Source organism: Undibacterium sp. RuTC16W, from assembly GCF_049339445.1.
GTDB lineage: Bacteria > Pseudomonadota > Gammaproteobacteria > Burkholderiales > Burkholderiaceae_D > Undibacterium.
In genome coordinates this window covers 402,892-493,289 of the sequence record NZ_JBMPPE010000003.1, presented here as the reverse complement: position 1 = coordinate 493,289, position 90,398 = coordinate 402,892, and the positions used below count along the sequence as shown (strand labels likewise).

The window sequence follows — 90,398 nt, the reverse complement described above, 5'->3', positions numbered from 1 at the left end:
ATCAGCCGGAAGTGCATCTGCGGCCCAACAAGCTGGTGGCGTACAAGTCGGTAGCCCATGTGATGGCAACGGCACAGCGCCTTGGTGTCACTAAGATCGGGATGGTTGGTAATGAGCAGTTCTTGAAGTGATACCAGTGCTGAATGGATGACGTTTGAATGATGTTGGATGGAGCAGGGTGGCAGTCTGTAAGTGAGCTAAGCGAAGGCGCTGTAAGAGAAATAGTGTATGGTCAGGTCAAAAGATTTTTAGATACCACTTAAATACCTATTGACAACCACTGTAGATAAGACCTACGATGAGACCTGTGCTGGATTATCTACTGAAAATTACGTTTTAACACGAATTTTTCAGAGGGAAATCGGCGACATTGAGCAGAATGATTTATGACAGAAATGAACGTGACTAAACAATACCAATACTTGATCGGCGTTGATGGCGGTGGCACCGGAACCCGTGTGCGCCTGCTCGCCCGTCAAGGCGTGCAAGCTAATAGCACTGCCGCTGATGCTGTATCTGCCATCTCGGCTGTTGGTACTGCGGGCCCTTCTGGCCTGATGCATGGTGCAGAGGCGGCGTGGAATTCGATACTCGCAGCGACCAGGCAAGCGTTTTTTGAAGCGGGTCTCAGCATGCCTGCCTTGGGTGAAATTGCGGCAGGTTGCGGTCTGGCAGGAATTAATAATCGCCAATGGGCGGCTGAGTTTGTCTCCGCGAATCCGGGCTTTGGCCTGCTCGTGATTGAGACCGATGCTGGTACTACTTTGCTTGGCGCACATCAGGGTAAGGCAGGGGCGATTATTGCGCTTGGTACGGGTAGTGTTGGCGAGGTCATGCTGAGTGACGGATCGCGCCGTGAAGTCGGGGGCTGGGGATTTCCTTCCAGCGATGAAGCCAGCGGCGCCTGGTTAGGTTTGCGGGCGATGAATCATGCACAGCATGTGCTGGATGGTCGTAGTCCTGCGGATGTTTTTTCAGCGGTGGTAATTGCGCATTGCGGTGGCGATAAAGATGCGGTATTTCGCTGGCTGGCCCAAGCGAATCAGACACGTTACGCGCAACTCGCACCGATGGTCATTGCACATGCTGGCAGCGTTGCCAGAGCCAGCGCCATTATGTCTGCAGCGGGATACGAGGTAGGTAAGATGGCGATGGCACTTGATCCGTCTGCTACCTTGCCGATTGCTTTATGTGGCGGACTGGCGGAGTCAATGAACGATTTTCTGCCGGAAGATTTACGCCCCCGTATCGTCAAGCCGCATGCTGATTCTGCTGCTGGTGCATTAATACTGATTCAGAACCGATTGTTGAGCATTCAATAGAAAGAACACTATGCAAGCGCAATTAAGTGATTTCAAGCCGGATAGCGATAGTTCTACGCCGCTGTATTTGCAGCTCGCTAACAAGCTCGCGACCGGTATACATAGCGGCATCTGGCAGCCTGATGAAGCACTGCCTTCCGAGCGTTTGCTATCTGAAGCGCTGGATATCTCGCGCGTCACTGCGCGTAAAGCAATCGACATGTTGTGCGAACGCGGATTGCTGACCCGCAAGCATGGGTCCGGTACTTACATCACGCCCAAACTGGAGCAACCCTTATCCCGTCTGACCAACTTTAGTGAAGAGTTGCGTCAGCGTGGTTTTGCTCCGGGATCGCAATGGATTTCACGTGAGACGGGGATCGCAGCACCGGAGGAAATCTTGTCATTAGGCCTGTCGCCGAATACTGTCGTATCGCGTTTGAAGCGTCTGCGTACCGCCGATAACGTCGTGATGGCGATTGAAAGTACGACGATTCCGGCGATCTATTTGCCGAATCCTAAATTGGTAACTGATAGCCTGTACGGTTATCTCGAATCAAATAACGTGACCCCGACACGCGCCTTGCAGCATATCCGTGCCGTCAATGCGACCGCCGAGCAGGCGAAACTCGCGGGTATTAAACAGGGAGCGGCGATGTTATTTATTACCCGTGTCGGTTACCTGCCGACTGGTGCTGCCGTAGAGCTGACGCATTCTTATTGCCGCAGTGATTATTATGATTTTGTCGCGGAGTTGTTCAGATGAGTGGAAGCTTGCAAGGTAATGTCCTGACGTCAGCAGGTTGGGTCAATGGCTCTATTGATTTTGCTGAACGCGTCACCGCTATTCATGGCGAGAAAAATGATCCGGCGGATAATTCGCAGCTGTATATCTTGCCTGGTTTTGTTGACCTGCATGTGCACGGTGCAGGTGGCAAAGACACGATGGAGGCGGGCGATGCTGCGGAGGTCATCGCGCGCATGCATGCGCAACATGGCACGACGAGTTTACTCGCAACTACCATGACAGCACCGATGGCGGATCTGGAGGCGGCATTGTCCGCATTGAAATCGATATGCGAGACCAGAGCCAAAGGTGCAGCGCGGGTACTTGGTGTACATCTGGAAGGCCCGTATATCAATCCAGGCAAGCTCGGTGCACAACCGGATTTTGCGCGAATTGCCTCACTGGAGCAGGTCAAACAGTTGCATGCGATCGCACCGATCAGGCTGATTACCGTTGCGCCGGAAATGGAAGGCCATTTGCAACTGGTGCGCGACCTGGCAGAGATGGGGATGGTCGTGCAACTTGGCCACACATTAGGTACCTATGAAGAGGGTGTTGCTGCTTTAGAAAACGGTGCTAAAGGCTTTACGCATTTGTATAACGCTATGTCGCGTCTCGATCACCGTGCTCCTGGCATGGTCGGAGCGGCGCTCGCGCATGCGCAATTTTCTGAAATTATTCCCGATCTTTTGCATGTACATCCCGGTGCGATCAAGGCGGCAATGCGGGCGATACCACAGTTGTATTGCGTGACGGACTCGACCGCAGCATCCGGTATGCCGGATGGTCAGTACATGCTTGGTCGTCAGGTAGTGCATAAATGCCTGGGTGGTGTGCGTCTGGCAGATGGCACGCTGGCTGGCAGTACGCTGACGATGGATCAGGCATTGCGTAATCTGGTCAGCATCGGTCTTGATATTGCAGATGCCTCCAGGCGCGTGTCCACCTATGCCGCCGATTATCTCGGCTTATCTGATCGTGGTCGTTTGCACGTGGATAGTTACGCCGATATCGTCGTACTCGATCGCAAACTGAACCTGGTCGCTGTTTACGTAGAAGGAGAAAAGATTGACCTCGCAAATGCTTAAAGAAGCCTGTTCGTCCGCCGAGTTTGTGGCACATCAACTGACCCAGGATAGAGATCGTTACATCGCCCTGGGAAATCATCTCAGAGACAATCCACCGTCATCGGTTTTGACAGTGGCGCGGGGCAGTTCCGACCATGCCGCCAATTATGCCGCCTACCTGATCATGTCGCGTCTGGGACGCATCGTTGCCTCTTTGCCGATGTCGCTGGTTACACTAAACAAATCCCCTTTGCATGCTCGTGATGCACTGGCAATTGCGATCTCGCAGTCCGGACAAAGTCCCGATGTCATTGAGCCGATTCGTTATTTCCGTGAAGGCGGTGCCTCGACGGTCGCGCTGGTCAATGACGCTGCCTCACCGCTGGCGCAGAGTGCCGAATGGACTTTGCCTTTGCATGCAGGTCCGGAGCTCAGCGTCGCCGCAACGAAAAGTTTTATTACCTCACTGGTTGCAGGTGCACGGGTCGCGGGCAATTGGCAAAATGATGCGGACTTCTTAAGCGCGATTGAGATGCTGCCAGAGGCCCTGGACGCAGCAACGCGTTGTGACTGGTCGAATGCGTTAGAGGTATTGACGCCGGCCTCGCGCATTATGACTGTGGGGCGTGGTATCAGCTTCCCGGTTGCGCTGGAATCCGCGCTGAAATTTAAAGAGACTTCCGTGATCCAGGCAGAGGCATTTAGCGGGGCAGAGATCAAACATGGTCCGATGGCGCTGATTGACGACGGCTATCCATTATTGATTTTTGCAACCCGTGGTCCTGCCCAGGCTGGCCTGATCAAACTCGCCGAAGAAATGCGCGGTCGCGGTGCGAACGTGCTGCTGGCAGCGCCGGTCGATATTAAAGAACGTAATCTGACTTTGCCTACTGCGGCGACGCCAGACCTGGATCCGATTGTCGCGATCCAGGCGTTTTATGTGATGGCGGCACACTTGTCTATTGCACGTGGATTAGATCCTGATAAGCCGCGTCATTTAAGCAAGGTGACTAAGACGAATTGAGCTTAAGGCGAATTAGGTTTAATGCGACTTGCATCTAATACGACTTGAATCTAATACGACTTGCATCAGTGTGAAACGATTGAATTTATTTGTGGATTTATAGCCGTGTTTTTTAAAAACCTCTCGCGCTCGCGGGAGGATATTTCAAACATATTCATCACATACTCCTATCTAGTATATTTTCAAACGCTAATGTAAATATACGGATTTGACTGGTTTTTATAAAAAAATAGGGGAGTATTGCTCCAGTGGGCAAGATTCGATTTTCGGTAACGGGCACAATTCAGCGATTAAATGCGGCAAGCTCAAGCGCCATGTCTACGATGCAATCCATCACACTGATATTGCTATTGATGTGCGCGCACGGCAGTGCCAGCGCGGCGGAAAAAATCGAATTCTGGACCATGAGCTTAAAGCCGAAGTTCATTCCGTATTTTCAAACGCTAGTCAAAACTTATGAGGTACAACACCCCGGCGTCAAAGTCGAGTGGGTAGATTTCCCGTGGGATATTTTGCAACTGAAACTCATTACCTCGATTGCTGCAGGTACACCCCCGTCACTGGTCAATCTCAGCGTGCCGTGGGCAGAAGAATTTGCGCGTGATGGTTTGATCGAACCGGTTGACGGTCTGATGAGGAACAAAGCGGTCTACACCAAAGGCGCGCTCGATGATCTGACGTTTCGTGGCAAGCTCTACGGTTTTCCGCATTACAGCAACGTCAATGTGATTGCTTATAACCGCAAAATTCTCGGCGCCGCCGGGATCACACAAGCACCAAAAAATATGGACGAGCTGCTCGCGTATGCGCGTCAGATTGCGGCTAAAACTGGGAAAGCAGGTTATGCGCCTGCGCTAGGCAAGATCGATGGTTTTTTGATGCAGCAAGGCTTGCCGCTGATCAAAGATGGCAAGGCTGTCTTTAATTCGTCCGCCCATATCGCCTTGATCAAAAAACTTGCTGACACTTATAAGGCGAACGGTTTTTTGAAAGACAAGTTATTCGCCGAGGATAATTTCCCCGCTGTGGTTGATGCCTATCTGGGCGGTCGCCTCGGCATGATGGTCAGTGCGCCAACCGCGCTAAAGCGTATCCAGGCTGACTCTGCCGAAATCTATGCAAACACCGGTATTTTCCCTGCACCTGTCGGTCCAACGGGTATTGCCGATGGTGGCTGGATGTTTAACTTCGCTGTGCCAAAAGGAGTTAATCCCCGATCGCTCCCCGCCATCGCCGAGTTCGCCCAATTTCTGACGAATGACGAGAACCAATTAGCCTTTGCCAAGATCGCCAAAGTTATGCCGACTACAGTCAAGGCGCTTGCAAATCCTTACTTTGCAGAGATACCTGATCATGCTGGCGCAGCAGACGTCGCACAAACTATTGCTGCTGGATCGATGCAGTATTCACGCAGTCTGTATGTGGATGGCATCACTGATTATGATGAGTTGCGACGGTTTCTGGTGCAGGCAGTAGAGGCGGGTATGACCGGCAAAAAAGACATTAAGCTAGCACTCGATGAGGCAGTGGCGATCTGGAATAAAAAGCTGGCTGCCGATGCTCATATCCGGCTGATGCCAAAGGAAGGTAACTGATCATGTCCGCTTTCCGACGACATAATGTCCTCGCTTATGTATTTCTCGCGCCGGCTTTGTTATTGCTTGCCTTATTTTCATTCTGGCCGGTGTTATATGGCTCCTACTTGAGCTTTACTGATTTTAGTTTAGTCCGCACGACGCATTGGGTCGGTTGGGATAATTATCGCACTATCTTCGGAAATGCGATGTTTGTCAGCGGTCTTAAAAACTCTCTGCTATTTTTGCTAATCGTCCCGTTTATTCAGATCGGTGGAATCGTACTGGCGACGCTGGTCAATACCCAATTGCCAGCGATACGCTGGTTTCGTGCGGCTTATTATGTGCCGGTGGTGACCACGGTTGCGGTGGTCGGGATTATGTGGGGATTTATGTTCCATGATCAGGGCGCGTTGAATTATATGCTCCTGAAACTGCACGCCATCAATCAACCGTTGGGCTGGTTATCGGATGACAGTCTGGCGATTTTTTCGATTATGTTTGTCTCGCTCTGGCGCGGCCTGGGTTGGTATATGGTGATGTATCTGGCAGCGCTGCAATCCATCCCGGCCGAGATGCAAGAAGCCGCCACGTTAGACGGTGCAAATCTATGGCAACGGTTTTGGAAAATCACCGTACCCATGCTATTTCCAACCATCATGGTCTGTACCATCATGTCAGTATTGGCTGCACTGAAGGCGTATCAGGAAGTGGATGTTTTGACCCAAGGTGGCCCGATGAATTCGACTTTTACTGCGCTCTACTATGCCTACGATCAAGGCTTAAAGCATTTGAAATTGCCGCGCGGTCTTGCTGCAAGTTTTGTGATGTCGTTGTCTTGTATTGCCATCGCACTAGTCTGCCTGCGCTACCTGAAGCCGAGGCACCGGTGATGCCATATTCTGTTCAGCGTCTGTCTAAAATTATTCTGCAATATGCGGTGCTTATCGCATTAGCGGTGTTATGCGTATTCCCGTTCTGGTGGACGCTAGTGGTGGCAGTGTCGACTGAAGGTAATCTCTTTGAATTCCCACCTAGCTTTATGCCACAAGCGGTATCGCTAGACAATTTTATTGAAGTATTCCGCGTCATCCCGATGATCGCGTTTTATAAAAATTCCTTGCTGATTACAGTCGCAACCGTGTGCGGGAAATTACTACTGTGTTCGCTAGCTGCCTATCCGCTGTCACGTATGCGCTTCAGCGGCAGCAAGCTGGTATTCGGACTGATACTGGCAACCATGATTTTGCCCTCAGAAGTAAATTTTCTGGTGAACTTTATCACCCTGACCAAGATAGGTCTGGTCAATACTTATACCGGTGTGATCTTGCCGAATGTCGTGACCGCCGTATCAATACTATTGTTGAAACAAGCCTTTGATGAAGTACCACAAGACCTGATTGATGCTGCGCGGGTTGATGGTGCACCGGAGTGGATTATTTTTTGGAAAATCGTCTTGCCATTGATTTTTCCATGGCTGGCAACCGTGGGTATTTTGACTGCAGTGGAGGCATGGAATGACTATATCTGGCCATCCATCGTGATTAGCAAGCCTGATGATTTTCCTTTGTCGGCAGGCGTTTTGTACTTACGCGGCACCTATGGCAGCAGCACGCGGGTGATTGCCGCCGGCACCATTTTGACGATTGCGCCAATACTCGTCGCATTTTTATTTACCCAGCGCTTTTTTATGCGCGGCATGGATGGAGCAGTGAAATGACTTTAGACGTTAAGCAGTCGAATGCAAAGCCAATGACAGACTCAGTTGTCAACTTAAGTGCAAAAAAAATCGCCGGTCAACTGATCATGATACGCATGCCTAGCACCTCGCTTGATGCCGAGATGGCGCAATTTTTACGTGACAATCATATCCGCGCGGTGTGCCTGTTTCGCCAGAATATGGTGGATGCTCAGCAGTTGTCTAAGTTCACATCGGATTTGCGTGATGTGATGGGGCCCGATGCCTTGATCGGTATTGATCAAGAGGGTGGTGCGGTCGTACGTGCGACCTGGGTGCCGCAGCCGCCTGCTGCAATGTCATTGGGTGCTAGCGATGATCCGGCGCTATGCCGCGCAGTCGGTGCAGCGGTCGCGCGTGCTGTGAAAAGCTTGGGCTTTAACTGGAACTTTGCTCCGGTGCTGGATCTCAATAATAACCTCGATAACCCTGTTATCTCTGAACGTTCGTTTGGTTCCGATCCGCAAAAAGCTAGTCGTTTAGCACTGGCATGGATGGAAGGGAGTTTGTCCGAGGGCGTGGCTTGCTGCGTAAAACATTTCCCCGGACATGGCGATACCAATGTCGATTCGCATCGTGATTTGCCGACGGTCAATAAGTCGCGTGCAGAACTGGATGCAATGGAGTTTGCGCCTTTCCATATAGCCAAAGAAGCTGCTCCAGCCATGATGACGGCGCATATCGTTTATCCCGCATTAGACGCCGATTATCCCGCCACGATGTCGAAAAAAATCCTGACTGGCATCTTGCGTGACGAGTGGAACTATCAAGGTGTTGTTATTACTGATGGCATGGACATGCACGCAATTGCCGGTCGCTACGGTGCAGGTAAAGCTGCCGTGATCGCATTGGATGCTGGCGCTGATCTGGTGATGGCGCTGGGTACCAGAGAAACCCAGATCGAGACACTGGCAGCCTTGACCGACGCAATACAAAGTGGGCAGATTGATGCTGCTGGATTACAGCAACGCCTAGCGCGTATCGCTAGGCTGACGCAACAGTATCCATGTCAGCAAACTGGGTTTCAAATCGCTTATCAAACTGAAGCACAAGATGTGCAATTAATGGCAGAGGGCTGGAAGCGCGGATTGACGCCTTACCACAACCCCAAAGCCCCGGCACCTGGTAGTAAAGTCCGTCTGGTGATCAGTGCCAACGTCGTCAGCGATGGCGTCTCGGAAGCGGGTATCCGTTCCGAAAAAGTTACTGCGATGTTGAGCGAAATTTATGACGTCGATACCGTGCAATTTGATCGGGCGAACGAATTTGACTGGAGCGCATTGCCGGATGATGGCCGCTTTACGATACTCGCATCGACGATCCGTTTGCGCTACAGCGAAAAAATACGCCGGGAGTGGAAGCCTGATTTGCATCTGGTGTTATGGAACCCGTTTCAATCGTTGGACATCCAGTCGCCTGCTCTGATCACCTATGGTTTTGCTACGCCAGCGATAGCTGCTGTAGCAGCCTGGCTTCGTGGAGATATTGTTGCTGATGGTAAGTTGCCTGTGGCTGGTTTTGATGCTTGAGAAATATGGTGGCGGGAGTGGTGCGCATGGCACACCCTACTTATCTCATCGGAGCTTCTAGAGCCTCTTTAGGCTTTTGATGTATTTGTTGGTGGAGGTATTTCGGACGCCGCGGGGTCCTCACTCCCGGCCTGTCGCTACGAAGTATAAAAATATTAGTTCGAGAGAACACCGGAACAAAAATGGCTCAAGTCCAATTAAGTAATATCACCAAACACTACAGCGACACCAAAGTCATTCAAGGTATCAATCTTGATATCAACGATGGTGAATTCATTGTTTTTGTCGGCCCCTCCGGCTGTGGTAAATCGACTTTGCTCCGTATGATCGCCGGATTAGAAGACATCACCGATGGCGAGCTATTCATTGATGGAGAAATAGCTAATGATATCCCGCCAGCTAAGCGCGGTCTGGCGATGGTGTTCCAGTCCTATGCCTTGTATCCGCATATGTCGGTGTACGACAACATGGCATTTAGTTTGAAAATGGCGGGACAAAAAAAGCAGCAAATTGACGATGCCGTACAGCAGGCTGCTGGCATATTGCAAATCAGCCATTTACTGCAACGTAAACCAAAAGAGTTGTCCGGTGGTCAGCGTCAGCGTGTCGCGATTGGTCGCGCGATTGTGCGTCAGCCCAAGCTGTTTTTATTTGATGAGCCACTTTCTAATCTCGACGCCAGTCTGCGTGTGCAGATGCGGATTGAGTTGAGCCGATTGCATCAGGATTTAAAAACGACAATGATTTATGTGACTCATGATCAGGTGGAGGCGATGACCTTGGGGCAGCGTATTGTCGTTTTCAATGCTGGAAAAATAGAGCAAGTCGGCACGCCATTAGAGTTGTACGAACGTCCCGCCAATTTGTTCGTCGCAGGATTTTTGGGTGCGCCTAAAATGAATTTTCTGAGCGCGGAAGTGACTGCACTCAATGGTACTAATGCACAGTTAAAATTAAACGATGGAACTAGTTTGAGCTTGCCTATGATTACATCACAAGTCGCTATTGGTGATGTCGTCACGCTGGGGGTACGTGCAGAACAACTGACTCTGCCGCCGATAGTCGGCGCTTCACAGGAGGCGCCCTTATTGCAGATTATCATCGATTTTGTTGAGCATCTCGGCGACGCCTCGGTCATTTACGGACATCTTGCAAACGCCGTACACGATCAGCAAAATCTTTCCATTAAATTGAGTGCAGATCTGTGCGCGACCTTGCCCGCGTTAAAGTCGGGTAGTCAGATCGATGTCGCGATGCCTTTATCGCGTTGCCATTTGTTTGATGCATCAGGCCGTGCCTGTGGTACCTAGGCGATTTATATAGCAGGTTAGGAAGAAATAAAAACGCATTCTGTTTTTTGAGAATGCGCTTCAGGGTCGATGATAATTGCTAGTCTTGCGTCGTGCTCCGCGAAGGGATGATCAGACTGTCTCAGTTACTTTCTGCTCATCCTTGATTTTTAAAAATCGCGATAAGATCAAAACTGGGATTGCAGAAATCAGTGCCCAGATAAAGAAATTTTTGTACCCCAAGGCGATCTGAATATCGCCACTGATCATTTTAAAAATAATGAAACCTAACTGCATTACACCAGAGCCCAGTGCGTAGTGCGCGGTCTGGTATTTGCCAACCGCCACCACCTGCATGATGAATAAAATAATGCCGACAAAGCCAAAACCATAACCAAACATTTCTATGCACAATGCCGCAGTAATGATGCCCAGATTGCCAGGCAAATTGCTACTCAGGAAAACAAATACCAAAATCGGCAGGTTCATCGCGATAATAAGGTAAGGTAGTGCGCGTTTTAGTCCCAACCAAGAGGTGAAGTAACCACCGAGTACGCTGCCTGTCAGAAATGCGATGGTCCCCGCTGTGCCATACACGATGCCGACCTCATCGGTGGTCAAACCTAAGCCACCAAGCTCTTTTGCTTCACGTAAAAATAGTGGCCCTATAGTTTGTACCTGACCCTCACCGGCACGGAATAAGATGATGAAAATGATCGCGATCCAGATGCCTGGTTTTTGAAAAAAATCAATGATGACGTCTTTTAAAATCCAGAATGCGCCTTTGAGTGAGGTTTCCATTGGCGCATTTTTTGTCCCCGGTAAGGCCCACAAATTATAGAGCGCAAGCACGATCAGCATCACGCTGAGAATCCCGAAGATGATCATCCAAGCATGCGCCGGGTCCATATGTTTTTCGAGATAGCCAGCTAAATAAACTAGGCCGCCTAATGAAAAAAATCTGGCTGCGTTAAAAAATGCGCCTTGCCATCCTGCATAGGCAGCTTGCTGTTTATTGCTAAGACTTGCCATGTACAAACCATCGCAGGCGATATCGTGAGTTGCGGACGCAAACGCCACTACCGCGAGTAAGGCAATACTGATCGCGAAATACATGGGTAATTGCAACGAGAGTGCGACCAGACCCAAGCTTACGCCACCGATGAGCTGAAAAATAACCACCACGGATTTTTTACTGCTAGCCAGTTCCAGAAGCGGACTCCACAAGGATTTGAATACCCAGGCAGCACCGATGAGTCCGGTCCATCGCGCGATCTGATCATTGGGCATCCCCATACTTTTGTACATCAGGCCCGCGACCAATGCGACGGCATAAAATGGTAAGCCTTGCGCAAAATACAGTGTAGGAATCCAGCGCATAGGATGTCGGCGAGTGGTCTGTTCAGTGGTCATCGTGATGGTCCCTCAAGGTGTGGGGCTGATAGTCAAGCTAACGGGGTTTTGTTTGATGCAATGCCCTGCAGAGGCAGTGGAGGAATTAAATCAAATTTGTCTCAGCGCACAACATACAAGGCACGCAAAAACAGGTCAACTGGTTTTGTTTAATTAATGCCACTTTAATTCCACTGATGCGATATTTGATCGCTGAATTCATTAACTTCATTTAAATTTGTAGTAAATCCTTTTACATCGTTTAAATAAAATTTTTTTTATTTTCTTAGGTGTTGTGACTTTGCTGCAAAAAACATCAGATTGAGGAACTGGTATGGTGTTTTTTTTTGATGAAAAATACAGCAGTCTGGACCAGATGGACGTGCCGCGAATTTTTTTGCATTCTAAATCAGCGTATGCCTGATCGGTCTGAGGAAGGATTGTTGCAAAAACTGGTATTTGCGCAGCTTTGCCGGCGCTCTCCGTTTACCCACGCTGTGACATCCTTGGCGTAGTTATTTATTCAGGCTCGCCACTCGAGCGCCCTTAATCTGGACAATGAATGAGATGGGGATGCAAGTCAGATGTGCTAACGAAATGTACAAATAAGATGAGTAAATAAGATGCGCCGATGCTGGTCAGCGCATCTTTATTTTTTCGATGAATAAATCTGCAGAGCAGTTCTTGATTGATCGCCTACACTTTTGCTGGTTTGACGACCAGGGCGACACCGAGCAGGGCGATCACCATGCCGATCGCGGCAGTTATGGTAAATTTTTCGCCAAACATTAACCAGGCCATGACGGCGGTGACTGGTGGAACCAGATACATGTAACTGGTGACTTTGGTGGCTTCACCGTGACGTATCAGAATAAACAAGACCGAGATGCCGACGCCGGACAGTACAAAGACGGACCATGCCATTGCGGCAAAAAATTGTGGTGTCCACTGAATAGTTTGTGTTTCCAATAGCAGAGCGAATGGCAAGGTCAGCAATAGTGATGCGGCGAACTGGATCACCTGGCCGGTACGTACATCAAACGAGGGACAGGTTTTCTTTTGGTAGAGTGTTCCTATCGTCATCGATAGCAGTGCCATGACGGCCAGCGCAATACTGCCGCCAGACAGGCCGACGACTGAGATTTTATTGGCGACGACCAGACCAACGCCGAGCAGGCCAAATCCCAGACCTAGCCATTGCTTGCCTTGCGTTTTTTCACCAATCGCAGGGCCGAGTATCGCGGTCAGAATAGGTTGGGTATTGACGATAAGCGCAGCAAGACCCGCGGGCATGCCGAGTTTGACTGCGCACCAGACACCGCCAAGATAGCCTGCCTGCATGAGTATGCCCGCCACTGCAATATGCGGCCAGGCCTGACGTTTAGGCCAGGGAGCACGCATGCTTATCGCAAGCACGCCCATGAACAAAATAACCCCGAGATAGCGCAGGCAGAGGAAAGTCAGTGGCTCAGCATACGGCAAGCCATATTTAGCAACGACATAACCAGAAGCCCAGATGAAAATAAAAATAACAGGAGCGAAGCGAAGCAGGGGGGATTTGTGTGAAGTCATTGAACAGGGTACAAGCCAGCAGGATGAAAAAATACTGACGAAGCTAATGGAGAAAACCTACCGTATTTTCACATGAAACGCTTCTGTCATGGACCAGGCAGGACCAATTAACAGATGAAAAAAACCTGCATTTATACGAGATAAGTGCAGGTTTTTTCATGTGCCCTGGATGTGTTTTTTGTGCGTTTTTGTGTATTGCCCAGCACTGGTGTGCGCTGGTCAGATCAACACTACATCACAATCCAATCAAAGCCGGATCAGCTCATCTCAGGCGGACTCAAGTGGACTCAGCCCAGATTGGCAGCCGCAAAATCCCAGTTGACCAAAGCCCAGAATGCTTCCAGGTATTTTGGACGTGCATTGCGGTAGTCGATGTAGTAAGCGTGTTCCCACAGATCGCAAGTTACCAGTGGCTTGTCTGTCGTGGTCAGTGGTGTTGCGGCGTTCGATGTGTTGACGATATCTAAGCTGCCATCCGCTTTTTTTACCAGCCATGTCCATGAAGAGCCGAAATTGCCGATACAGGATTTGGTGAAAGCGTCTTTGAAGGCATCGAATGAGCCCCATTTCGCGTTGATGGCGTCAGCCAGTGCGCCGCTTGGTGCGCCGCCGCCATTTGGCTTCAACCCGTTCCAGTAAAACGTGTGATTCCAGATCTGAGCAGAATTATTGAATACGCCACCGGAGGATTTTTTTACGATTTCTTCCAGAGAAGAGTTTTCAAACTCTGTCCCTTTGATCAGGTTGTTCAGATTGGTCACATAAGTCTGGTGGTGTTTGCCATAGTGATATTCCAAGGTTTCTTTGGAGATATGTGGTGCCAAAGCGTCCAGTGCATAGGGCAATGCCGGTAGGGTATGTTCCATTGTGCTTCCTTTGTTGTTCGTGGTTCGGGAAAACCTTCATTGTAATAGCTTAATGCCATGCTTGCAGCTATGTGATGATTTTCAAGGCGGAATCTGGTTTTGTTGATTCAGAAAAAAGTAAAAAATACTTGAATCCATTTCCCGATGGCTTGCGTAAATTCACGTGACTAGCACAGTCTCAGGTCGGCAAGCGGTGTCAACGTCAACCGTTGCCATATTGCGATGCACGACCTTCTACCTCACACTTATCAGGAGATTTGAATGAAAACAGCCCTTCGCTTACTTTCCGGCGCATCGATAATCGCTGCTCTGGCTGCTTGCAGTTCCGCGATGAGAGCACCAGACGCTCCCGCCGCTGTTACGGTGCCAGCTGGTAATAAACTAGTACTGAGCCTGGTTGGTGCGGGTGACCTGACTTACGAGTGCCGTGTCAAGGCGGCGATGCCAGGCGCGTATGAATGGGTTTTTGCTGGTCCGACTGCGGTGTTGTCTGATCAGAGCGGTAAAGCACTGGGAAAATATTATGCTGGCCCGACCTGGGAATCCAATGACGGTAGCAAAGTCACTGGCAAGCAGTTAGCCGTTGCACCGGGCGCTGCGAATGCGATTCCACTGCAACTGGTCAAAGCGAATCCCTCAACGGGGAACGGTGCGATGACGGATATTACCTACATTCAGCGTTTGAATACCATGGGTGGTGTTGCGCCATCGGACAGCTGTGCTGCGGATAATGCTGGTGCTAAAAAATTGGTCAAATATCAAGCGGACTATTTGTTTTACAAGGCGAATTAACTTCAGACTGGCTGATATTCAAACCTGTGGTGAATGTCAGCCGGTGATATAGAAGGGAGTGTTATCTGTGAATGGTATCAATGCGTGGTATCGATCATGGTACCAACGAGTGGCATCACGAACCTGCATCAATCAATATTAATTCAAGCTGGTTTGCACGCTGCTGATACCAATTTCCGCTTCACCGTCAGCAAGGCGTACGGAGACCAGGCTGTGCGCTTGCAGATTTTTACTTGAACGTATCAGCTTACCTTTGTGGTCGCTGAGGATCGCATAGCCGCGCTCCAGTGTTCTTTGGGGATTCAGCATTTCCAGCTGTGCGCTGAGATGCATTAATGCCTGATTTTGCGTATCTGTCTGAAGCTTAATGGCAGAGGCAAATCGTCTTTTCTGCTCTAGCAGACGCTGGCGTTCCTGGTCGGAATCCGGGCGTTGTGCGTTGAGTCTGGTGTGCAAATTGGTCAGTCGTGAATGCGCGTGCTGACGCGGCATGGCACTTGCGTAACGCAGGCTCTGAGCGGCGCTTTCCAGTGCCAGACGTTTGGCCTGAATGGCATTGATCGGGCTGACCAGGCGTCGCGTCAGCCAGTCGATTGTCTGATTGTGTGCTGCTAGTTGTCTTTGAATAGCACGGCCTGCATGCCGGCGATATTGCATCAGATTGTCTAGCCAGTCGATTCGCGGTGTTGCAGCTAATTCTGCGGCCGCGGTTGGTGTTGCGGCCCGCACATCAGCCACAAAATCGGCAATCGTAAAATCGGTTTCATGACCCACACCGCTAATCACGGGCATCACGCAGTTCACGATGGTTCTGGCGACAATTTCCTCATTAAACGCCCATAAATCTTCGATGCTGCCACCACCCCGGCAGACCAATAAGACATCACATTCGTCTCGTGCTGAGGCTGTGGCGATCGCCTGTGCAATTTTATTCGCAGCACCTTCACCTTGCACCGGAGTCGGATACAAAATCACGTGAACATGTGGTGCGCGCCTTTGCAAGGTGGTCAGGATGTCACGTAAAGCCGCTGCTTGCGGGCTACTCACGATACCGACGGTCTTTACAAAGACCGGAATAGGGCGCTTACGTTCTATGTCGAATAGTCCCTCTTCACCGAGTCGGGCTTTCAATTGTAGAAATGCCTCGTATAAATTGCCCATGCCGGCACGCCGTATCGCTTCGACATTAATCTGATAATCGCCGCGCGCGGCGTATAAGCTGACCAGCGCGCGGACTTCTACCTTGTCGCCTTCGCGTGGCATGAAATCGGCATATTGGGCCCGGCCTCGAAACATCACGGCACGCACCTGTGCTCCGGCATCCTTCAGGGTGAAATACCAATGTCCAGATGCGGCGCGGGTGAAATTCGATATTTCGCCGGAAACCCACGTCAATGGGATGTTTCGCTCCAATAATTGCGCCACTGCTTGATTCAGCGCCGAGACTGTGATCACGGAGGGCATGGTTATTGGACTTGGGGAGTGAAAATCAAAGGTCATAAAGCGCTTGAGGGTAAAAGCTGTCCACAGAAAGTGGTGGCGGTCATCAGAATGTCATTAACTGTTGCGTATGTCAAAAGCAATCGAGAATCTATACTTAAGTAGTTGATTTTTAAGGGATTAAATTTTTGCCCGTTTTTTGGGCAAAAAAGGAAAGTCCTTATAAATCAAGGGCTTTAGCGATTATTCTTGAGCTTGTTCACAAAGTTATCCACAGTATTCGTGAACAATGATGAGCCATTTTGAGAATTTTTGAGGCCATGAGGCAATCGTTTGCCTTGCCTAAATTATTTGCACCAAACCAATGTTTAATAAAAACAAAGACTTAGCGACAATCACCATGCTTTTGCACAATCTTGTCCACAATTTATGTGCAAAAGTACGCAGCGTTTGTGGATAAATAGCAGAAACGCCGATATTCTGCTGTCAAAATAACATGAATTTATGGAATTGTGTCATATGCTTAATTTGCAGGCATGTGGTGTAAATTGATATAAATCAAAGGCTTAGTATTATCTACAGTGCTTCTTCACAGTCTTATCCACAAAAAATGTGCAGAAACCCAAACTTATACACATACCGTTCACTTTCCTTAAAAAAATGGGGATAACTGAGAATAAACGCCTGTATTCTGGTCAAAATTATGAATTTGCCTGTTATTTAGGCAAACGTATAATCGCTTTGAAATCAGCGACTTAAGCTCTTGTGCTTACCTTGTTCACAATGTTGTCCACATAAACTGTGCAGAACTTCGTCGCAGTGATCACTGTTTTGCTGGTAAAAATAGGTAATCAGAGACTGTATCCATGCTGCCTAAATCTGTGGCAGTGATGTTAAGTTGAATAAAATCAAATGCTTAGCTAGTTCATTCATACTTATCCACAATCTTGCACACAGAATTTGTGCAGAACTCGGTAAAAAAACTGACTTGTTCACATCCTTAAAATCTAATTGCAGATTTTCATCTTGTGTACTTGCTCACACGCACGCAACGCGCTACATTGCGGGATTGAATCGTATTTGTTTTCATGGCGTGCATGAAGCCTGAACCGGATTGCTGAGCCTCATACTTTCAGCTTAGTAACATGGGTGTGATCCGCATCGTGTTAACCTGATGAAAGTAAAGCTGCCGGGCGCATGTTGTATGACGCCTGATACCCGAGCGAAATGCGCGAACCCTCTTCGCACTACCAAGGACTAAGGAGTCACTTTTGTTTGCCATTATTCAAGCGGCTGGTTGGCCAATCTATCTTTTACTGGTTGCATCGATTATTGCACTGGCTTTAATCATTGAGCGTAGTTTGTCGCTGCGTCGCCAGCGTATCCTGCCGCGCACTTTACTCGACGAGGTGATTCGCGTTTATCACGCCGGTAAAATCAAACAAGAAGTCATCGATCAACTGTCGAACAATTCCCCGCTGGGTAAAGTGCTCGCCGCCGGTTTGCGCAATGTCAATGCGCCACGTGAGGTCATGAAAGAATCGATCGAAGAAGCGGGGCGCGGTGTCGCGCACGAGTTAGAACGTTTCTTGACTACCTTGGGTACGATTGCGTCTCTGGCGCCATTGATGGGGCTGTTCGGTACCGTGGTTGGTATGATTGAAATCTTTGGTTCACAAAACGCATCCGGAGCGAATCCTGCGCAACTCGCGCATGGTATTTCTGTCGCTCTTTACAACACGGGTTTCGGTTTGCTGATCGCGATGCCTGCTTTGATTTTTTATCGTCATTTCCGTGCGCTGGTAGATAGCCTGGTAGTGGATATGGAACAGCAGGCAGTGAAATTTGTTGATACTGTCCACAGCGCGAGAAAATAATGAATTTTCGTAAAGGACAGGGGCGTGAAGACCCTGAGATCAATCTGATTCCTTTCATTGACGTTTTGTTGGTGATTCTGATCTTTTTGATGGTGACGACGACGTATAGCCGTTTTACCGAATTACAGATCACGCTGCCGACGGCCGATGCTGAAAAGGCGCAGGATAAGCCGAACCAGATCGATATCGGGATTGACGCGCAAGGTCGCTACAAGATCAATAATCAGGCGGTGTCGTTTCTTGATACGGCGACTCTGGCGCAGGACCTGAAGCAAGCGGCAACGGCTTTAGAGGCGGGCAAAGAAGGTGCTCAGCGTGATCCTATTGTAGTTATCAATGCTGATCGTGCCGCAACGCATCAGTCCGTGATCGATGTTCTGGAAGCTGCGCGTATCGCTGGCCTGGCAAAAGTGACATTCGCAGCGCAAGCCTCAGGGAAATCGAAATAGCGTTGAACACGCCTCGCAGCAAGCTGCTTCCGAGCGCTGGCGGCAAGACACAAAAAAATGTAAAAAAATAGAATAAATCGGGAGTATCTTCATTAAATGGCCTGTTCCGCACAATCCAAGTGCGCAATAGGCCATTTAATCTTGATACTCCCGTAGAGTATGGTTGAGGATATCTTGCAGTCATTTCGTTCAATGTTAGAAACTGGATTGATGCGCGCATGGCTGCGGCGCGGTGTGCTGGCGTGCCTGCTATGGCCGTTCGCTAAAGTATTTCAGTTGCTGATTGGCTTCCGGCTCGGCTTGATTTTGCTCGGCTACAAAGCGCAGACGCAACTCACAGTCCCGGTCATCGTGGTTGGCAATATTTTTGTCGGTGGCACTGGCAAGACGCCACTGGTGATGTACCTGGTGCAGCAATTGCGGGCTGCGGGCTGGACGCCTGGCGTTATCTCGCGCGGCTATGCGGCTGATGCCGGTGCTGTTACGCTGGTGGATACGAATTCGCTAGCGCAGATCGTCGGTGATGAGCCTCTCCTGATACATACGCGCACCAACACCCCGGTGGCAGTCGGCCGGCAGCGGGTGGCTGCAGCACAGATGCTATTGCTGGCACATCCTGAGGTAAATGTAATTATTTCTGATGACGGTCTTCAGCACTATGCGCTGGCGCGCGACGTAGAAATCGTCTTGTTTGATCAGCGCGGTGTCGGTAATGGCTGGTTGTTACCCGCCGGCCCCCTGCGCGAACCAGCACAGAGAAGACGGGATTTTACGGTAGTCAATGCGCCTGCTGTCGCTGCCTTGCCGGAGCTTGGTAGCGGATCCGATACCCCAGTCTCACGCATGCAATTGTTGCCGGGCGCTGCATATCAGCTATGCGATCCTCGCAATACACAAACATTAGTGCAATTTGCAAATGATCCCCTGATAATTCGCACAATCACTGCCGTTGCGGGTATCGGCAATCCACAGCGGTTCTTTACCATGCTCGCCAGAGCGGGAGTGGAGTGTGAAGGTCTGCCTTTGCCAGATCACTATACATTTAATGCCGGCAGTTTTGCGCAGATTCGGTCTGACATCATTCTGATTACCGAAAAGGATGCAGTAAAATGTCGGCAGATAGTGGCATTGCAACAAGATGCCCGCGTATGGGTGGTGCCAGTGGATGCACAACTGGATGCCCGTTTTGCACAACAAATAATTGAACTGATTTCGGAGAAACAACATGGACGCACGCTTGCTTGATGTCTTGGTCTGCCCTTTGTGCAAAAGTCCTCTGGTGTACGATAAAGCGGCACAAGAATTAATTTGTAATGCCGATAAACTGGCTTTTCCGATTCGGGACGATATTCCTATCATGTGGGTAGATCAGGCTCGTCAATTGCCCGCAGCCTAAGCCTTGGAATTGAAGATTAGTCTATGAGCTTTACCGTTATTATTCCAGCGCGTCTGGCATCGAGTCGTTTGCCAAATAAGCCTTTAGCCGATCTGGGCGGCAAACCGATGGTGGTGCGCACTGCTGAGCGGGCTTTATTGTCTGGCGCCTCGCAGATCATGGTGGCAACCGATCATGCAGATATTCTGGCCGCTTGCCGCGACCACGGTATTCCGGCTTGTATGACACGAGCGGATCATCCGTCTGGCACAGACCGGATTGCCGAGGTCTCCGCTTTGATGGCGTTACCAGCCGATGCTGTGGTCGTCAATGTACAAGGTGATGAGCCCCTGATCGATCCGGCACTGATTGCCGCGACTGCTGGCCTGGTCAGTGCGACCGTACCGATGGCGACAGCCGCACATCCGCTGCACGACATACAGGACGTGTTTAATCCGAATGTCGTCAAAGTGGTGCTCGATAAATTCGGCCGCGCTTTGACTTTTTCGCGTGCGACGATTCCCTGGCACCGGGATGGATTTGCTGTCACGCGTGACATTCTGCCAGCGGGATATGCGCCGCTGCGGCATATTGGCTTATACGCCTACCGGAATGATTTTTTATTGTCCTACCCGACACTCGATTTATCACCTCTTGAGCAGATTGAGGCGCTGGAACAATTGCGGGTGTTGTGGAATGGTCATGCTATTGCAGTCCATGTCACACATGCTAGTCCGGCACCGGGTGTGGACACACCGGAAGACCTGGAGAGGGTACGGACATTCTATTAAAGCAATTGAAGGAGCAATTAAAGTAAACTGAACGTATTAGCGGAAGCTTCGCGAAATTTACATGAAAAATCTTGATGAAGCACATGATTTCATGGCAAAGCATCAATAATATAAAAAATTGTGGTAAGTTTCGTGAAAAGATACTGTGATATTACTAGTGCGTCATTTCTATAAAAATAATAAGCACTAAGAGCAAAATCACGGTTTCGCAGAAAAATATCGCATCGCAGCCCCAGGTTGTCATGCACAAGGATACAAACAAACAATTCACACTATTCAAACTCGTCTTTTAGGAAATAACATGCGTCTTATTTTGTTGGGAGCGCCTGGTGCTGGCAAAGGCACACAAGCTAATTACATCAAAGAAAAATTCAATATTCCACAAATCTCTACCGGTGACATGCTCAGAGCTGCTGTGAAAGCAGGCACGCCTCTGGGACTGGCTGCCAAAGCGGTGATGGATGCGGGTGGCCTGGTGTCGGATGACATCATCATCGGTCTGGTGAAAGATCGTTTGCAGCAAGCGGATTGTGCAAATGGCTATCTGTTCGACGGATTTCCTCGCACGACGCCTCAGGCCGATGCGATGAAAGACGCTGGCGTTACGATTGATTATGTATTGGAAATCGATGTTCCAGATGCTGCCATCATTGATCGTATGAGCGGTCGTCGCGTACACCCGGGTTCTGGCCGCGTGTATCACGTCAAATACAATCCTCCCAAAGTTGAGGGCAAAGACGATGTTACGGGTGAGGAATTGATACAGCGTGATGACGACAAAGAAGAAACCGTCAAAAAACGTCTGAGTGTCTACCACGAACAAACGGAAGTGCTGGTTGGCTACTACGGAGATTGGGCAAAATCCGGCAAGCCAGGCGCACCGAAATATCGCAAGATTGCCGGTGTCGGACCGGTAGAAACTATCAGAGACAGTGCCTTCGCCGCACTCTCGGAATAAACGAAAAGCGGACCTGTTGGTCCGCTTTTTTCTTGCTAGCCCTGGCAAATGATTCTCCAATAAACAAGGGTAACGGTTCAGTTGTGCAGTACGCAGGATTCATGATTCTACCTTGTTGATACAAGTGCGGAATAGATGAAAAGTCGTGGTTGTTTCACGTGGTCGCCGTTTTATATTGTCACAAAAAGGCAAGTTTGCATTACCCATGCAAAGGAAGCCCATAACAATTGGAGGAGTCAACATGGCAGCAGGTCTATGGTTTGTGATTGCGTGCGGAGTCATCGCCGTGCTTTACGGTTTGGTGTCGCGAAACTGGATTTTAAAACAGGATGCAGGTAACGCCCGGATGCAGGAAATTGCTACGGCGATACAGCAAGGCGCGGCTGCGTACCTGGCCAGGCAGTATCGAACGATCGCGATTGTCGGCGTTGTCTTATTTGTTGCGATTGCCTTGGTACCGGGATTGGGATTAACGACTGCAATGGGCTTTTTGGTTGGTGCAGTTTTATCCGGAGCATGCGGATTTATCGGGATGAATGTCTCGGTACGGGCCAACGTCAGGACTGCACAGGCAGCGACCCGCGGCATGAATGAGGCGCTCGATGTCGCGTTTAAAGGCGGCGCCATTACCGGTATGCTGGTTGTCGGCCTTGGCTTGTTGGGCGTGACGATTTTTTACTGGATACTGATGTTGTCCGCACCGCATGACTCGGGCTCTGCCTCTGCCTTGAATCAGCATGATGTGATCAAGCCTTTGATCGGATTGGCTTTCGGGGCGTCACTGATTTCGATTTTTGCGCGTCTTGGTGGCGGTATTTTTACTAAGGGTGCGGACGTCGGCGCGGATCTGGTTGGTAAGGTCGAGGCGGGTATTCCGGAGGACGATCCGCGTAATCCTGCCGTGATTGCCGATAATGTCGGCGATAACGTCGGCGATTGCGCCGGTATGGCAGCTGATTTGTTTGAGACCTATGTCGTGACCCTGATTGCGACGATGTTGCTTGGTGCTCTGGTTATCACAAACGCCACAACCCAGGCAATCGTCTATCCCTTGATGCTCGGTGCGGTATCTATTCTGGCATCGATCGTCGGCTGTTCTATGGTAAAGGCGAAACCAGGAAAAAAAATCATGTCGGCGTTATACACCGGACTTTGGTGGGCGGCTGGTTTATCACTGATCGGTTTTGCGATCGTCACCTGGACGGTAATGCCCGAAGATATGCGCATGCCAATGATGGGCTCAACGATCGTGGGGATTGTGTTGACCGGATTGATGGTCTACATCACTGAGTACTACACGGGAACGGATTTCAAACCGGTACAGCATGTGGCGCAGGCATCAACCACTGGTCATGGCACCAATATCATTGCGGGTCTCGGGGTATCGATGAAGTCGACCGCCTATCCGGTGCTAGCTGTATGTGCGGCTATTCTGGTGTCTTACTGGCTCGCCGGTTTGTACGGCATCGCGATTGCAGCGACATCGATGTTATCGATGGCGGGAATCATCGTAGCGCTCGATGCGTACGGGCCGATTACTGATAATGCCGGTGGGATTGCTGAAATGTCAGAAATGCCTGCTTCGGTGCGTGCCATTACGGATCCTCTGGATGCGGTAGGAAACACCACCAAGGCAGTGACCAAAGGCTATGCAATCGGTTCGGCTGGTTTGGCCGCGCTGGTCTTATTTGCCGACTATACCCATGCACTCGATTCTGTCGGTAAAAGTACTTCGTTTGATCTGTCTAACCCACAAGTGATTGTCGGCTTGTTTATTGGTGGTCTGATCCCTTATTTGTTCGGTGCAATGGCGATGGAAGCGGTCGGACGTGCCGCTGGTGCTGTGGTAGTCGAGGTGCGTCGCCAGTTTAAAGAGATCAAAGGCATTATGGATGGCAGTGGCAAGCCTGAATACGATAAAGCCGTTGATATGCTGACGACCTCGGCCATTAAGGAAATGATACTGCCGTCTTTGTTGCCGGTCATTGTGCCTGTTCTGGTGGGGTTGTTATTGGGGCCAGCCGCGCTGGGTGGTTTGCTGATGGGCACCATCGTGACAGGTCTATTTGTGGCGATTTCGATGACCACCGGCGGCGGTGCCTGGGATAATGCGAAGAAATATATTGAGGACGGACATCACGGTGGCAAGGGTTCGGAAGCGCATAAGGCCGCAGTGACGGGTGACACGGTCGGCGATCCCTATAAGGACACTGCCGGTCCAGCGATTAATCCTTTAATCAAAATTATCAATATCGTCGCTTTGCTGTTAGTGCCGCTGTTGCCGGGAACGGGAACTAGCATGGCAACGATGCATCCGACAGCGCCGCCGCCATCGATATCGGCGAGTGCCAGCGCTGTCATTGCAGCTGGCATCCCTGCCGAGCCGGCCATAATGCCAGCAACGATGGCGGCTGCGAGCGAACCAGGGGTGCTCTCATCCCCGGCATCAGCATCGTCTGCAGCAGCAAGCGCCCCAGCAAAATAAGCAGGCAATCAAAACGGGAAAGGGCGGCGCGAGTCGCCTTTTTTCTATTTTGAACGAATAATTTTCGGTACAATATAAACATAGTGACGTTTACGTAAACGTAAATTAAGTTCAACATAGTCTTAAATGCCTATGTTGTACGCGTCACATCGATTAGCCTTGTATTGTCGGATGCAGTGTCCCGGCGGTATAACTCCACAGTAACAACTGGAAAAAAAACAGGAAGACATAGGAAGAGACATTATGGATATTCAAAATAGCGTTTTTATTATCACTGGCGGTGCTTCAGGCCTGGGCGCGGCAACAGCCCGTATGTTGGTTGCGAATGGCGGGAAAGTAGTTCTGGCTGATGTACAAGTCGAAGCCGGTGAAAAACTGGCAGCAGAACTGAACGGCACATTCGTAAAATGCGATGTCACCTCTGAAGCCGATGGTCTGGCAGTTATTGCCGCTGCAACAGCGATGGGAACTCTGCGCGGACTGGTGAATTGCGCCGGCGTCGCTCCCGCCATCAAAACTGTAGGAAAAGACGGTCCACATCCTCTTGACGTATTTCAGCGCGTAGTCAACATCAACCTGATCGGTACTTTCAATATGTGCCGTTTAGCCGCTGACGCCATGGGTAAAACCGATGCGACTGCGCAAGGTGAGCGTGGCGTGATTATTAATACAGCCTCAGTTGCTGCATATGACGGGCAAATCGGGCAGGCTGCCTATGCATCGTCTAAAGCGGCGGTAGTTGGCCTGACTTTGCCGATGGCTCGTGATTTATCACGCAGCGGCATCCGTGTGATGACGATTGCGCCAGGTATTTTTGAGACGCCGATGTTGTTAGGTATGCCGCAAGAAGTACAGGACGCGCTTGGTAAAATGGTACCTTTCCCACCGCGTCTGGGTAAGCCTGATGAATATGCGCATCTTGCCAAGTCCATCATCGAAAACGTGATGTTGAACGGCGAAACGATTCGTCTCGATGGCGCAATTCGTATGCAACCGAAATAAGCATGTTGTTATTTGTCAGTTCACGACGGAATACATTGCGTGCAACATGACTTTTTGACAGTCAGCTAATACACTAAGGCAAGCTTTCGGCTTGCCTTTTTTATTTTGGGCATGGAGACAAAAAAAGTGTTCTTGCGAACGCTTCAATTAAAAGAAACTCATGAATAGTAATGCCACTACAGGATTGATTTTGACGGGCGGCGGTGCCCGCGCAGCCTATCAGGTTGGCGTGCTCAAGGCGATTTCAGATATTTTGCTGGAAGCAGGATGGGCGCGTGAGCGCAATCCTTTTGGCATTATTTGCGGCACGTCTGCCGGCGCTATTAATGCTACTGCTCTAGCCTGCCGTGCCGACAATTTTCGCGAATCGGTGTCCAGTATTTTGTATGTCTGGGAAAATTTTCAGGCCGCCCAAGTGTACAGGGCTGATTCACTGGGCGTAATCCGCTCGGGTGCACGCTGGTTGTCACTGATGTCATTTGGCTGGCTGCTTAACAAATGGCGCAAATCACCGCCCAATTCGCTGCTCGACAATTCACCTCTGGAAGATTTATTGAATCGTATGCTAGACCTGACGCGATTGGATCAGGCGCTGGCAAGCGGTGTGCTGAAGGCATTGGCCGTTACTGCCTCTTCTTATACGGCGGGGCAGCATTTAACCTTTTATCAGACACTGGCAGATATTGAACCCTGGATCCGCAGCCAGCGCCTTGCGCAGAGGGATTTTATCGGAGTTCAGCATCTGCTGGCGTCATCGGCCATTCCATTTATTTTTCCATCGGTTCCGTTGAACTGGGGCGGTCGCCTGGAATATTGCGGTGACGGCTCTATGCGCCAACTGGCACCTATTTCACCAGCCATCCATCTTGGCGCGAAGAAAGTGCTGATCGTCGGCGCCGGTCGCTTATCTGAGCCGCCACGTGAGTCAAATGAGGTCGCTCAGTATCCGAGTCTGGCGCAGATCGCAGGCCATGCGATGTCAAGTATCTTTCTCGATAGTCTGGCAGTTGATATAGAACGGCTGATGCGCATTAACAAAACATTGTCCATGCTGCCGCCGGAAGCTTTGCAAAACACGCCGTTGAAGCCAGTGGACTTGCTGGTGATCGCGCCATCGCAACGACTCGACGAAATTGCCAGTCGTCACACCAGCAGTTTGCCGCTCCCGGTCAGGACCATGCTGGGTGGCATCGGTGCAACGGAGGTCCGTGGATCCGCGTTGGCATCTTACTTGTTGTTCGAATCGAGCTATACCAGGGAACTGATTGAGCTGGGTAAAAAAGATACCTGGGCCAGACAGGATGATGTGTTGAAATTTTTCGCGGATGACGCTGAAAAGCTGAGCGCTGAAGCAGCAAAGTCACAATAGTTTTATTGCCTTTTGAATAATAAAGATTGATTCGTTTTACACAAAACGTTAATCTATGACATTGAATTACATCGTTGCCTGACAAAATGTTAAACAATTTCAACGCAACATTTTTAAAAAAATATCTGCTTTTGCTGGCGATGCTGCTGTTGTCGTCTGTTGTTTCTGCCAAGGATTTTTACGGATTACAGAGTATTTCTGTATCGGATTTACCTAAAGAAGCCCAAGTAACAATGGTGCTGATTAAGCAGGGCGGCCCGTTTCCCTATGACAAAGACGGTGTCGTCTTCGGTAATTACGAAGCCAGATTGCCTAAGCAAAAACGTGGTTATTACCACGAGTTCACCGTCAAGACACCCCGGTCGAGAAGTCGCGGTGCACGTCGCATCATTGCGGGTGGTGATTCCAGGACGTCGGGGGAATACTATTATACCGACGATCATTACGAGAGTTTTAAACGAGTAAAAGAGTAATCTCTTTGAAGATAGACCTTAGCAAGCCGGAACCTATGACAATAATCTCACCAGCAGAGGGAGAAATGAGTGTGCTCAAAACAGTAGCGCCGAATGTTGTGCAATCCATTCGTGCTTTCCGGGTGCCTGATTTACAAAAAGAAGCGGCTAGCCTTGGGCAGCATTTTTTATATGCTTATTGCCTGGAAGCCGCGACCAAGCAACAGGTTCTGGGAAAAATTGCCACGTCATTCGGCTTTCCCAAGCATTTTGGTAAAAATTTTGATGCACTGTCGGATTGCCTGACGGATCTCATCCATCAATCTGGTTCCCAGCCAGGTTTTGTGGTTGTACTGGAGCAATTACCTAATACACCGAAGTTTGATAAAGAAGCGCGGGAAACCTTACTAGATGTTTTTAGGGATGCCGCTGAGTTTTGGGCGGACAGGAAAGTTGCTTTCAGAGTTTTTTATTCATTCGAATAAGCAATAGCATAATAATTTGCCATCAAATATAGACCTTGCCTATGGCAGATGACATGTATTTTTTGTTCAAAGTGACAATGTCGTCTGGTGCCGATGATCGAATTATTTGAGGCTCAGGCCCTTACAGCGGTACAATGCCGCCATGAAAAAGATTGTGATTTTAATTTCTGGACGTGGCAGCAACATGCAAGCGATCGTTCAGGCAGCTAAAACAGAGCAATGGGCAGCGCAAATTGCGGCGGTAATTAGTAATCGGGCAGATGCTAGCGGACTTGAGTACGCCGCCAGCATGGGCATCCCGGCTATCGTCGTTCCAAGCAAGAATTTCACCTCACGCGATGCATTCGACGCAGAGTTGAAAAGAGTCATTGATAAATTCTCCCCAGATCTGGTTGTGCTGGCGGGATTCATGCGTATTCTGACTGCATCGTTTGTCGAGCATTACATGGGGCGCATGATCAATATTCATCCGTCTTTATTGCCTAGTTTCGTTGGTCTGGCCACGCATCAGCAGGCCTTGGATGCTGGTGTCAAGATCCATGGCGTTACTGTGCATTTTGTTACGCCGGAACTTGATCACGGGCCGATTATCGATCAGGCCGTGATACCGGTATTCTATGACGATACAGTAGACAGTCTTTCTCATCGTGCTCTTGAGCAGGAACACATCATCTATCCCAGAGCGGTGAAATGGTTTATCGACGATAAACTAAGTATTGTTGGTCAGCGCGTTCGCGTAGAGCTACACTGATTTGCTCGTATTACCGTTCGCCCGGACTCTTTTTGCAATGAGTCGCGTGCTGCAGTCAACTAAAGAATTGAAAAAGGAAACCAAATGAGATTACCTCCGGCCATTGTTGGTCACACAGAAGAAGTGTTGCGTGAAATTCTGCGCTTTACAGGTCCCGCAGACGTGACCTTGTCGCGCTATTTCCGCGAGCATCCTCGCCTCGGGTCGCGTGAACGTGGCGTTGTTGCGGAGGGTATTTACGGTCTTTTGCGCAATAAAAGTGTTTACACGAGTTTTTCTGAGTCCGGCAGCGGCCCGGCGATGCGTCGTCTGACACTATTGGGGCTGGCAGATGCGGTAGGTGTTGATTCTTTGGGTGGTCTGAGTGAAGAAGAGACTGAATGGTTGCAGCGTGTCATGCTGATCGACCGTAGCCATTTGCCTCCTGCATTGAAATCGAATTTGCCAGGGTGGTTGTGGGAAAAATTTTTGGCTAAATTTGGTGAACCAGAAGCTTTGGCTTTGGCCGATGCCTTAAATACCCCAGCCTCACTGGATCTGCGTGTCAATACGCTGAAGGGGAATCGCGACGACGTGATTGCCGCTTTAGCCCAGGCGCCGATTATTGCGGAGCCTACGCCTTATTCTGCACTGGGATTGCGCATCAAGAAAAAACCAACCATCCAAAATTTACCCTTGTTTAAAGACGGCACAATCGAAGTGCAAGACGAAGGTAGCCAGATTCTTGCCCAACTAGTGGGTGCGAAGCGCGGTGAGATGGTGGCCGACTTCTGTGCTGGTGCTGGCGGTAAAACTTTGGCGCTGGGCGCCAGTATGCGTAACACCGGCCGTTTATACGCCTTTGATATATCTGAAAAACGTCTGGCAAAGTTAAAGCCACGCCTCGCAAGAAGCGGTTTGTCAAACGTGCACCCAGTTGTGATCGCGCACGAAAAAGACGCCAAAATCAAGCGTCTCGCAGGTAAATTAGACCGTGTTCTGGTCGATGCACCGTGCAGTGGTTTGGGTACTTTGCGTCGTAATCCGGATGTGAAGTGGCGTCAGACGCAAGTCGGTGTTGCTGAGTTGAACGTCAAACAGGCATCGATACTTGATAGCGCGGCAAGACTGGTCAAGGCAGGTGGTCGCCTGGTTTATGCAACATGTAGTGTTCTTGATGAAGAAAATGAAGCGATTGTTCAGGCTTTTATTGCTGCGCATCCTGATTTCAGCTTATTACCAGTGTCGCAGGTGCTGACTGAGCAAAAAATTGATTTGGAAATGGGCGACTATTTAAAGCTGATGCCGCATGTGCACCAGACTGATGGCTTTTTTGCCGCTGTCTTGGAACGCAATAAATAATTGATCAAGCCTTTTTATTTGCTGCGTTGATGAATACACCTTTACTGGCTAGCCTGCTATCCGATTTATCGGATGATCTACACGATACCAACTTCTTATGGCAGGTAGGAACGGTGCTGCTGTGCTTTTTCCTGGCATGGTATCTGGCAGGATTGCTACGAAAAAGCTTTTCCAGCTCGGAGAGTGCTTCCGGAATGATGAAGATGGGAGTCGAGAGCTTCCATCGCGTCTTATTTCCCAGCCTGTCCCTGATATTCATTCTGACCGCCAAAGGTATTTTAGGCCGCTGGCAACATACTCATTTGCTGAGTCTGCTTTTTCCTATCATCGGTTCACTGGCATTAATTCGCTTCGGCTTTTATGTGGTCAGAAAAACTTTTGTTAAGGAAGGCAAGATCGGCGCTTTTCTGACAATTTTTGAAAAATTATTTGCCGGGTTAGTCTGGCTGGGCGTGGTGTTGCACTTCACCGGCTTGTGGCAGGAATTATTGACGAGTCTGGATGACGCGGTTTTGCCAATTGGACATAACAAGGTATCGGTATTGTCCATACTACAGGCGCTTGTTTCGGTTGCGGTGACGCTGATCGTGGCGTTGTGGGCGAGCGCAGCGCTAGAGGCTCGCCTGATGTTATTGCCGACTATGCATACCTCCTTAAAGGTAGTGTTATCGCGATTTGGCCGTGCCGTACTCATTTTACTGGCGATTCTGATCAGTCTGACCATTGTCGGTATCGATTTGACTGTTTTATCGGTATTCGGTGGTGCGTTGGGTGTTGGTCTTGGTTTCGGTTTGCAAAAAATTACCAGTAGCTATGTGTCTGGCTTCATTATTTTGCTCGACCGGAGTTTATCCATAGGCGACATGATTGCAGTCGATAAATTTAATGGTCGTGTGACACAAATTAACACTCGGTATACGGTATTAAAGGGGCTCGATGGTGGAGAATCTGTCATACCGAATGAAATGTTGGTGTCGAATCCGGTGCAAAATTTTTCTTTAAGCGACAGTTCTGTGGCGATGGGAACGGATATTACGGTAGCTTATCAGACCGACGTTGAAGCTTTGCTGCCGCTGCTTGCGCAAACTGCTGCTGATGTGTCTCGTGTATCAAAAGATACTCCGCCTTCTGCTTACTTAATGAGGTTCGGTACCGATGGACTGGAATTGCGTGTCGGCTTCTGGATATCAGACCCTGAAAATGGACGCTCTAATGTTTTATCTGAAGTAAATCGTGCAATATGGAAATTATTGCAGGAACGTAAAATCGAAGTTCCATACCCTCAACGGGTTCTGACCTTCATCAATACGCCAGAGAAAGTTTCAGGGCAGACTTAAAAAGAGCGTACAATACAAAAAATTTTAGAAAATTTTTGACACTTTGCTTTTGTCAATAGACGACAAGATAGTGTCATTAACCATGGAGTACATGTCATTTTGAGCACTTTTATCGATACCGCAATTGATTTTTTGTCTAACGGCATTACTCGTGCCACGGCTTGGCAAGTATTCATCTTCACGATGGTCGTTACCCATATTACGATTGCCAGCGTCACGATCTTTTTGCATCGTTGCCAGGCACATCGTGCTCTGGAACTGCATGCGATTCCAAGTCATTTCTTCCGCTTCTGGCTCTGGCTTACTACTGGCCAAGTGACCAAGGAGTGGGCGGCAATTCACCGTAAGCATCACGCAAAGTGCGAAACTGAGGAAGATCCTCACAGCCCGGTGACGCGCGGTATTAAAAAAGTGTTTTGGCAAGGCGCTGAGTTATACAGAGCAGAGTCAAAAAACATGGAAACCATGCAAAAGTATGGGCATGGCACACCTGGTGACTGGATTGAACGTAATCTGTACACCCGATTTAGCTGGCAGGGCGTTGCATTGATGCTGATCATCGATCTTATTTTGTTCGGTGTAATTGGTATTACGGTGTGGGCTGTTCAAATGTTGTGGATCCCCGTAACAGCGGCTGGCATTATCAATGGTATTGGTCACTATTGGGGATATCGCAATTACGATTGCGTAGATGCATCTCGTAACATCGTACCTTTTGGTATTTTGATTGGCGGCGAAGAACTGCATAACAACCACCATACCTTCGGTACTTCAGCTAAATTGTCGTCTAAATGGTATGAATTTGATATCGGCTGGTTATATATCCGTACAATGGAGATTGTCGGTCTGGCTACCGTTAAAAAAGTTGCGCCTGAACCGAAGTTTGCCGAGATTAAATCCGTGATTGATATGGATACACTGCAAGCGGTTATTACAAATCGCTATGACGTAATGGCAAAGTACACAAAATCCTTGCGCCGTGCCTGGAGAGATGAAGTTGCCCAGTTGCGCGAAAAAGCCCAGTTTGAGGCGAGCTTGCTTAAATCGACAAAAACACTTTTGCAGCGTGAGCCTACTAAACTAGAGGCACCGCAAAAGCAACAATTGTCAGAAGTATTGGCACACAGCAGTGCTCTGAAAACGATGCACGACATGCGTGTGGAGTTGGGCTTAATCTGGGAACGCTCTACAGTGAGCCGTGAGCAATTGGTACATCAATTGCAAGACTGGTGCGTGCGTGCCGAGGCCTCAGGTATTCAGACTTTGCATGATTTCTCGCTTAGATTACGTACTTACGCGTAAATTATTGAGCCTGATCTAAAAAGCACCTTCGGGTGCTTTTTTATTGCGCTCGGATCTCTGGTAACAGTGGGTGCTAATCCACAAACACTGTGGCAATAGAAAATAAAAGGCGAAAAAAAACCTGCAAATTGCAGGTTTTTTTGAGATAACTAAAATTATTTAATCTTAGTTTCTTTGTAGATTACATGCTTACGTGCCTTGGGATCAAACTTCATGATCTCCATTTTTTCAGGCATTGTGCGCTTGTTTTTTGATGTGGTATAGAAATGACCTGTACCAGCAGTCGATTCCAGTTTGATTTTGTCGCGACCAGATTTAGCCATGATATTTTCCTAACAGTGATTTTCGCTTAAACTTTTTCGCCGCGAGCACGCAGATCAGTCAAAACCGCATCAATGCCGATTTTGTCAATGACGCGCAGACCAGCGTTAGACAAACGCAGGGAAACCCAGCGATTTTCTGATTCTACGAAGAAGCGACGATTTTGCAGGTTAGGCAAAAAGCGACGTTTAGTTTTGTTGTTCGCATGGGATACGTTGTTGCCAACCATTGGCCCCTTCCCAGTTACTTGGCAAACACGTGCCATGTTTAACTCCTTAAATGTTTCCGAATTTGGAAAAAATAGGATTATAACGAAAATCCTACTAAATATCAACGACTTGCGAAAAACAATTGTGTCTTGTGTTTTTATTTTATTTAACAATTGAAAATTTCAAGGCTTTTGAATGAATTCACGCACTTGTTATTTAGATTTGCCCATGTTCGGCGAATGAGTAGACATGAGGATTAGCTACAATGAAATGATCCAGTACTCTGACATCAACTAGTGCCAGAGTTTGTTTTAAGGTTCTGGTCAAAGCAATGTCCGCATCGCTCGGCTCTGCGCTGCCAGAGGGGTGATTGTGCGCCAAAATGATACTTGCCGCGTTATGTTGCAACGCTGCTTTGACTACCTCTCTCGGATACACACTGGCTTGACTAAGGCTACCCCGGAAGAGTTCGGATGAGGTAATGAGTCGATTTTTGATGTCGAGAAACAACACGGCAAATGATTCGTAAGGTTTGCTGCCAATCATGAGTTGTAAATAGCTTTTGACGGCTTGCGGTGAGGACAGTAGCGGAGCAGCTTGTAACTCTTCAGAAATAGCGCGCTTAGCCAGTTCTAGGACAGCATGTAATTGGGCATATTTGGCATTACCTAAACCATGCATTGCAGAAAAATTTTTGATATCCGCAGCGAATAACCCAGTCAATGAACCAAATTGGCTCAACATGTCGCGCCCCAAATCTACGGCGCTTTTACCGCTGACGCCTACTCGCAAGAAAACTGCTAATAACTCGGCATCAGACAACGCCTGAGCACCAAATTTAATTAATCGTTCACGCGGACGCTGATCTTCGGGCCAGTCAGTAATCGCCATCAAAAGTCCTTTACAAAATGAGAGAATAATCAGTACTTCATCGAGCTGGCATACAATAGAGGCTTGATTGGACTTCACTTTAACTATGTCAAACCACGCTATCCCTGTCGTTACACCCGATGCTTATCTGACTTTGCATTATCGCCTTGCCACACTGGATGGTGAGGATATTATCAGTACTTTTAAGGAAAGTCCGGCGACTTTGCAAATGGGAAATGGTCAGCTAGCTCCTGAGCTGGAGAGGGCGTTGCTAAATCTTGAGGAAGGTTCTCATACGACACAGGAGCTTGCGCCGGAGCAGGCATTTGGTCCGCGCAATCCCGAGCTGATACAGCGTGTTTCCCGCGCAACTTTAAAAGAAAATTCCGCTTTTGGTGAGCAGTACATCATTGGTGATCTGGTTGAATTTGCCGCCCCCTCTGGCGGGCGTTTTGCCGGGATTCTCAGAGCAATTGATGAGGACGGTGCATTATTTGATTTTAACCATCCGCTGGCAGGACAGACTGTCCTGTTTGAAACAAAAATCATCGGTATTTTATGACTATGGATAAAGAAATTGTATTGGCGCAGCCGCGTGGGTTTTGCGCAGGAGTTGATCGTGCTATTGAAATCGTGGAGCGTGCATTGCGGCAGTTTGGTGCGCCTATCTATGTTCGCCATGAGATTGTACACAACGCTTATGTGGTCAATGATCTGCGTCAGAAGGGAGCTATTTTTATAGAGGAATTGGCTGATGTGCCTGCTGGTAATACGGTGATTTTTTCTGCACATGGCGTTTCTCAATCGGTTCGTGAAGAAGCAAGCGCAAGAGGTCTGACAGTTTTTGATGCAACTTGTCCTCTGGTTACTAAAGTCCATATTGAAGTCGCGAAAATGCGCAAAGAAGGTCGTGAAGTCATCATGATCGGTCATCAAGGGCACCCGGAAGTTGAAGGGACAATGGGGCAGACGGAAGGCGGGATGCATCTCGTTGAAACAGTCGATGATGTGACTAAGTTGAAGGTGGCCAATCCTGATTTACTTGCGTATGTGTCTCAGACAACTTTGTCGGTTGACGACACTATTGAGATCATTGCTGCACTCAAAACTAAATTTCCTCAGATAAGTGAGCCAAAAAAGGGCGATATTTGCTATGCCACAACGAATCGCCAGGAAGCTGTTAAGTTTATGGCGCCACAAGTTGACCTGGTCATTGTAGTGGGCAGTGCGAATAGTTCGAACTCCAATCGTCTGCGTGAAGTGGCTGAGAAAAAAGGTGCGGCATCCTACATGGTAGATAACGCTTCCCAGATCCAGGCAGACTGGTTGAGAGATTCCCGTCGTATCGGCGTCACAGCGGGCGCATCTGCCCCTGAGGTTTTGGTACAACAAGTTATTGATCGACTGAAACAATTAGGGGCGCAAAGTGTGCGTACTTTGGATGGTGCTGAAGAAAATGTGACTTTCCCTATGCCAAAGGGGTTGACGGGGTAATGCAAAATACACCCTTACTAAGCGCTTTTTGATCTTGCGTAAATAATAATTTGCCATGTGCTGTTTATTCAGTATTTTATTTCGTGAATTCATCGCTAACATTGCTGAACTTTGATTGACCGCGAGTCATTTTTTACACTGTGCAGTATCAGACCAGTATAGTAGTATGAGTTCGGGCTTAATATGGTGGTAGTATTTTTGTTCATACTTTCCAGTCAATCTCTGTATAATCCGGCCGAATTTCACAGCCTTCCTCTCGGTTAAGCGGACAGGCGTGGAGTCGGTTACATAAAAATATTACAAAAGCTTTTTGCCAAAAGTTGTTGAGGAGAGTTTTACTATGCGTCATTCCACTATTTCAATTGCTCCACATTGCATGAAGCGTCTTTTCGGATAACAGGCGCTTAAATTGAGCGGCACACAAGAGTTACTTGGTGCCGTTTTTGTTATCAGGAATGATTTTTGCTGAGTAGTCTTTAAGTGAGATATTCATGTATCTCGGTAAAAATTCCCATCCGTTCATAAAGAGAGAAGCAATATGGATACATTTATCCAACAAATAATAAATGGCCTGGTATTAGGGTCTATGTATGCTTTGGTCGCGCTGGGGTACACCATGGTTTATGGTGTACTGAATCTGATCAACTTCGCTCATGGCGATGTACTCATGGTCGGTGCTATGGCGGGACTAAGTATCTTGAAGTTACTCGGTGTTATTGCACCAGATCTGCCCGGTATCGTTCAATTGCTGATTGCGATTATCGGTGCCATTCCCGTTTGTATTATCGTGAACGTAGTGATTGAGCGTGTTGCATATCGCAGATTGCGTAATGCACCGCGTCTGGCTCCATTGATTACTGCGATTGGCATTTCTCAATTGGTTCAGGTGTTCGCCATGATTATCTGGGGACGCAGTCCGATTTCCTTCCCAAGTGTGATGCCATCAACGCCGATTCCCGTCGGTGGCGCAGTGATTTCGCAAACTCAGGTTTTATTACTTGTTCTTGCGACTCTTGCGATGGTTGGCTTAGTTTTACTGGTCGAAAAGACGAAGATGGGGCGAGCGATGCGCGCTACCGCAGAGAACCCGCGTGTGGCCGGTTTGATGGGCGTTGATTCTAATAAAGTCATTGTGGCAACCTTTGCCATCGGCGCTTCACTTGCAGCAATTGCGGGTGTGATGTGGGCAGCTAACTATTCGTCTGCACAGTTCGCAATGGGCTTCTTGCCGGGCCTGAAAGCCTTCTCTGCTGCGGTCTTGGGTGGTATCGGTAATATTTATGGTGCGATGGTCGGTGGCATTATTCTTGGCCTGATCGAGAGCCTGGGAGCGGGTTACATCGGTGAATTGACTGGTGGTCTGCTCGGTAGCCAGTACCAGGATATTTTCGCGTTTGTTGTATTGATTATCGTGTTGACTCTGCGCCCATCCGGCATCATGGGTGAACGTGTTGCTGACCGTGCATAAGGAGAGCATGAATGTCGAATTTTTTTGATATAAAAGCGAATCCAAGCAAGGCCTACACGAGCTTTGCAGTCTTGGGTGTCGTCTTGGTGTTATTCCCATTTATTGCTGCCAATTTTGGTAACTCATGGGTTCGTATTATTGATTTTGCCTTGCTCTACATTATGTTGGCGCTAGGGTTGAATATTGTGGTCGGCTTTGCCGGCTTGCTGGATCTGGGTTACATCGCGTTTTATGCTGTCGGTGCTTACATGGCAGGTTTGCTGGCATCACCGCAGTTTGCTGTTGTACTCGAATCCTTTGTGAACAATTATCCGGCAGTCGGTAATTTTCTGATGTGGGTGTTCGGACCTGAGATCGCACAGACGGGTCTGCATTTGTCTGTCTGGGTTATTGTGCCGCTGGCAGCTGCGCTGGCTGGTCTGTTTGGTGCATTGTTAGGCGCACCAACTTTAAAGCTACGCGGCGATTATCTGGCAATCGTGACTTTAGGTTTTGGTGAAATTATTCGTATTTTTATGAATAATATGAACTCGCCGGTGAATATTACTAATGGTCCTCAGGGTATCAACATGATTGATCCCATCCGCATCTTTGGGGTGTCCCTGTCAGGTGAAGCTGGCTCTAATGCGACAGTCCATTTTGGTTTCATCAGTATGCCGTCCGTGAATGCCTACTACTTCCTGTTCCTGGCTCTGTGCATCGGTATTATTTTTGTTTCTTTGCGTTTGCAAGACTCTCGCTTAGGTCGTGCCTGGGTCGCAATTCGTGAAGACGAAATTGCAGCTAAGGCGATGGGAATTAATACACGTAATATCAAATTGCTGGCGTTCTCCATGGGAGCATCTTTTGGTGGTGTTTCTGGTGCAATGTTCGCATCATTCCAAGGCTTTGTCTCACCGGAATCCTTCTCTCTGACGGAGTCAATCGTGGTGCTGGCAATGGTTGTTTTGGGCGGAATTGGTCATATCCCGGGAGTGATTCTTGGATCGATACTGCTTGCCGCATTGCCTGAGATTTTGCGTCATAGCGTTGAACCTATTCAGAATCTGTTATTTGGCAAAATTTTGATTGAAGCTGAAGTCCTGCGTCAATTGCTATACGGTCTGGCTATGGTATTGATTATGCTGAACAGACCAGCCGGTTTGTGGCCAGCGCCCAAGCATGAAGACAGAATAACCAGCAGCAACGATACGCCAGCTGCGGCTTAAGGAATACCGACATGACTGAAAAAACTATATTAAAAATCGAGGGAGCAAATAAGCGCTTCGGCGGTTTGCAAGCTTTGTCGAATGTTGGGATCAATATTAAACAGGGTCAAATTTATGGCCTGATTGGTCCTAACGGTGCCGGCAAAACGACATTCTTTAACGTCATTACAGGCTTATATCAGCCGGACACTGGGACGTTTGAACTTGATGGCAAGCCTTACTCACCATCAGCTCCTCACGAAGTAGCAAAAGCGGGTATTGCACGTACCTTCCAAAATATCCGCTTGTTCGGTGAAATGACTGCACTCGAAAATGTCATGGTTGGACGGCATATCCGTACTCATCAGGGTGTTTTGGGCGCGGTCTTTCGCGGTAAGTCAGCCCGCAAAGAGGAGGCCGATATCAAAGCTCGTGCCCAGGAGTTGCTCGATTTTGTCGGAATTGGACAGTTTGCAGATCGTACTTCCAAGTATTTGTCGTACGGCGATCAGCGTCGTCTCGAAATCGCGCGTGCATTAGCAACAGATCCAAAATTGCTGGCACTTGATGAACCGGCTGCAGGTATGAATGCGACCGAGAAACTGGCTCTGCGTGAGTTGCTGGTTAAAATCAAAGCGGAAGGCAAGACAATTTTGCTGATCGAACATGACGTCAAACTGATGATGGGTTTATGCGACAGAATCACGGTGTTAGATTACGGCAAGCCAATTGCTGAAGGCGTACCTGCGGACATTCAGAAAAATCCAGCAGTGATTGAAGCGTATTTGGGAGGTTCTCACTAATGGTTGATAACGTATTAAAGATTAGTAACCTCAAGGTTGCTTACGGTGGCATTAAAGCGGTTAAGGGCATTGATTTAGAAGTCAATAAAGGTGAGCTGATTACCTTGATTGGTGCCAACGGCGCAGGTAAAACCACGACGCTCAAAGCCATTACAGGTACTTTGCCAAGCTGCAAGGTTGAAGGAGAAATCCTCTATGACGGCAAATCTATTCGTGGCATTAACTCATTTGAGCTGGTGAATAATCATCTGGCGATGGTACCGGAGGGACGGGGTGTTTTCACTCGCATGACTATTCTGGAAAATCTCATGATGGGGGCATTCACTCGCAACGATAAAGCAGGCATCAATCAGGATATCGAAAAATGGTTCGCCGTTTTCCCGCGCCTGAAAGAGCGTGCAGCGCAGTTAGCTGGTACTTTGTCAGGCGGTGAGCAGCAGATGCTGGCAATGGCCCGTGCTTTGATGAGCCACCCAAAATTGTTGTTGCTGGATGAACCGTCCATGGGCTTGTCTCCGATCATGGTAGAAAAAATCTTTGAAGTCGTGCGTAATGTTTCTGCGCAAGGTGTGACTATTTTATTAGTCGAGCAAAATGCGAAGCTCGCGCTGCAAGCCGCCCATCGTGGTTACGTGATGGATTCCGGCGCGATCACGATGACGGGCAAAGGTAAAGATATGTTGAACGATCCTAAAGTGCAGGCAGCCTACCTGGGCGAATAAACTGAATGGAATGCGAAAAAGCCTCGATTTATATCGAGGCTTTTTTTATATCGAGGCTTTTTTATTTCAAACAACGCCAGAAGGCCTTGTTTGAAGAAATGATACTGAGGACGCTGAAATTATTTCTTGGAGCGAGTCGTTGCTTTTTCAGTCGCTGTAGAGATCTGGGTTACTGCATTATTCAGATTAGCTTCCAATGCTTCTACTGCTTGCTTGCTCGATTTAGTGAATTGATCGTAGCTTGCATTGGCATTATTGAATGCCGTCTTTACAAATGCGACGACGTTTTCTGTACCGGCCGGTGCATTTTTGGAGACTTCGTCAAACAATGCCAGAACTTTACGGTTTGTTTCAGCGATTTGAGTTTCTGCAGCACGTGTAAATTCGGCTTGTGTACTGGACGCGATGTTCGACAGGTGACGACCGTAAGCCAAGGCTTTTTCAGCGTTCGGCTGAGCTTGTGCTGCAGACAGGCTGAAAAATTCTTGTGGATCTTTTGCCGACAATAATTGCTTTGTGGCTGCCGTAGATTCTTCCAGCGATGTTTTTGCAACGGTCAGATTTAATTCGACAAATTTCTCTACACCTTCAAATGCTTTGCCAGTCAACGCAGTGATCAGTGCCAGTTGTGCATCGAAGTTTGCTTTAGTAGCGGCGGAAAACTGTTCAGGTACGGAAAACATAGATTTCTCCTAAAAGGGATGAGTCAGTTTGATGAAGTATCGGATTTGTTACAGTAAGTGATGTTGCGTTAATGCTGCGTTTTGTGCGCCGCAATATGGTGCATTTTATTGATTAGTAGAGGAAAGTCAAGAAAAATTGTGCAATGCAATAAAAATGTCTTTTTTAAAACAAACTAGATTTCCAATAAAATATTTCACCAGCTCTCTTGAAGTAAATTATTGTTAATCATTCATGATTATCTGTAGAAATTGTGACTGGTTCATGAAACAGTGCGGCTAAAATTAATTCTCTATGCAAGTTACCAGACGCGATTGTTGCGTCTTAAATTGCTAAAAAAATGTTGCGAAAGCAAAATGATGAAAATTTTTAAATGGAACTGATACGTTGCTCTGTAATAAGCTTTGTATATCAGGCTGTGGCAATGGAGATTTTTGCCAGATATTTACCCGAAGTGATCAATAGGCAGCAACAGTTAGCGCCTTAGCTAGCCAGTAGCTAACTTTAAAAGCAGTGTCTATTTTTGAGGAAAAAATGGCGATAGAAGCAAAAAACCGAAGGCAATTCCAACATTTTCATACGATACAGACACGTTGGATGGATAACGACGCTTATGGACATGTGAATAACGTCATCTACTACAGTTGGTTTGATACTGTGGTCAATCAGTTTCTGATCGTCAATCAGGCGTTGGACATAGAGAAGAGCAAAGAGATCGGTCTAGTAATCGAGACGCAATGTAATTATCTGGCTTCAGTCGCTTTTCCCGATGTGATATCCGCAGGCGTGACGGTCAGCAAACTGGGTAACTCCAGCGTTCGTTATGAGATCGGTATTTTTAAAAACGATGAAGACATGGCCGCGGCTCAAGGCCATTTTGTGCATGTCTATGTGGACAGGGAAAGTCGTCGGCCTGTACCCATTCCGGAAAAAATTCGCAGCTTGTTATCTACTTTAGAGGTATCTGTCTGATGATCCAGTCACCAACCCAGCAATGTGTCGATGAAGTGATAACTTCTCGTCGTTCGATTCGTGCTTTTTTACCGACTGCGGTAGAGCGTGAAGACATTCAGGCGATATTGGAGGTTGCAGCGCGCGCACCCTCCGGCAGTAATACACAGCCATGGAAGGTCTATGTCTTAACAGGTAACACATTGACGCAGTTAAGCTCCGCGATTCTGGCGGCGCATAATGATAGTGAGCAGGTGCAAGCCCACAAAGAGGAATATAACTATTACCCTGTCAAATGGATCACTCCTTATCTTGAACGTCGGCGCAAAGTAGGCTGGGATCTGTACGCATTGTTAGGCTTGGGACGAGAAAATAAAGCCGGTATGCATGCACAGCACGGACGCAATTACGCTTTTTTTGATGCGCCGGTTGGTCTGATATTGACGATTGATCGCGTGATGGAGCAGGGTTCGTGGTTGGATTACGGCATGTTTTTGCAAAATATCATGCTGGCAGCGCGCGCCAGAGGCCTGGATACGTGTCCGCAAGCCGCATTTACCCAATATCATAAAATTATCCATGACGTTTTGACATTGCCAGAAAACGAAATGCTGGTCTGCGGCATGTCGCTGGGATATGCAGATCAGAGCAAAATTGAAAACAGTCTGGTTACTGAGCGTGATGAGATTGCAAAGTTCACACAATTCCTAGATTAAGAGATATCAATAAACAATAAGAGACATCGCGTTAAATCAATAAGGTATCGGAAATTTACAAAATATTTCTCAAACGTGATCGCAGGCAATTGAGCTTCAGAGAAATGTTGTATTGATAAGCACGATGCCTGTTCAGTTACGTGAAAAAATAAGTAAAAATGATATAGGTCGTCACAGAACCCCGGCACCTTGCTCCGCTTGCACTAAATTCTGTGATTGTTTCCAATAGATGACACTAGATTTTTGTTCAAGTAAATAGCATAAGCCTTTAATTCTCTTGCGAATTTTCACAATTTTGCTACACTGCACTAAATTTTTTTTATTTGCATGAGGAGCGATTGATGGTGAAATTTACCCGTCAAGCACTAATAGTTATTGCCGCGATGCTGCCAGCATCCCTCGTGTTTGCTGAAGCCACGCATCACAAAAAACATATTGTTCATAAGAAAGTCGTTACCAAGCTTGCAGCCGGCAAATTGGTCAAACGCACGATTGTCGTGAACGGCAAACGCAAAATCATTACAGAACGTGTCGCTGTCGCACATATCGTCCCTGAAAAACCAACGGCGGGTGACATTGCGGGACTGAAGCATTCAGAAGATCCCCTGACATTGCAATCAAATGTCGCTTTCGTTGTTGACCAGGCGAGTTCCAAAGTGTTGTTCGATAAAAATTCGAACGTGTCTTTGCCGATTGCATCCATTACCAAGCTGATGACCAGCCTTGTTGTGGTTGAAGCGAATCAAGATATGAATGAAGAAATCGAGATCACGAATGACGATCTTGATAAAGAAAAAGGTACAGGCTCACGTCTTAAAGTCGGCGCAAAATTATCGCGTGCTGATTTGCTTCACATTGCTTTGATGAGTTCTGAAAACCGTGCAGCATCCGCTTTGGGGCGCAATTATATCGGAGGCTTGCCAGCTTTTGTCGCAGCGATGAATGCCAAGGCAAAGCAACTCGGTATGACAGAAACGCATTATGTCGATTCATCCGGTCTGTCTAGTCAGAATGTGGCCAGTGCACAGGATCTGGTGAAGCTCATCAATGCGGCGTATCAGCATCCGCTGATTCGTCAATACTCTACTGATTCCAGCTATGTTGTTGCGCCAGGCGGTGGTCGTCCATTGCAATATTCAACCACGAATAAACTAGTAGTCAATCCAACTTGGGATATCGGTTTGCAAAAGACAGGTTATATCTCCGAAGCAGGTCGTTGTCTGGTCATGCAGGCGATGATACAAGGCCGTGCAATCGTCATGGTCTTTCTGGACTCTAAGGGTAAATATTCTCGTTTGGCTGATGCAGGACGCATCCGCAAATGGTTGGAGACGGTCAAACCGCAGGCATAACGCATACATGACGCAAGTAGGGCAAAGGTATGAGTCGAGTCTGTCAATAAACGTCTGAACATCAGCGTACCAAGCCTGTTGATATAAAGATCAACAGGCTTTTTTTATTCCAGCAAGCCGTGCCAGAGAGTTTTCGTGCTCTGAATTTCATTCAAGACTTGCTCCCGTTCGACGCGTGCTTTTTCTATCCCTTGCAACCGCTGATTGTGCTGGAGTTTGCGGAACAGCCGATAAGCATCGGCGTTCCCGGCAGCCAGGCTGGCATCAATTAAGCCGAGCTCTCCGCATAATTTTAGTAGCGCGATATTGCCAATATTTGCGGTCAGTTGCGGATAAGTGTGCGCATGCTGCAGGACCAAAAATTGGACTATGAATTCAATATCGATCATCCCGCCCACATCCTGTTTCAGGTCAAACAGGTCGGTCCGGTTGGGATGAGCGTCCTGCATTTTTTTACGCATGCTGACGACTTCCTGTTTTAGCTTGCCAGTATCGCGAGCTTGTCTCAATACTTTCTCTCTGATCTGATCAAACATTGGCGCGATGCGGAGGTCGCCTGCGCAAAAGCGTGCACGCGTCAGTGCCTGATGCTCCCATAGCCAGGCAGACTGCTCCTGATAACGGGCGAAGGCACTGACTGAAGACACCAGCAAGCCACTCGCGCCATCAGGACGCAGGGCAATATCGATGTCAAATAAAATGCCTGCCGGTGTGTGCGACGTCATCCAGGTAATGAAACGCTGCGCCAGTTTCGCATAGTTTGCAGGAGCCTCCTGATCATCATCGTCGTATAAAAAAATCACATCAAGGTCGGACGCATAACCCAGTTCTTTGCCACCTAATTTACCGTAAGCGATTACCGCAAATTGCGGTTGCTCACGATGGCGGCTGGCGATAGTTTGCCATGCTGCCTGCAATGTTGCAGCGACCACCAGATCGGCTAGTTGCGACAATTCATCCGCCAGATGTTCGACGCTGACTTGTCCCTCCAGATCTTGTGCGAGCAAGCGGAACTGCAACGCGTGATGCATCTCTCGCAGAGTTTCTAACTGACGTTCCGTATCGTCGGTATGCTGGTCGAGTTGTTGTTGCAGTTCTGCGCTAAAGCTGGCCCAGTCCGGGTCTTGCCGCAACGCTGTTTCGTCAAGTAACTCATCCAGCAGGATAGGATGGCGCGTTAAAAATTTGGCTGCCCAGTCACTGGCGCCCATCATCCTGACAACTCGTTCCAGCGTATGAGGGTATTCGGTAAGTAGGGCGAGGTAGGCTGTTCTGCGGGCGATTGCTTCGATAAAGTCGAGCAGGCGATTCAGTGTCGCCAGATGGCCGTGCGCTTGTTTCGCAATTTGCGGCAAGGCGCTGTTGACAATGGCAACCAGCTTATTGCGGCTGATCTCGCTAAGCGATTGCAGGCGAGGAGATTGCCATGTGCTCATCAGGCGTTGAACGGCGTCAGTCACATCCTGAAAATGCAAGGCGCTTAAATGTGCCTCCAGCATTTCATCGCTATCCGCTGCCGCCAGCGTCGCTGCTAGTGCGTGGTCATCGGTATGTTTTTGCGATGTTTTTTTCTCTTTAAAAATGGCGTCGAATTGCTCGGCGACGAATTGCCGGTGTGGTGCAAGCTGATTGAGTAAGTCTTCTGTTGTCGCACATCCCATCATGTGTGCAATTGTCGTCTGATCTTCTTCTTTCACCGGAAAGGTATGAGTCTGCGCATCATCCAGATATTGCAAGCGATGTTCAAGATTGCGTAAAAAACGATAAGAACTTAATAGTTGCTCAACTATGCTAGGTTCCAGAATGTTTTTTTCTGCCAGCATGAGCAGGGTGGTTCTGGTCGAACGATCGCGTAAATTCGCTTCACGCCCTCCGCGTATTAACTGAAAAACCTGACTCAGAAATTCAATCTCACGGATACCGCCGCGACCGAGTTTGACGTTGTCGCTGCGCTCGGGATGCCGGGTTTCTTGTCGGATGACTTCTGCGCGAATTTGCCCGTGCATTGAACGTAGCGAGTCGATCACGCCATAGTCCAGATAGCGGCGATAGACGAAGGGCCGGATGATTTTGTCGAGCGCCGGGATATCGTCGGGTTTGCCGGTGATTGCTCTTGCCTTGACCCAGGCATAGCGTTCCCATTCACGGCCCTGTATTAAAAAATACTCTTCAACCATCGCAAAACTGGCAACTAAGGGGCCTGAGTTGCCGTTAGGACGCAAGGCCATGTCAACCCGAAAACTAAAGCCATCTTCCGTCACCTCTGAGATTGCAGCGATCAGTTTTTTTCCCAGCCGGCTGAAGAATTCATGATTGGAAAGACTGCGTTGCTCGGCATTATCTGTGTGGGTGTCGCCATCTTCGGCGTAACAAAAGATCAAATCGATATCGGAAGAAACGTTGAGTTCCATTCCGCCTAACTTGCCCATGCCCAGTACGATCAATTCTTGCGGTGCTCCGGAGTCCTCGCCTGTCGGCGTGCCGTATAGGGCAATCGCTTCCTGCATTAACGCGGACAAATGCTGCTGCACCGCAAAATCGGCAAACTGACTGATCGTCGTGACAACTTCATCCATATCAGCCGCACCTGTCAGGTCTCGGGCAATTAAGCTCGATACGACCAGGTTGCGCAAGCGGCGCATCACTTTGTTAAGAGGAATACCAGCCTGTATTTCTTTTTGTAAAATCTGAGCAAAAATCTGCGGGCTCAAGGATAATCTGCTGTGTTCTTCCAGTAAGCTGATACGCGTGGTATCTGCTTGTAACCAACGTTTGACGAAGCGTGAGAGTTGCGCAGTGTTAATCAGGTCGGATGGGATTGCCAGTGCTGGTGTCATGGAGGATTTCATGAATGATCGTGGCATCGATTTTAAAGCTAAACAGGTAGGGTCGGAGCTGTCGCGCTGGATAAGTTTGCGCTCTGCCATCAGTGTGAATTTGATTGGCTGGATAGATTGACTGGCATGCCGGGTGCTGCCACAGCATGCTGATTTTTTATAGTGCTGAAGCATACTCCTGGGTAGTAATTATGTTTGCCTACGTAGAACGTGCGGGCTGGGCTTGTTTTTATAAAATATCGGGGGAGTATATTGTTTTTCGCGTTTTTTCAGAAAATGTTGTCAAGCTGTTTTGCTGCCGCAAGAGAGTGCTAAACCATTGTGTCAGTGATGAATAAAACGCCCGTGCCACCATCAGATGAAGCAGTCCCGGCTCTTGCGCCCGGGCTTGGGCCTGACCACGCGCCGGCCACGGCCTTGCAACAACGTCGTGGTGTGATGGATAACTGTCGTTCTGCGGCGGCATTTTGTGGTCGTGGTGCACGCATCCTGGTGAAGTTGCTGGTGCTCTGTTATTTCCTCTTCTGCGTTTTGTTCTTGGCGTTGCGCTACGGTGTCTTGCCGAATGTGGAACGTTATAAAACTGATGTCGAACAATTCGCCAGTCAGTCCATTGGCCGTCAGGTCGAGATCGCCAGTCTGCAGGCGAGCTGGTATCGCCTTAATCCCGTTCTGGCATTGAAAGACGTGGTTGTGCGTGATCAGAAAGGGCAGGCCGCTCTGGTATTGCCCGAAGTTTCTGCCACTGTTTCTTGGTGGTCGGTCCTGTTATTTGAACTACGGCTGGATAAACTTGATATCGCGCATCCGTCTTTAACAATACAAAAACAAGCGGATGGCAAATTACTGGTCGGCGGGTTTTTTATCGACCCTGCGCAGGCGGGGGATGGGAAAGGTTTGGACTGGATACTGGCGCAACGCGACATCGTGATCCGTGACGGCAACCTGCGCTGGATTGACCAATACCGTAATGCGCCTGAGCTCCATCTTGCCTCAGTCAATTTCGTACTGAATAATCAATGGCGTCATCATAAATTTGCGTTGAAAGCAACGCCGCCAGCAGCGCTGGCGGCACCGGTTGATATCCGCGGAGACTTCCAGCATGCAGTATTTAATCGCCGTACTACAGAGCTCAGCAGCTGGAGCGGCGACCTATATACCGATCTGGCGCAGTCGGATATCAGCATGCTTAAAGCGTATGTGGATTTGCCTGCCGATGTGAAAAAAGCACATGGTGCAATACGAGCCTGGTTGCATCTGGATAAAGGCCGGGTGGCCGAGCTGACTGCCGATGTCAGGTTGACCGATGTGCTCGGGACTTTTCGCAAGGATTTGCCGGTTCTCGATATGGCGCAAGTCAGCGGCAGGCTGATTGCCAGTGAACGCGCTGCGTTTGGCCGTCAGTATTTGCGGGGTCTTTTTGGGCAGGCCGGACATCAAATTTCTCTGATCAACTTCTCCATGCAGGCACGTGATGGTCAGATCTTGCCTGCAACTACTATCAGCGAAAGCTATGTTCCTGCGCAAAAAGGGCAACCGGAAAAAGTCGAACTATTCGCCAGGCAACTGGACTTGCATACCTTGGCGAATTTTGCAGAACATTTGCCTTTGCCACCGGACCAGCGTCGTATGTTTGTCGATTTTTCGCCCAAAGGCCAGCTCAAAGATTTCAGTGCAAAATGGCAGGGGACTTATCCGGAGACGGTTTCCTACAGCCTGAAAGGACAATTCCTTAACCTCTCGCTGAAGGCACAACCCGCACAATTGGCGCTCGCCAAGACCAGCACGACCCCTGCCAGAGCGGCAGTGCCTGCCATACCCGGGTTTGAGAATTTGTCCGGTACCGTAGATGCCAGCGATAAGGGCGGCAGTTTTATGCTCGACTCGCAGGATTTATCTCTGCAACTGTCCAGTTATTTTGTCGATCCTGTCATGCCGTTTAAGCGATTGCAGATGCTGGCGCGCTGGCAATTTGAAGCCGATGATAAGCTCGCTTTACAGATCGGCAAAATGGAGTTTGAACAGGACAGCATGATCGCTTCCATTTCAGGAAGGCACACCATGTCGATGCGGGCAAACAAAGCGGCGGGACAAGAAGCTCATCCTGGTGAGGTTGATCTGATCGGTAAATTTACCGGGTTTGACCTCAAGCAGATTGATCGCTTTATCCCGGTGAATGCGCCAGAGGATTTACGCCACTGGCTGGTCGGCGCTTTGCTCGACGGTCGTGCAGATGATGTTAGTTTGCGTATCAAGGGCGACCTCAGCCATTTTCCTTTTGCCGGGCATGACGGCAAACCTAATCCCAAAGGGGAGTTTTGGGTCAAAGGCACGATTGTTGATGGCAAGCTCGATTTCGCTCCGGGTCATTTCGCCGACGATGGCAAGGCGCCGTTGTGGCCGGTTATTGATAGTATTAATGGCAGTTTTGTATTTGACCGTGCGCGTATGGAAATTCGCGGAGAAACTGCAAAGACGTCAGGTGCTGATCTGAGCAAAGTCAAAGCGATTATTCCCGATCTGATGACCCACAATAGTGTCCTATCGATTGATGGCACTGCTAGCGGTAATTTACAAACGATGTTGCAATATGTGAGTGCTAGTCCGGTTGATGGCTGGCTCGGGCATTTTTTGAAAGACAGCAAGGCCAGTGCGAACGCGCAACTGGGCCTGAAGCTGCAACTGCCTTTGCAGCATATTGTTGATTCTAAAGTTCAGGGGATATTGCAATTTGCTGGCAATGAGGTGCTGTTGCAGGGCGGTATTCCTCCTGTCAGTGCCGTCAACGGCAAACTTGAGTTCACGGAAAAAGGCGTGAATCTCAATACGCTGAAGGGCAATTTGCTCGGTGGCGCTGTACAGGCAACGGGTGGGTCGCAAAAAGATGGCAGTATCAGGATTCGTCTTGACGGGCAGGCGACGGCAGATGGCTTGCGTAAAAATTTCCCTGTGTTAGCGAACGAACGCCTAAGCGACAAGCTGACGGGAGCTACCCGTTATAGCGCGAATATCAGCGTGAAAAAGCGCCAATTAGAATTGCAGATAGATTCCAGCCTGCAAGGCCTGGCTTTGGGTTTCCCCGCGCCGCTGCGCAAGGTCGCGAATGATAATCTGCCTCTGCATTTTGAACTCATCCCACAATTGTCGATAGACACGAACCAATTACGCGACGAGATTAAAGTGACACTGGGTAGTGCAATTAATGCGCGTTATCAAAGGCAGAAATCGACGGAGGCAAATGCTAGCTGGCAGGTAGTGCGCGGCGGGATAGGCGTGAATGCACCTGCACCGGAGCCAGATAGCGGCCTGAGTGTCAATATCGATTCCAAGGTAGTCAATGTGGATGAATGGCGACGACTGGTCGTGACCGGGGCTAATCCCGTTGCCAGTATGGGGAGCAGTGTTAATAGCATGAACGGTACTGCAGTAAACACGCTTGCAAATAACGCTGCTAATGTAGCCACTAATGTCTCCACTAACCTCGCCACTAATAATGCCAGCGATCTGGATATTGCTGCTTACATTGAGCCAAACGTGATCGCAGCACGCACAGCAGAGCTGACCGTGATGGGGAAGAAGTTAGACAATGTTGTGGTCGGTGCTTCTCGTCAAAAAGGATTATGGCAAGCTAATATCGATTCAAACCAGGCCTCCGGTTATCTGACCTGGAGTGATTCGGGTGCTGGCGGGCAGGGCTTGGGTAATGTCTCTGCCCGCCTGAGCAAGCTGATCATTCCGCAGTCAGCTGCTTCTGATGTGTCTGATTTACTTGAAGGTAAAAACAGTGATACACAGATCCCGAGTCTGGATATCGCAGCAGACAACTTTGAATTATTTAATAAAAAATTGGGCCGCCTGGAGCTGATGGCGAGCAACGCAATGACCACGGTAGGGCGCGAGTGGCGTATCCATAAAGTATTCTTGAAAAATGAGGATGCTGAGCTCAAAGGCACCGGGAAGTGGAGTAATCGCAACGGTGACAGCATGACTAGCCTGAACTATGTGCTGGACATTAATAGTGCGGGTAAATTGCTCGACAGAGTCGGGTTTGCGAATGTCATGCGCGGCGGGCGTGGCAAGCTACAGGGTGAGGTTACATGGAACGGTTTGCCATTTGCCATGGATGTGCCCAGCATGTCAGGGCAGATTCAACTAGAACTGGCGGCAGGTCAGTTTTTAAAAGTCGATCCGGGTGCGGCAAAATTGCTGGGTGTGCTGAGTATGCAGTCGCTGCCCAGACGATTAACACTTGATTTTCGCGATGTATTTTCAGACGGCTTTGCTTTTGACTCCATCACCGGAACTGCCCAGATTCAGAAGGGTATCGCGAAGACCGAGAATCTGAAGATGCGCAGTGTCAATGCTGCGGTATTAATGGATGGTACGGCAGATATCGTGAACGAGTCTCAACAGTTGCATGTGGCAGTGATTCCTGAAATTAATGCCGGCACTGCGTCTGTCGTGTATGGACTGGCGGTGAATCCGGTCATTGGCTTGGGTACCTTTTTAGCGCAATTGTTTTTGCGTGAACCGCTGGCGCGCGCCTTTACCTACGAGTATATGATTACAGGCGGATGGAAAGAGCCAACTGTCACTAAGATCGATCATAAAGAGGCAGAAATTCCGCCACCCAAAAAAGAAGCAAGCGCTGCTAAGTAGTCAGCGCGGACGCGCAATCTCAATCGATGTAGAAGGGCAAAGCAATGAATATCGCTGCGATACAAATGGTATCCACCCCGGTGCTGCAAGAGAACATGGTCACGGCAGAGCGCTTATTACAGCAGGCGGCAAGTAGGGGGGCGCAACTCCTGCTTCTGCCTGAATACTGGCCGGTAATGGGTTTGCACGAAAGAGATAAGTTTCTGGTTGCAGAACAGCAAGGTACCGGCCCGATACAGGCGTTCCTTGCAGAGCAGGCTCGCCAGCTTGGTGTCTGGATTATCGGCGGCACGATACCGCTGTTATCTATAGAGCCCGACAAAGTGCTGAACACGACCCTGGTGTTTAATCCTCAAGGTGAGGCGGTTGCTCGTTATGACAAGATTCACTTATTCGGCTTTACCAAAGGTGATGACTCGTATGAGGAGTCCCGCACGATTACGCCTGGTCAGCAGGTGGTGACATTTGATGCCGGTTTTGCAAAAGTGGGATTATCGGTCTGCTACGATGTGCGTTTTCCAGAACTGTATCGGGCAATGGGTGAGTGTAGCTTGCTCGTTGTTCCCGCCGCTTTCACTCACACGACAGGACAAGCGCACTGGGAAATTCTCTTGCGTGCCAGAGCAATCGAAAATCAGTGTTATGTTCTGGCGTCGGCGCAAGGTGGCATCCATATGAATGGTCGCCGCACCTGGGGGCACAGTATGTTGATTGATCCTTGGGGCAAGATTGTCGACGAGTTGGCAGAGGGCGAGGGGATAGTTGGTGGCGAACTTGATCTGGCAAACATCGATGCGGTAAGGATGAGTCTGCCTGCATTAAAGCACCGCAAATTAATGTAGATATTGCTGCAAGTTCAATTAAATCCAATTTAAATCAATTCGGATATGCCGTGTAGACGCATTCAAACGACTGATTTCATTGCCAAGAGGCGCTGAATAATCTCGGTATGTCTTTTGTCAAAATGATTCAAAAAAGCCATGATGGGTAGAGATGTTCGACTTGCTCTACAATTCATACATCAACCATTTATAGCATTGTTAGAAAAATATGATTCCAATTGACTCAAATCTGCGCCATTTAGCCATCGCCCGCGACATTTTGTTAACGCCGTTCGGACTGGATGAGGCTAAGTTGGGCAAGGTACTTGGCGCCATGTTTACGCATAAGGTGGATTATGCGGATCTTTATTTTCAGTTCACCAAAAGCGAAGGCTGGAGCCTGGAAGAGGGCATCGTCAAGACGGGTAGTTTTTCTATTGATCAGGGCGTTGGTGTTCGTGCGATTTCCGGCGATAAGACTGCATTTTCTTATTCGGACGAAATTTCAGAAAAAGCCTTACAAGATGCCGTGCAGGCGACCCGTACTATCGCCAGACAAGGCGCAGGGAAAATCAAAGTCGCCTCCAGCATGCAAAATGTTGGCAGCCGCTCGCTGTATCTGCAACAAGATCCTCTTGCGTCTTTGGATGCGACCCAAAAAGTCAATTTGTTAGAGCGCCTGGAAAAAATCGCCAGAGCCAAAGATCCCCGTGTGGTGCAGGTCATGGCGAATCTCGTAGGTGAATATGATGTCGTACTGGTCGCGCGTAGCGATGGTGTTATTGCTGCGGATATCCGGCCTTTAGTACGAGTATCTCTGACCGTGATTGTGGAGCAAAACGGTCGTCGTGAGATGGCGTCAAGCGGCGGTGGCGGGCGCTACGATTATGCTTATTTTTCTGATGCGTTGCTAGAGAAATATGCCGATGAGGCGGTCAAGTCCGCCTTGGTGAATCTGGATGCCCGACCTGCACCGGCGGGTCCGATGACGGTAGTGTTGGGGCCAGGATGGCCGGGTGTGTTGTTGCATGAGGCGATAGGTCATGGTCTGGAGGGTGATTTTAATCGCAAGGGTTCCAGCACTTTTTCTGGACGCATCGGTGACAGGGTTGCGGCTAAAGGCGTGACGGTGGTCGATGACGGCACCATGAAGGACCGTCGCGGCTCATTGAATATGGATGATGAGGGTAATCCGACGCAGTGTACGACTTTGATCGAAGACGGCATTTTGAAGGGCTATGTGCAAGATACGATGAATGCTCGCCTGATGAAGATGCCGGTTACCGGTAACGCACGTCGCGAATCCTTCGCCCATTTACCGATGCCAAGGATGACAAATACGTATATGTTGGCTGGGGATAAAGATCCCGCTGAGATTTTGGCCTCCGTTAAAAATGGACTATACGCTGTGAATTTTGGTGGCGGTCAGGTCGATATCACGAATGGCAAATTTGTATTCTCCGCCAGCGAAGCCTATATGATAGAAAACGGCAAAGTCACCTATCCGGTAAAAGGTGCAACCCTGATCGGTAACGGTCCTGAAGTTTTAAATCGCGTCTCAATGATCGGTAATGATTTACAACTAGATTCTGGTGTCGGAGTATGTGGCAAGGAGGGGCAGAGTTTGCCTGTTGGCGTCGGACAGCCGACATTGCGCATCGACGGATTGACCGTTGGCGGTACTGCCTGATCCTTACATTGATAGACTTGGCGATGATTGAATTTTCTCTTCCGGAGCAGAGACTATGCCGGTAATTGCGGTCGTCTCAGCCAAAGGCGGTGTTGGCAAAACAACGATGACTGCAAACCTCAGTCTGGGTTTTGTACAGCGTGGTTTTTCTGTGCTGGTACTTGATCTTGATCCGCAAAACGCGATTCAGTGGCATATGGGTGGATTGCCGCCTGATGTTGTCAGTGGACTCAGTATCATTGCTGAAGACAGAGCACCCAAGCTGTGGGACGTTGCTTTCTCCAGTGCGTTGGGTGTGGATTTTGTCCCTTACGGTAGTGCCGGTGAGCAGCAACGCATCGGTTTTGAGCAAGTGCTGGAGCAGCAAGCAGAGTGGCTGCTGAAATCATTGAAGCGCGCTAAGTTACCAAAAAATACAATAGTCTTGCTTGATACTCCGCCCGGACCATCGGCTTACTTAACGCAGGCGATGCGTGCTGCCGACTTTTTACTGACTGTGGTGTTGGCGGATGCTGCTTCTTACGCAACGATTCCAGAAATGGAATCCTTAATTGCAGCGCACCCGAATGAAGCAGGCGTGCCAGTTAACTCGGCTTATCTGGTGAATCAAGTGTCAAATAGTCAATTATCTCAAGATGTCGTCTCCTTGTATAAGGAGCAGTTAGGTGTCAGAGTTGTCCCAATTCTTATTCCCGAGAGTGCTCAGATTGAAGAGGCCTTAGCTTACGAGCGATTGGTTCTGGATTATGAGCCGGAGAGTCCCGCTGCCACAGCACTACAGGAAGTAGTCGACTGGCTATTGTTACAGTTGCAAGTGCGGGCTAAGTAATCAATACAAGCGGCTACGCCCTAGCGTAAATTTAAGTACTTAATTTACAAATTCAGTGTGACGCGGGCACTTTTCTTGCATCCGTTCTGTCAAACCTCGCGTATACATTTTTGTGAAGCCTGTTTATTCCAAGCATAATCTCAAGATAGAAGAAAATCTGACGTCAATGTAGGAATTCAGTGAAATCTGAGTGACAATAAAGTCATAGTGCGTATTGTCTCTTTGACTTGGTGTCGAGCAGATAATAAATGTTGGAATTGAATGATTTTGACAGCAGATAGGATGTTGTTAGCTTATGAATAGTTAACATTTATTCAGCGCTATTCGCTAGACTTAAGTATTGATGAAATGCTAAAGTCGAAAATAACAACAATGTCAGTTTAGGTTGCTACAGACAGCCGGATTGAGACTGCAAAGGTGCATAGTGAGTAATGTTTCAGACAATATAAATTATTACGAAGAACAGCAATGTTCCATCCAGTGGCGCGCGTTTCTTGGCGCATTTTCTGCAGAGTTCAGTACTCAGGGCGATGTGCAGGATTTGCGCGCTTTTATGTTTAAGCTGGGACTCAGGATGGCGGCTAGTTTCAAGCTCGACGGTGGTGCGACGATGCGTACACTGGAAGCCAGCATGAATAAAATCTGGCGAGATCTGAACTGGGGTTGGGTGCAACTTAATGAGGAGTCGGATAGTTTGATCATTGTGCATAATGCGAGCCCAATCAAGCTTGCATTTGGTGAGCAGGCACTTGAATGGTCGCCGGCTTTGCTCGAGGGTGTGTACACCTATTGGTTTGAGTCGCTGGGAGTTGATAAAACTTTGCGACTCACTCAAAAAGGGGCGGTTCTGGAACATGGGCGTGTCATTGTTTTTCAATTGAAAAAACACATGGAAGAGCAAGCACACTTTGCCCGCCGCTAAGGTGGTGTTTTCGCCGGGCAAGGTGTGAAAGGTTGAAATTATGGATAACGATATCAAAAATCTCTTTAAAAAAATTGACGGTTCTGCGGACTCGTATAAAGAGATCCATCGTGATGATATGAACGAACAGGCAAAGCAGCGTTGGCCTCTCCTCAGAGATGTTCACGTGAATGCAGCTAAACCAGCTGCTGCTCGTGCAGTACCTAAAGTCGAGACAATATCGCGACTGGATGACTTGTCTTCTGTTGCACTTAGACGGATGGTGCCAGATCAGCAGATCCACAGGGAGTTAGTTCAGTCGGGGAGTTCTTTGCTGCGCCGCGCTGAATATCTATCTGGAGCTTCCGCGCCGTCCGTGCGTGCAGACCAAGTACCAAAAGAATCCTCTTTGTTCGCACGCGCTGCTAATGAGCCGCTTGCTTCTTTGACGGGGGAGCGTGGCGATCCACCGCTTGCAACATTGTTCAGCCGTTTATCTGGTGCACGCGGCGAAGCAGAGCAGCCTCCGGAACCTGCAGTCAATTCCTTCTTTAAAAAAATATTTAAACCATGAGGGTAATTGCGGTCATCTCTCCAAAAGGTGGCGTTGGAAAAACAACGGTAACAGCGAATCTTGCCGCAGCGATTGCTGCACTAGGGGCAAAAGTCACGATACTTGATCTTGATCCTCAAAATGCACTGCGTCTGCATTGCGGTATGCAGCATGAAGATCCGGCAGGCGTTGTGCGGCAAACGATGTCGGGCTTGCCTTGGTCAGATGCTTTGTATGAAAGCTCCTATGGAGTGCATTTTTTACCTTATGGTGTTGTTGATGAGCCGGATAGGGTGGCTTTCGAGCATTTCATCAAAAGTAAGCCGGGTTGGCTTGCAACGCAATTAAGTTCACTCAACCTGGCGGATGACGAAATTGTATTGATCGACACACCGCCGGGGCCAACCGTATATTTGCAGCAGGTATTACATTGCGCGAATATTGCATTGATTGTGATCAAACCGGATGCTGCCTCGTATTCAACGATCCCCTCAATTGAGTCTTTACTGCATTACTATTGCAGTGACCGGCAAGATTTTTTTGGATCTAGTTATATCGTGAATCAAATGGATGCAAATAAACAATTGCATCGGGATATATTACAAATGTTGAGAGCCAACATGGGGGCGCAACTGGTGCCAATTACGATTCATAAGGACGAAGCCGTCAGCGAGGCGCTGGCTTGTCAATCTCCGGTTTCTCTCTACTCTAAACATTGCTCTGCTACCCATGATCTGCAACAAATCACGATCTGGTTGCAGGATCGCTATAAGTTAATTGCCTGATGCGCTCGATACTCAACTCAAGATATTTGTATGGTCGCCTGAACGAATTTGGCCGTACTTTGGTCAACTGGCCTGGTTGGGAGCTGAAAACCACGCGGGCGGTTGCTCTGATTGTCGCCGCTGGCTTGTACTGGACCAGTATCAGTATTCCGTTGGAACTAGTGTGGCAGACGTTATTTTCGATTGTCGTATTCTGGACCGCCATGTATTTGCGTCGCTACACTGGCACGCTGGTGTCGCTGGTGATGATCATGTTTTCTGTCAGTGCAACTAGCCGCTATATTTATTGGCGTATCAATTACACGATTGATGCCGAGAATCTTGTTGATTTAATTTTTGCGCTGGTTCTTGTGTCTGCAGAAATTTATGCCTGGCTGGTTTTATTACTAGGCTATTTGCAAACGGCGTGGCCATTGAAGCGTAAGCCAGTCCTGATGCCAGAAGACACGAGTCTGTGGCCTGTCGTTGATTTATTTATCCCGTCTTACAACGAAGACATCAGTGTGGTGAAGCCAACTGTACTCGCAGCAATGGGAATCGACTGGCCAAAAGATAAACTCAATATTTATATTCTGGATGATGGACGGCGTCCTCAGTTCCAGGAATTTGCCAAATCTGTTGGCGTTAATTGCTATATACGTAGCGATAACAAGCATGCGAAGGCCGGTAATATCAATGCCGCTCTGGCCAGAACCACCGGAGAATTCGTCGCGATTTTTGATTGCGATCACATGCCGACACGCTCCTTCTTGCAATATGCGATGGGCTGGTTTTTAGTAGACGAAAAATTGGCGATGGTTCAGACACCCCATCATTTTTTATCTCCCGACCCGTTTGAGCGTAACCTGAATACTTTCCGCAATGTTCCCAATGAGGGCGAATTGTTTTATGGCCTGATACAGGACGGGAACGATCTGTGGAATGCGACCTTCTTCTGTGGTTCATGTGCAATTCTGCGTCGCAAATATCTGATGGAAGTTGGCGGGATTGCCGTAGAAACGGTGACGGAAGATGCGCATACTGCGCTGAAGATGCAGCGTCTTGGTTACAACACGGCCTATCTCGCTCTACCTCAGGCCGCTGGTTTGGCGACAGAAAGTTTATCCGCTCACGTCGGGCAGCGTATTCGCTGGGCGCGGGGGATGGCGCAGATTTTCAGGACGGATAACCCCTTGCTGGGTAAAGGGCTGTCATTCGGACAAAGACTTTGCTACAGCAATGCGATGCTTCATTTTTTCTATGGATTTCCGCGCATGGTGTTTTTGCTTGCGCCTATTTCATATTTATTTTTTGAAGTCCATATTATTAAAGCGTCTGCTTTGGCGATCGCCGCGTATTCTTTACCGCATTTATTGCATGCCAACTTAACGAACTCCAGGATACAAGGTGCACACCGTCACTCGTTCTGGGCGGAGGTTTATGAGGCGACGCTAGCCTGGTATATTTTCCGGCCAACTCTGGTTGCCCTGATCAATCCCAAGCTGGGTACTTTCAACGTGACTGCTAAAGGTGGTCTGGTTGAGAAAGAGCACTTTGACTGGGTAATTTCCAAGCCTTATCTGGTGATGCTGGGGTTGAATATCCTGGGCTTCATTGTCGGTATTGGCCGAGCACTCTGGTGGAATACCTATGAATTAGACACAGTGATTTTAAATATGCTGTGGACGATTTATAACCTGATCATCCTTGGAGCGACCCTTGCTGTGGCTACCGAATCTAAGCAGGTACGCAGAACGCATCGCGTCAGGGCGAAGCTGAGTGCGATTCTGCGTATGCCCGGTGGCCATTCTCTGGTGTGTGAAACAGAAGATTTTTCTTTAGGGGGAATGTCTTTAAAGCTACCTGAGGATGTCATTCTCGATAAAGATGCCGAAGTACAGGTGTCTTTGTATGGTACGGCGGGGGAACACATTTTCCCGGCTACCGTGGTATTTTCAAAACAAGGTTTAGTCAGTGTGCAATTTCAGACCTTATCGCTTGAGCAGGAGATTAACCTGGTCAATTGCACGGTTGGTCGTGCTGACGTCTGGCTTAACTGGTCGCAGGAACGTGATTTTGATCATCCGTTAAATGGTTTGAAGGAAATTACGATGCACAGTATGGTTGGGTTTTCACGATTTGGTTCAAGTATCATGCAGTACTTAGGAAATAAAACAATGCCTTTTAACAAAATAACGAACTCCACTATGGTGAAAATGATCAAAACAAAGCTGGTGCGTAAGCGAAGCACCACCGCACTGGCGCTCCTGTTTGGTTTGTTATTGCTTGGGCATGACAATGTAGATGCAAAATCTAAGCATGCCAAAGCCTCTGCTTCAGAGGCAGCCAGCGAATCCGCAGCTTCAGTCTCAGCCGTGCCCGATAAAGAATCTGTAGTGAAGTCAGCCTTATCCCAAAGAACGATCAACATCTCTTTGAAGCAGATGGGGTCAGGTTCTAATATCGAATTGCGCGGTGTTGAAGGAGAGAGATCCTTTCCCTTTACCGTACGCAGCGATGAGCTGATTACTGCGGCAAAAGTCCGTTACGGCGTCGCTTATTCGCCCGCTATGCTGCCAGAACTGTCGCATATGAAAGTCCTGGTCAATAACGAGTTGGTGACAGTCGTACCTCTGCCCAAAGAAACGGCGAGTGGTTTTGTTCGTGAAACGAACATCGATCCGCGTTTGTTCGCGGACTTTAACCAGCTCGGCTTCAAGTTGATAGGACATTACACCAGAGAATGTGAAGATCCCTATCATTCCAGTTTATGGGCGAATGTCAGTAATACGTCGAACCTGGAATTGACGATTACTTCGATTCCTTTACAAAATGATTTGGCACTGTTGCCAACACCATTTTTTGACAAACGTGACAATAAGATGCTGGAGTTGCCATTTGTCATGCCTGCCGCGCCATCCCTGGATATTTTACGTAATGCCGGTATCGTTGCTTCATGGTTTGGTCATCTGGCAGCGTATCGTGGCGCTAAATTTCCGGTAGCAACCCAGTCACTGCCCGAGGGAAACGCCATCGTCTTTGCAACGTCGAATGAAGTCCCCGCAGGCTTGAAGTTGCCAGTCATTTCTGGGCCGACTTTAAACATCATGACTAATCCCTCAAATCAAAATACCAAATTACTTCTGGTGATGGGACGTAATGCTGCTGAGCTGCGCATCGCTGCTCAGTCACTGGTGTTGGGACAGATTGCTTTATCTGGTGATCGCGCTTTTATCAAAAATTTCAAAGAAGCTAATCCACGTACACCTTACGATGCGCCGAACTGGCTGCCAACGAATCGTCCCGTCAAGTTCGGTGAACTGGTGACACATCAGGATTTGCAGGTGAAAGGTCTGACCCCGGATTTGATCCGCGTGAATATGCGTGTTGCGCCGGATTTATTCACATGGCAAAGAGATGGCGTTCCTATCGATTTACGTTATCGTTTTACGCCAAGGATTAACGTGGACCGGTCGACGTTGAATATCGGTATCAATGGTGAATTTATCCGTTCATTGTCCTTGTCTGGCGGGCAGGTAGAAAAAGGCAAAATTAAAGAATCCGTGATGTTGCTGTTTAAGGACGGTCATCGTTACGCGCAGGAAGAAATTCAAGTGCCGACCTTCCAGATCGGTGCAGAGAACCAATTGCAGTTTCACTTTTTCTATGACTATGTGAAGCAGGGTCCATGTAAAGATGTGTACCTGGATAATGTCAGATCGGCGATTGATCCCGACTCGACGATTGATTTTTCAGACATGCCGCACTACACCGCAATGCCAAATCTGGCACACGTAGCGAATGCGGGGTTTCCATTTACACGCATGGCAGATTTGTCAGAGACAGCGATCGTAATGCCCGACCGTCCAACTGCACAAGAGACAGAAGTGTTTTTGAATCTGATGGGACGTATGGGCGAATCGACTGGCTATCCTGTGACTAATAATAACGTCGTGCGCGGTAGCGATCTGGATAAACTCAGTGATAAAGATATTTTGATTATCGGAACAAATGGCAATGTCTCCTTGCTTAAGCAGTGGGCGAAATATCTGCCCTTAGCGATGGATGAAAGTGGTAATAAACTCCAATTACCTACAGGCTTTATGCGCATTCTTGCTCGCTGGTCAGGGCGCGACATCGACAAGATTGAACGTCACACCGGTGACATGCTGGCAAGTACAGGCAATGCTTTTGGCGCGATGATGCAATTTGAATCGCCGCTTAGCAGTGGCCGCAGTGTGGTGGTATTGACTGCCGGTGATGGTGATAATTTACTGGGATTGACCAGAGCCTTACTCAAACCAGACCTAAGAAGCAAATACCAAGGTGATCTGGTATTAGTCAAAGGCGACAAGATGGAGAATGTACAGATCGGCGATACCTATTATGTCGGTAGCCTGCCATTCTGGACATGGGTGAAATGGCATTTGTCAAACCATCCTATGATTTTGATTGCGTTCCTGATGCTGGCATCGCTGATTGTTGCCACCGTAATGTTCCGTTTCTTACGGAAAAAAGCAGCATCTCGATTGACAGTCGATGAGAAAAAATAAAATCTGGCCAGTCGCTATATTGATGAGTCGTCCAGTTTTTTAGCCACTATTCAGAGTTGCGTAAGAGACTGCGATCTACGAAAATCCGAATGCAAATGTTCTGACGCAATGCGTGTTCAGACATTTGCATTTGTGTTAAAAAAGCTCTGACCGGCTATACATAAAAGAATATGTTCTTTAGGGGAATTGAATGGTTTTAAAGAAAAAAGCGATGGTACTGGCGCTTTTGTCGATGGTCTTCGAGAGCGAAGTCGCGCTCGCTAATTCTTCTTCTCCTTTAAATCAGAAACTGATAGAACAAGCCCAGTACTGGTCGCAACGCGGTCGCGATGATAATGCGGCAGATGCCTGGCGAAAATTATTGAAAATTGACCCGGATCATGTCGACGCGCTGGTCGCACTGACCTTATTTGAAAGTCAGAGCGGTAATGCCGAACTGGCCAAGAGCTATCTGGCGAAGCTTAGACAGCTAAAGGCAGGCAGCTCGCAGATCCGTGTAGCGGAAGAGGCGGTGCGTCGCGGCGTTGCAGGTAAAGGTCAGCTGGATGACGCACGGCGTCTCGCTCAGCAAGGCGACTCGGATGCTGCGGTCGAGAGTTATCGCTTACTGGGCGACCCTAGCAAGCTGAAAGGCGATGCTGCGCTGGAATATTATCAGGTGTTGGCAGGTACTCTGGCGGGTTATAACGAAGCGAAACGCGGTATAGAAAAGCTCAGTAAAGAAAATCCGGCAAACACCAAATATGCATTGGCGCTCGCGCAGATATTGACCTACCGCGAACCTACCCGCAAAGAAGGTTTGGCGATGCTGGAAAATCTGACTACTAAGCCAGAGGTAGCGGCACAAGCCAATGCCTCCTGGAGGCAAACGTTAAGCTGGATGGGTTTGAAAAATGGCAATGCGAAATATTTTCATGATTACCTAGAAAAGCATCCAGGCGACAAAACTATCCAAGACCGCCTGACAAATCTGAACCGGGCGACAAGCGCAAGTGCGGCTAATGCGGAAACAGGCACACAACGTCCCGCTACTAAACCCAAGGTGGTAGTTGAAAATCCTTTGGTAAAGAGTCAGGCGGCCGGTTTTAAAGCGCTGGAAGAAGGCGATATTCAAACCGCTGAAACAGAGTTTAAAAAAATCCTGAAAGCGAAGCCTAAAGATCCGACCGCACTCGGTGGATATGGTTTGGTAAAAATGCGTCAGGAGGCCTTTATCGAAGCCCGTGATTTGATTAAAAAAGCAATTGATCTGTTGCCGAAAAAAAATAAAGATCAATGGAAACAGGCCTACGAAAGTTCGGCCTATTGGGCAATGATCGAGGAAGCCCGAACAGCTTTTGAGGACAGTGACAGCACAAAAGGTATTGCCTTATTGCGTAAGGCCGTGCAACTGAATAGTAAGGAACCTTCAGGAATTTTGCAGCTCGGCGATGCACTGCTTGCTGAAAATGATCTGGCAGGAGCCGAGGAAAATTATCGCCTGGTTCTCAAAGATGATAAAGACAATAAAACCGCATTGAATAGCCTGGTCGGCGTACTGTCCCTGCAAAAACGTATCAAGGATTTAGAGGCGCTGAGCAGCATGATGTCACCGGCACAGTTGACCGCGCTGGCTGATATGAAGGCCAATGACCTGATGGAGAAAGCCAAAGCGGCAGAGGCAGCCGGTGATGTGAATGGCGCTCAGCTAGCGCTCGAAGATGCGATCCTGATTGCACCGGATAACGTGTGGCTACGCCTGTATCTGGCGCAGTTGTATCTGAAACGTGACATGCCGGGACAGGCACGCTCTTTACTGGATGCCTTGACCAATGTAGAGAATCCTCAGCCAGATGCCTTCTATGTCAGCGCTTTACTTAGTGCAGCCCAGCAATTGTGGTGGGAAGGGCTGATGACCATGGAAAAAATCCCCGCCAAGTCGCGCAAGCCAGAAATGTTCGCCTTGCAAAAACGTCTGTGGATTTATGTTCAGCTTGATCGTATCAATTTTTTGCTTAAGCAGGGAGAGCTGGGGTTGACTAAAGATCTGCTCACTTCAGTTGAAAGTACCGCTGCAAATGAGCCAGAGTTTATCGGTGCGGTCGCCACCTTGTATATCAACAACGGTGACCCGGCGCGCGGTCTGGCGATGATCCGTCAAGCAGTTCAAAAAACAGCATCGCCTTCAGCGGGCTTGTTGTTGCAGTATGCCGATGCCTTATTACGTCTTAATCAGGATGCCGAGCTGGAAGGAGTTATCCGACAAATTGCTGCCTTGCCTAAATTGGCAGATACCGAGGCAAGCTCATTTAAAAATCTGCAACGCGTGATTGCCATGCGCCGTGCAGAAAGAGCTAGAGAAGCGGGTGATCTGGCTTTGGCATATGAATATATTCAGCCTTACTTGATTGCGGATCCTGATGACAGTTTGCTGCTGCTTTCTTTGGCACGTATGTATGCGGCGGCAGGAGAGACAGATGCTGCAAAAGAGCTGTATACACGGGTCTTGCAGACAGAGCCGGAAAATATCGAAGTAAGACAAGGTCTGGTCTATGCCGCAATTCAGATCAAGGACTTTCCGAACGCAGAAATCCATCTCGCAGCCTTGTTGAAATTACAGCCTGATAATCCGCGCTTTATTGCTCTGGCAGGGCGGGTAGCGCGAGCTCAGGGAAACAACAGCAAAGCACTGAGCTTGTTTAAGCAGGCATTGGCACTAGAGCAGGCGCAACATACGATGGCAGGAATGGGGGCTAACGGTTTACGTCTGGTCGGGCCAGAACCTGTTGCGGTGCCAGTTGATTTTAAGATGAATCCGTTTGCCGAACGTAAAAATGCCAGTCAGGATGTCAGAACTATTCCCGGTCCGGTACTGAAAGAGGTCGCCCCGGCAGCCAGAACTCCTGGCGTAACGCCTCCTCTTCCAGCCAAAGCACCGGTAACATCATCGACCTCTCCTGTAATTGCTGCTCCATCTGTTGTCACGCAGGCAGCTTCTGTGGTCGCTGCCACGGCATCGTCCTCTGCTGTAGGACTGCCATCTTTGAACGGCTCGAACACAGTGATGAATGCATCCGCGGCACCTGCGGTGAGTGCGAGTTTGCCTCAAATAACCCCGGGATTGCTACCAGCAACATCGTCAGCATCCGTGTCTGCGCAGACTGCACGTGGACTGCCAGAAGCGCCTAAATCTGCTCAGCTTAAGTCTGCGCCAACTGCAATGCGTACGACGCAAGCCGTCTCTGCCAGCGACAGTGCTGGTAGTGCGCGATCCGCACTAACTCGCGCGCCTGCCAGTGCAGAAGAGGCCTCTTTGCTTGAAGAAATCGATGCGCTGAATTCTTTAAACCGTTCTCAGATATCTGTAGGATTTGCGGCGCGCGCGCGTAGCGGTGAAAAAGGCTTATCCCAGTTAAAAGACATAGAAATGCCAATTGAGCTTTATCTGAGTTCACTTGGTATGGGGCAAATGGGCTTAAAGATTATTCCTGTATCCATTGATGCCGGAACTTTATATTTGAATGATCCCACTATCTCCGGTCAGTTTGGCAAGAATGCCGAGATCAACGAACGTGCGAAATTCGCCAAGCAGACTTTTAGTAGTGTCGCTGCAAAGGCAGGATTATCGAGCGTCTCTCAATTATCTGAGCAGGCTAAAGGGGTGGCTTTGAGCCTGACCTATGAGCTTAGTGGTTTTAAAATCGATGCTGGAACCAGTCCAGTTGGTTTTCCTGTCCGAAATGTTGTTGGCGGTTTGCGCTGGTCCAGTCGTATTGATGATGTGAATCTGAGTGTCGAAATATCGCGTCGTTCAGTCACTGATAGTTACCTGTCATATGCGGGAACCAGCGATAGTTTGTATGGGCTGACCTGGGGTGGTGTGACCCGCACGGGAGTTCATCTCGACACCTCTTATGATGCCGATGATGGTGGGGTTTATGCCAGCGCTGGTTACGCCGGCGTCAATGGTAAAAACGTAGCAAGCAATAGTATGTTTGAGCTAGGTGGTGGCGCTTATTGGCGTTTCCTGCGAAACCGGGATATGGTTGCCACCGCAGGTCTCAGCATGACGTCGATGTTTTATAAAAAGAACTTGCGCTATTTTAGTTACGGTCAGGGCGGTTATTTCAGCCCTAAAAATTATGTCGCATTAGGTGTCCCTCTGGAGTTGAGCGGACGCAAAGGCAATCTCGCCTATCAAGTCGGTGCTTCGGTTGGTATTCAGCGCTTTACCGAAGAAAGCAGTTTGTATTATCCGAACTCCAGACCGGATCAGGTCGAGTTAGAAGCATTTTCAGCTGCGAATCCTAGCCTGAATATAGCGACGTCTTATCCGGGGCAGACCCGTAGCGGCATACAGTATAAAGTTCTGGGCGGTGTTGAGTACCAATTGGCGCCGAAGTTTTTTATCGGTAGCCGCTTTTCGATTGATAACTCCGGTGACTTCACTGATGCGTCCGGTGCTGTTTATTTGAAATACACATTTGAAGCGCAGAGAAGGCCAATACCGTTTCCTCCTTTTGCACCGAAACCTTATTATCTCGGGAATTAAATTGTGAAGACAATGTTGAATTTTTTATTGAAATGCCTGCTGGCGAGCATGCCAATACTGGCGTGGGCAGAAGATCCGCAGGCGGAAGGGCGCGCTTATCTGGCGCAAGGCGATAATGCTGCCGCGATCAAAAAATTCGCAGAAGCTGCGAAAACCAATCCATTCGATGCGTCTGCTCTCAATAATCAGGCGGTTGCCTATGCGGCACAGGGCGATCATGAGAAAGCGCTGAATTTGCTTGAGCGTGCGACTAGACTGAGCCCGAATCGCACCGATATCGCTGCGAATTTAACAGAATTGCGTAACTGGATGAGCCGTAACACTCCCCAATTACTTACTTCAAAAAAAGAGCCCATAATGGATGTCTACCCGAATCAAAATAATTTGCCACCGGAGCCACCGGCACTTTGGAAAAAATAAGCGTTATTCTTCAGCCTGAAGCTTGCTAAATGCTACTTTTTGATGCACTATAGGTTTCGCTTATGATGTATGCCAGAGAATAACAGGCCCAGCATACCAACTATTGATCGCACATAAAGCCCCGAATTTGAGTTACTACTACATATGAAATTTACACGCTTCTTTTTCTTTTTTTACTTTAGCTATTCCCAGCCAACGGCGGTGGAAAAACGGTAAGCGCACGGAAAAAGAGCCAACCAAATTTCTAAAAAACCGCCAGTGATGGCGGTTTTTTTTTGACCAGCTTCAGCACTTATTAAGCACTTATTTAGCATTCATTTAGCATTTATTAAATTTTGTATTGATTAAGTTTTTTATTAAACCAGACGTCATTTTTACTACTACCTATTTTTGAACATTGAACGGAGAGACTATGTTACGCACTGATGATCTACGCATTCGGGAAATGAAAGAATTAATTCCCCCCTCACACCTGATCCGTGAGTTCGCCTGTTCTGAAAAAGCCGCCGATACCGCTGCCAATGCGCGTACTGCTTTACACCGGATTTTGCATGCGCAAGATGACAGAGTCATGGTGGTGATTGGTCCATGCTCTATCCATGACACCAAGGCCGCGATGGAATATGCACATAAGCTCGCTAAAGAGCGTGAGCGTTTCGCGGGTGAACTGGAAATTGTAATGCGCGTGTATTTCGAAAAACCACGTACGACGGTCGGCTGGAAGGGGCTGATCAACGATCCGTATATGGACAACAGTTTCCGCATCAATGACGGCTTACGGATTGCACGCGAACTACTGTTGAATATCAACGAACTCGGTTTGCCTGCAGGAACGGAATATCTCGATGTGATTAGTCCGCAATACATTGCCGACCTGATTAGCTGGGGCGCAATTGGCGCACGTACGACGGAATCTCAGGTTCACCGCGAGCTTGCGTCCGGCCTCTCTTGTCCGGTTGGTTTTAAGAATGGCACCGACGGTAATGTGAAAATCGCGGTGGATGCAATTAAAGCGGCATCGCAGCCGCATCATTTTTTATCCGTGACCAAAGGAGGACATTCTGCCATTGTGTCCACTAACGGCAATGAAGATTGCCATATCATTTTGCGTGGTGGTAAGACGCCGAATTATGATGCAGTCAGCGTTGACGCAGCATGCAAGGACATTGCGAGTAATGGACTGGCATCGCGTCTGATGATTGATGCTTCGCATGCTAACAGCTCAAAAAATCCTGCCAACCAGATTCCCGTCTGTGCTGATATTGCAAACCAGATCGCTGCGGGCGATACACGAATAGTCGGTGTGATGATTGAATCGCATCTGATCGCCGGCCGTCAGGATCTGGTGCCAGGCAAAGAATTGGTATATGGGCAGTCTGTGACCGATGGCTGTATCGCTTGGGATGACAGTGTGAAAGTGCTGGAAGGTCTGGCCGATGCGGTCAAATTACGCCGCCTGAAGTTGCGAGAATAGTCCCGCCTTATTGCTAAGTGCTGGCTGAGAAAAAAGCCTGACGGCTGTGAAGTGCGTCAGGTTTTTTTGTGGCACTTAATTATGTTTCTACCTATCAGACCACGATGTCAGTCTCTGCTATTCCAGATGCTAATATCGTTTCGTCAGTGTCAATCGTTCTCCATCGCGTAACATTTCCACGCGCTTTAAAAATGACATGCCAAGCAGGGTGAACGGGAGGCCACTTTCATTGACTGATGCGTCGACTTGCTGCAATTCAATATCCCCGATTTTGACGGTATCTAAACGTACCCTATATACGTTAATGACACCATTCGCCGTGCTCGAACGGCCTAACTGACCTGCTTTGTAATTGATCCCCAGTTTGGTTGCATCGGCTGCCGGTATCGAGATTAAACTGGCTCCCGTATCGACCAGCATATTCAGGCTGCTGCCACCGTTGATCTGGGCTTTTGTGAAAAAATGTCCTTGTGCATCGGCTTGTAATACCACGCTATTTCCACTACTCGGCGCAGCGCGATGCACATACTGACCAATCGTCAGAACCTGACGTTTGCCGTTGACTTCAATGGTGGCGGTTTCATTATCGGTCGATACTAATTTCATGCCGTCGCCAATAGTGCTGCCGACCGAATAGGTTTTTGGCTCATTCCCGTCGATGACCAATACGGCCTTGCCTGGAAATAATCCCACTACACCGACATCTGCCTTTGATGCTGCATAGGCGCATCCAGTTGCGCTCAGCATCAATATCCAGAGCAAGAGAGAAATCTTTTTCATAGTGAAGATAGTCGAGGCATGTTGTGGTGGCGTTGCAATCTCAGGATTGGCATATGCAAAAAAACTGAAACGTAGCACTCAATCTCTGAAGTTATTGAATTCCAGCGGCAGATCTTTAATTTCTTTGCGCAGCATTGCCATCGCCGCTTGCAAATCGTCGCGCTTGGTACCTGTCACGCGTACGGCATCGCCCTGAATGCTGGCCTGCACTTTCATTTTGCTGTCTTTGACAGCTTTAACGATTTTCTTTGCATCTTCAGTTTCGATGCCATTTTTGATCTTGATGACTTGTTTGACTTTATCGCCACCGATCTTATCGATTTTGCCGAGATCCATGAAGCGTACATCGACATTGCGTTTACCCATGGTCATCGTGAGTTCGAGACGGACCTGGTCGAGGTGAAATTCCGAATCGCCATAGATAGTCAGCTCACGGTCTTTTTGTTCGACTTTGGCGCTGCTGCCTTTCAGATCGAAGCGATTGGTCACGACCTTATTGGTCTGATCCACCGCATTCTTGACATCAACCATATTGGCTTCTGAGACGGTATCAAATGAGGGCATGGTAATCCTTAGTGAAAGTATGAGTAAGCATCATTTTAGCAAATGCGCGCCGACGCTATGAGCCTAAGGCTATAATTCTGCGCTTATGACGAACAAATTTTCCCTTTTTTACGATTATCCCCTGCAAAAGCTCAATACCTTCGGAATTGCTGCCTGCGCCAGACGTTTTGTACAAATTTCTCAGCCAGAGCAGCTATCTGCCTTGCGCGATGATCCTGGTTTGTCTGCATTGCCGCGCTTGATTTTGGGTGGCGGTAGCAATCTGGTGCTGTCAGACAAAGTTGAGGCACTAGTCCTACAGATGTCCTGCCTAGGGAAATACATTGTCGGTGAGGATAGCGACAATGTGCTGGTCCAGGCAGAGGCAGGCGAGAGCTGGCATGAATTCGTATTGTGGACGCTAAAACAGGGTTTGGGTGGACTGGAGAATCTCTCTCTCATCCCTGGCACTGTCGGTGCCGCACCGATACAAAATATCGGTGCCTATGGCGTTGAAATGCAAGATGTATTTCATAGCCTGAAGGCATTCGATTTTGCCACCGGCGACATCATCATCATGGATAAAGTGGCCTGTCAGTTTGCTTATCGCGACAGTATCTTTAAACATGCCTTCAAAGATCGCATGATAATACTGAGCGTCACTTTTGCTTTGCCAAAATTATGGCAAGCGCGTTTGAATTACGCCGATGTTGCCCGCTATATTGAGGCCAAAGGGATCGCAGCCCCAGATGCCTGTGATGTTAGCGATGCCATCATCGCCATCCGGCAGGCAAAATTACCAGATCCGCAAGTGATTGGTAATGCAGGCAGCTTTTTTAAAAATCCTGTCGTCAGTGCGGCGACCCGCGATCGCCTGATTGCAGAATATCCTGCGCTGGTGAGTTATCCGCAGGCGACAGGTGATTACAAGCTGGCAGCAGGCTGGCTGATTGAGCAGTTTGGCTGGAAAGGCCGGGCACTCGGCAGCGCTGGCGTATATGACAAACAGGCATTGGTATTAGTGAATCTTGGTGGTGCGACAGGAGTCGAGGTCAGAGCTTTGGCATCCCGAATACAAGCGGATGTAAAGGCCAGATTTGATGTGGATTTAGAAATCGAGCCTGTATTTGCATAGATTGAAACTATATACTCCCCTATTTTTATAAAAAAAATAGCTTGAATCCGCAGGTTATATGCTGCAGTTGAAAATATACTATATGGGAGTATATCAATACTCTACGTGCGTAAAGTTTTTTGCGAATAGCGTCGTAGTTATCGCACTACGACGCTCTATTGACGAATAAAATCGGCGGACAAAGGTCGATTAGGCGACGAAGTGGCAAACGTAGTCCAGTGTCTCCAGTGTTTCAATAGTAAAACTAGAATTGGCCGGAACATTAAATTGTTGCCCACCATGATAGGTTGTCCAGTTCTCTTCACCCTGCAAACGAATCCGGCAAGAGCCCGCATTCAGTTCCATGATTTCAGCCGCACCGGTATTAAACACCAGGCTGGAGGGGAAAATTACACCGATGGTTTTTTTGCTGCCATCGGCGAACAGAATCGTGTGTGAAACACATTTGCCGTCGAAATAGAGATTAGCTTTTTTGATGACGCTGACTTGATCGAATTGTGTGCTCATAGAATGCTCATAAAAAAACAGCCCGCTATCGTTAGGTTGCGGGCTGAGGATATTAAAAAAAGCGACTGAAATTCTTATTGTCCGCGTTTGGCACGGGCATTTGCGGCAATACGCATACGCAAGGCATTGAGTTTGATAAAACCGCCAGCGTCAGCCTGATTGTAAGCGCCACCATCTTCATCAAACGTGGCAATATTCATATCAAACAGAGAGTCTGTTTTAGAGTCGCGTGAGACTGTGATGACATTACCCTTATACAGCTTGACGCGGACCCAGCCGTTGACAGTTTGTTGTGTGTGATCAATCAGCGTCTGCAATGCCAGGCGTTCTGGTGCCCACCAGTAGCCGTTATAGATCAGGCTCGCATAACGTGGCATCAGATCATCTTTCAGATGAGCGACTTCGCGATCCAGTGTAATCGACTCGATTGCACGATGCGCGCGCAGCATGATAGTGCCGCCCGGTGTTTCGTAGCAGCCACGTGACTTCATGCCGACGTAACGGTTTTCTACTAGGTCCAGACGACCAATACCGTGCTTGCCACCGAGGCGATTAAGTTCGGTCAGTACAGTCGCCGGAGACATCCGTACACCGTTCAATGCGACGATATCACCGCGTTCGTATTCGATGTCCAGATATTCTGCTGCATCGGGTGCGGCTTCCGGGCTGACAGTCCAGCGCCACATGGATTCTTCGGCTTCGGCACTTGGATTCTCGAGATGACGTCCTTCAAAACTGATGTGCAACAGATTCGCATCCATAGAGTAGGGTGCGCCACCGTTTTTATGTTTTTGATCAATCGCGATACCAGCATCTTCAGCATATTTCATCAGTTTTTCACGTGATAGCAAATCCCACTCACGCCATGGAGCAATCACTTTGACGCCTGGCATCAAGGCATAAGCCCCGAGTTCAAAACGAACCTGATCATTGCCTTTGCCTGTGGCGCCATGGGAGATTGCATCCGCACCGGTTTCTTTGGCGATTTCAATCAGACGTTTAGCGATCAGCGGACGGGCAATCGAGGTACCTAACAGATATTCGCCTTCATATACGGTGTTGGCGCGGAACATCGGGAACACAAAATCACGCACGAATTCTTCGCGCACATCATCGATATAAATATTCTCTGGCTTGATGCCGAACTTGATCGCTTTCGCGCGAGCCGGTTCCAGCTCTTCGCCCTGACCCAGATCGGCTGTGAAAGTAACGATTTCGCATTGATAATTATCTTGCAGCCATTTCAAAATGACAGAGGTGTCCAGGCCGCCCGAATACGCTAATACAACTTTTTTGATGTCGCTCATGGTGTGCTTTCTTTGTACTAAAGGTATTTAAATGAGTGTTATGCGTTCTCGGTGACATTGCCAACTACGAGATATTCCAAAAGTGCTTTTTGGATATGTAACCGGTTTTCGGCTTCGTCCCAGACAACCGATTGTGGACCGTCAATCACACCTGCCGATACTTCCTCGCCACGATGGGCTGGCAGACAATGCATGAACAAGGCGTCGGGTTTGGCACGTGCCATCTTGGCCTCATCAACGATCCAGCCGTCAAATGCTTTCAGGCGGGCCTGATTTTCTTCTTCGTAACCCATACTGGTCCACACGTCAGTATTAACCAGGTCAACCTGGACACAAGCGTCAGAGGGATTGTCGAACAGGGTGAAGTGCGTATTTCCCGCTTCGACAAACGACAGATCAATGTCGTAGCCTTTAGGCGTCGAGACGTTCAGATGAAAATCAAAAATCTGCGCTGCCTGCAACCAGGAGTACAGCATATTATTGGCATCACCAATCCAGGCAACAGTCTTGCCCTGAATCGAGCCGCGATGTTCGATGTACGTGAACACATCGGCAAACACCTGACACGGATGATGCTGATTTGTCAGACCGTTAATGACCGGCACGCGTGAATTGGCGGCGAAACGTTCGATCATTTCCTGCTCAAAGGTACGGATCATGATGATGTCACACATGCGTGACATGACCTGACCGGCATCTTCGACTGGTTCACCACGACCAAGCTGGCTATCGCGTGTGTTCAGATAAATCGCCGCGCCGCCAAGCTGATGCATCCCTGCTTCGAACGACAGGCGGGTACGCGTGGAATTTTTTTCAAATACCATGACCAGCGTGCGGTCGAGCAGGGGATGATACGTTTCGTAAGTCTTGAACTTGCGCTTGATGATGCGGGCGCGCTCCATCACATAATTGAATTCGGCAAGTGTGAAGTCTGAGAACTGCAGGAAATGTTTGATAGCCATAAATAGAATCGGCGGCAAGAGGAAATTTTGCCGCCGCTTGTTATAACTAGTTCATTATAAGGTATTTACTCATTCTTACCGTAGATATTCTGGAATTCTCGTTTGCACCTTCATTTACGCCTTCATTTGATTGGTGATTAAAGAAAAATGCAGGTGCTTGTGTTTTTTTGGGGGGGCTCATGATATCAGCTGAACTGATCCGGGACCAATGACTCATCCGCATATGGTCCGATATTTTGCTGTTGTAAAGACAATAAATGAAGCTGAGTAGTATTTCCTTTGTGAAATTGTGTGAATTATTATCGTGATTTGTCGTAAATTTCAGCTTTTTTACTTGTATTACTGTAACAAATTGGAACATCAAATTTATAATCGTTATCTGACATTCCTTCCGCGTAATTGACGTTGTGTAGACTTCGCTTCAAAGCCGGAAAGTATCCCTGAACATCCCATTGAATTGATAGGAACAAAAATGAGCGCACTTCTTGCTGGCCTGACCGTCCTGATCATTGGCGATAGCCATATGTCGACACCGGATTATCTGATCACGACATTGCATGATGATCTGATGAATAAAGGTGCTGTCGTCTATTCCTTCGGCGCATGCGGTGTAGCGGCGGGTGAGTGGATGGTAAAAACCCAGTCCTCATGCGGTGGCGCAGTACGTCTGAAGGATGGTCCTGTTGAGCAAAAAACAGGTCCAGAGGCAGCGACCCGTCCTTTTAACGAATTAATTAAGACTTACAAGCCAAATTTGGTTGTCGTGGTCAACGCCGACACCATGGCGGCCTACACACAGCCTGAATTGCCAAAAACATGGATCTGGCAGCAGGTGTCGCGCTTGACAAAAGGTGTGAAAAATAATGGTGTTGCCTGCGTCTGGGTCGGTCCGGCCTGGGGTACCGAAGGCGGTCCGTTTAACAAAACTTATGCACGCGCCAAAGAGATGTCGACCTACATGGCGGATATCGTCGCACCTTGCACTTATATCGATTCACAAACCATGTCCAAGCAAGGCGAATGGTCAACAATCGATGGTCAGCATTTCACCTCATCGGGCTATAAATCATGGGGCTCTGCAATCGGTAATGCGATCGTCGCTCCTGCGGTATTGAATACGATCAAGCGTTAAATTTAAGCATTGATCTAGTATTTTATCGCTGACTTCTCACCTTATTTTCTTGAAAATATGAAAAAAATTATTGTCGCTTGCATCGCTACTCTGGTTTCTGTTGCTGCTTACGCAGATATACAGCTTTATGAAACTGGCCCCGGCGAAGATTCGTCTTTCGTACGTTTTCTGAATGCAAGTGACGATAAGGCCAGCGTCGTCAATGGCGCTGCTAAAATCGCTCTGGGTAATCAGGGTGATGCGCGGGTGTCACGGTTTTATCCTGTTAAAGCGGGGAGCAAATTATCCGCAACAGTCCAGATTGGCAACCATAAATTGCCGGTCGAAGTGACGGCGAAGCCTGGTGAATTTATTACGATTGCCGTGGTCGGTAAAGATGCTGCGGCCAAAACACTGATCGTCAGGGAAACCCCGACAGATTTTAACGCGATGCGCTCTTCCGTATCCCTTTCAAATCTCGATGAAAAATGTAGTGCGGCCAGTTTAACCGGCGGTGCCAAAAATGCAGCCATCGTAGAAACCGTCAAACCGGCAACTCTGCAACGCCGCCTGATTAACGCGGTCAAGCTGTCGGTGCAGGCTAATTGTGATGGACAGGCGGTCGGCACTGCTATCGATATGTCTCAATTGCAAGCGGGTGAGCGTTATAGCGTTTTCCTGTTGTCATTGAAAGCCGGACGTCAGGCGTTCTTTGTCCGCGACAATAATTCCTGACCGAAAGTCGATCCATGGTATTCGCGTCTCTGGAGTTTTTGACTCTCTTTCTGCCGATTTTTTTTGCTTTCTATCTCATTACACCTCAGCGCTTTCGTAACCACACCTTGCTGGTTGGAAGCTGGTTGTTTTATGCATGGTGGACGCCCAAGTTTTTGCTGTTGATTATTGCGCTGACCGTGCTCGCCTGGGGCGCTGCGATCCTGATTGATAAGACCGGTGATGAGCGCTCAAAGACGCGAATCATGGCTATTACCATTGTTCTGAATCTGGCGTCACTCGTCTGGTACAAGTACACCAATATGGTGGTGCAGTCACTGAACAGCCTGCTGAAGGGACACGAGTTACCCTTGATTCCCTGGGAAAACGTGATGCTGCCGATCGGTCTCTCGTTCACCGTATTGCATGCGATCTCGTACGTGGTCGATGTCCGTCGTAAAACAGTACCTGCGCAGTACAGCATTATTTCCTTCAGTGCTTATATGGCGATGTTCGGGCATCTGATTGCAGGTCCTATCGTGCGTTATAAAGTCATTGATAAAGAGCTTCGTGAGCGAGTTTTTTCCAGTGCAGAATTTACTGCGGGTGTGCGTCGCTTCATGATCGGTTTTTCGATGAAGGTATTGATCGCCGATACGCTGTCCCCATTTGTTGCCTTAACTTTTGGTTTGCATAACCCCAGCTTTGTTGATGCCTGGACAGGATGCGCCGCTTACACGTTGCAACTCTATTTTGATTTTGCCGGCTACAGCGCAATGGCAATCGGACTGGGTCTGATGCTAGGGTTCCGCTTCGAAGAGAATTTTAATAATCCCTATCTTGCCGTATCTATCCAGGACTTCTGGCGGCGCTGGCATATGACCTTATCGTCATGGTTGCGTGACTATCTCTACATCGCATTGGGTGGCAATCGTAATGGAGCAGTACGTACTTACGTCAACCTGATGCTGACCATGGCAATCGGTGGTTTGTGGCATGGCGGTGATAACTGGAATTTTTTAATCTGGGGCATTATCCAGGGTACTGCATTATGTTGTGATCGCGCATTCACCATGCGCGGATATTCAATGCCAAATTTTGCATCCCGCACTTTGACTATGATTGTGGTGATGCTGGCCTGGACGGTATTCCGTACTGACGGTTTTGCGTCGGCAATGGGAATGCTTGCGGGTCAGTTCGGTGTGAATGGTTTTGCGATGGGCGACACTGTTGCACTGGCTCTACGACCAAGTATTTTGCTGACTTTTGCGATTGGTGTGCTGTGCGTCACTTATCCTGCGACAAGGATTGCTGCACGTGGTGGTTTGGGGTCTGTAACCTGGAGCGCAATCTGGCCAATCATTACTTTTGTCTATGGTGTGATTGTGCTGGCTGGTCAAAAAGCAATCCCATTTTTGTATTTTCAGTTTTAAGGACGCATCATGACCGAACTGAAAACAGCAACCATCCCTGCCACATCAAAACGATCTGCCTGGATCACTTATGTCCCTGCCTTAGCCTTCGTGCTTGTCATGCTCACCGGTTTTTGCGTTACCGTAATTTCCTTGAGTAAGGTGCCGGCAGAGTCGTGGAAAGGCGTAGGCGAACCTAAGCAATTGTTTGGTGGGGAATCCACCAGACGGTTCTCTGCACAACTCAACGCCCATTTCATCTGGAGTAAAGTATTTAGCCAGATTGAGCGTGCCGTGACCTGGACCGTCGCCGGTGATACCGGGACTGCCGTGCGCATGGGTTGTCAAGACTGGTTTTTTCTCAGCGATGAATTAGAGGTATTTCCAGATGCGGAAAAATCGGCGCTGGCCAGAGCTGGTATCGTCAGTAACCTGGCGAAAGATTTGAAAGCTCGTGGAATCCAGTTAGTCGTTGCTGTCGTACCTGATAAGTCAAGAATCGAGCAAGCGCATCTGTGCGGATTGCACCGCCCAGCCAGTTTTGCATCACGTCTGGATAGTTGGGTTGATCAACTGAAAAAAACGGGTGTCGATACGATCAATCTGGCGCCAGCCTTAATGGCAACTTCAGGCGAGCGCTACTACCGGACGGATTCGCACTGGAATGAAATCGGTTCCAACGCATCAGCAGCAGCCATTGCTGCTCATTTGCATGCGGAGAAGCTGCACGCGGCCCCTGCGGTTGCGCCTGATCCTGCTGCGCTTAAGAGTAAAGTCATAGACCGTTCTGGCGACTTGTTGCGCGTAGCTAATCTCGATGGTTTACCCGCGATATTGCGTCCAAAAGCTGAGACTGCACAGTTGACTACGATAGTAGCCAGCGCCAGCGCGACAGATTCCGCAGATGCTGCCGGTGATGATTTATTCGGCGATATTGGTTTGCCTACGGTGGCATTGGTCGGCACATCATTTTCGCGGGCATCGAATTTCGTACCGTTTTTAAGTTATCACCTGGGCGCACCAGTCGCTAATTTTGCCAAGGATGGTGGAAATTTTGAAGGGGCAGCAATGGCCTACCTGAGCGGTAAGACCTTTCAGCAAAGCCCGCCAAAAGTCGTATTGTGGGAAGTGCCGGAGCGTATGCTGCCAAAACCCCTAACGCCATCCGAGCAAAAATGGATTGCTTATTTTTCAGCCAAGAAAAAATAGCGGCGCCTACAGTATCTAAACAGTTGTGTCGATATGTGGACATATGCGTGACGTCTGTATCGTCACAATTAATCGCGGCACTTAAATAGCACACCTAATGTGATGCCTGACGATATCGGAGCAACTCTGTCCTTAACCAGCTAGCGCTCTCCACGGGAGCGTTAGCCTGGCATTTCACCAGGTAAGCCTTACCACTCATGCTGCTTTCGGTGGCCGCTTTAGTAATAAAAGATTCAGCGGTCGAAATCAGATCTTTATCCAGCAAGTATTGATATTTTTTATTCAAATGCGCATTCGCTTCTTGCGAGGTGTACCAGCTTCCATTTCGGTTTAACTGACATCCTGATTGCGCTACCTACGTGAGCAGATGGGTAATCTCATGTTTGCTTGTCGGATTCAGAGGGGTTGCCTGAGACCAGCAAGATAGCGAGAGCAAGATTGAACTTAAGGACGAGAGATAGAGGGTTTTCATATCGAATTAGATTCAGGACTGATTGTTGTGAGGCCGCACAACCATCACATAATTTTTATATTTGATGCCATCCAGTACAAAATCAGTATCACCCTCATGCCTGTATCCGAGTTGATTATAGAACGCTATGGCATTCTGATTTTTTGCGTTCACGGTGAGCCATACCGATGAACTCGCACAATAGTTATATGCCGTGAGTTGCGATGATGCGAGTAAAGCCTTGCCTATCCCTTGACCGGTAAAATATTCCTGAACATAGAGTTTTTCAACTTCTACATGAACATTCGTAAACGTATTGCCCAGGCCGATGATTACGTAACCCACGAGATATCCATCGACTTCAGCAATCATCAATTGTTTTTTCGTGTCCGCAATCAACTGGCGATAACGATCTTCGGTGAATTCCTTTAGTACGTAATTCGCAATGGGTGTTGATATTCCTGTAGTTGCATAGGTGCGCAGCCATACTTGCATACCCAGTGCTGCAATGCACGGAGCATCGTCACTTGAAGCAAGCCTGATAGAAAAATGTGTAGACATAAGACCGAAATTTGATGGGCATTCATTAATGCACCAGCCAACGCCTGAGAGAAAAACTCAATGCGTCAACCATGGCGACTAACAATAGCATGGCGATGATCACAGTAGCCGCAGTTTGCATCTGAAACAGAGATAAATGGTATTTCAACATTTGTCCGAGACCGCCGGCACCGACCACCCCTAAGATCGCCGCAGCGCGAATGTTATTTTCCCAGCGGTACAAGGTATAAGACAACATTTGAGGCAATGCCTGAGGCAGGGTTGCGTATAAAAAACTACTCAGTATGCTTGCGCCATTCATCCTAAGAGTCATCGCAGCGTGATTCGGTGCATTTTCCAGCGCCTCTGCAAAGAGCCGGCCGAGTACACCTGCCGTATGCGCTGCGAGCGCGATTGTTCCGGCAAACGGCCCCAAGCCTGCTGCAATCAGCATGATGGATGCCCAGACTAATTCGGGAATCGCCCTTGCAATATTTAACAGCAAACGAATGCAGCGCATCGCCACCACACCGAAGCGCCCACTGGCTGGAATCGCCAGACAAAGGCCTGCCATGGCTGCCAGGAGTGTTCCTAGGGCAGACATTGCCAGTGTTTCAAATGCGGCAAAAAAGGTCTTGGTCAATAATGCCGGAGATAAGTCCGGGGGCGCAAACCCTTGCAGGAATTCCCAGGACGTCTTGACTGCGTTATCTGAAAATAGGGCTGACCAATTCATGTGCAGCGTATAAAAACTGCTCACGATCAGGATCGCCAATACAATAATAAAAGTGAGCATTGGCACACTCATGCGCTTCGATGGCGATGGCAGGTCGGTTCGTACTACTAAGGTGGAAGAGCGGGATGAACGGGATGCACTCATTGCAGGCGCTCTCTGAATAATTTGCTGACGACATCGGCGACGGCGACCAGCATAACAAAGACGATCAGCATTGTTGATACCTCTGCGCCGGACAGCATTTTCATGGACTCATCCATTCGTTGACCCAGACCACCAGCGCCGACAAAGCCCATCACCACCGAGCCGCGTATTGCACATTCCCAGCGATAGATCGTATAGGACGTTAGCTCTGCTGCCGCATTCGGCAAAGCACCATAGAGGAACGCAGAGAGCCTGCTAGCGCCATTTTGCAACAGCGTATTGCTCGTATGCGCATCGCTGGCTTCCAGGATTTCTGCATACACTTTGCCCAACATACCGCAATAGGTCAGCGTAATTGCCAGTACACCTGCCGTAGCACCAAGGCCGACTATCCTGACGAGTAACAGCGCCCAGACCAGTTCCGGCACACTGCGTAACAATACAAGTAGCCAGCGCACTATTTGTCGTATCAGTATCGCCAGAAGACGCATGCGTCCTGTGCCGATACGCGAAATCGACAGATGCTCCGTGACGATCAGTGTCATCGGAACCGCAAGAACAAATGCCAGTGTCATTCCTGCGGTTGCCATGGCGATGGTTTGCCAGCTTGCTTCAAGAACGATCCAGAGAAATTCGGCATCATGAGCAGGTGGAAAAAATCCCGCTAAAAAACGCCCGGCGGCATCCAGACTTTGCGCATCCGCCAGCAACCATGGTTTAAATTCAGTGGCAACCAGGATGGGCCAGAGCAGGAACAAACCTAGCAAAGAAAATGTTAAGCGCTGTCGCCAGGCAGGATCATGCCCGGGCATACTACCAGACTGATTTTTTAGACCGGGTTGCGATTGCCTCATACGTTTCATGCGTTTAGAGGCAACGAGAATCATGAATGACGGCAGCGACGGCCGGTGCATTGGCGATTACGCCATCTGTTAAGCACGAGCTGGCAACAGTGTCGGTGTGCTCATCATTCTGGGTATTGGCATAAAGTGCAGCGATCATGTCATCAGTGACATGTTCACTGTCAAACACGATTTTTCCATCTCGCAAGCCAATAATACGTTTGAAATGTTTGCGTGCCAGATCGACCTGATGCAGGCTACAAATCAGGGCAGCATTGCGCTCACGGGCTTCCTGTTGCAGCGTGTGTAGCGTATGAATTGCTAAGGTGGGATCAAGTGCAGATAATGGCTCATCAACCAGCAGCAGATTTGCATCAGACAATAGCAAGCGGGCCAGGCCGCAACGCTGACGTTCACCACCTGACAGCCGGTCAACACGCTCATACAACTTGTGTTGCAGATGAAAGCGAGCCAGTGCATCGAATGCGATTTCCGGTTCCATCGGCTTGATTATATTTCGCAGGGCATGCCATAGAGACCAGGATGGCAAACGTCCTGCCAGCACGGTTGTAACAACGCGTTGACGTGGTGGCAGCGGAGGCGTTTGTGGCGCGAGAAACAGACGATGGCGCAACGCATGCCTTGCGTGTTCAGACAGAGACCAGGGCTGCTGATCGAATAATTGATAGCTGCCCTGCGCTGGCTTGTACGCACATGCCAGCGTATGTAGCAATGTCGTCTTGCCCGCGCCTGAAGGGCCGATCAGCGCAATCTGCTCACCAGCATGAACACTCAGAGTCAGATCGCTTAATGCAGCCGCATGCTGTGTGGTGGATGCTGGATGATGTACGGATACATTTTGTAGTTGCAACATCATGTGAATGAGAGTCGCCTTATTTCAATAGGCCTGCGTTGTGAGCAGCAGCCTCAATCGCTTTGTAGTTATCTGCCTTGGTGGTAATGAAGCGACTAGTACGTTGCAGATCCAAAATCTCTTTATCTTCAGGCTTGCTGGCATCCAGTGACAGGAAGGCATCAGTAATTTTTTTCCGTAATTCCGCAGGCATATCAGCGCGTACTGTCCAGTTGTAATCAAAGTAGCCAGGCGTGGTGTAGAACACCCGGACTTGCTTCGTGTCGACTTTGCTTTGCGCCACCAGTTTTTCCCAGACAGAGATATTCAAGGCGCCGGCATCGACTTTGCCGCCCGATACCGCAGCCACGGTAGCGTCATGCGCGCCTGAAAAAGCGATACGTTTTAAGTCGGTATCAGGATTGATTTTTGCCGCGAGCAAATAGGAGCGCGGCATCAGATGACCAGAGGTCGATGATTCAGAACCGAAGGTAAATGTCTTCCCTTTCAAATCATCTAATTTATTGATGTCCGTTTTCGTCGTGATGAACACCGATTTAAATTTTTCGTCCTCTTCTCGCTGCACCAGAGGGATTACCTGATCTTTGCTGCGCACCTTGGCCTGAATAAAAGTAAAGCCACCGAACCACACCATATCGAGTTTATTGTTGATCAATCCTTCAACCGATGCTGCGTAATCTGTGACCGGAGTGAATTCGACCCTCATCCCCAATTTCTTTTCCAGATAAGCACCTAAAGGTTTGAATTTACGCTGCAATTCTGTCGGTGCCTCATCGGGGATCGCTGAGACGCGCAACACCTGTTGAGCAAGACTGAGGCTGGAGAGTGACAGTAATCCGGCAGCAGCTAAAACATGAAATAAACGACGGGCAGGTGAGAAGTGCATGATGATGTTCCTGGTAAGGGCAGAGAACGCGTATTTTGACTGGAAAGACAGTGAATGCAAAGACAAATACTTCTGGGTCATTCTGAACGAGCTGGATGACAGTAGACGGGAATAAAGGAATTTTAAAAAAGTTAAACAAAAGTCATGCAAATTGACTATCATGTTTGAATCAGATAACTATTTAAAACAGGAGACCTCTCATGCCAGCAAACCTCATTAATGCTGCCCAGCGGCAGGTACTCATCATTCACGGCTGGAGCGATACGTCCAAGTCTTTTCATACTCTTGCAGAATTCCTCGAAAAAAATAACTACCAGGCCAAACAGCTCTGGCTCGGGGACTATATTTCTATGGATGACGATGTGCGTGTTGCGGACGTTGGTAAGCGTATGGCAGAAGTGATTGACGAGTTGATGCAAACCGGCCAGCTGGCAGCGAGTTTTGATGTGATTGTGCATAGCACCGGTGGTTTAGTCGCCCGTGAGTGGCTGACGACCCATTACAAAGGACGTGCTGAACAGTGTCCGATGAAACGCCTGGTCATGCTGGCACCCGCGAATTACGGTTCCAAACTTGCGGCAACCGGTAAGAGTTTTTTAGGGCGGCTAGTGAAGGGATACAACAACTGGTTTCAGACCGGTAAGTCGATGTTAAATGATCTTGAACTCGCCTCACCTTACCAGTGGGAGCTGGCGCAACGCGATATTCTGGTTGGTCCGGAGGCGCTGGATGCTGCTAATCCCGTGCAATTCTATGGTGACGATAAGGTCTGGCCGTTTGTTATTGTTGGCACTCATCCTTATGCCAGTTTATTGCGCCAGATTGTGAATGAGAACGGTGCTGACGGCACTGTCAGAGCATGTGCCGCGAACTTGAATGCGCAAGGTGTGACGATTGATTTTCGTGAGGCGGATTTATCAAAGGCAATCACTAACTGGGCAAGCCGCTTGCAGAGCGATATTCCATTAGCGGTTCTGCCGACGCGTACACACGGGTCGATTATCGATCCCGATCGAGCAGAGACATCGAATCATGAAGATATTGCGGAGACGCCAGAGCAACTGGCGCAATTGGGACAAGTGATTTTGCAGGCATTGAGTTGTGACAGTTTCGCGACCTACCAGTTATTACAAACGCAATGGCATGATCTCAGTGAGGCAACTGCGGCACTGAGTAAAACGACGACGGAGGAGCCGGAGTTTTTTCATCAATACCTGCAAGTGAACTGCAATGTCGTCGATGATCAGGGTAAGCCGGTGACGGATTATTTTCTGGAGTTTTTTGCCGATACCAAACGCAATAACACAGATGCTAATGTCTACCTGCATGCCAATGTCATTGAGGATGTAAAAACTAATTCGCAAAATCCGGCACTACGGAATTTGTATTTCGACCGTACCGATTTGATGGAAGGCTACTACCCCTTGCTGCCAAAAGGAACTGAGCAGGTATTGAATATGTCGATCTCGGCAGCATCGCCGGGCAACAATATCAATTATTTTGAGCGGGAGAAAGTGGGGTCTGCGATGCAGATTCCACTTCATTTCTTAAGCGAGAATCAGCAGCGATGGTTGAAACGGAATTCAACACATTTCTTGCAGATCATTATTCCGCGTATTCCAAATGCCAACGTCTTCAAGCTGACTCCAGTTGCTTAGGGTAATGGGGAGGTAGCTGGTAGAAGGCCGCAGATTCAGTATGCTTTGACCTTAGTTACTCTCCATGTTTGTATGCAAGCGGACGCTAGACTTTATCTGGTGCTACCAGGTCAGCGATGGATTTTGCATTCATATAGCAGCAACCGTTGCGGCCATTTTGCTTTGCTTTATAAAGCGCCGTATCTGCCGCTTCTAGTAAATGAGGTATAGCGACATCCTCTCCTAGCAGGTAGGTGCTGACACCGATACTGACGCTGATATGTTCGCTGATGCGGGATTTGAGATGGGGGATCGCTGATTCCCAGACTGCCGCGCGTAATTTTTCGGCGAATTGCATCGCGAGATCTTCCGGCATATTTGGCAGCATCAGAATGAACTCTTCACCGCCATAGCGGGCAACGATGTCAGTTGCTCTGACTAATTGCGATTTTAAGGTCTGCGCTACTCTAATTAGCGTCTTATCTCCAGCAACATGACCATAGTAATCGTTGTATTGCTTGAAAAAATCGATATCCACCATAAACACGGAGAGTGGAAGTTTTTGCCGCTTTGAGTGACCCATCGCTATCTTAAAATGTTCATCAAAAAAGCGGCGATTATAGATACCGGTCAGGCTGTCGGTAGTCGCTTCTTTTTTCAGAATTTCTGAATGAGAGCGCAACATCTTTTCACGTTTGATGGACGCGCTCGAGTCCACGATCTGGATCAGGCAGTGAGTTTCATCGGGGCTGGCAGAAATGGGCGTAATCGTGATGGACTGATGCATGCGGCCTGGATCCTCACTCAATTCACTGGGATCGAAGAGTGGCAGAGGTGAGCGATGTAAGGCATTGGAAAGGACTGCAGGTAAGCCGTAATTGATCGTATTTCGGAGCGAGGTCAGAAATGCCGCGCTAGGTTTATCGCTAAATACATCTGAGATTGTTTTTTGTAATGCTGTCTCGCTATCGATCATGCTATGTTTGACCATCCAGTCATTCCACATCAAAATGTGTTCATTCGCATCAATCAATATAAGTCCCATATTGATGGCGTTAAAGATTTGGCCAGCCTTCTCGCCGGTCAATTTCTCTGGATGCTTCATTAAATATTACCTAAAAAACGATCGATTTGTTGTACAAGATTTTTCAACGACGCAGAACTCAGTAAAAAGATCAGGTGACCTTCAGAGTGACGTTTTTCTATTGCTAGATCGATATGTAATACTAAAATATACGGATGACCAGATGTATGTCTGATGCGTTTAAATAATTCGTCTGCTGATGCGACTGTGTAATTTGGTAATGAACTATTAAATGAAATATCCAGCATATCTGCCACGGCAGACAGACAGGCATTCAGAATGATATTGCCTAGTTCGCACATAGCCTCCTGTTCGAATTCTGCCAGTTCTTCGATGCTCATTTGCGAGCTCATCATGTCTCTTACAATTTCAAGCGCATGATCTTCGGTAAATAGTAGCAATGCTTCCGCGTCGAAGGGGCCAGTGAATTCTTGCATGACCGCGCCAAAGCGATCCCCCTCAAATGATAAGACCGAGGCACTGATTTCAGAAGTTTTTCTGACTTCGACTTTAGGAACCGATAACTTCACTTCATCGCCGACGATTTCACTCAAGCTGGCCGCTGCTCGTCCGGCGCCAATATTAAAAACTTCGGTGAGGGCGTCGAGATGAATTTCAGTTAAAGAATTCACTTAATTTTCCAAGAAGTACGCCAACGCTAAGGCAATGGATTTTTCGGTAACCGGCTTAGCAACAAAAGTGGCGCCAAGCTTATTTGAGCGGCTTTGAAAAGTTTCTTGAATATTTGCGGAAAATACAACGATGCGCATGTCTGGATGTTTGCTCAGTATCATTTCCGCCGCATCTGTTCCTAGCATGCCTGGCATGTTGATATCCATGGTACAAAAATCAGGAGCCTCTTTGTCTGCCAGGGCAATCGCTTCGTCGCCATTCGATGCTTCGAGAATTTCCCAGTCATCGTGTTTACTTTTGATGTGAGCACGTATGACCATACGAGAGACTTTGCTGTCATCGACGATCAGGAGTTTTTTTTGTGTTTGATCTTGGCTCATTGCGGTGTCATCTTGGTTGTTATTATGTAGATTGATTTTAACCGAAAGAAATTTCTAAAACACCTTGTTTACATTCTTTAACTTCCGCCACAACGTAGTTCGGCTAATGCCTAAATGCCGGGCGACATCATCGCGATTGTGTTTAAATTGCTCCATAACTTGCCATAAGGAAATATCAGCCACATCAGCTTTTAGATTCCGTTCACCGATATCTGGATTCTTTTTTCCTGACAAATTAGTATTTTCTTGTTTGCTTGTTAAAATTTCTGGTGCAATTTTTATTAGCAGGCTAGTCGTTAGTGCCTGCAGTGGTTCAGCCGCCAGGAACAAGGCTAAGCGTTCCATCATATTGCGCAATTCCCTGACGTTGCCGGGCCATTGATATTGCGCTAGCAGTGTGCCGCAGGCGAGAACCTCGGCATGCAGATTGGCATGGGGACGGCTTCCCAAAGATGCCAGCGCATGCTTGATACACCATTCTGCTAATGGCACCAGATCCTCTTTGCGTTCACGTAACGGCGGTAGTTGTAAGCGTAGTACAGCCAGCCGATAAAACAAGTCTGACCGGAAGCGACTCTCGCCGATAAGTACATCGAGGTCGCAATGCGTTGCACTGATAATCCTGACATCGACAGGAATAGGGCGGACGCCACCTACCCTGACGACTTCTCTTTCCTCCAGAACGCGTAACAGCCGGGTTTGCAGGCTTAAAGGCATTTCACCGATTTCATCCAGAAATAAGGTGCCACGATGCGCTGCCTCGAATAAGCCTGCATGACCGCCACGCCGGGATCCGGTAAACGCGCCGTCCTCATAACCGAATAACTCTGATTCCAGCAGCGATTCGGCAATCGCACCACAGTTGACCGCCACAAAAGGATGACGCGCACGCGGGCTTTCTTTATGCATGGCTTGTGCTGCCAGTTCTTTGCCGGTGCCGGTTTCACCTTGTATCAGCACTGTCGCCGGGGAACGGGCGAACAGCATGATTGATTGCCGCATACTTTGCATGGCAGGGGATTCACCGCGCAAATCAGCTAGTCCATGCCGTGCCCTTAGCGATTCGGCCGCAGGATGTTGGCGTCCGCGTGCGGACTCCAGGCGTGTCAAGCGGGCGATTTCCAGGGCGTCCTCAAAGGACTGACGTATCGATTCTGCGGAATACATGAAAATGCCCGTCAAACCTGCTTCCTCTGCCAGATCGGTAATTAAGCCAGCACCCACGATGGCTTTAATACCCTTAGCCTTGAGTTCACTGATCTGGGCGCGAGCATCTTCTTCCGTAACATAAGTCCGTTGCTCGAGTTTGAAGCCAAAGGTGTTTTTAAAGTCGACCAGTTCCGGCATCGTCTCCTGGTACGTGATCAGGCCAATGTCTGGGGAGACCCGGCGTGCTCTGGCGAGTGCTTGCATGACATCGAAGCCGCTGGCTTTTGCGATCACGACAGGGACGGGCAAACGGTTTTTGAGATACGCGCCATTGGATCCGGCAGCAATCACCGCATCGCAACGCTCGGTTTGCAGACGTTCTCGCAGATGTTGTGCTGCTTCTTCAAAACCCATGTGGATGGGTTCAATCGTCGCGCTGGCATCATATTCGACCATGATGTCGCGAAATAAATCGAATAGTCGCGAAATGGATACCGTCCAGATGACGGGTTTGTCATTGGCGTCGCGAGGAATCGGTGTTTGTGGCCGCATGATGGTCTGAGGTGAAGTTTTTTTGGAGGAGGCTAAAGATGCTTGCGATGGTTAAAACGAACCTCTCTGTCAAAGCGAGATTGAGAATGTTTCAAATTTCCATGTTAAATGTTTCATTGTTTTAAAAAATGTTTCAAATTAAACGTCATTATGAAACAAAAGTCAGTCAATAGCGAATTGTTTTCCCTTTGGAGCATCCAGATGACGTGCTTAAGTCCTTGATCCGCCTCATATTTTCACAGTAGTGATGTTGTCTTTGTAAAACTGGCACGCTGATTGCAATAAGCTCACCCAGCAAAACCCTATTTTGAAAGGTAAGAACATGAGTCAACTCTCCGCAGGTGCTGCGTTCCGTAAAGCCATGCAAGAAGAATCGCCCTTGCAGGTGGTTGGTGCGATCAATGCGAATCACGCCTTACTGGCAAAACGTGCCGGCTTTAAAGCGATCTACCTGTCCGGTGGCGGTGTCGCTGCGGGTTCTCTGGGCTTACCAGATCTGGGTATCTCTAATCTGGACGATGTGTTGACTGACGTGCGCCGGATTACCGATGTGTGTGATCTGCCTTTGCTGGTCGATGTGGACACGGGTTTTGGTTCCTCTGCTTTTAACGTAGCACGTACGGTCAAGTCCATGATCAAGTTCGGCGCAGCAGCGATGCACATTGAAGATCAGGTTGGCGCGAAACGCTGTGGTCACCGTCCTGGCAAAGAAATCGTCAGCAAGTCAGAAATGGTCGATCGCATCAAAGCTGCCGTCGATGCGCGTACCGACGACAGTTTCGTGATTATGGCGCGTACTGACGCTTTGGCAGTCGAGGGGCTGGATGCAGCGATTGAGCGTGCACAAATGTGTGTCGAGGCTGGTGCGGACATGATTTTTCCGGAGGCGATTACAGAGCTTGCGATGTACAAGCAATTCGCAAACGCGGTCAAAGTCCCTATCCTGGCGAACATTACCGAATTCGGTGCAACACCGTTGTACAGCGTGGAAGAACTGGCTGCAGTCGATGTTGGTCTGGTGCTATATCCCTTGTCTGCTTTCCGTGCCATGAATAAGGCGGCAGAAAATGTGTATACCGCGATTCGTCGTGACGGCTCGCAAAAAGCGGTAGTCGATACGATGCAGACACGCATGGAATTGTATGAGCGCATCAATTATCACGATTTTGAGCAAAAGCTGGATGCCTTATTCGCCCAGCAAAAATCTAAATAAAACGCATCACAGAAATTAATATACCTACTAAAAATTAACATACTCCCCTTTTTTTATTAAAAACTAGCCTATTCCGCATGTTTTTATTGGTGTTTAAAAAAATACTGGGTAAGAGTATGTATTAGTATGACTTGGTATGTCTTAGTATATTTTATAAAGCACAAATCTCATAAAGGAGAATCTCATGACAGAAGCCGCCGTTCCTTTTAAACCAAAAAAATCCGTTGCCTTGTCTGGTGTTGCCGCCGGTAACACTGCACTGTGCAGCGTAGGCAAAACCGGTAACGATTTGCACTACCGCGGCTACGACATTCTGGATGTCGCTGATACCTGCGAATTTGAAGAAATCGCGCATTTGCTGGTGCACGGCAAATTGCCTAACATCGCTGAACTGAAAGCCTACAAAAACAAGCTGAAATCCTTGCGCGGTTTGCCCGCCAATATGAAAGCAGCGTTGGAAGCTTTGCCAGCGTCCGCCCACCCTATGGATGTGATGCGCACTGGTGTATCGGTCTTGGGTTGCACCTTGCCAGAAAAAGAGGATCACAATACACCGGGCGCACGCGATATTGCCGACCAATTAATGGCATCTCTCGGTTCCATGTTGCTGTACTGGTACCACTTCAGTCACAACGGTAAGCGGATTGATGTAGAGACGGACGACGATTCTATCGGTGGACATTTCCTGCACCTGTTGCATGGTCAAAAGCCAAGCGCATCTTGGGAAAAAGCCATGCATACCTCGCTGATTTTGTATGCAGAGCACGAGTTCAACGCATCCACATTTACTTGCCGTGTGGTCGCTGGTACTGGCTCTGATATCCATTCCGCCATCACCGGTGGCATTGGTGCTTTGCGCGGTCCAAAACACGGCGGTGCCAATGAAGTCGCGTTTGAAATCCAGAAACGTTACGACAATCCGGATGAGGCAGAAGCCGACATCAAAAAACGAGTAGAAAATAAAGAAGTCGTGATCGGCTTCGGACATCCGGTCTACACCGTATCTGATCCCCGTAACAAGGTCATCAAGGAAGTTGCACGTCAGTTGTCGGTCGAGGCAGGCTCCACCAAAATGTTTGATATCGCAGAGCGCTTGGAAACGGTGATGTGGGACATCAAAAAAATGTTCCCGAATCTGGACTGGTTCTCTGCCGTGTCGTATCACATGATGGGTGTTCCTACCGCCATGTTCACACCGCTGTTCGTGATTGCGCGTACTTCCGGTTGGGCAGCTCACATCATTGAACAGCGTATCGATAATAAAATCATTCGTCCAAGCGCAAATTATGTTGGTCCTGAAGATTTGCAATTTGTGGCACTGAAAGACCGTAAGTAAATTTTGAATGTATTGAAGACCTCTCACCACCGAGGCACAGAGACACAGAGGAACAACAAAGGCAAAAAAGCATTGGCTCACTGCTGTTCTGAGAGTTGGTTTGAGCTTTTTCATCCGGCCTTTCAATTCAATGTGAATGGTAGTAAACAGCGCTTCATTTTGCGTAAGCCCTGATTTTAGAAGCTCGTTCTAGAAGTAAATTGATTTTCTCTTGTGCTTGCTCCTCCTCGGTGTCTCTGTGCCTCTGTGTCGAGAGGTCTTGATTGATTAATTTGGACAATATAATGAACACTCAATTCCGCAAACACCTGCCAGGCACTGCGCTGGATTATTTTGATACGCGTGCTGCGGTCGATGCAATTGCGCCTGGTGCGTACGATAAGCTACCTTACACCTCTCGTGTTCTTGCCGAGAATCTGGTCCGTCGTTGCGATCCGGCGACGCTGAGCGACTCATTGAAACAATTCATTGAGCGTAAACGCGATCTGGATTTTCCATGGTTTCCGGCTCGTGTGGTATGTCACGATATTCTTGGACAAACTGCGCTGGTTGATCTGGCGGGTTTGCGTGATGCGATTGCGGACCACGGTGGTGATCCGGCCAAGGTCAATCCTGTGGTGCCTGTGCAACTGATCGTCGATCATTCTCTGGCAGTGGAATGTGGTGGTTTTGATCCCGATGCGTTCAATAAAAATCGGGCGATTGAAGACCGTCGCAATGAAGATCGTTTCGACTTCATCAACTGGACTAAAAAAGCGTTCAAGAATGTCGATGTGATCCCTCCGGGTAATGGCATCATGCATCAAATCAATCTGGAACGCATGTCACCGGTGATTCAGATCAAAGACGGTGTCGCTTTCCCCGATACGCTGGTTGGTACTGACAGTCACACACCACACGTCGATGCCCTGGGTGTACTGGCGATCGGTGTTGGCGGTTTAGAAGCCGAAAACGTGATGTTAGGCCGTGCTTCGTGGATGCGTTTGCCAGATATTATCGGCGTAGAACTGTCCGGTCGTCCGCAGCCCAACATTACTGCCACTGACGTCGTGCTTGCCATGACGGAGTTCTTGCGCAAGCAAAAAGTGGTCGGTGCGTATCTCGAATTTT

The 90,398-nt window shown here is 48.6% G+C and carries 78 protein-coding genes and 1 pseudogene (1 of these 79 running past the window's edge); 55 read left to right on the top strand and 24 right to left on the bottom strand.

Annotated elements, in window-relative coordinates:
* The 10 genes from ACO0K4_RS08970 to ACO0K4_RS08925 form a co-directional block, all read left to right on the top strand.
* Window positions 1–131 (top strand): ExbD/TolR family protein (locus ACO0K4_RS08970; RefSeq protein WP_422956290.1); only part of this gene is annotated, 131 nt, incomplete at its 5' end.
* Between the two features lie 255 nt (window positions 132–386).
* Window positions 387–1,322 carry a BadF/BadG/BcrA/BcrD ATPase family protein gene (locus ACO0K4_RS08965; RefSeq protein WP_422956270.1) on the top strand — a complete coding sequence of 312 codons (936 nt, stop codon included), beginning with the start codon at window positions 387–389 and terminating at the stop codon, window positions 1,320–1,322.
* A 10-nt stretch (window positions 1,323–1,332) separates the two neighbouring features.
* A complete protein-coding gene (locus tag ACO0K4_RS08960) occupies window positions 1,333–2,067 on the top strand; it encodes a GntR family transcriptional regulator (protein WP_422956269.1) in 735 nt (244 codons plus the stop codon).
* Window positions 2,064–3,176 carry an N-acetylglucosamine-6-phosphate deacetylase gene (nagA, locus tag ACO0K4_RS08955; RefSeq protein ID WP_422956268.1) on the top strand — a complete coding sequence of 371 codons (1,113 nt, stop codon included), beginning with the start codon at window positions 2,064–2,066 and terminating at the stop codon, window positions 3,174–3,176. Before ACO0K4_RS08960 ends, nagA begins: the two co-directional genes overlap by 4 nt.
* Window positions 3,169–4,179, top strand: coding sequence for an SIS domain-containing protein (locus ACO0K4_RS08950; protein WP_422956289.1), 1,011 nt, complete (start codon window positions 3,169–3,171; stop codon window positions 4,177–4,179). The genes nagA and ACO0K4_RS08950 overlap by 8 nt, the downstream gene beginning before the upstream one ends.
* A gap of 314 nt (window positions 4,180–4,493) precedes the next feature.
* A complete protein-coding gene (locus ACO0K4_RS08945) occupies window positions 4,494–5,774 on the top strand; it encodes an ABC transporter substrate-binding protein (protein ID WP_422956267.1) in 1,281 nt (426 codons plus the stop codon).
* Between the two features lie 2 nt (window positions 5,775–5,776).
* Window positions 5,777–6,646, top strand: coding sequence for a carbohydrate ABC transporter permease (locus ACO0K4_RS08940; protein ID WP_422956266.1), 870 nt, complete (start codon window positions 5,777–5,779; stop codon window positions 6,644–6,646).
* The gene (locus tag ACO0K4_RS08935; RefSeq protein ID WP_422956265.1) at window positions 6,646–7,473 is read left to right on the top strand and encodes a carbohydrate ABC transporter permease; all 828 of its coding nucleotides are present in this window, start codon (window positions 6,646–6,648) and stop codon (window positions 7,471–7,473) included. Before ACO0K4_RS08940 ends, ACO0K4_RS08935 begins: the two co-directional genes overlap by 1 nt.
* A complete protein-coding gene (locus ACO0K4_RS08930) occupies window positions 7,470–9,020 on the top strand; it encodes a glycoside hydrolase family 3 protein (RefSeq protein WP_422956264.1) in 1,551 nt (516 codons plus the stop codon). The genes ACO0K4_RS08935 and ACO0K4_RS08930 overlap by 4 nt, the downstream gene beginning before the upstream one ends.
* Window positions 9,021–9,202: 182 nt before the next feature.
* Window positions 9,203–10,330: an ABC transporter ATP-binding protein gene (locus tag ACO0K4_RS08925; protein WP_422956263.1), complete on the top strand. Its 1,128-nt coding sequence runs from the start codon at window positions 9,203–9,205 to the stop codon at window positions 10,328–10,330.
* 111 nt (window positions 10,331–10,441) lie between these two features.
* On the opposite strand, the gene ACO0K4_RS08920 is transcribed toward ACO0K4_RS08925, so the two are convergent.
* The 3 genes from ACO0K4_RS08920 to sodB form a co-directional block, all read right to left on the bottom strand.
* On the bottom strand, window positions 10,442–11,722 hold the full coding sequence (locus ACO0K4_RS08920) for an MFS transporter (RefSeq protein ID WP_422956262.1): 1,281 nt from the start codon (window positions 11,720–11,722) through the stop codon (window positions 10,442–10,444).
* A 675-nt stretch (window positions 11,723–12,397) separates the two neighbouring features.
* Window positions 12,398–13,273: a DMT family transporter gene (locus ACO0K4_RS08915; protein ID WP_422956261.1), complete on the bottom strand. Its 876-nt coding sequence runs from the start codon at window positions 13,271–13,273 to the stop codon at window positions 12,398–12,400.
* Window positions 13,274–13,560: 287 nt separating this feature from the next.
* Window positions 13,561–14,139, bottom strand: a complete 579-nt coding sequence (gene sodB, locus ACO0K4_RS08910) for a superoxide dismutase [Fe] (protein ID WP_422956260.1) — start codon at window positions 14,137–14,139, stop codon at window positions 13,561–13,563.
* A 261-nt stretch (window positions 14,140–14,400) separates the two neighbouring features.
* On the opposite strand from sodB, the gene ACO0K4_RS08905 reads away from it, so the two are divergent.
* Window positions 14,401–14,931 (top strand): DUF3455 domain-containing protein, encoded by a 531-nt coding sequence (locus ACO0K4_RS08905; protein WP_422956259.1) that lies wholly within the window; start codon window positions 14,401–14,403, stop codon window positions 14,929–14,931.
* A gap of 138 nt (window positions 14,932–15,069) precedes the next feature.
* Here ACO0K4_RS08905 and xseA read toward each other — a convergent pair whose 3' ends face one another.
* The gene (gene xseA / locus ACO0K4_RS08900; protein WP_422956258.1) at window positions 15,070–16,431 is read right to left on the bottom strand and encodes an exodeoxyribonuclease VII large subunit; all 1,362 of its coding nucleotides are present in this window, start codon (window positions 16,429–16,431) and stop codon (window positions 15,070–15,072) included.
* Between the two features lie 1,211 nt (window positions 16,432–17,642).
* Here xseA and ACO0K4_RS08895 point away from each other — a divergent pair.
* The 15 genes from ACO0K4_RS08895 to ACO0K4_RS08825 all read left to right on the top strand — a co-directional run bounded on the left by ACO0K4_RS08895 (window position 17,643) and on the right by ACO0K4_RS08825 (window position 32,345).
* Window positions 17,643–18,248 carry a MotA/TolQ/ExbB proton channel family protein gene (locus ACO0K4_RS08895; protein WP_422956257.1) on the top strand — a complete coding sequence of 202 codons (606 nt, stop codon included), beginning with the start codon at window positions 17,643–17,645 and terminating at the stop codon, window positions 18,246–18,248.
* Window positions 18,248–18,697 (top strand): ExbD/TolR family protein, encoded by a 450-nt coding sequence (locus tag ACO0K4_RS08890; RefSeq protein ID WP_422956256.1) that lies wholly within the window; start codon window positions 18,248–18,250, stop codon window positions 18,695–18,697. Before ACO0K4_RS08895 ends, ACO0K4_RS08890 begins: the two co-directional genes overlap by 1 nt.
* Before the next feature lie 192 nt (window positions 18,698–18,889).
* Complete coding sequence (gene lpxK / locus ACO0K4_RS08885; RefSeq protein WP_422956255.1) at window positions 18,890–19,942, top strand: tetraacyldisaccharide 4'-kinase; 1,053 nt, start codon at window positions 18,890–18,892, stop codon at window positions 19,940–19,942.
* Window positions 19,923–20,093: a Trm112 family protein gene (locus tag ACO0K4_RS08880; protein WP_262838570.1), complete on the top strand. Its 171-nt coding sequence runs from the start codon at window positions 19,923–19,925 to the stop codon at window positions 20,091–20,093. Before lpxK ends, ACO0K4_RS08880 begins: the two co-directional genes overlap by 20 nt.
* A 23-nt stretch (window positions 20,094–20,116) precedes the next feature.
* Window positions 20,117–20,863: a 3-deoxy-manno-octulosonate cytidylyltransferase gene (gene kdsB / locus ACO0K4_RS08875; RefSeq protein WP_422956254.1), complete on the top strand. Its 747-nt coding sequence runs from the start codon at window positions 20,117–20,119 to the stop codon at window positions 20,861–20,863.
* A gap of 301 nt (window positions 20,864–21,164) precedes the next feature.
* Window positions 21,165–21,821, top strand: a complete 657-nt coding sequence (adk, locus tag ACO0K4_RS08870; protein ID WP_422956253.1) for an adenylate kinase — start codon at window positions 21,165–21,167, stop codon at window positions 21,819–21,821.
* Window positions 21,822–22,062: 241 nt separating this feature from the next.
* Window positions 22,063–24,306, top strand: coding sequence for a sodium-translocating pyrophosphatase (locus tag ACO0K4_RS08865; protein ID WP_422956252.1), 2,244 nt, complete (start codon window positions 22,063–22,065; stop codon window positions 24,304–24,306).
* Between the two features lie 243 nt (window positions 24,307–24,549).
* Window positions 24,550–25,308, top strand: a complete 759-nt coding sequence (locus ACO0K4_RS08860; RefSeq protein WP_422956251.1) for a 3-hydroxyacyl-CoA dehydrogenase — start codon at window positions 24,550–24,552, stop codon at window positions 25,306–25,308.
* Between the two features lie 160 nt (window positions 25,309–25,468).
* Complete coding sequence (locus ACO0K4_RS08855) at window positions 25,469–26,677, top strand: patatin-like phospholipase family protein (RefSeq protein ID WP_422956250.1); 1,209 nt, start codon at window positions 25,469–25,471, stop codon at window positions 26,675–26,677.
* An 86-nt stretch (window positions 26,678–26,763) separates the two neighbouring features.
* Window positions 26,764–27,150 (top strand): ribonuclease, encoded by a 387-nt coding sequence (locus tag ACO0K4_RS08850; protein ID WP_422956249.1) that lies wholly within the window; start codon window positions 26,764–26,766, stop codon window positions 27,148–27,150.
* A 5-nt stretch (window positions 27,151–27,155) separates the two neighbouring features.
* A complete protein-coding gene (locus ACO0K4_RS08845; protein ID WP_422956248.1) occupies window positions 27,156–27,614 on the top strand; it encodes a barstar family protein in 459 nt (152 codons plus the stop codon).
* A gap of 142 nt (window positions 27,615–27,756) precedes the next feature.
* The gene (gene purN / locus ACO0K4_RS08840) at window positions 27,757–28,365 is read left to right on the top strand and encodes a phosphoribosylglycinamide formyltransferase (RefSeq protein ID WP_422956247.1); all 609 of its coding nucleotides are present in this window, start codon (window positions 27,757–27,759) and stop codon (window positions 28,363–28,365) included.
* Between the two features lie 84 nt (window positions 28,366–28,449).
* Window positions 28,450–29,706 carry an RsmB/NOP family class I SAM-dependent RNA methyltransferase gene (locus ACO0K4_RS08835; protein ID WP_422956246.1) on the top strand — a complete coding sequence of 419 codons (1,257 nt, stop codon included), beginning with the start codon at window positions 28,450–28,452 and terminating at the stop codon, window positions 29,704–29,706.
* 29 nt (window positions 29,707–29,735) lie between these two features.
* A complete protein-coding gene (locus ACO0K4_RS08830; protein WP_422956245.1) occupies window positions 29,736–31,043 on the top strand; it encodes a mechanosensitive ion channel family protein in 1,308 nt (435 codons plus the stop codon).
* Window positions 31,044–31,142: 99 nt separating this feature from the next.
* On the top strand, window positions 31,143–32,345 hold the full coding sequence (locus ACO0K4_RS08825; protein WP_422956244.1) for a DesA family fatty acid desaturase: 1,203 nt from the start codon (window positions 31,143–31,145) through the stop codon (window positions 32,343–32,345).
* A 155-nt stretch (window positions 32,346–32,500) separates the two neighbouring features.
* Here the strand turns inward: ACO0K4_RS08825 and rpmG are convergent, their stop codons facing one another.
* From rpmG to radC, 3 genes are all read right to left on the bottom strand, one after another.
* Window positions 32,501–32,668 (bottom strand): 50S ribosomal protein L33, encoded by a 168-nt coding sequence (gene rpmG / locus ACO0K4_RS08820; protein WP_110257750.1) that lies wholly within the window; start codon window positions 32,666–32,668, stop codon window positions 32,501–32,503.
* A 26-nt stretch (window positions 32,669–32,694) separates the two neighbouring features.
* Window positions 32,695–32,931 (bottom strand): 50S ribosomal protein L28, encoded by a 237-nt coding sequence (rpmB, locus tag ACO0K4_RS08815; RefSeq protein WP_186947587.1) that lies wholly within the window; start codon window positions 32,929–32,931, stop codon window positions 32,695–32,697.
* Window positions 32,932–33,091: 160 nt separating this feature from the next.
* On the bottom strand, window positions 33,092–33,766 hold the full coding sequence (radC, locus tag ACO0K4_RS08810) for a RadC family protein (protein WP_422956243.1): 675 nt from the start codon (window positions 33,764–33,766) through the stop codon (window positions 33,092–33,094).
* A gap of 85 nt (window positions 33,767–33,851) precedes the next feature.
* Here radC and ACO0K4_RS08805 point away from each other — a divergent pair, with 85 nt between their 5' ends.
* The 6 genes from ACO0K4_RS08805 to ACO0K4_RS08780 all read left to right on the top strand — a co-directional run bounded on the left by ACO0K4_RS08805 (window position 33,852) and on the right by ACO0K4_RS08780 (window position 39,419).
* Complete coding sequence (locus tag ACO0K4_RS08805) at window positions 33,852–34,307, top strand: FKBP-type peptidyl-prolyl cis-trans isomerase (protein ID WP_422956242.1); 456 nt, start codon at window positions 33,852–33,854, stop codon at window positions 34,305–34,307.
* Entirely contained in the window at window positions 34,304–35,239 is a 936-nt protein-coding gene (ispH, locus tag ACO0K4_RS08800) for a 4-hydroxy-3-methylbut-2-enyl diphosphate reductase (RefSeq protein WP_422956241.1), read from the top strand. The genes ACO0K4_RS08805 and ispH overlap by 4 nt, the downstream gene beginning before the upstream one ends.
* 538 nt (window positions 35,240–35,777) lie before the next feature.
* A complete protein-coding gene (locus ACO0K4_RS08795) occupies window positions 35,778–36,707 on the top strand; it encodes a branched-chain amino acid ABC transporter permease (protein ID WP_422956240.1) in 930 nt (309 codons plus the stop codon).
* A gap of 11 nt (window positions 36,708–36,718) precedes the next feature.
* Complete coding sequence (locus tag ACO0K4_RS08790; protein ID WP_422956239.1) at window positions 36,719–37,915, top strand: ABC transporter permease subunit; 1,197 nt, start codon at window positions 36,719–36,721, stop codon at window positions 37,913–37,915.
* An 11-nt stretch (window positions 37,916–37,926) separates the two neighbouring features.
* Window positions 37,927–38,697 (top strand): ABC transporter ATP-binding protein, encoded by a 771-nt coding sequence (locus ACO0K4_RS08785; protein ID WP_422956238.1) that lies wholly within the window; start codon window positions 37,927–37,929, stop codon window positions 38,695–38,697.
* The gene (locus tag ACO0K4_RS08780) at window positions 38,697–39,419 is read left to right on the top strand and encodes an ABC transporter ATP-binding protein (protein ID WP_422956237.1); all 723 of its coding nucleotides are present in this window, start codon (window positions 38,697–38,699) and stop codon (window positions 39,417–39,419) included. Before ACO0K4_RS08785 ends, ACO0K4_RS08780 begins: the two co-directional genes overlap by 1 nt.
* 119 nt (window positions 39,420–39,538) lie before the next feature.
* Here ACO0K4_RS08780 and ACO0K4_RS08775 read toward each other — a convergent pair whose 3' ends face one another.
* Complete coding sequence (locus tag ACO0K4_RS08775; protein WP_422956236.1) at window positions 39,539–40,102, bottom strand: phasin family protein; 564 nt, start codon at window positions 40,100–40,102, stop codon at window positions 39,539–39,541.
* 532 nt (window positions 40,103–40,634) lie between these two features.
* Between ACO0K4_RS08775 and ACO0K4_RS08770 the strand changes: the two genes are divergently transcribed.
* The 3 genes from ACO0K4_RS08770 to pbpG all read left to right on the top strand — a co-directional run bounded on the left by ACO0K4_RS08770 (window position 40,635) and on the right by pbpG (window position 43,119).
* Window positions 40,635–41,072 carry an acyl-CoA thioesterase gene (locus ACO0K4_RS08770; protein ID WP_422956235.1) on the top strand — a complete coding sequence of 146 codons (438 nt, stop codon included), beginning with the start codon at window positions 40,635–40,637 and terminating at the stop codon, window positions 41,070–41,072.
* Complete coding sequence (locus tag ACO0K4_RS08765) at window positions 41,072–41,767, top strand: nitroreductase (RefSeq protein ID WP_422956234.1); 696 nt, start codon at window positions 41,072–41,074, stop codon at window positions 41,765–41,767. The genes ACO0K4_RS08770 and ACO0K4_RS08765 overlap by 1 nt, the downstream gene beginning before the upstream one ends.
* A 341-nt stretch (window positions 41,768–42,108) precedes the next feature.
* Complete coding sequence (gene pbpG, locus ACO0K4_RS08760; RefSeq protein ID WP_422956233.1) at window positions 42,109–43,119, top strand: D-alanyl-D-alanine endopeptidase; 1,011 nt, start codon at window positions 42,109–42,111, stop codon at window positions 43,117–43,119.
* A gap of 104 nt (window positions 43,120–43,223) precedes the next feature.
* Here the strand turns inward: pbpG and glnE are convergent, their stop codons facing one another.
* Entirely contained in the window at window positions 43,224–45,968 is a 2,745-nt protein-coding gene (gene glnE, locus ACO0K4_RS08755) for a bifunctional [glutamate--ammonia ligase]-adenylyl-L-tyrosine phosphorylase/[glutamate--ammonia-ligase] adenylyltransferase (protein WP_422956232.1), read from the bottom strand.
* A 318-nt stretch (window positions 45,969–46,286) separates the two neighbouring features.
* Here glnE and ACO0K4_RS08750 point away from each other — a divergent pair, with 318 nt between their 5' ends.
* The 11 genes from ACO0K4_RS08750 to aroG all read left to right on the top strand — a co-directional run bounded on the left by ACO0K4_RS08750 (window position 46,287) and on the right by aroG (window position 67,151).
* The gene (locus tag ACO0K4_RS08750; RefSeq protein ID WP_422956231.1) at window positions 46,287–50,615 is read left to right on the top strand and encodes a YhdP family protein; all 4,329 of its coding nucleotides are present in this window, start codon (window positions 46,287–46,289) and stop codon (window positions 50,613–50,615) included.
* Window positions 50,616–50,659: 44 nt separating this feature from the next.
* Window positions 50,660–51,457, top strand: a complete 798-nt coding sequence (locus ACO0K4_RS08745) for a carbon-nitrogen hydrolase family protein (RefSeq protein ID WP_422956230.1) — start codon at window positions 50,660–50,662, stop codon at window positions 51,455–51,457.
* Between the two features lie 208 nt (window positions 51,458–51,665).
* The gene (gene tldD, locus ACO0K4_RS08740) at window positions 51,666–53,126 is read left to right on the top strand and encodes a metalloprotease TldD (protein WP_422956229.1); all 1,461 of its coding nucleotides are present in this window, start codon (window positions 51,666–51,668) and stop codon (window positions 53,124–53,126) included.
* Window positions 53,127–53,181: 55 nt separating this feature from the next.
* On the top strand, window positions 53,182–53,955 hold the full coding sequence (gene bcsQ / locus ACO0K4_RS08735; protein WP_422956228.1) for a cellulose biosynthesis protein BcsQ: 774 nt from the start codon (window positions 53,182–53,184) through the stop codon (window positions 53,953–53,955).
* A gap of 424 nt (window positions 53,956–54,379) precedes the next feature.
* A complete protein-coding gene (gene bcsD / locus ACO0K4_RS08730) occupies window positions 54,380–54,877 on the top strand; it encodes a cellulose biosynthesis protein BcsD (protein WP_422956227.1) in 498 nt (165 codons plus the stop codon).
* 40 nt (window positions 54,878–54,917) lie between these two features.
* Window positions 54,918–55,430 carry a cellulose biosynthesis protein BcsP gene (gene bcsP / locus ACO0K4_RS08725; protein ID WP_422956226.1) on the top strand — a complete coding sequence of 171 codons (513 nt, stop codon included), beginning with the start codon at window positions 54,918–54,920 and terminating at the stop codon, window positions 55,428–55,430.
* On the top strand, window positions 55,427–56,194 hold the full coding sequence (gene bcsQ / locus ACO0K4_RS08720) for a cellulose biosynthesis protein BcsQ (protein ID WP_422956225.1): 768 nt from the start codon (window positions 55,427–55,429) through the stop codon (window positions 56,192–56,194). The genes bcsP and bcsQ (ACO0K4_RS08720) overlap by 4 nt, the downstream gene beginning before the upstream one ends.
* Window positions 56,194–60,726 (top strand): UDP-forming cellulose synthase catalytic subunit, encoded by a 4,533-nt coding sequence (bcsA, locus tag ACO0K4_RS08715; protein WP_422956224.1) that lies wholly within the window; start codon window positions 56,194–56,196, stop codon window positions 60,724–60,726. Before bcsQ (ACO0K4_RS08720) ends, bcsA begins: the two co-directional genes overlap by 1 nt.
* A 190-nt stretch (window positions 60,727–60,916) precedes the next feature.
* Entirely contained in the window at window positions 60,917–65,257 is a 4,341-nt protein-coding gene (locus ACO0K4_RS08710; protein ID WP_422956223.1) for a cellulose synthase subunit BcsC-related outer membrane protein, read from the top strand.
* A gap of 12 nt (window positions 65,258–65,269) precedes the next feature.
* A complete protein-coding gene (locus ACO0K4_RS08705; RefSeq protein WP_422956288.1) occupies window positions 65,270–65,677 on the top strand; it encodes a tetratricopeptide repeat protein in 408 nt (135 codons plus the stop codon).
* Window positions 65,678–66,089: 412 nt separating this feature from the next.
* Window positions 66,090–67,151: a 3-deoxy-7-phosphoheptulonate synthase AroG gene (gene aroG, locus ACO0K4_RS08700; protein WP_422956222.1), complete on the top strand. Its 1,062-nt coding sequence runs from the start codon at window positions 66,090–66,092 to the stop codon at window positions 67,149–67,151.
* A gap of 129 nt (window positions 67,152–67,280) precedes the next feature.
* On the opposite strand, the gene ACO0K4_RS08695 is transcribed toward aroG, so the two are convergent.
* Window positions 67,281–68,009: a retropepsin-like aspartic protease family protein gene (locus tag ACO0K4_RS08695; protein WP_422956221.1), complete on the bottom strand. Its 729-nt coding sequence runs from the start codon at window positions 68,007–68,009 to the stop codon at window positions 67,281–67,283.
* Complete coding sequence (locus ACO0K4_RS08690) at window positions 68,010–68,495, bottom strand: YajQ family cyclic di-GMP-binding protein (RefSeq protein ID WP_422956220.1); 486 nt, start codon at window positions 68,493–68,495, stop codon at window positions 68,010–68,012. It abuts the gene before it with no gap.
* Window positions 68,496–68,580: 85 nt separating this feature from the next.
* On the opposite strand from ACO0K4_RS08690, the gene murB reads away from it, so the two are divergent.
* Window positions 68,581–69,609, top strand: coding sequence for a UDP-N-acetylmuramate dehydrogenase (gene murB / locus ACO0K4_RS08685; RefSeq protein ID WP_422956219.1), 1,029 nt, complete (start codon window positions 68,581–68,583; stop codon window positions 69,607–69,609).
* Between the two features lie 189 nt (window positions 69,610–69,798).
* Here murB and ACO0K4_RS08680 read toward each other — a convergent pair whose 3' ends face one another.
* From ACO0K4_RS08680 to argF, 3 genes are all read right to left on the bottom strand, one after another.
* The gene (locus tag ACO0K4_RS08680) at window positions 69,799–70,116 is read right to left on the bottom strand and encodes a pyrimidine/purine nucleoside phosphorylase (RefSeq protein WP_422956218.1); all 318 of its coding nucleotides are present in this window, start codon (window positions 70,114–70,116) and stop codon (window positions 69,799–69,801) included.
* 74 nt (window positions 70,117–70,190) lie between these two features.
* Window positions 70,191–71,423: an argininosuccinate synthase gene (locus tag ACO0K4_RS08675; protein WP_422956217.1), complete on the bottom strand. Its 1,233-nt coding sequence runs from the start codon at window positions 71,421–71,423 to the stop codon at window positions 70,191–70,193.
* A gap of 38 nt (window positions 71,424–71,461) precedes the next feature.
* Window positions 71,462–72,385, bottom strand: a complete 924-nt coding sequence (gene argF / locus ACO0K4_RS08670) for an ornithine carbamoyltransferase (RefSeq protein ID WP_422956216.1) — start codon at window positions 72,383–72,385, stop codon at window positions 71,462–71,464.
* 472 nt (window positions 72,386–72,857) lie between these two features.
* Here argF and ACO0K4_RS08665 point away from each other — a divergent pair, with 472 nt between their 5' ends.
* From ACO0K4_RS08665 to ACO0K4_RS08650, 4 genes are read left to right on the top strand one after another with little or no spacing between them, the layout of a single operon-like run.
* On the top strand, window positions 72,858–73,517 hold the full coding sequence (locus ACO0K4_RS08665) for an SGNH/GDSL hydrolase family protein (protein ID WP_422956215.1): 660 nt from the start codon (window positions 72,858–72,860) through the stop codon (window positions 73,515–73,517).
* Between the two features lie 57 nt (window positions 73,518–73,574).
* Window positions 73,575–74,231 (top strand): alginate O-acetyltransferase AlgF, encoded by a 657-nt coding sequence (locus ACO0K4_RS08660; RefSeq protein WP_422956214.1) that lies wholly within the window; start codon window positions 73,575–73,577, stop codon window positions 74,229–74,231.
* Window positions 74,232–74,269: 38 nt separating this feature from the next.
* Window positions 74,270–75,643, top strand: coding sequence for an MBOAT family O-acyltransferase (locus ACO0K4_RS08655; RefSeq protein ID WP_422956213.1), 1,374 nt, complete (start codon window positions 74,270–74,272; stop codon window positions 75,641–75,643).
* A 9-nt stretch (window positions 75,644–75,652) separates the two neighbouring features.
* Window positions 75,653–76,831 (top strand): alginate O-acetyltransferase AlgX-related protein, encoded by a 1,179-nt coding sequence (locus ACO0K4_RS08650; RefSeq protein WP_422956212.1) that lies wholly within the window; start codon window positions 75,653–75,655, stop codon window positions 76,829–76,831.
* Between the two features lie 94 nt (window positions 76,832–76,925).
* Here ACO0K4_RS08650 and ACO0K4_RS08645 read toward each other — a convergent pair.
* From ACO0K4_RS08645 to ACO0K4_RS08620, 6 genes and pseudogenes are all read right to left on the bottom strand, one after another.
* Window positions 76,926–77,174 (bottom strand): annotated as a pseudogene (locus ACO0K4_RS08645) (DUF5329 family protein); the annotation flags it as partial.
* Window positions 77,175–77,315: 141 nt separating this feature from the next.
* The gene (locus ACO0K4_RS08640) at window positions 77,316–77,777 is read right to left on the bottom strand and encodes a GNAT family N-acetyltransferase (RefSeq protein ID WP_422956211.1); all 462 of its coding nucleotides are present in this window, start codon (window positions 77,775–77,777) and stop codon (window positions 77,316–77,318) included.
* A gap of 91 nt (window positions 77,778–77,868) precedes the next feature.
* Window positions 77,869–78,702, bottom strand: coding sequence for a phosphonate ABC transporter, permease protein PhnE (gene phnE / locus ACO0K4_RS08635; protein WP_422956210.1), 834 nt, complete (start codon window positions 78,700–78,702; stop codon window positions 77,869–77,871).
* Complete coding sequence (locus ACO0K4_RS08630) at window positions 78,699–79,556, bottom strand: PhnE/PtxC family ABC transporter permease (protein WP_422956209.1); 858 nt, start codon at window positions 79,554–79,556, stop codon at window positions 78,699–78,701. Before ACO0K4_RS08630 ends, phnE begins: the two co-directional genes overlap by 4 nt.
* A gap of 13 nt (window positions 79,557–79,569) precedes the next feature.
* Window positions 79,570–80,421, bottom strand: coding sequence for a phosphonate ABC transporter ATP-binding protein (locus ACO0K4_RS08625; RefSeq protein ID WP_422956208.1), 852 nt, complete (start codon window positions 80,419–80,421; stop codon window positions 79,570–79,572).
* Window positions 80,422–80,437: 16 nt separating this feature from the next.
* Window positions 80,438–81,304: a putative selenate ABC transporter substrate-binding protein gene (locus tag ACO0K4_RS08620; RefSeq protein WP_422956207.1), complete on the bottom strand. Its 867-nt coding sequence runs from the start codon at window positions 81,302–81,304 to the stop codon at window positions 80,438–80,440.
* Between the two features lie 200 nt (window positions 81,305–81,504).
* Here ACO0K4_RS08620 and ACO0K4_RS08615 point away from each other — a divergent pair, with 200 nt between their 5' ends.
* Window positions 81,505–82,962, top strand: coding sequence for an esterase/lipase family protein (locus ACO0K4_RS08615; protein ID WP_422956206.1), 1,458 nt, complete (start codon window positions 81,505–81,507; stop codon window positions 82,960–82,962).
* Window positions 82,963–83,047: 85 nt separating this feature from the next.
* Here ACO0K4_RS08615 and ACO0K4_RS08610 read toward each other — a convergent pair whose 3' ends face one another.
* From ACO0K4_RS08610 to prpR, 4 genes are read right to left on the bottom strand one after another with little or no spacing between them, the layout of a single operon-like run.
* Window positions 83,048–84,046, bottom strand: a complete 999-nt coding sequence (locus tag ACO0K4_RS08610) for a diguanylate cyclase (RefSeq protein WP_422956205.1) — start codon at window positions 84,044–84,046, stop codon at window positions 83,048–83,050.
* Entirely contained in the window at window positions 84,046–84,657 is a 612-nt protein-coding gene (locus ACO0K4_RS08605) for a chemotaxis protein CheX (RefSeq protein WP_422956204.1), read from the bottom strand. The genes ACO0K4_RS08610 and ACO0K4_RS08605 overlap by 1 nt, the downstream gene beginning before the upstream one ends.
* Window positions 84,658–85,038, bottom strand: a complete 381-nt coding sequence (locus tag ACO0K4_RS08600; RefSeq protein WP_422956203.1) for a response regulator transcription factor — start codon at window positions 85,036–85,038, stop codon at window positions 84,658–84,660.
* Window positions 85,039–85,092: 54 nt separating this feature from the next.
* Window positions 85,093–86,739 (bottom strand): propionate catabolism operon regulatory protein PrpR, encoded by a 1,647-nt coding sequence (prpR, locus tag ACO0K4_RS08595; protein WP_422956202.1) that lies wholly within the window; start codon window positions 86,737–86,739, stop codon window positions 85,093–85,095.
* Between the two features lie 322 nt (window positions 86,740–87,061).
* Between prpR and prpB the strand changes: the two genes are divergently transcribed.
* From prpB to acnD, 3 genes are all read left to right on the top strand, one after another.
* Complete coding sequence (prpB, locus tag ACO0K4_RS08590) at window positions 87,062–87,952, top strand: methylisocitrate lyase (protein ID WP_422956201.1); 891 nt, start codon at window positions 87,062–87,064, stop codon at window positions 87,950–87,952.
* A gap of 184 nt (window positions 87,953–88,136) precedes the next feature.
* Window positions 88,137–89,288, top strand: coding sequence for a bifunctional 2-methylcitrate synthase/citrate synthase (prpC, locus tag ACO0K4_RS08585; protein WP_422956200.1), 1,152 nt, complete (start codon window positions 88,137–88,139; stop codon window positions 89,286–89,288).
* Window positions 89,289–89,572: 284 nt separating this feature from the next.
* Window positions 89,573–90,398 carry the beginning of a Fe/S-dependent 2-methylisocitrate dehydratase AcnD gene (acnD, locus tag ACO0K4_RS08580; protein WP_422956199.1) on the top strand. The gene runs 1,766 nt beyond the window's last position, so only the first 826 of its 2,592 coding nucleotides appear in the window; it begins with the start codon at window positions 89,573–89,575; its stop codon lies off the right edge, out of view.

What these genes read in the sequence shown, in the direction of transcription:
- ACO0K4_RS08805 (WP_422956242.1), top strand. Translation starts at nt 33,852, where the DNA reads ATGTCAAACCACGCTATCCCTGTCGTTACACCCGATGCTTATCTGACT.
- ACO0K4_RS08880 (WP_262838570.1), top strand. Translation starts at nt 19,923, where the DNA reads ATGGACGCACGCTTGCTTGATGTCTTGGTCTGCCCTTTGTGCAAAAGT.
- ACO0K4_RS08775 (WP_422956236.1), bottom strand. Translation starts at nt 40,102, where the DNA reads ATGTTTTCCGTACCTGAACAGTTTTCCGCCGCTACTAAAGCAAACTTC.
- ACO0K4_RS08680 (WP_422956218.1), bottom strand. Translation starts at nt 70,116, where the DNA reads ATGAGCACACAATTCGATCAAGTCAGCGTCATCAAAAAAGCTAATCTC.
- ACO0K4_RS08790 (WP_422956239.1), top strand. Translation starts at nt 36,719, where the DNA reads ATGTCGAATTTTTTTGATATAAAAGCGAATCCAAGCAAGGCCTACACG.
- ACO0K4_RS08705 (WP_422956288.1), top strand. Translation starts at nt 65,270, where the DNA reads ATGTTGAATTTTTTATTGAAATGCCTGCTGGCGAGCATGCCAATACTG.
- ispH (WP_422956241.1), top strand. Translation starts at nt 34,304, where the DNA reads ATGACTATGGATAAAGAAATTGTATTGGCGCAGCCGCGTGGGTTTTGC.
- rpmB (WP_186947587.1), bottom strand. Translation starts at nt 32,931, where the DNA reads ATGGCACGTGTTTGCCAAGTAACTGGGAAGGGGCCAATGGTTGGCAAC.
- ACO0K4_RS08940 (WP_422956266.1), top strand. Translation starts at nt 5,777, where the DNA reads ATGTCCGCTTTCCGACGACATAATGTCCTCGCTTATGTATTTCTCGCG.
- ACO0K4_RS08865 (WP_422956252.1), top strand. Translation starts at nt 22,063, where the DNA reads ATGGCAGCAGGTCTATGGTTTGTGATTGCGTGCGGAGTCATCGCCGTG.
- ACO0K4_RS08770 (WP_422956235.1), top strand. Translation starts at nt 40,635, where the DNA reads ATGGCGATAGAAGCAAAAAACCGAAGGCAATTCCAACATTTTCATACG.
- ACO0K4_RS08630 (WP_422956209.1), bottom strand. Translation starts at nt 79,556, where the DNA reads ATGAGGCAATCGCAACCCGGTCTAAAAAATCAGTCTGGTAGTATGCCC.
- ACO0K4_RS08785 (WP_422956238.1), top strand. Translation starts at nt 37,927, where the DNA reads ATGACTGAAAAAACTATATTAAAAATCGAGGGAGCAAATAAGCGCTTC.
- ACO0K4_RS08650 (WP_422956212.1), top strand. Translation starts at nt 75,653, where the DNA reads ATGACCGAACTGAAAACAGCAACCATCCCTGCCACATCAAAACGATCT.
- ACO0K4_RS08615 (WP_422956206.1), top strand. Translation starts at nt 81,505, where the DNA reads ATGCCAGCAAACCTCATTAATGCTGCCCAGCGGCAGGTACTCATCATT.
- ACO0K4_RS08830 (WP_422956245.1), top strand. Translation starts at nt 29,736, where the DNA reads ATGAATACACCTTTACTGGCTAGCCTGCTATCCGATTTATCGGATGAT.
- ACO0K4_RS08640 (WP_422956211.1), bottom strand. Translation starts at nt 77,777, where the DNA reads ATGCAAGTATGGCTGCGCACCTATGCAACTACAGGAATATCAACACCC.
- ACO0K4_RS08925 (WP_422956263.1), top strand. Translation starts at nt 9,203, where the DNA reads ATGGCTCAAGTCCAATTAAGTAATATCACCAAACACTACAGCGACACC.
- ACO0K4_RS08690 (WP_422956220.1), bottom strand. Translation starts at nt 68,495, where the DNA reads ATGCCCTCATTTGATACCGTCTCAGAAGCCAATATGGTTGATGTCAAG.
- ACO0K4_RS08625 (WP_422956208.1), bottom strand. Translation starts at nt 80,421, where the DNA reads ATGATGTTGCAACTACAAAATGTATCCGTACATCATCCAGCATCCACC.
- ACO0K4_RS08950 (WP_422956289.1), top strand. Translation starts at nt 3,169, where the DNA reads ATGCTTAAAGAAGCCTGTTCGTCCGCCGAGTTTGTGGCACATCAACTG.
- ACO0K4_RS08915 (WP_422956261.1), bottom strand. Translation starts at nt 13,273, where the DNA reads ATGACTTCACACAAATCCCCCCTGCTTCGCTTCGCTCCTGTTATTTTT.
- ACO0K4_RS08675 (WP_422956217.1), bottom strand. Translation starts at nt 71,423, where the DNA reads ATGAGCGACATCAAAAAAGTTGTATTAGCGTATTCGGGCGGCCTGGAC.
- ACO0K4_RS08935 (WP_422956265.1), top strand. Translation starts at nt 6,646, where the DNA reads ATGCCATATTCTGTTCAGCGTCTGTCTAAAATTATTCTGCAATATGCG.
- phnE (WP_422956210.1), bottom strand. Translation starts at nt 78,702, where the DNA reads ATGAGTGCATCCCGTTCATCCCGCTCTTCCACCTTAGTAGTACGAACC.
- ACO0K4_RS08745 (WP_422956230.1), top strand. Translation starts at nt 50,660, where the DNA reads ATGAATATCGCTGCGATACAAATGGTATCCACCCCGGTGCTGCAAGAG.
- glnE (WP_422956232.1), bottom strand. Translation starts at nt 45,968, where the DNA reads ATGAAATCCTCCATGACACCAGCACTGGCAATCCCATCCGACCTGATT.
- ACO0K4_RS08945 (WP_422956267.1), top strand. Translation starts at nt 4,494, where the DNA reads ATGTCTACGATGCAATCCATCACACTGATATTGCTATTGATGTGCGCG.
- adk (WP_422956253.1), top strand. Translation starts at nt 21,165, where the DNA reads ATGCGTCTTATTTTGTTGGGAGCGCCTGGTGCTGGCAAAGGCACACAA.
- argF (WP_422956216.1), bottom strand. Translation starts at nt 72,385, where the DNA reads ATGGCTATCAAACATTTCCTGCAGTTCTCAGACTTCACACTTGCCGAA.
- murB (WP_422956219.1), top strand. Translation starts at nt 68,581, where the DNA reads ATGACGAACAAATTTTCCCTTTTTTACGATTATCCCCTGCAAAAGCTC.
- bcsQ (WP_422956228.1), top strand. Translation starts at nt 53,182, where the DNA reads ATGCCGGTAATTGCGGTCGTCTCAGCCAAAGGCGGTGTTGGCAAAACA.
- ACO0K4_RS08850 (WP_422956249.1), top strand. Translation starts at nt 26,764, where the DNA reads ATGTTAAACAATTTCAACGCAACATTTTTAAAAAAATATCTGCTTTTG.
- ACO0K4_RS08965 (WP_422956270.1), top strand. Translation starts at nt 387, where the DNA reads ATGACAGAAATGAACGTGACTAAACAATACCAATACTTGATCGGCGTT.
- xseA (WP_422956258.1), bottom strand. Translation starts at nt 16,431, where the DNA reads ATGACCTTTGATTTTCACTCCCCAAGTCCAATAACCATGCCCTCCGTG.
- ACO0K4_RS08920 (WP_422956262.1), bottom strand. Translation starts at nt 11,722, where the DNA reads ATGACCACTGAACAGACCACTCGCCGACATCCTATGCGCTGGATTCCT.
- ACO0K4_RS08765 (WP_422956234.1), top strand. Translation starts at nt 41,072, where the DNA reads ATGATCCAGTCACCAACCCAGCAATGTGTCGATGAAGTGATAACTTCT.
- rpmG (WP_110257750.1), bottom strand. Translation starts at nt 32,668, where the DNA reads ATGGCTAAATCTGGTCGCGACAAAATCAAACTGGAATCGACTGCTGGT.
- radC (WP_422956243.1), bottom strand. Translation starts at nt 33,766, where the DNA reads ATGGCGATTACTGACTGGCCCGAAGATCAGCGTCCGCGTGAACGATTA.
- ACO0K4_RS08600 (WP_422956203.1), bottom strand. Translation starts at nt 85,038, where the DNA reads ATGAGCCAAGATCAAACACAAAAAAAACTCCTGATCGTCGATGACAGC.
- purN (WP_422956247.1), top strand. Translation starts at nt 27,757, where the DNA reads ATGAAAAAGATTGTGATTTTAATTTCTGGACGTGGCAGCAACATGCAA.
- bcsQ (WP_422956225.1), top strand. Translation starts at nt 55,427, where the DNA reads ATGAGGGTAATTGCGGTCATCTCTCCAAAAGGTGGCGTTGGAAAAACA.
- sodB (WP_422956260.1), bottom strand. Translation starts at nt 14,139, where the DNA reads ATGGAACATACCCTACCGGCATTGCCCTATGCACTGGACGCTTTGGCA.
- ACO0K4_RS08660 (WP_422956214.1), top strand. Translation starts at nt 73,575, where the DNA reads ATGAAAAAAATTATTGTCGCTTGCATCGCTACTCTGGTTTCTGTTGCT.
- ACO0K4_RS08930 (WP_422956264.1), top strand. Translation starts at nt 7,470, where the DNA reads ATGACTTTAGACGTTAAGCAGTCGAATGCAAAGCCAATGACAGACTCA.
- pbpG (WP_422956233.1), top strand. Translation starts at nt 42,109, where the DNA reads ATGGTGAAATTTACCCGTCAAGCACTAATAGTTATTGCCGCGATGCTG.
- ACO0K4_RS08610 (WP_422956205.1), bottom strand. Translation starts at nt 84,046, where the DNA reads ATGAAGCATCCAGAGAAATTGACCGGCGAGAAGGCTGGCCAAATCTTT.
- lpxK (WP_422956255.1), top strand. Translation starts at nt 18,890, where the DNA reads ATGTTAGAAACTGGATTGATGCGCGCATGGCTGCGGCGCGGTGTGCTG.
- ACO0K4_RS08860 (WP_422956251.1), top strand. Translation starts at nt 24,550, where the DNA reads ATGGATATTCAAAATAGCGTTTTTATTATCACTGGCGGTGCTTCAGGC.
- ACO0K4_RS08890 (WP_422956256.1), top strand. Translation starts at nt 18,248, where the DNA reads ATGAATTTTCGTAAAGGACAGGGGCGTGAAGACCCTGAGATCAATCTG.
- aroG (WP_422956222.1), top strand. Translation starts at nt 66,090, where the DNA reads ATGTTACGCACTGATGATCTACGCATTCGGGAAATGAAAGAATTAATT.
- prpC (WP_422956200.1), top strand. Translation starts at nt 88,137, where the DNA reads ATGACAGAAGCCGCCGTTCCTTTTAAACCAAAAAAATCCGTTGCCTTG.
- ACO0K4_RS08665 (WP_422956215.1), top strand. Translation starts at nt 72,858, where the DNA reads ATGAGCGCACTTCTTGCTGGCCTGACCGTCCTGATCATTGGCGATAGC.
- prpB (WP_422956201.1), top strand. Translation starts at nt 87,062, where the DNA reads ATGAGTCAACTCTCCGCAGGTGCTGCGTTCCGTAAAGCCATGCAAGAA.
- ACO0K4_RS08835 (WP_422956246.1), top strand. Translation starts at nt 28,450, where the DNA reads ATGAGATTACCTCCGGCCATTGTTGGTCACACAGAAGAAGTGTTGCGT.
- ACO0K4_RS08795 (WP_422956240.1), top strand. Translation starts at nt 35,778, where the DNA reads ATGGATACATTTATCCAACAAATAATAAATGGCCTGGTATTAGGGTCT.
- ACO0K4_RS08710 (WP_422956223.1), top strand. Translation starts at nt 60,917, where the DNA reads ATGGTTTTAAAGAAAAAAGCGATGGTACTGGCGCTTTTGTCGATGGTC.
- kdsB (WP_422956254.1), top strand. Translation starts at nt 20,117, where the DNA reads ATGAGCTTTACCGTTATTATTCCAGCGCGTCTGGCATCGAGTCGTTTG.
- nagA (WP_422956268.1), top strand. Translation starts at nt 2,064, where the DNA reads ATGAGTGGAAGCTTGCAAGGTAATGTCCTGACGTCAGCAGGTTGGGTC.
- ACO0K4_RS08750 (WP_422956231.1), top strand. Translation starts at nt 46,287, where the DNA reads ATGAATAAAACGCCCGTGCCACCATCAGATGAAGCAGTCCCGGCTCTT.
- prpR (WP_422956202.1), bottom strand. Translation starts at nt 86,739, where the DNA reads ATGCGGCCACAAACACCGATTCCTCGCGACGCCAATGACAAACCCGTC.
- ACO0K4_RS08905 (WP_422956259.1), top strand. Translation starts at nt 14,401, where the DNA reads ATGAAAACAGCCCTTCGCTTACTTTCCGGCGCATCGATAATCGCTGCT.
- ACO0K4_RS08960 (WP_422956269.1), top strand. Translation starts at nt 1,333, where the DNA reads ATGCAAGCGCAATTAAGTGATTTCAAGCCGGATAGCGATAGTTCTACG.
- ACO0K4_RS08780 (WP_422956237.1), top strand. Translation starts at nt 38,697, where the DNA reads ATGGTTGATAACGTATTAAAGATTAGTAACCTCAAGGTTGCTTACGGT.
- bcsA (WP_422956224.1), top strand. Translation starts at nt 56,194, where the DNA reads ATGCGCTCGATACTCAACTCAAGATATTTGTATGGTCGCCTGAACGAA.
- tldD (WP_422956229.1), top strand. Translation starts at nt 51,666, where the DNA reads ATGATTCCAATTGACTCAAATCTGCGCCATTTAGCCATCGCCCGCGAC.
- bcsP (WP_422956226.1), top strand. Translation starts at nt 54,918, where the DNA reads ATGGATAACGATATCAAAAATCTCTTTAAAAAAATTGACGGTTCTGCG.
- ACO0K4_RS08620 (WP_422956207.1), bottom strand. Translation starts at nt 81,304, where the DNA reads ATGCACTTCTCACCTGCCCGTCGTTTATTTCATGTTTTAGCTGCTGCC.
- ACO0K4_RS08855 (WP_422956250.1), top strand. Translation starts at nt 25,469, where the DNA reads ATGAATAGTAATGCCACTACAGGATTGATTTTGACGGGCGGCGGTGCC.